This is a genomic window from Bradyrhizobium sp. i1.15.2 (assembly GCF_040548425.1).
Classification (GTDB): Bacteria; Pseudomonadota; Alphaproteobacteria; order Rhizobiales; family Xanthobacteraceae; genus Bradyrhizobium; species Bradyrhizobium canariense.
The window spans coordinates 1-112,504 of the sequence record NZ_JBEPRQ010000022.1 but is presented as its reverse complement, the minus strand read 5'-3'; the positions used below and the strand labels follow the sequence as shown (position 1 = coordinate 112,504).

Here is a 112,504-nt window from a genome sequence, read left to right as displayed (position 1 = left end):
TCGAGCCATTTCTGGATCAGGGCTGCGACCTCGAGGTTGTTCTTGTCCATCATCACCATATGCGAATTGCCCTTGATGCCGGCCTGCGGGAGATCGACGATGCCGACGCTGCCCCCGGCCGCCTTGACGGCGTCCGCAAAGGCGATGCCGTTGGCGCGGATCTTGGGCCAGCGCGAATCGCGCTCGATATAGTCGCCGTAGATGATGAGGGTCGGAATGTTCTTCAGCACATCCGCTTTGGCGGGATCGCCGATGCCGGCCGGCTCGATCGCAATCAGCGCCTTCACCTTGTCGGGGCGGGCTTGCGCGACCTTGAAGCCGAAGGTGCCGGCTTGGCTGTGGAACAGCAGCACCGAGGGGCCGACGCGATCGATCTCGGCGATATAGGCGGCGATGGTCGCATCGTCGGTCGTGGTCCAGCGGGGCACGTTCTGCTTGACGAAATTCTCGTAACCCTCGACGGGGAATTGGTTGCCCGGCAACAATTTTCGCTTGGCGGGATCGGGATCGTAGGAGTTCGGTCCATCGCCGATGCGGAAACGCTCGAACGGATTGGCCGTGGTCAGGAAGACCGGCTCGCTCTTGAAAATATCGGGGTACTGCGCCCAGCCCGCGCGTCCGCGCTCTACCGCGTCGGAGTTATAGACCGCCCACCCCTTGCGCAGAAAATAATTCAGCCAGCCTTCGCGTCCGTCAGGCGTGGTCTCGTAGGTGACGCCGGTCAATCCGCCGCCGTGCCACATCAGCAAAGGATAGGCACCCTTCTCGTTTGCCGGCAGGAAATACTGCACGTACATCTGCTCGACCTGATACGTGCCGTTGGGATCGACCTTGGCCGGCACTCCGCCGGGCGCGAACACGACCTCCCTCACCGGCTTGCCGGAGATTTCGACAAGACGCCCACCGACATGGAACGAACCCATGTCTCGCAGCGTGATCGGCTCGGCCGCGTGGGCGTGGCCGACGATCAGCAGCGCCGCGATCGAGGCAATGGCAATGCGTGACATGGTTCCTCCCTCGTGTCTTTTCTTCGTCCTAGTTCTTGGCGTGGCGTGCCGCTTCCCGTCCTGCGATCCGCCCGAACACGCTGCCGATGGTCATGCCTATGCCGGCGGCATAGCCCTTGCCGAGCACGTTGCCGGCCATGATCTCGCCGGCCGCGAACATGTTGGCCGACGGCTTGCCGTCAGCCATCAGCATCCGCGCCTCCCTGGTCACGCGCGTGCCGAGATAGGTGAAGGTGATGCCGGGCCGCACCGGATAGGCAAGGTAGGGCGGCGTCTCGATCCGCCGCGCCCAATGGGTCTTCGGCGGTGTGATGCCTTCGGTGCGGCAATCGTCCAGAATGGTGTGGTCGAAGGTGCCGGGCCGCACCGCGGCATTGAATTCGGTGATGGTCTTTTCCAGCGCGGCCGGATCGAGCTCGAGCTTGCCGGCGAGCTCGGCAATCGTCTGCCCTGCGATCGGCGGGAACAGCGTCGGCATGAAGCTCGTGACCACGGTGGAATCGAATATGATGTAGGCGATCTGGTCGGGTTGCGCGGCCACCAGCCGGCCCCAGATCGCGTAACGCTTCGGCCAGATGTCCTCACCTTCATCATAGAAGCGCTGCGCGTGCTTGTTGACGACGATGCCGAACACAACGGAGTCGTGGCGCGTGATGATGCCACCGTCGAATTTCGGCGCGCGCGCGTCGATCGCGACCGCATGGCATTGGGTGGGATCGCCGACCTCCTGCACGCCCTTGGCGAGCAGCATCTTCAGGATCGAGCCGCGGTTATAGGGCGTGCCGCGGATCAGGAAATTGTCGGCGGCTTCGCCCCAATATTGCTTCAGCCATTCGATGTTGGCCTCGAATCCGCCGGCGGCGGCGACCAGCGACGTCGCGCGGATCTCGGTGTCGCCCTTGATCGGCCGCTTGAGGCGGGCGGCGAGAAACATGCCATCCTCGATCACGAGGTCGGTGACCTCGGCGTCGTATTCGATTTCGACGCCGAGCCGCTCGGCGGTCAGATACAGGGCGTTCAACATCGCACGGCCGCCGCCGAGGAAGAAGGAGTTGGTGCGGCCGAGGCTCAGCGTGCCGCCCAGCGAGGGCTGCCAGCGCACCCCCTGCTCGACGATCCAGTTCAAAATGTCCTTGGACTCGCGGATCATGTGCCGGGCGAGTATCTCGTCGGTCTGGCCGCCGGTGACGCGCAGGAGATCCTCCCAAAACTCCTCCTCGGTGTAGGGCCCGGTCAGGATTTCGGTCGCCTCGTCATGGGCGCAGCGCATGTTGCGGGTGTGACGCGTGTTGCCGCCGCGATAGAATTTTGGCGCGCCTTCGAGCACCAGCACCGACGCCCCACCACGTCGGGCGCTGATCGCCGCACACAGCGCCGCGTTGCCGCCGCCGATCACCAGCACATCGTATTTGCTGCTCATGCCGTCTGCCCGATGCGACGAAGTTGGAGACATTCTGCCCCGCAGGCGGCCCCGGTCAATCCGGTTCGCCATTGCGCACTTTTGTATACAAAGATATACAGAAATCCAGCAAGCGCCATCGCTGCATGGGCAGGATGCGCGTGGCGAGCACGAGGATTGCATGGCAAGGCGCCCGACAAAGGCAGGCGGCTCGGTCGCGCGCGGCGGCGGCGTGGCGCTCGGCGAAGCCGTGTTCCGCTCGCTCTGCGAGGCGCTGCAGGCCGGCAGCTATCGCGCTGGCGACCGCCTGCGCGAGGAAGAGGTCGCCCAGCGGCTGAAGGTCAGCCGCACGCCGGTGCGGGAGGCTCTGGGCCGGCTTGCGGCACGTGGGTTCGTCGAACCTGCCGGCGGCCGCGGCCTGATCGTACGCAACCTCGACATCTCCGAGGTACTCGAACTCTATGCGATGCGCGAGATCATGGAGGGCGCCGCCGCCCGACTTGCCGCCGAGCACGCGTCTGCGCCCGAGATCGATGCGCTCAGGGACATCGAGCAGGCCTTTGTCGAAGCGTCCGGGGCCGACGCGACCGACATGGCAGGAGAAATGGCAAGGCTCAACCGCGCCTTCCACGAAGCGATCTGCCGCGCCGCGCGCAACCGCTATCTCGACAACGCTTCGCGGGAATTGCAGGACTGGATCGCTCTGCTCGGTCCGACTACGTTCACCGTATCGGGCCGCCCTTCGACCAGCCACGGCGAGCACCAGGCCATCATCGACGCCATCGCGGTTCGCGACGGCGGCAAAGCGGAGCAGCTTGCGCGTGCACACATCGGCGAAGCGCTGCGCTGTCGGCTGAAGCTGTTGCAAAAGCAGTAGCAGAACGCCGCGCTCAGGCGACCAGTTCCGCGACGATCGCCTTCAACACGTCCCGCACATCGCCTGGACTGAGCCGCACCTGCAGTCCGCGCTGACCGCCATTGACGTACACTTGGTCATGTGCGAGCGCGCTCTGCTCGATCACGGTGCGTACGGGCTTCCGCTGCCCGAACGGGCTGATGCCGCCAACCTTGTAGCCGGTGAGTCGCTCGGCCTCCGGCGGCTTCATCATCTGCGCTGACTTGCCGCTAACAGCAGCGGCAAGCTTCTTCATCGAGACTTCCTGGTCGGATGGGACGATCACGCAGACCGGCTTGCCGTCGACCAGCGCCATCAGCGTTTTCAATACACGCGCGGGGTCTTCGCCAAGCGCAGCAGCCGCCTGGAGGCCGATGCTCTCGGCATCGGAATCGTAGTCATAAGCGTGGACGGTGAAGGCAACCTTTGCGGCTGTGAGCGCGCGTGTGGCTGGGGTGGCTTTGGACATATGCGATGTCTAGCACCGCCGCTGCGAGGAGCGAAGGGACGAGTACGGCGCAGTCTCTCCCCGAGTCGTCCTGGCGAAAGCCAGGACCCATTACCCCAGGGAGGCGTTGGCGAAGACCTGTCGTTCGATACTACTATCACCCGAAATCGATAGATTCCGCGGTATGGGTCCTGGCCTTCGCCAGGACGACACTGAGGGTTGGCAACGCCGTGCCGCCACAACACCACCGAGCGCCTACTCGGCCGCGTCCCGCAACTCGGCGCGCTCGGCTCTCGCCGCGCAGAACTTGAACTCCGGGATCTTGCCGAATGGATCGAGCGCCGGGTTGGTCAGGAGATTGGCCGCCGCCTCCGCGTAGCAGAACGGCATGAACACCATGTTCTCGGGAACGTCGCGGTCGGAGCGGACCTTGACCTCGACCGCGCCGCGGCGGGTCTCGAGCCGGATGAAATCGCCCGGCGCGAGCTTCTTCCTGTGCATGTCCTTCGGCGACATGAACGCGACCGCCTCCGGCTCGATCTGGTCGAGCACCTGCGCGCGGCGGGTCATCGAGCCAGTGTGCCAATGCTCGAGCACGCGGCCGGTCGAGAGCACCATCGGATACTCGGCGTCGGGAATCTCGTCCGGCGGGATGACGTGGGCCGGAACGATCTTGCCGCGGCCGCTCGCGGTCGGAAATCCCGTGGTGAAGATGATCTCGTTGCCGGGCACGTCGGGACCGTCGACGGGATAGGTGACCGCGCCCTCGCGGACCAGACGTTCCCAGGTGATGTTCTTCAGCGACGGCATCAACTCCGCCATCTCGGTGAAGACCTCGCCGGGACCAGCATAATTCCACGGCAGCCCCATGCGCTTGCCGATCTCCTGGATGATCCAGAGATCCTGCCGCGCATCGCCCGGCGGCTTGATCACCTGGCGCGCGAGCTGCACGCGACGATCGGTGTTGGTGAAGGAGCCTTCCTTTTCGGCAAACGCCGAGGCCGGCAGGATGACGTCGGCGTGGAATGCGGTCTCCGTGACGAAGAGGTCCTGCACCACGAGATGATCGAGCATGGCAAGCGCCTGGCGCGCGTGCTGGAGATCGGGATCGGACATCGCGGGGTTCTCGCCCTCGATATACATGCCCTTGATCTCGCCGGCATGGATCGCGTTCATGATCTCGACCACGGTCAGGCCGCGCACGGGATCGAGATCCTGGCCCCACAGCTTCTCGAAGGCACCGCGCATGTCGTCGCGGCCGACCGGCTGATAGTCCGGCAGGAACATCGGGATCAGACCGGCATCGGAAGCGCCCTGCACGTTGTTCTGGCCGCGCAGCGGATGCAGGCCGGTGCCGGGCCGGCCGACCTGGCCGGTGATCAGCGCCAGCGCAATCAGGCAGCGCGCATTGTCGGTGCCGTGGACATGCTGGCTGATGCCCATGCCCCAGAAGATGATCGACGATTTTGCCCGCGCATAGGTTCGCGCGACCTCACGCAGGGTCTGCGCCGGGACACCGCAGATCGGCTCCATCTTCTCCGGCGTGAACTCCTTGATCTTCTCCTTGAGGTCCTCGAACCCCTCGGTGTAGCCGGCGATGTACTGATCGTCGGTCAGCCCTTCGGTGATGATCGTGTGGATCATCGCGTTCAGCATGGCGACGTCCGAGCCCGGCTTGAACTGCAGATGCTTGGTCGCATGACGCGACAGCGTCTGACGGCGCGGATCCATCACAAACAGTTTCGCGCCGTTCTGCTTGACCGCGTTCTTGATGAAAGTCGCAGCGACCGGATGGTTCACGGTGGGGTTGGCGCCGATTACGATGATGACCTCGGCGTCCATCGCCGCCGAGAACGGCGCCGACACGGCGCCCGAGCTCAGGCCTTCGAACAGCGCCGCGACCGACGAGGCGTGGCACAGGCGGGTGCAATGGTCGACGTTGTTGGAGCCGAAGCCGGTGCGCACCAGCTTCTGGAACAGATAGGCCTCCTCGTTCGAGCCCTTGGCCGAGCCGAAGCCGGCCAGCGCCTTCACACCCTTCTCGTCGCGGATCTTGACGAGGCCCCTGGCCGCGATGTCGAGCGCTTCTTCCCAGCTCGCTTCGCGGAAATGCGTGAACGGATTGGCGGGATCAACCTGGTCGTTGGAATCCTTCTTCGCATTCGGCAGCCGCACCAGCGGCTTGGTCAGTCGATGCGGATGGTGGATGTAGTCGAAGCCGAAGCGGCCCTTGACGCAAAGACGGTTGCGGTTGGCCGGGCCATCGCGGCCCTCGGCATAGATCACCTTCTCGTCCTTGACCTCATAGGTCACTTGGCAGCCGACGCCGCAGAACGGGCAAAGCGAATCCACCTTCTTGTCGGCATAGACGACACGGGTCTGCTTCTCGTCCAGCATTACGGCCGGCATCAGGGCCCCGGTCGGACAGGCCTGAACGCATTCGCCGCAGGCGACGCAGGTGGACTCGCCCATGGGATCGTCGAAATCGAACACGATTTTCGAGCCGTGGCTGCGATAGGCCATGCCGATGACGTCGTTGACCTGGACCTCGCGGCAAGCGCGCACGCAGAGGCCGCACTGGATGCAGGCATCGAGATTGACGCGCATCGCCGGATGGCTGGCGTCGGTCGCCCAACGCTCGGCGGCGGGGAAGCGGCTCTCGGTGACCCCAGTGGTTTCGGCCCAATGCCAGAATTTGGACTCCGGATCGTGCGAGGTCTCGCGCGCCGGCTGATCGGCAACCAGCAGCTCCATGACCATTTTTTGCGCGGAAACCGCGCGCGCGCTCTCCGTCTTCACCTTCATGCCGACCGATGGCGTGCGCTTGCAGGACGCCGCGAGCACGCGCTCGCCCTCGATCTCGACCATGCAGGCGCGGCAATTGCCGTCGGGACGATAGTCCGGCGCGGGCGAATAGCACAGATGCGGAATCTCGCGACCCTGGCGTTTTGCGACCTGCCAGATCGTCTCGCCTGCATTGGCCTCGACCTGCTTGCCGTCGAGCTCGAACGTAATCTTCGTCATTCGGCCGCTTCCTTGAACTCGTCAGGGAAATATTTAATCACGGTGGCAAGCGGATTCGATGCCGCCTGTCCAAGCCCGCAGATCGAGGCATCGCGCATCGCCTGGCTCAATTCGTCCAGGAGAGCGCGGTTCCAGACCGGTTGCTGCATCAGCAGTGCGGCCTTCTGGGTTCCGACGCGACACGGCGTGCACTGGCCGCAGCTCTCGTCCTCGAAGAACTTCATCAGGTTCAACGCGGCCGCGCGCACGCTGTCCTTTTGCGACAGGATCACGATCGCGGCAGAGCCGATGAAGCAGCCGTATTTTTCAAGCGTGCCGAAATCGAGCGGGATGTCGTCCATCGCCGCCGGCAGGATGCCGCCGGACGCACCACCCGGGAGGTACGCATAGAATTGATGGCCGTCGGCCATGCCACCGCAATATTCGTCGATCAGCTCGCGCACGGTGATGCCAGCAGGCGCGAGCTTCATGCCGGGGTTCTTGATGCGGCCCGAGACCGAGAAGCTGCGTAGGCCGTGCCGCTCATGGCGGCCGTGGCCCTTCCACCAGTCGGCGCCCTTCTCGACGATATCGCGCACCCACCACAAGGTCTCGATATTGTTGATCAAGGTCGGCAGGCCGAACAGGCCGACCTGGAATGGATAAGGCGGCTTGTGCCTCGGCAGGCCGCGCTTGCCCTCGATGCTTTCCAGCAGCGAGGATTCCTCGCCGCAGATATAGGCGCCGGCGCCGCGGCGCATATGCAGCGTCGGACCGCCCGGCGGCAGCTTTGCTATCTCGCGTTCGAGGATTTCGCGCGATGCCGGATATTCGTCGCGCAGGTAGATGTAGATATCCGAGGCCTGCACCACATGGGCGCCGATCAGCATGCCCTCGAGGAAGCGGTGCGGATCGCTTTCGAGATAGACGCGATCCTTGAACGTGCCGGGCTCGCCCTCGTCGCCGTTGATCGCCATCAGCCGCGGGCCGGGTTCACCAAGCACCGCGCGCCATTTGCGTCCCGTCGGGAAGCCGGCGCCGCCGAGACCGCGCAACGAGGCGTCGTCGAGCGCCTTCAGCAGGTCGTCCGTCGGCAGCACGCCCGAGCGCAGGCGATTGAGCAGCTTGTAGCCGCCGCCGGCGACATAGGCGTCATAGCCGATATAGTCGGGCAGATGCGCGTGGGTGTCGCCAGCCTTCGCCGCCGCCATGACATTGGCCACCGTCGCGTGGTCAACAAAGTTGTGTCCGACCTCCGCGGCAGGCGCCGTATCGCAGCGGCCAACGCAGGGCGCACGCACGACGCGAATGCCGGGGCCCGACGCGTCCTGCAAATCGGCGAGCAGCTTCTCTCCGCCGAGCATCGCGCAGGTCAGCGAATCGCAGACGCGGATCGTCAGCGGCGCGATATCGGGCTCGCCTTCCTTCACCACGTCGAAATGCGCGTAGAAGGTTGCGGTCTCGAACACCTCGGCGAACGCGAGCTTCATCTCGTCGGCGAGCGCGGCGAGATGCGCGGCCGAGATCTGGCGGTACTTGTCCTGGATCAGGTGCAGATATTCGATCAACGGGTCGCGACGCCGCGGCCTGTCGCCGAGCAGCTGCGCGATCTCATGCGCGGCGGTGGGATCAACCTGCCGTCCCTTGGGGGTGGATTTGGCGCGCTTCCGTCCCTGGCCCGGATGCTCGAATTCTCTGACCTTGTGAACGTCGTCGTTGCTGCTCATGGAGACGTCGCGTTCTCTTCAAATGCGTAATGACTTTAGGCCGGATCGCCAAGCGATGCGCCTTCGTTTCCTGATTCGATCAGCGGAACGACCGGTTCCCGCGTCGCGCCACCAAGCCAAATTCGAAGCAACTCTAGTCTCTGGTATGCCAGATGCAAGACAATTTAGAGCGTGTCTAGAGTGATTTAGGAGGCAGGCGGTCGCCCGCCATGCCCCTTTACGCAAGCGTCGGACGGAACCCGATCTCAGGTCTTGCTCATGCACTCTTCGATGTAGAACCAGCGGTCATCGCCGGCGAGGCCTTTGGCTTTCACGTCGGCGCGACAGGCCTTGAGCTTCGGTTTGTTGGCCGCCCATTTCGCCTTCATGTCTTTCAGCTTCTGCATGGTGAGCTTCATCTTGCCAGGCTTTGCTTCCGTCGTTGCAGTGGGCGCCGCAGGTGTCGTTGTCGTCTGCGCGGATGCGGTATGAAGTCCAGCGACGAGCAATACGGCCGCAAGGCCAATTCGAATACAAATTCGGGTGCGAATCATTTCAATCCCCCTAAGTCCCATTCCTGATGATGTCTGAAAGGCCAACGAAGCGGGACGCCTGATGAGCATCCCGCTTCTGTCTCGACGGCGGTCAGAAGATCTTGACCGCGCTCTCCAATGTCTTCCAGACACCCCAAAGCAGGGGAACGCCGACGAAGGCCCAGAACAGCGCCGCCTTGGCGTCAAGCCCGCCAAAACCGATGCCGTAGGAGCCGTGCGGCCCCGCGGCTGCGGCGCTGGCGCTTGCCGCCTGCAACTTGGCGACATCGGCCTCCTTCATGTGCCATTTCGAATCGACCGGCTTGATCAGGTAGTTGCAGATCAGACCGGCGATCAGCATCGCGCAGAGAATGTACATGGTCGTGTTGTAGAGCTGGTCGCGCGGCACGCCCGCCGCGAGCTGGAACTCGCGGATGTAGTTCACCACGACGGGGCCGATGATGCCCGCGGTGGACCACGCCGTCAGCAGCCGGCCATGGATGGCGCCGACGAACTGGGTTCCGAACATGTCGGCGAGATAGGCCGGCACGGTGGCGAAGCCGCCGCCATACATCGACAGGATGATGCCGAAGCCAAGCACGAACAGGAGCTTCGAACCCATCGCCGCAAAAGTCGGCGCCAGCGCGTAAAGCGCGATGCCGAGGATGAAGAACGTATAGTAGGTGTTCTTGCGCCCGATCTTGTCCGACAGCGATGCCCAGAAGAAGCGGCCGCCGATGTTGAACAGCGACAGCAATCCGGCGAAGCCCGCGGCGATCGCGGCGATCTGCGCCTTCTGTCCCGCATCAAGCGCGTTGAAGCCGACGTTAGGCAGGCCGATCAGCTTGCCGGCGAAGATCTCCTGGAGCATCGGCGAGGCCATGCCGATCACGCCGATGCCGGCCGACACGTTCAGGCACAGCACCCACCAGATCAGCCAGAACTGCGGCGTCTTGTGCGCGTCGTTGAGATGGACGTTGGCCTTTGAGATCATCGCGTTGGCCTTCGACGGCGCGGTCCAGCCCTCGGGCTGCCAGCCGGGCGGCGGCAAGCGATAGCGGAACGCGCCGATCATCATGAACACGAAGTAGATGACGCCCATCGTGACGAAGGTCTCCCAGACGCCGACCGAGGTCGGGGTCTTGAAGTAGTTCATCAAGAGGTTCGCCAGCGGCGCGCCGATCATGGCGCCGCCGCCGAAGCCCATGATGGCCATGCCGGTCGCCATGCCGCGGCGGTCCGGAAACCATTTCACCAGCGTGGACACCGGCGAGATATAGCCAAGGCCGAGACCGATGCCGCCGATCACGCCCGAACCCAGCCACAACAGCCAGAGCTGATGGGTGTAAACCCCGATCGCACCGAGGAAGAGGCCGCCGCACCAGCACAGCGCCGAGACGAAGCCGGCCTTGCGCGGGCCTACGCGCTCCAGCCAGCCGCCCCAGACCGCAGCCGCGATACCGAGCAGCACGAAAAAGAGCGTGTACATCCATCCCATGCTGGCGACCTTCCAGTCGCAGCTGGTCGTGAACAGCTCCTGAAACAGCGACATGTCTGCGCACGCCTTCGGCGCGGTCACGCCGATCGCGCGCGACAGCGGCAGCCAGAACACCGAGAAGCCGTAGGCCATGCCGATGCAGAGATGGATGCACAGCGCAGCCGGCGGCACCAGCCAGCGATTGAACCCGGCGGTCGCGATGGTCCGCTCGCGATCCAGAAAACCTGCGCCGGCACCCGAAAGTGTTCCCGCGCTCTCGATGGTAGACATGCATTCCTCCCCTAAAGCCGCGCTTCTGAACGGCCTGCCACGACGGTCCTGTTCCTCAGCCTGCAGCGCAGCCTTTGTCCCTGCTGCTCCGCACAATGATCGACGCGCGCCAGGATCGTCACGCGCATCCGAGACGTTAAACCCCTAACCTTGGGGGCTATGCCCGACGCCACGGTCGGGCTTCTTTCGATGGCCCATTTGCTCCGCATATCGCAGGCAAGACTCGACCTCCGCGTCTCGGCGGAGGAAGTCAATTGGGGCAGAAGTGATGATCGATGTCGATAGACAAAAGGTAGGTATCAACCGAGTGACCGCCGGCTAAGTGGGCGGCGCACCATTGATGTTTTCTATCGACCGATCGGCCTTCTCAATCAAGAACACGATGCGCGCGTCGTTGCGCTCGGTGATCTCCACCGTGTCGCCGGTCTCCCGGATCAGGTTTGGAATGTCAATCACCGACAGGGGATCCGTGCAGTGCACTTCGAGCTGATCGCCCGGCTGCAAGGGCTTCAGCGCTTTGCGCGTCTTCAGGGCGGGCAGCGGGCATTTCAGTCCGGTGAGATCGAGCGTCGTTCTGGTCATCGGCGCAACATGGCGGGAGGGGCCGATGGCGTCAACGCCAGGACAGCGCCAACGCAACGCCAAGACTCAGAGCAGATCGGCATAGGACAAGAAACCCACGCTCTGCCCCGGCTCGACACGCGTGACCTCCTCATCGAGCTCGATGAGGCCGTCGGTGTCGACCAGTGAGGACAACAGCCCAGCGCCCTCGCGTGGAAACTTGATGGCCTCGAGTGCACCGTCCGGCGTGCGCCGCAAGGAAGCGCGAACATATTCGCGACGCCCCGCCTTCTTCTTGTAGGTGAATGCCGCGCGCACCGGGATCGGCAACGGCGGCTCCGGCAGGCTGCCCGCAAGCGCGAGCACCGTCGGCCGCACCACATGCACGAAGGTGACGAAACTCGCGACGGGATTGCCCGGCAATCCGATCAGCGGTGTGCCCTCGATGATGCCCATCGCCACGGGCCGTCCCGGCTTGATCGCCATCCGCCACAACACCAGCGAGCCGATGCTCTCGACCGCCGCCTTGACGTGATCCTCCTCTCCGGTCGAGACGCCGCCGGTGGTGAGGATCAGATCGTGACTGCCTGCGACTTGCTTCAAGCCATTCGCGAGCAACGTCCGCTCGTCGCGCAAGATGCCGAGATCGCTGACTTCGCAGCCGAGCCGGCGCAGCATCGCCATCAGCATGAAGCGATTGGAGTCGAACAGCTGCGAGGCCGCGCGCGGCTCGCCGGGCGAGGCCAGTTCATCACCAGTCGAGAACACTGCGACGCGGATGCGCCTGACGACGTCGAGCCGGACCAGGCCGAACGCCGCCGCGAGCGCGACATGTTGCGGCAGCAAGCGCTGGCCTGCGCGCAGCGCGATGTGGCCCTGGGGAATGTCCTCTCCCGCAGGGCGGACATTCGCGCCCGGCTTCAGCCCCGGCGGCAGCACAATTCGACCGGCCTCGTCGATGCGGACATCTTCCTGCATGAAGACGGTTTCGGCATCCGGCGGCATCGGCGCGCCGGTGAAGATGCGCGCGGTGTGGCCGGCCTTGATCAGCGCCAGTGCCAGACCGCCGGCCTGGATGCGGCCGTCGAGCGGGAATGCCCGCTCAACGCTATCAGGAAGATCTGCGTTGCGCACGGCGTAGCCGTCAACAGCGGAATTGGTGAAGGGCGGCAACGGCAGCGGCGCCGCGATATCGCGGGCCAGCACGCGCCCATCTGCATCGATGAGCGCCACGGTTTCGAGATCGACAATCGCGTTGACGCGCGTCGTGATCAGGCCAACGGCCTCGTCGACCGACATCATCGGTCCGCCGAAGGCAAAACAATCGTCCGACAATTGCGCCATGGTGCCTCGTCAGCGCATCGCAGCGCTTTTCGCGACCGCTTCCTCGACTGGCATCGCGGCGCGCAGCAGCAATTCCGCGGCGGCGGCGATATCGTCGAGATGGACGGTCGGCAGTCGGGTTTCAATGGCAACGTCGGCCGCGATCCCGAAAATTCCGGGATCATCGGGAAACAGCAGCGGCTTGTCGTTGGCGGCGCGATGCACCTCGATCTTGCGATGCGGCTCGCGCTTGAAACCCTCGACCACGACGAGATCGACGGCCGACAATTTGCTCAACAGTTCCGGCAGACGCGGCTCCGCCGCCCCGCGCAATTCGTGCATCAGCGCCCAGCGATTTGACGAAGCAACCAGCACCTCGGCCGCGCCGGCCTCGCGATGGCGCCAGGAATCCTTGCCGGGCACGTCGACGTCGAACTGGTGATGCGCATGCTTGATGACCGAGACGCGCAAGCCAAGCGCATTGAAATGCGGGATCAGCCGCGTCAACAGCGTGGTCTTGCCCGCACCGCTCCAGCCTGCAAGGCCGATGACTTTCATTCCAGCTCCGTCTCCGCGAGCGACCCGGTCCTTGATGGAACCACTCTCTTCTCCGTCATTGCGAGCGCAGCGAATCAATCCAGGAATGCATCCACGGCGGCAGCCTGGATTGCTTCGCTTCGCTCGCAATGACGAATAGGCGGCATTTCGTTCTCTCGCTAGCATGCTTATATCGGCTTGACCCGAATGTCATGCTAACGTCGCGGCCATGATGAAGATCGACAAAGCCCCCGTGCCCCTGATCGTCCCTGACACCGAGGACCCGCGCCTCACCGAGAGCGTGACCGGGACCGACCAGTCCGGCGCCAGGATCGAAATCAAGGTGCCGGTGGAGCGCCCGCTGACGCTCTACCTGAATTCGCAGGAGATCGTCACCATGATGACGATCGGCGACTATCCGGAATATCTGGCCCTGGGCTATTTGCTCAACCAGAATATGCTGAAGTATAATGACGCGGTCACCGAGGTCGAATACGACGACGACCTCCAAGTGGTGGTGGTGCGCACCGAGCACCACACCAATTTCGAAGCCAAGTTGAAGAAGCGCACACAGACCTCGGGCTGCGCGCAGGGCACCGCCTTCGGCGATCTGCTGGAGGCGGTCGAGAGCGTGGCGCTGCCGAAGGCCGAGCTGCGCACCTCCTGGCTCTACCAGATGACTCAGACCATCAACACCATGCCCTCGCTCTATCTGGAGGCTGGTGCGATCCACGGCTGCGTGCTGTGCAGGGAGGGCGAGCCGCTCTGCTACACCGAGGATGTCGGCCGTCACAACGCCGTCGACAAGATCGCGGGCTGGATGTACCGCCACGGCGTCGATGCATCCGACAAGATCCTCTACACCACGGGACGGCTCACCTCGGAGATGGTGATCAAGACGGTCCGCATGGGCATTCCGATCCTGGTGTCGCGCTCCGGCTTCACCGCCTGGGGTGTCGATCTCGCCCGGCAGGTGGGCTTGACGCTGGTCGGCCGCGCCCGCGGCAAACGGTTCATCGCGTTGTCGGGGGCAGAGCGCATCGTCTACGACCAGAACCTCGCTTACGTCGAGGAAGAATCGGCCAAGCACAAGCGCAAGGGTGAAGGTGGTGACGACTAGCTTTCCGACCACGCAAGGCGTGCTGCTCGCCGGCGGCCTCGCGCGGCGTATGGGCGGCGGCGACAAGCCGATGCGTACCATTGGCGGCCGCACCATTCTGGAACGCGTGATCGCGCGCCTATCGCCCCAATGCAGCGGGCTGATCCTCAATGCCAACGGCGATCCCGTCCGCTTCGCCGCGTTCGGTTTGCAGGTCATCGCCGACGACGTGCCCGGCTTTCCCGGCCCGCTCGCCGGCATCCTTGCCGCGCTCGACTGGACCGCGGCGAACCGGCCCGAGGTGAAGTGGGTGCTCAGTGCCGCCTGCGATTGCCCGTTCCTGCCGCGCGATCTGGTCGCGCGCTTGCATGAAAAACGCATCGCGGCGAATGCCGAGCTCGCCGTTGCGGCATCAGGCGATCAATCGCATCCGGTGATCGGCCTGTGGCGCGTTGGCTTGCGCGACGAACTGCGTCATGCGCTGGTGGTCGAAGACCTCCGCAAGATCGACCGCTGGACCGCGCGCTACCCGCTCGCGACCGTGACGTGGCCGACGGAGCCGCTCGATCCGTTCTTCAATGCCAACACCGTTGAAGATATCGCGGAAGCGGAACGGCTGACCGCACTGGATGACGCCGCTTAAGGCCGCGTGAGCTTGGGTTCGCGGGCCGTGAACCGAGACGAGAACGCGAGCGACCAATGATCGGGACATTGCCCGGATCAGCCATGACGGACCCCCTCTTGAACGTTATCTTCGAAGTGATCGATTTCGCACTCGATTGCTCGGTCGCAGTCGACGACACGAAGTGGCGGAGCAAGCCTGAAATCGTTGAGGGCCCGCTGCCACCCGCCGCGCAGCGCGCACTTGCCGAAGCCGAGGAGCGGCAGCGCGTGCGCGAACAGACCGGCGGGGAGACAATCCAAACCTCGTAGCGGAGCGCTGACCGAACGACGCCAGACTACGCCGGTCGGAAGCCGGCGCGCTCCAGCGCGGCGCGCGCTTCGTCCGAGCCGAGCGCATCGAGAAAGGCCCGCACTGCCGGACGCTGCTTGCGCGCCGTCACCAGCGCGAAGTCATAATGTTCCTCCGCGAGCGGAATGAAACCGAGGCCAACCGCGTTGGCGACCGGCGCAATGGTCATGCCCCAATCGGCGCGGTGCTGTGCGACCGCCGCGGCCACCGCATTGTGCGAGCGTGGCTGGTTCCAATAGCCCTCCGGGCGCGCACCACCGAGCAACCGGTCGATCAGGATGCGCGTGCCGGCGCCTTGGTTGCGGTTGACCATGATGCAGGAGGGATCAGCGAGCGCCGCGGCCACGGCATCCTTCGCGCTGTGGCCTTCAAAACGCTTGTCGCCCTTGCGGAACACGATGCCCTGCATCCGCCGCCAGCCCGGCACGAGCTCGAGTCCTTCGGCGAGGTAAGGCGTATTGTAAGTCTCGCTCTTTTCGTCGAGCAGATGGATCGGCGCCAGATCGCATTCACCGCGCCGCGCCGCCGCAAGTCCGCCGAGGCTGCCGACGGCGATCGAGCGCACGGTCAGGCCGGCATGCGCGAGTTGCGCCGTGACGAGATCGAGGCCGGTGCAATGGCTGCCGACGATAACGAGATCGGGCACCCGCACATGCGGCGTAAACAGCGTCACCTCGGCCTCGGTCCCGGCCGGCATCTTGTCGGCGAGTGCGTCGATGCGCAGAAAGCCGTCGGCCTGCGCGAACGACGTGATCGCACCGGACCCCTTGCCGGAGGGATAGGCGATCAAGCCGTCCTTGCCTTCGACCAGCGAGACCATGACGAATTCGGTGCGGCCGAGCTCGGAAGCAATGCGCACCGGCACGGTCGCGTTCACCTTGGCATCGGAACGCGGCGGCAGTCCGGCCATTTTGCGCAGCACCGGTACGATCATGTCGTGAAAGGTGAACATCGCCGAAGTCGGAAAACCCGGCAGGATCACCACCGGCTTGCCGTCACACACCGCAAGGCACAGCGGCTTGCCGGGCTTGAGCGCAATGCCATGCGCGATGATGCCGGGCTGGCCGAGCCGGCCGATGATGCGATGGGACAGGTCGCCCGCGCCTTTCGACGTGCCGCCGGAGAGCACCAGCATGTCGGCGTCCGCCAGCGCACCCCTCATGGCGGCTTCGAGCTGAGCTTCGTCGTCCGGAATGGCGCCGAGGAAAACCGCCTCTCCGCCGTTCTCGTCGATCGCAGCAGTGACGATCGCGCCGTTGGTATCGTAGATCGCAGCGGGCGCGAGCACCTCGCCCGGCTGAACCAATTCGTCACCGGTGGAGATCACGGCAACACGAGGTTTGCGCACGACGCTCACCTCGGCAATACCACAAGCCGCCAGCATGCCGACCTCGCGTGAGCCGATGATGGTGCCGGCGCGCAGCAGCGCCTCGCCACGCGCGATATCGGATCCTGCGTAGGATATGAATTGCCCGGGCGAGGCCGCGCGACGGACGTCGATCGCACCGGACCCCGCCGGCTGGGTATGCTCGACCATGATCACGGCATCGGCACCGCGCGGCAGCGGACCGCCGGTGGCAATCGGCGTTGCCGTTCCCGCCGCCACTTGCACCGCCGGTACGGTGCCGCAGTGAATGGTCTCGCCATTCAGCCCGAGGCGAACCGGCGCGCCTTCGCCGGCTGTCGCAAGATCCGCAGAGCGCACCGCAAAACCATCGACATTGGAACGGTCGAACGGCGGCACGTCGATCGGCGCAGTGATGTCTTCAGCGAGCGACGCGCCAAGCGCAGCACCGAGCTTGCGCGTTTCGCTCGAAAGAGCGCGCGGGAACAGCGCGGCCTCGAAGCGTGCCAGCGCCTCCTCGCGGGAAAGGATTTTGAGGAACTGTTCCTGTTCGAGCGCGCTGCGGACTTGCGATTGCGGGATCATGGTCATGCTAAACCCATATCATTCCCGCATCAGATAGGCATCGACCGGCGCGCCCGCTGCAAATCCCTCGTGACTGGCGGGAACAAGCAGCCATGCATCCGCGCGGGCAATTGCCTGGAGCGGCCATTCTCCTACCGCAAGTGGCACCCACGCATGATGTTCCTCGGCCAGCAGGACCATTTCGGCGATGCCGACGCTGGATGCAATTTTTCGCGCGAGCGACAAGGCTATCGGTCGGCGCGGCAGCCGCGCTGACAGACGGTCGAGGAGCGGCAGCACGAGCGCAAGCCAGACCGCAAGCGCATGTTCCGGCGATCCGGGCAAGGCGACGACAGGAATGGTTCCGAGCCGCCCGATCGCGGCGGTGCGTCCGGGCTGGAGCGCAAGACCATGGGCGATCACGTCACCACGCTGGGCCAGCGCCGTGACCGCTGCATCGTTGCGACCGACACCGCTGCCGCCGATCGTCAGCAGGAGATCGCAGGTGGGCGCCCCGATCGCCTCCGCGATCGATCCCGCGTCGCGCGCGCCGGCCTCGTGCGTTTGCACATCCAGCCCTGCGGTGCGTGCGATGTCCGCAATCAGATGCATGGTCAGCGTTGCACCTGGTACATTGACAATGCGCAGTCGCGGACGCCGCACGCTCAGTCGGTCCAGTCCGGCGGCGCGCGCAAGCAGCAGAGCGCCAGGACCGACCGGATACCCCTCTGCCGCGGCAGGCGTGCGTCCGTCGATGTCACTTCCGGCGCGCCTGACGCCCTGCCCCGGTGCGCTCTCCGCCAACACCTGGACGAGCGGACCAGACATCTCGACTGCGTCGGCATCGAGCACACAGTCGCATCCCGCCGGCATCGCGTCGCCGGCATCGACCCAGGCGGGCGCTGTTGCGAGAGGCAGCGGTGAATAGGAGGACGCGCCGACCAGATCGTTGGCCCAAAACGCCCAGCCGTCGGCGGCAGCGACGTCACGGGACGGTCGGGCCGCGAGCAGCGGATTGCCCGCCGCGATGCAGCCGGCCGCTTCAGTCAGCTGCAACTCCACCGGCGCGAGCGGATCGAGCCCCTTCAGCAACGCGGCGAGCGCGGCGTCGAGCGGCGTCAGCAAGGGCGGCAGGCGCTGGGTCATGCGCCATGATGGACCATGCATCGCCCGGTTTGGCAACCGCTGGCGATACGAACGTCAGCCGCCCGACTTGTCCGCATTGGGGAAGAACAGTTGTTGTCCGTCCACCTTGTATCCGGCGATCGCCGCCTGCCCGTCAGGCGAGATCAGCCAGTCGACGAAGTCTTGCCCCAGCTCCTTCTTCACGTTCGGAAACTTCGCGGGGTTCACCAGCATCACGCCGTACTGATTGAGCAGACGCTTGTCGCCTTCGACGACGACGTCGAGATCGCCGCGCTCCCGAAAAGCGATCCAGCTGCCGCGGTCGGACAGCACATAGGCGTTCGCTGTGCGCGCTGCATCGAGGGCGGAGGCCATGCCCTGCTTGGCCTCGCGATACCAGCCGCCTTTGGTGCTCGCGATGTCGATGCCGGCGACGATCCAGAGCGCGAGCTCGGCGGCATGGGTGCCCGAACGGTCGCCGCGCGTCACGAACGGCGCGCCCTTGGCCTCGATCGCCTTCAGCGCGGTCGCGATGTCCTTGCCCTTCACGCCGGCGGGATCGCTCTTCGGCCCGATCAGCACATAGTCGTTGTACATCACGTCAAAGCGCTTCACCGCAAAACCGTCGGCAACGAATTTCTCCTCCTGCGGCCGTGCATGCATCAGCACGACGTCGACTTCGCCCCTTCGTGCCCCCTCGAGCACCTCGTCGGCGCGCCGCGCGATCACGGTCACGTCGATGCCGGTCTTCTCACGGAAGATCGGCAGCAGGTAATCGAGCAGGCCGGACTCCTGCGTCGCTGTGGTCGTGGCAAGCACGATCGCGCGGTCCTCCGCGGATGACGCCGCAACGCCTGCGGCAAGGCCGCAGAGAAGCACGAGTGCAACGGAGAGGCGGCGGACGGCCATGATCGGGTTCCCACTGGCTATGACGCGATCATGATGATGATCGATTGCGCCGCACTCGTGACGCGTTTGCTCGTTGCCGCGCCGGATGCAGACAACAACAGATAGAGCGCAGGTCAAGCCACTACCGGCCACAGACTTTACCCTCCGCGTCCGCGCGCCGACGACTCGGGAAATCTCGGCAACACGCGGAGCGGCATATGCCCATTGCAGTTGCGCGCGCGACAGCCCGCAAGATGGGCACCACGCGAGCGATTCAGGATCGTTCACCAAAGCAGAGATCGCGCGTGAGGATGTGTTGCAAAGCAGCGAGATGATCAGGCATGGTCGTGGCGGACAAAACTTGAAATGCAGAATTCCACCTGCGTCGACCGTCAAAAAGAAGCAAGAATTTGCATAGGAATGCAGGATGGAATTCCTGACGACCAGCGAAGCCGCCGATTATCTTCGGCTCGGCGAACGCAAGCTATACGAACTCGTCACCACCGGTGCGATCCCCTGCACCAAGGTGACCGGAAAGTGGCTCTTCCCGCGGCACGAACTCGACCTCTGGGTGCTGTCCGGACTGGCGCGCCCGGCCGGCATGCTGATCGCGGAGCCGCCGCCGGTCGTCGGCGGCAGCCAGGACGAGCTTCTGGATTGGGGGCTGCGCGAATCCGGCTCGGGCCTGGGCTCGATGAGCGAGGGCAGCGCGCGCGGGCTCGAGCGGTTGCAGCGTGACGAGGTGATGGCCGTGGCGATGCACTTCCACAGCCTCGATGCCGACGGCAATCTTGCCGCCGATGCCAATGCAACCGTCCTGCGAGACGCTCCGGACCTGCATGATGCATTGCTGGTCGCGTTCGTGCGCCGCGAGCAAGGTCTCGTGCTGCCGCCGGGCAATCCCAAGCGGCTGCGCGGCCTTTCCGACGTGCTCGCGCTCGGGGCCAGGATGGCGGTGCGGCAACAGGGCACGGGCGCGCAGATGCTGCTCGATGTGCTGCTCAAGCGCGCCGCCGCGTCGACGCGCGATTTGCGTCGGATCGAGACGCCGGCCCTGACCGGGCCGGATCTCGCCGAGATCGTCCGCGCGGGACAAGCCGATTGCGGAATCGCGACGCGTGCGTCCGCGCGCTCGGCCGGCCTCGATTTCGTGCCGCTGGTCTGGGAAAACTTCGACCTCGCGATGCGGCATCGCAGCTATTTCCGGCCCGCGATGCAGGGCCTGATCCGGTTCCTCAGCGAAAAGCGGTTGCTCCAGCGCGCCGCGGAGCTGACCGGCTACGATCCCTCGCCGGCCGGACAAATCCGCTTCGCCGGCTGACGTTGACGCCCGCCCCCAAATAGTTGCAAAAGAAACCAATTCAGCCGGGCCATACCCGGGACACACCGGCCAACGCGCCGGATCAGGGGAGGACAAGCATGAAGCCAACGAGATTTGGACTGCCGGTCGCTGCCGGCTTTGCAGCGACATTCCTGGCGACGCTGATGCCGGGCGCCGCAATGGCGCAGGTGTCCGACGACGTCGTCAAGATCGGCGTGCTCACCGACATGAACGGTCCGGCCTCGGCGCCGACCGGCCAGGGCTCGGTGACGGCAGCGCAGATGGCGATCGACGATTTCGGCGGGACCGTGCTCGGCAAGCCGATCAGCATCGTCGTCGGCGACCACCAGCTCAAGGCCGACATCGGCGGCGCGATTGCACGGCGCTGGTACGACGTCGACCAGGTCGATCTGATCGTCGACGTGCCGGTCTCCGCGGTCGGGCTCGCGGTGCAGAACATGGCCAACGAAAAGAAGCGGCTGTTCATCACCCACTCGACCGGCACCGCCGATTTCCACGGCAAGTTCTGTTCGCCTTACGCGATCCAGTGGGTGTTCGACACCCGCGCGCTCGCGGTCGGCACCGCTGACGCGGTGGTCAAGCGCGGCGGCGACAGCTGGTTCTTCATCACCGACGATTATGCGTTCGGCCATTCGCTGGAGCGCGACGCCTCGGCGGTCGTGACCGCCAATGGCGGCAAGGTGCTGGGCTCGGTGAAGCCGCCGCTGGCAACGCCCGACCTCTCTTCCTTCGTGCTGCAGGCGCAAGCCTCCAAGGCCAAGATCATCGGCATCGCGGCGGGTCCGCCCAACAACATGAACGAGATCAAGACCGGCTCCGAGTTCGGCGTGTTCAAGGGCGGCCAGCAGATGGCGGCGCTGCTGGCGCTGATCACCGACATCCATGGCCTCGGCCTGCAGGCGGCCCAAGGGCTGTTGCTGACGACGTCGTTCTATTGGGACCTGGACGACAAGACCCGCGAATGGTCGAAGCGCTACTTCGCCAAGATGAACAAGATGCCGTCGATGTGGCAGGCCGGCGTCTATTCGAGCGTGATGCACTATCTCAACGCCATCAAGGACACCGGCACCGACGATCCGCTCAAGGTCGCAGCCAAGATGCGGGAAAAGCCGATCGAGGATTTCTTCGCCCGCAACGGCAAACTGCGCGAGGACAATCTGATGGTGCACGACCTCTGGCTGGTGCAGGTGAAGACGCCGGAGGAAAGCAAATATCCGTGGGACTATTACAAGATCCTCACGACGATCTCGGGCGACAAGGCGTTCGGTCCGCCGGACCCAGCGTGTGCGATGGTGAAGAAGTGACCGCGTAGAGGTCATCCCGGGACGGTCCGAAGGACCAGACCCGGGATCTCGAGATTCTCAGGTGCGCAAGTGCGCACCGGAGTTCGCGCCGTGCGCGCCCCGGAATGACGGCCGCTTAAGGAGCGACCGTCACTTCACCACCCCGATCTCGCGAAAATACTTGATCACGCCGGGATGGATCAGCTCGGGCTTCGGCGCGGCGGCGACGGTGTTCGCGGCCGTGGTCTCGCAGGCTTGCGCGAGCTGCTTGCAGAATGTCGGCTCGACGCCGTGAAGCGTCTTCGCGAGCCGATAAGCGACATCGTCGGGCAGATCTTCGCGCGTCAGCACAAAACTCCAGGACCCCAGCGAGGCGATCGGCTCGGACTGGTTCGGATAGCTGCCGGCCGGCACGGTCAGCGGCTTGAGGAACGCGTGCTTGGCGCGGATGCGCGCGATCTCCTCGCTGTCAGGCGCGATGAAGCGCGCGCCTGACGCGCTCGAGGCCACCGCCGCAAAACCGGGCCAGCCGATGCCGGCGCCCCAGAGTGCGGCGACACGGCCATCCTCGACCATCGCGGGGCCGTCGCCGGCGCGGTCGAGATAGACGGCCTTGAAGTCCTCGTCCTGCTTCAACCCGAGACCATCCAGCACGTAGCGCGCCAGGATCGGCAGGCCGGAGCCTTTGGCGCCGAATGCGACGGGCTGACCGACGAGATCGCGAATGGTCTTGTATGGACTGTCCGCGCGCACCACGAACATGCCGGGGTTAGAATAGATCGCGGTGAGAATCTTCAACCGTACCGGCGCGCGGCCGATGCCGGCGAAGGCTTCATAGGCCGGCTCGCCCGCGACCAGAGCGAGATCGAGTTCGCCCTTCTCCAGCAGCGGAATGTTCTCGTTGCTGCCCTTGGTGTTGCGCGGGGCGATGATGGCTTGCGGATCGGCGGCGTTCATCGCTTGCGCAAAGGCGTTGCCATAGAGCGGAAAGCCGCCGCCGGGCGTCGCGGTGCCCAAGCTGATCGCCAGGCCGGGTGTCGTGGTCGGAATGGCGTTGCCTCCGGTTTGAGCGGCCGCGGGGCTTGAAAGCAGCGCCGCGCCGAGAACAAGGGTGATCGCGAATCTCATGGTCGGTCCCGGCGGGGGCGCGTCAACATCGACTTGCGGCGATGTAGGCAGCGCCCCGATTTTGTGAAAGCATGCAGCCCAACGACAATAGAACAATGGGAGGCGTCATGTTGCGAATTTTGCGTAACAGTGTTTTCGGGCTGGTTTTCCTTTCAACGCTGTTGGGCGCCGCACCTCCCGCCTCCGCCGCTTATCCCGACCGTCCCGTGCACTGGATCATCGGCTTCTCCGCCGGCGGCCCGGTCGACATCGTGGCGCGGATCATGGCGCAGTGGCTGACCGACCGCCTCGGCCAGCAGTTCATCGTCGAGAACCGCACCGGCTCGGGCGGCAACATCGCGGCCGCTGCCGCGATCACCTCACCGGCGGACGGCTACACGCTGCTGTTCGTCGCGCCCAACAACGCGATCTCGACCTCGCTCTACAAGAAGCTGCCGTTCGACTTTTTGCGCGACACCGTGCCGGTCGCCAGCATCATGCAGCTCACCAACATGCTGGTCGTCTCCAATGCGTTTCCCGCCAAGACGGTTCAGGAGTTCATCGACTACTGCAAGGCCAACCCGGGCAAGATCTCCTTTGCCTCGTCCGGCAACGGCACCTCGGTGCACATGTCGGCGGAGCTGTTCAAGGTGATGTCCAAGTGCGACATGGTGCACGTGCCCTATCGGGGATCTGCGATCGCCTTCCCCGACATCATCTCCAACAAGGTGCAGCTGATCTTCGACAACCTGCCCTCCGCGATGGAGCAGGCCAAGGGCGGCAACGTCCGCGCGCTCGGCGTGACCTCGCCGCAGCGCTGGCCGAGCGTGCCCGATGTGCCCGCGATCGCCGAGACGTTGCCCGGCTTCGAATCGGTCGGCTTCTACGGCATCTCCGCGCCGAAGGGCACGCCGGCCGACGTGATCGAGATCCTCAACAAGGCCGTCAACGAGGCGCTGAAGGACCCGAAGCTGGTCGCGCGCCTCACCGAGACCGGCGGCATCCCCAAGCCGATGACGCCGGCCGAGTTCGGCAAGCTCGTCACCGACGAGACCGAGAAGTGGCGCAAGGTGGTGGAGTTCGCCGGCGTGTCGGTGGACTAGGCCTGTGGAACTGCCGCGAGTCTGCAGCGCGCCAACGCGACATCGGAGGGGATCGGAAGACCCCTCCCAACAAATGTGCGAAAACAACCCCATGCACAGTAGAAAGATGTAGGGATCACAAGGGGTTACGGAATCGAAAACCGAGTCCCGGGCGGAGGCGGCTTGCGCCGTCGGGCAAAACAGGACTATAAGGGCATCATCGCCAATTTCGGTTATTCGTAAATGGTCAGGCCCTGCAGCGCCGGCGTTTGCATCCGCCCGAGCCAGCATTGCACCCCCGCCTCCGTCCCTGTAAACGAACCGCGCACCGTTGCCGGCCGCCGCTTTCGCGGCCGTCTCGCGGCGGGGCCTGTAGCTCAATGGTTAGAGCCGGCCGCTCATAACGGTCTGGTTGCAGGTTCGAGTCCTGCCGGGCCCACCAGCCTTTGCTCTGCGAGCTGCGCTTGGCGCAGCCATGCAAGCGGCCGAGTAGACGCGGATTGGTACGCAAGAAGTCGAAAAGTGGACCGTAGATGCCTATGAGAATGCTCGATGGCTAGACGCATTCATATTTCGGAAATGATCGCCAACAAACTGAGCAATGCTTACACCCATGCGACCCTCCCGGCGATTGGAGAAGAGTTCGGCCTGACTATGCCGTCGGCAGCCGATGGCAGCAGCAAGAAAGAGCGCGCTTTACAGGCGCTTGCTGGCAAGACCGAATATGAGCTGGCCGAGATCGCGCGAGATCTTGGTCGTCAAAGCCGCGCCTTTGGATTGGAAGAGGAAGCGCTTGCGATCCTAGAAAGGAACACGCCCGCGATCAGTGAAATTACACGGCGCGACATCGCCAAATGCTTCGGCGACGATCTCTGCGGCGAGCGCGACGTCGTAGCGCTGGTCAAGGAGCTATTTCCGATCGAGATGATGACGTTCGGGACATTCTCGTTGCGCATCCTTGAGGAAGAGATTCAGCAGCATATGGTCAACTTCCCGGGCGACTGGAGTGTCGAAACCCTTTTCGAGCAGATCGGAGCCCTGACATGCTCAATTGATCGCTTTGGCCGGCTTCTCGAGGCTGCCCTGCACCCCCTCGGACGACGGGGTCCTGAACTGCCGATACTCGTGACCGCAATCAACGAGGTCTTGAGGCTCGACGGCTACCGACTTGCAATTGAAAGCGAACTGTCCGGTCACCCGATCTATCGTCTGGGTACTATTTCCCGCTCTCCCACAGGCTCCCCAAAGAACCTAATCTTCGCCTCGAATGGCCCCAAACCCGAGATTGGTCTCGGCGACGCCATCAACAATGATATTACAATCCTATCCAACGCGTCGAGCTGCCTTGTCTATGACAAGCCGATCGGCCGGGACGGACTTTTGTGGCGCGAACTTGTCGAATGGTGGAGAGATCTGCAGGACCATTCAGCCGATGCAGCCAAGGATCTCGGCCAACGCCTGCACCAATCGCTTGCATCAGACGCCGAGCGCCAGATGTTCAAAACATACTTCCAGCTTTATCACCCAAAGCTCGGAGGAGCCCTGCCGGCGCTGATTCCCCAAGTCTACTTGCACTATGATCCAGCAGTCGTCAGCGCGTTACGACACCGAAAGGGATTTGTGCGACAACGCATGGATTTCCTGCTCTTGCTCCGCGATCGAGTTCGCATTGTGATCGAGGTCGACGGATCGCAGCATTTCAGCCAAGACGGCAAGCCTTCCCTGAACGTCTATGCCGATATGGTCTCTGCTGACCGTGATCTTCGTCTTTCCGGTTACGAAATCTACCGTTTCGGCTCGAACGAGCTCGTTGGCGGCCAGGCGTTCGGTCGGATCGAGTCGTTTTTCGATCGGCTTTGGCGCCTCTACAAAGTGACTGGTGCTTAGTCAGCTTTCAGGCAAGCACTACGATGACCGCAAGGATCGAGCTCTCTATTGATTTCGACCCTTGACAAAGGGGACCTGGCCTCGCCGCTCCTGCGTGCTGAGTTTGCAGAACTCACGATCTTTTCTGGGTCTGGACTCCGGCAGCTTTCAACAGGTTGTACAAGCGCGCAATTCGAGTACGCGTACCGCGACCAGCACAATAAGTGAAAACGACACGTTGCTTCGCACGCGTAAAGGCCACAAAAAATCCGGCCATCTCTTCCTGAGACTGCTTCTGAAAATTGAACCAGGCATCATCGTCGAGTCCGACGAAGATGACCGTGTGATACTCAAGTCCCTTGCTCTTGTGAATCGTCATAAGCGGGACTGCGTGCAATCCCTCATAGGCGTCCAGCGCGGAAGTCCACTTCGTCGTGCCGTTCGACGAAAACTCAAGATGCTTGATGGCGGCCTCTTTCACACGCTCAAACCAATTACCTTGCCGGTAGGCTGGCGACGCTGCGAGCAGAGAGGACTTCCCGACGAACCCAATCACGTGCTCGACAATAGCTGAGGCCGAAGCGGCATCGGCCGGCGGAGAAGGATAGAGTTTGGCGAACTCGTTCGAAAACTCCTCCAAGGCTCGGGATGCCCTTGCCCGCCGGTCCTCATCATCGGATGCATAGCCCCACAACATGCAGAGTGCGTCCAGACAATCTGTCCAATAGTGCCCCGCACACTCTATTGTAACGAGCCGGAGCACGGTAATCAGGATGTCGGACAAGAGCTCGGTAAAAAGCTCCTGCAACGCCACCTTACCCACCTTTGCCGCTTCATTGCGGAGGGCGAGGCCGTTCTGCCAAAACACAGGCTCAAGGGTCTTCATATAGTCCGCAGCCTTCACCCGGACGAGTACGGCAAAATCCCGAGGCTTCAGGTTGTATGCCTTCATCTCGGCCGCGATGAAATCCGCGAGAATCGACGCTTCAGTTTTGGTAGTGGCGATGTCCCATACCTGGCAGCTGTCACCGACAATTGTGCCGGTGGTCTTGGATATCGGTGCCTTTGCCTTGCTGTCGATTTCCTTTGCCAATATCTCCTGTATGCGAACCAAATCCGGCGAGGACCTGTAATTGTTCAAAAGTGACACACGCTTGGCAACGAAGTCCGCCTCGAATGGCGTGAATGCATCATCCATCGCCATTGCCCAACGCATGATCTGCTGCTTGTTATCGCCGACCGCAGTAACGATCGTATCCGATCCGCGGAACATTGCTTTCGCAAGATCGTACTGGACCTGCGTCGTGTCCTGAAATTCATCCATGAACAGATGGGAATAAGTCAGACGAAGCGCATCTCGGACAAGCGGATTTGTCCGAACAAGGAGTTCAGCAAGACGCCCAATCATGGCAAACGTCAAAATGCTATGTAGTCCGCCGTGAAGCCAAGACTTCCAGAACTCCGCAGCTGCCCACTCCGCCGGCGACGGATTTGTGCGGGTGACCTCAGAAATCGGAGACACGACAAGATGGTCCTTCTCAAAAGTCTTGAACGCAATTGCCATGATGTCCCGTTTCGTTCCTATCGCGGCTGGAGGCGTCAGAGACTCGAGCACGTTCTGAACGATCGAGAAGGTTGCGTCGCCGATTTCGTAGTTCGGCGTGGGTCGCCACGCTTTGGGCAGCGCCTGTCCAAAGCGATCGACAAGCCCCTTTGAGAACGCATCGAAGGTGTAGGAGTCAAATCGATGCGACAGTTCCACGTGGGTTCGCGCTTTTACACGTGTTGCGAGATTGAACGCAGCGTCTCGCTTGAAACTGATCGCGAGTATGCGCTGAGGAGACGGCGCGTAGCCACACTGCAGTAAAAAGCAAGCCCGCTGAGCGAGCAACTCAGTCTTCCCGGAACCTGGCCCAGCAATTACTGACCGATTGTCCGTTGAACGTACGACGTCCAATGCGGCCAGTTCGAGCGCATCTATGCCGACAGGCTGCCACTCCTTAGGATCAACGCGGCGGCGAAGGAGCGCCATTGCTAGTCTCGCTTGAGATTATCAGCAACATTTTTCAGTAGGTCGCGATAGGCCTCGGGCACATCCTTCTTAAGAGCAGCGTCATTTAGATGTGTAAATGCTCTAAGATGCGTCGCTGGCTTGCTGTGCGTGGAAAAGTGATAGCGATAGGCTGACATCAATTCCTCGTAACCGGGATACCTATCCTTATAGGCGTCCATTTTCCCGCCTTCACCCAACACCGCCGTTGTTGCGGTCTCCTTTTTGCCGGACGGGCCACCTCCTTTGGGAATGATCGCTTCGTAAGCCTTCGGAAACGCCTTCAGCATGGCCATGTCGAGATCGAGCGGCTCCGAAAAGAAGACATTGTACTGCCTCAGAAACTCGATCCAGCTGGTCATCACTTCGGTGGACGTCCAAGTATGCATATTTTCGAGGTCGGCTTCTTTACCTCCCTCAATCGCGAGCAACTGCTTGCGATCTTCTCCGAATTCGATCAGTTGACTCAACGCCGTTTTGACACGGCCCCATCCTCCGCCGCTTCGTCCCAGGTCAAGGTCGACCAGGGTCGCAAAGGGTATCGATAGACCGCGCAATAAACGCCAAAAATGTTGGACATGACGGCCGCCAAGCGGAACGATCGCGACGAACGACGGATCGACCAGGAGACCCGCAGCCTGCGCCAGTCGCGGGAGAACAATGCGCTCGGAATCCCCTTCGACCAGAATGACAAATCTCGCGAAGTAGAGTTCCGGAAAAGCGACGACCGCCCCCCGAATAAACTTGATCGCCTCTTCGTCGTCCTTCGGAAGCTCAATTTTGCTTACTGTGGTTTCGCGCGAGGTATGGTCGCATCGGCAATAACGCACCTCTTCTGGCTCAACTCTGCTGAGAACTGAGGGCGAGTGGCTCGTTACAAGCGCTTGCGCAGCATCGCCCATTATTATCGAACGTACCTGTCGAACGATGCGAGCAAGATAGTATGGAGAGAGGTGGTTTTCCGGTTCTTCGATGGCAAACACGGTAAGGGCAGGAATTCGTAAATCCTCAGCGCGGAAGCCCTTGACAGTTCCTCCCACTGCTTTCCGTTCAAGATCAAACACTGCAGCCGCGAGCGCGAAGTAGAACAGCGATTGCTGTCCATCGCTTAAGACATCAAGACCGCGCTCGATGCCGGCGGGACCTTGCTGAAACAATACCTGAACCTTCGCGACGATTTCCTCAAAGCGTTGACTTACCAAATTGAGCGTGGGCTGCTTATCAGTTACGTCGTCGTGCAGGTCTTTCCATCGTGAGGACAGGGCATCGCCAATGGCCTTGATCGCCGTTTCTGCGCGGAACGCCTTTGATAAGTCCGTGGTGGCGTCCTCGATAGATTTGCGAGTCCCCTTGGACCACTCGATTGCCCGAAGGAGACGCGCCGCTAGCGCGCCGGTCGAACTCTTTATTTGTGCCTCAGCGTCCCGCGAAGCTGGCGTGTAGTAGACCTGAATTAGTCCGCGGTCGGTCGCTGAGACTGCACTCTTGTGCTCGTCCGTTATTTTCTCGTCCAGAGTTGATATCCAGAACAGGTCCTGAGTAACTTCCCCTTCGGCCGTCTGATCATCAACCCATTGGGCTTCCAACCTCAACCGACAAAGCGGCTGAGCTTTCGGTCCTGCTATTTGCATATGCTTGAAGACGGGCGCGATTGTCTTTGGCGTCGCCTTGCCAGCCGCAAGCTCAGGAACAGCGACGATCGCATCGATCGACAGATTGCGGGCTGTCCGATCATCAGGGGGGACCCCAACAGGCAGATGAAAGTCGGAGCGATGTATGGTGCGCTGCGCACGGCTGACGCCAAACATTTTGCAAAGCGCCTGCAGCAACGCGGTCTTTCCGGATGCGTTGGGCCCGACGATAGCCGTCAGGCCATCGGTCAGGTCAATCTTCTGCGGCGTCGAGCCAAAGGAGCGAAATCCGGAAATGCTCACTGATTGAATGTACACGACGTTGCCCGCATCCGTTGAGTAAACCGACAATAGACGGTCCGTTGCTCGACGCGAAGGGAGTTGCTTCGTGGCAGTTGGACGTATTGACGGCGCTCAGGAGAATCACAGGCCCTGGGCAAGATCAAACCCGTCACCCAAGCGACGAACTTATAAATGATCAGCAATTCAAAGGCTTATGTCCCGTCTATGCAGCCATGCCCCCTGATGAATCATCGATTGCGGCCGCGTTGATAGAGAGCAGGGTCTCTCATCCGAGAGCGATCGCGGATCGCAATCGTAGCGCCGCGTATGCTGCTCCGGACCCCCAATCATCCAAATGCACTGGCGTTGCCGCGTCTGACTTGCTCGATATTCGCGAACCTCTGGATTGGGCGATGCATAAGGTTCGATACGTGTCCAAGAAGGCCTACCAATGAAAGCGATTGCCTGAGCCGTGACCGGATTTACCGGTGGATTTCGTTGGAGCCGGACATGGTCAATATCACAACACTCCCATTACGATGCGCGATGTCCGCGAGCGCATCCAGCGGCGGACGCGTGGCGCCGCTTCGGCCTCTCTCATGTCGGGACTGATGATGCGAAAGCTTCTGGCGATTTTGGTGATCTCGTGCTGGGCCAGTTTGGCTCACGCACAAAAGGCCGACCTCATTGTCACGAACGCAAAGCTCGTGACGCTGGATCCTGCTTCGACGATCGCGCAGGCTCTCGCCGTCCGCGACGGCAAGATCGTCGCGATTGGCGGCAACGATGCCATGGAAGGCATGATCGGGCCCGCGACGCGCCGTGTCGACGCGGGTGGCCGCACGATCATTCCGGGATTGATCGATTCCCATATTCACGCGGTGCGCGCCGGCCTCACCTACGCAACCGAGGTCAACTGGATCGGCGCAAAGACTATCCCCGAGGCCATGGAACGCTTGCGCCAGGCGGCACAAGCGCGGCCGGCGTCCTGGATCATCGTGGCCGGTGGCTGGAGCGAATTGCAATTTGCGGAGAAGCGGCGGCCAACGCTCGCCGAGGTGATGGCGGCCGTTCCCGACAATCCGGCTTACATCCAGCTGTTCTATGCGGCGGTGCTGATGACGCCAAAGGCGCAACAAGCCCTCGGGATCTCCGCGGATCAATTGCCGGCCGGTATCACAGCCGCATCGGGCGACGCCACGGGCTGGCTCAATGGCTCCATTGTCAGCATCTCCGCGCTGTTCGATCGGCTGCCGAGGCCGAATTTCGAAGAGAATGTCGCCGGGACCCGGCAGTTCTTCACGGAGCTCAATCGTCTCGGCGTGACCGGGATCGTGGATCCCGGCGGCTTCAGCATCTATCCCAGCCATTACGCCGCCTTGCAAAAGCTCTGGCGCGAGAAATCACTTTCGGTTCGGGTTGCCTACAGCCTGTTCGCGCAGAATGTCGGCGCGGAATTCGAGGAGTACAAGTCCCTCACGCCGTTCCTGCCGATGGGATTCGGCGACGACATGCTGCGGTTCAACGGACTGGGCGAGCGGATCACCGGCGCCATGTACAACAACAATGCGCCCGACGCGGCCGCCAAGGACAAGTTTCGCGAGATCATTCGCTGGGCGGCCAAGCAAGGGCTGACCGTCACCATCCACTGGCAGGAAGACAAATCCGTCCATCACCTCCTGGACCTCTATGACGAGGTCAACAGGGAGACGCCGCTCGCGCCGTTGCGCTGGTCGATCGCCCATCTCGACAACACCTCGCCCGAGACGTTGGCGCGCATGAAAGCCCTTGGTGTCGGCTGGACCATGCAGGATGCGATGTATCTCGGAGGCGACCGTATCGTGGCGCAGGCCGGCGAAGCCGCGCGCAGCATGCCACCCCTCGCCACGGCGCTGCGCATGGGGGTCCATGTCGGGGCCGGCACGGATGCGCATCGGGTCGCATCCTACAATCCGTTCGTGGCGCTGCAATGGATGCTCGACGGCAAGACCGTCGGCGGACTGTCGACGCGCGGCCCGGACGAAACACCCAGCCGCGAAGATGCCTTGCGCCTTTACACGGTGGGAAGCGCGTGGTTCTGCTTCGACGAGACGCGGCGCGGCACGTTAGAGACCGGCAAGCTCGCCGACTTCGCGATTCTCGATCGGGATTTCATGTCCGTCCCCGTCGAGCAAATTGGCGCCACGGCGTCTCTGCTGACGGTCGTGGGCGGCAAGGTCGTCTACGCAGCGGATGCTTTCTCGAGCGCGAAATAGGAGCTGGAGACCTGGTGTGCGGCGCAGCCTGAACCGGGTGAGAGCAACTAAATCGCCGATCCGGCATTATCCCCGCGAGCCGTTTCGCGGAGGTCTCACGATGGAAGACCAGAATCGGATGACCCTGGTTTTGAGTGCGATCGCCCTCGCCGTTGCCATCGTGGTTGCATCTGCGATCACGATGGAGCGCGTCAACATGCCTGCGGTCAGCAACGACGCAGCTCCCGGAACAGTCGGACTCGCCAGGCCGCACCCACCGCTGGACCGCGCCGCCGGTGAGCCGATCCAGACGGTCGGCGGCCCCTCCGGCGCGAATATTCGCGGACGTCCCTGATCGAACGCCGGATTACGGGGGCAGCACTCTTGATGATTTCTGCCGCTTTCGCGGGGTCAATATCCTATACAAGGCGCCCGTCCCCCCTTCCGCGGCAGGAGCCATCCATGACCAGTGAAAAAGGCCCGAACATCAAGAAGAAGCAGAAATGCAAGAACTGCGAGGGCAAAGGCCTGCTCAAGAAGGGCGACAAGGTGGTGAAGTGCCAGCGCTGCAAGGGCACGGGCGTGCGGTGATATTGGGCTGGCGGCCTCTCCGATGCCGAGGTGGAGGCGGTCAGATTGCGCAAACCTTCAGTCCGGCGCGAACACCAACCTGATGTTCGCCCCGATCAGCCGCCTCGCTCCAACCTCGATTGGCACTTCCTGCGGCAAGGCGCGTTGCGGTCTTTTCAGGGAGGTGCAGATGACCAAGACCGGCGCGCAAGGCGTAAGGACCAGGACATCAGGTTTGTAGGAACGACTTTGTAGGAACGACTTTGTAGGAACGACCTGGGGCCGTCGCGTATTGGGCCGCGCCGGGTCCTTGCGAGTCCGGCAATGGCGGTCTCGGCTCGAAGCCCCGCCCCCGGGCCACAGGCCGGGGCCGCCTGACGGGGATCGGCCCGTCATCTCAGCCCGTCATTTCAGGGCCGTCTTGGAGGACTGCGCGAGAGACCATGGAGGCGCCCACACCAGGGATGCAAAACCCGCTTCGACAGGCGCGGCTCTACGGCTACCTGATCGAACGCGAGGGCGCGCTGTTTCATCCCGGCGGCAGCCACCCGCTGTGCAGCGCAGGCATGACGCGACGCATGATCGAGGCGGGCTGGCTGATGAAAGCCGACGATCGCTACGAGCTGACGCCGCAAGCGCAGGAACGGATCGCCCCGGGCGCGATGAGTTCGGGATGACTTCATCGTCGCTGGTGCCGGATTTGCGCTGCCCCGCAGGAACAGGTGCGTCCCCAAATCTTTGCCTCGGCACGGCATGTGACGACGTCAAGCATAGGAGCGGACATGAAAAAGCTGGTTCTCGCAGGGCTCGTTGCGGCTCTCGCATTTCCCCCTTCCGCATTCGCGCAAGGCGGCACGGGTGCGTCCAGGACCGGGTCGAGCATCGACTCCTCCAGCACCGGCGGCACGACGGGAGCGGGAGCCTCCAGCCTCAACACATCATCGGACAACAATGGCGGCGGCGCGAACGCACCGGCCAAATCGTCGACGACGCGGCCAGGCGATAACGACACAAGGCAAACGCAAGGAGGCCAGCAGGCCATGCCAGGTTCCGGCTCCACCGGAGCGAACCGCAAATAGGCGCGCCACGAACGATTGACCGATTGCGCTCACGCAGGAAGGCCCGGATGATGGTCCGGGCCTTGTCTTGTCACCACCAGGGATCCCAGTAGGGCGGAGGAGCGTAGGCGTAAGGCACATAGTAGGCCCGCCGCACGACGCGCGGTCCATAGTAGCCGTAGGGCGGGCCATAGTAGCGCGGGCCATAATAGGCATCGGCCGCGAGCCCCGCCGCAAGCGCACCGGCAACAAGACCGAAGCCGATACCCGGGCCTCCCCAATGGCCGTGCCAGCCGCCGCGCCAAGCATGGGCTTCCGCCGGCGAAGCCGCCGCCACGAACAGGGCCGAGATCATCGTCAGGACTAAAGCAAGTTTCTTCATGTGCGACTCCCAGAACTTGGAAACCGACCGCAAAACGCCAGACCGGAATTGAAGTTTCCGGGCGTTCCGGAAAATTTTGCAGCGAGCCGACGGACGCGAATGCGGCCGCCGGCAGGACGCGGGCGAGAGAGACGACTCCCGCCCGCTTCATGCTTTACTTGCCGTTGATCGCGATCCGCTTCACCTTCTGTTGTGCCGCCGGTGACTTCGGCAGGGTGACGGTAAGAACGCCGTTGTTGAAGGAAGCCGCGACCTTGTCCTGGTCGACGTCATCGACCGGAATGCGCCGCTCGAAACGGCCATAGTAACGCTCGCTGAAGAGACGCTCCTTGTCTTCCGTTTCGCTCTTCTTCTCGCCGCTGATCGTCAGCACCCCGTTTGCAAGCTCGACGTTGACGTCCTTCTGTTCGAGACCGGGAAGCTCGGCGACAACCTTGACCTCCTTGTCGCTCTCGTCGAGTTCGACGTTCGGCCAGCCCATTGCGGTCGAGGAACCGAACGGGCCGAGATCAAAGCTGCGGAAAGCGTCGTCGAACAGCCGGTTCATCTCGCGGTGAAGCGCAAGCAGCGGATTGCCGGCTTCGCCGCGCTGAGCGGCCATGTTGCGTGAGCCGTTGTTCCACGGAATGAGATCACGTAGTGCCATTGTCGTTTCTCCTTATCTCCTGTCTTGGTTGTCGATTGGCGCAGCTCAGCGCGCGGCGAGGGCCACGCACGCGCTGCAAAACCCGGACGATCAACTCGTCAGGCATCTGCTTGTGCTCGATGTTTCGGTCGGGGCTGCCAAAAGAATTAGGAGACGGCGATTTGGTTTCAAGAGCCGGCTGCCAAGCGCCCCCCGATGGCAGCCCGAACCTTTTCGAACGCGCGCATTTCGATCTGCCGCACCCGCTCGCGTGAAACGCCATACCGTGCCGCGAGCTGCTCAAGTCTCAGCGGCGGCTCGGAGAGCCAGCGCGCCTCGAGAATGTCGCGCTCGCGCGGCTTGAGGACGGCCAGCGCGCCGGCGAGGGCGTCACGCCTCCGTCTGGTTTCTTCCCGCTCGGCGTATTCGGCTTCAGGACTGGATGCGGGGTCGACCAGCCAGTCCTGGACTTCGCCGCCGTCGGCGTCGCGCACCAAAGCGTTGAGCGACAGGTCGCCGCCGAGGCGCCGGTTCATCTCGATCACGTCGTTCTCCTGCACGCCGAGCCGCCGCGCGATCTGGCTGGCGTGCTCGGGGCGGAGATCACCATCCTCCAGGGCGGAGATTTCCGCCTTGGTCCTGCGAAGCTTGAAGAACAGCTTCTTCTGCGCCCCGCTGTTGGCGATCTTGACCAGCGACCAGGACCGCAGGATGTATTCCTGGATCGACGCCTTAATCCACCACATCGCGTAGGTCGCAAGCCGAAAGCCGCGCTCCGGCTCGAAGCGCTTGACGGCGTGCATCAGGCCGACGTTTCCTTCGGAAATGATGTCCGCAACCGGCAGGCCGTAGCCGCGATATCCCATCGCAATCCTGGCAACGAGCCGCAGATGGCTTGTGACCAGATGATAGGCTGCCTCACGGTCGCCCTGCTCGCGCCAGCGCTTGGCATAGGCGATTTCCTGGTCGGGCCGCAGCATCGGAAACTTGCGAATTTCCGCCAGGTAATGTGTCAATCCGCCCTCAGGCGACAGCATCGGAACAGTTGCAGTGCTTCCCATTGCCCACCTCTTCGAGTTTGTCTGCTTACGCTGCAAAATCGACATGACAAAAAATGGTTTCGGCCGACGATGTTACGACCGGTGGGGCCGGTGCGTGAGTTTGCGGCGGCTCCGGTCGCGTCACGAGATAGAGCTCGCCCGCCACCAATAGGAGGGCAGCGACGGCCAGGGCCAACATGCCGAGCACCAGATCGCTGTCATCATCCATGCGCGTTCGAAACGTGTGTCGATGTCGAAGATCGGCAGCCATTGCCATTGGCTATCCGCGACATCGAACGTCGACACCGGAATTTTGTTCCGGACTTTCGGCGTCCCGCCGAGACGCGGTCTCACCCTCCCAGCGAATTCCTCGTCGCGCGAAGAATATCGTCCGACAGCTTGGGATCGTCCACGGCGCGGGCGAGCACGAGGGCGCCGACCATGGATGCGGCCGCTGCGAGCGCCTTGTCCTCGCGCTGGCGTGGCTTCAGCGTGGAAGCCATCCGGCTGCTCAGCAGGGCGATCGTGCTGCGCACGCCGGCGGTGAAGCGCTGCCTCAGGCCGCCGCCTTGACGTGACACCTCACAGGCGAGCGCAGCAAAGGGGCAGCCGGCGGCGGGATCGTCGCGATGCCCCGGCGAGAGATATTCCGAAAGATAGTCCTCGAGCGCGAAGGCCTCGGGCAATTCCTGGCCTTTGGCCTTGATCGCATGGGCCACGGCTTCCTCGACCAGCCGCTCCTTGGAGCCGAACTGGCTGTACAGGCTGCCGTGCGTCATCCCGGCCGCCTCGGCGAGCGCGTCGACACCGACGCCGGCGATGCCGCGCTCCCGCAGCAGGCGCGAGGCGGTCTCGAGAATATGCTCGCGATTTTTGGCAGCCTGTTCCTTTGAGACGCGCATGGGACCGATCCTCGGATACGGGGCTTGACTTTTATAATTACGATCGTCATGTATATCAATAGTTACGATCGTAATCAAACGATTTCAGGCCCGGTAGTGGCGTCGGAGAGGCATTATGAACAGGATTACACCGAAGATCGCGCTGGTGACCGGCGCCTCCTCAGGCATCGGCCAGGCCACGGCGGAGCGGCTCGCGAACGCCGGCTATAAGGTGTTCGGCACCAGCAGGCGGGGCGCACAGTCTGGCAAGCAGGCCTTCGAGATGCTGGCCCTCGACGTCACCAGCGATGCGTCGGTGGAAGCCGCCGTCGGCGAGTTGATCCGGCGCGAGGGCCGCATCGACCTGCTGGTGAACAACGCCGGCTTCGGCGTTGCCCCCGCCGGCGCGGAAGAGAGCTCGATGGAGCAGGCGCGCGCGATTTTCGAGACGAACTTCTTCGGCCTGATCCGGATGACGCGCGCCGTCGTGCCGCACATGCGCCGCCAGGGTAATGGCCGCATCATCAATATCGGCTCGGTGCTCGGCTTTCTGCCGATGCCTTATGGCGCGCTCTACGCCGCGACCAAGCACGCGGTGGCAGGCTATTCGGAATCGCTCGACCATGAACTGCGCACGCGGGGCATCCGGGTCTCCGTGGTCGAGCCCGCCTACACCAAGACGCCGTTCGACGCGAACTTCATGGAGCCCGACGCCACGCTCGAGGAATATCGCGAGGCGCGCGCCGGCGTGACCAAGCGGGTGAACGAGGTGATGGCGACGGCCGAACAGCCCGGCGTGGTGGCCGAGACCGTGCTGAAGGCGGCAAGCGCGGCGCGCCCGCAACTCAAATACGCGGCCGGCAGCCTTGCGAAGCGCCTGCGGTTTCTGCGGCGGTTTGCGCCTGCAGCCCTGGTGGATGCCGGGCTTCGAAAAGATTTGCGGCTCGATGCGACTGCGGCGCCGCAGCCCGCCCGCACCGCGCGGGCTTTCTGAGGGCGGCAGGCTTGCCAGTGCGAAGAACCTCCGGACCGAGAGAAAAAATGAAAGCACTCGTCTTCAAGCGCTACGGCAAGCCGGACCAGATCGCGTTGGCCGAGATCCCGCGGCCGACGCCGAAGCCGAACGAAATCATGGTCCAGGTTCACGCCGCGGGGTTGAACCCGATCGACAACATGATTCCGAAGGGAACGTTCAAGCCGATCCTCAAGTTTCAACTGCCGGCCACACTGGGCAGCGATCTCGCGGGCATCGTCGTCGAGGTCGGAAGCCGCGTGACCCGCTTCAAGCCCGGCGATGCCGTCTTTGCCAGCATCTTCGATCTCGGCACCGGCGCTCTCGCCGAATTCGCGATCGTGCCGGAGGATGCCGCCGCGCTCAAACCTGCGAATCTGGACTTCGTGCAGGCGGCCTCGATCCCGATGGTCGGCCTGACATCGTGGCAGGCGCTTAGGGAGCGCATACGTCTCAAGCCCGGCCAGAAGGTGTTCATTCCCGCGGGCGCCGGCGGGATCGGCACGTTTGCGATCCAGCTCGCGAAATATCTCGGGGCAAAAGTGGGGACGACGACCAGCACCGGCAATATCGATCTGGTGCGTAGCCTCGGGGCTGACGAGGTGGTCGACTACAAGACGCAGCAATTCGAAGCGGTGCTGCGGGACTACGACGCGGTGCTGGGCACGCTCAGGGGCGACGCAGTCGAGACATCGCTTCGGATCCTGAAGCGGGGGAGCAGGATTGCTTCGCTGGTCGGGCCGCCGGACGCCGCGTTCGCGCGCGCCCGCGGGATGAACTTCGTCATGGTGTTCCTGTTCGGATGGCTGAGCCGCAAGATCATTCGCCAAGCCGGCAAAATCGGTGCTGAGTACTCGTTCGTGTTCGTGCACCCGGACGGCAGCCAACTCGCCGGGATCGGCGAGCTGCTCAAGTCCGAGCGTATCCGGCCGGTGATCGACAAGGTCTTTCCGTTCGCACAGGCGAAAGAGGCGCTGGCATATCTGGAAAAGGGACGGTCCAAGGGCAAGGTCGTCGTCCAGATGAGATGATCGCGTCTATGCGGCCCCCCCAATCGCCTCAGCCCTCCACCCGCCACAGCCGCCAGCGCTCCGGCACGCCCTTGAGCTGGTGCACGCCGTGTTCCCTGAGGCGGATCCCGGACTGCGGCGCCAGCAGCTCCTTCACCGCGCTCGACACCAGCACCTCGCCGGCGCGCGCCTTTGCGGCGACGCGGGTGCCGATGTGGAAGGCGAGGCCGACCGCCTCAGTGCCGCTCACGGTGTATTCTCCGGCATGCAGGCCGACCCTGATCTCGAGGCCGAGCGTACGCACGGCCTTCTGAATCGCGGTCGCGCAATTGATTCCGGCAGCCGGCGTCTTGAACGTCGCCAGCACGCCGTCGCCCGTCGTCGTGACTTCCTTGCCGCGCGAGCTCTTCAGCTCCTTGCGGACCGCCGCGTAATAATGGCCCATGATCTTGGTCCAGCGGACATCGCCGAGCTTTGCGGCTTTTGCCGTGGAGCCGACGATATCGACGATCAGGATCGTGGCGAGCGCCCGCTTGAGTTCGGTGCTGCCTGCGGCCGGTCGGCGCCGGAGCACGATCGCGCCGGCCAGCGGTTCATAACGATGGTTGCGGCGTCGCGCGATCGCGGCCTTGGCGTAATCCTGGGCCCGCTGCGCGCTGCCGCAGCGAATTGTCTTCTGCTGCGGCAGACGCGTCCAGTAGACCTTTCGTCCGTCACCGGCGCCCTGGACTTCCACGGCGCCCCATTTCAGGAGGATCGCGGTGCCAACGCGCCGGACACACCACGCCTTCGACGTGTAGCCCGATACATTCGACTGATGGATTCCGATGCGGAGGAATTTTGGCATGAACGTGCGGCCGATCGATGACACGCTTGGACGAAACGCTTGGGCGGCGTCGCACCGAGCGTAGTCACACAATCCCGGGTTGGCAACAGGACTCGAAGCTCGCCCGCTGCTGGGCCGGGGGCCGCCGTCATCTTCAAAACGCAAAAAGCTCGATCGGGTCGCTGAAGCCGCGCACCTCATATTTGCCGACATGCTCCAGCTCGAACTCTCGCTCGACCAGCTCGGCGAAATCGCGTGACAGCAGCACTTTCTTTCCCAATTGCTTGGTCAAAGCTTCGAGTCGCGAGGCCATGTTGACGGCGGGACCGATCACGGTGAAGTCGAGCCGGGTGGACGATCCGATATTGCCGTACATGACGTCGCCGACATGGACGCCGATGCCGTAGTTCAGCGGCGCTCGGCCGGTGCCGTCGTTGCGCGCGTTCAACGCGATCATCGCCTGACGGGCTTCGGTCACGGCATGCAGCAGGTTTGCGCAGGCCTTGGGCTCGCTCAGCGGAAAGATGGCGAGCAGGCCGTCACCGATGAATTTCAGGATCTCGCCGCCATGCCGCGCGATCGGCTCCGACATCGCGTCGAAATAATCGTTGAGCAGATCGATGACGTCGTCGCGCGGCCAGTTGTCGGAAATCTTGGTGAAGTCGCGCAGATCGCAGATCATGATCGCGGCGCGCACCGTCGTGCCGGTGCCGCGCCGCGTGGCGCCGGCGAGGATCAGCTCGCCGGCATGTGAGCCGACATAGGTCTCGAGCAGCGTTCGCGCCAGCCGGTTCTTGATGCGAATCTCGCTGACCAGCGCCAGCACCGGCAATAGGTTCTTGAGGGCGGCGACGTGCGCGTCGTCGAACCCGCCGGGCCGGTTGGTCGCGAAGGTGACGAGATGGCGCTTGCCGAGCGTATGATAGAGCGGCCAGGCCACATAGTCGGTGAGGCCCTGCGCGCGCATCTCGCGGTAGAGCGCGTGCTTGCGGCCGAGCGCTGGGTCCTGCTCGAGATTTTCGCGCAACTCGGTCGCGCCGTCGAACATTTCGTTGGCGGGACTGCCGATGAACTCGGACCGCTCGCGGACGTCATGGTCGACCCGTGCAATCTCCGCCTCGCGCATGCCGTCGGACCACATGAAGCGGGCGCCCAGCCATTGCGGATGGTGGATCAGCACGTGAAGCGTCGACCGCGCCAGCGGAATGCCGGCCTGCTGAAGCCGGATGCACATCTCGGCAAAGATATTGTCGATGAAGCGCTGGTCGCGCGTGCCGTTGATCAGCCAATCGACGACGCCGTCGGACAGCGTGGCGGATTTCTTCTCTGGCGCGGTCATATCTGCCCGTTCATATCCTGGCCGTCCACATCGTGTTTTGGGCGGCGGTCTGCATCAAGGCAGATATCGTGCTCCGGCGCGACGGCGTCAACCTAGCCAGTTGCATGGATTGTACGCATCGCTCTGATCGGCGGGAACGCCGTTCAGCCGACGACCTGGATAGACCCCAGCACGGCCAGCCCCGAGACGAGCGCAAGCGCCGATGCTCCGGTCAGTTCGACCTTCAAGGTGTTTTCGTGCGAAATCGCAAAATCCGTGCCGTCGAGACGGATGTCGCAGTCGCCATGCGCCGCGTAGATGAGATGCGTGCCGGCGGGCAATCGCCGGTCACCGGGCGCCCTGAGCGCTTCGAGCTCAAGCGCGACCGCACCGCGCCGGCCCATCAAATTCACGACTTCGACTGGCCCTTCCTGGAGCTCGGTGACGATCTCGAGCTCGCCGGTGAAACGCACCGTGGTGAACGGCTCGCGCTCGTCGAATTCCTGCGTGGGCGACTTCAGCACCAACCCGCGGCCGCCGACCACCATCTGCAAACGGTCGATGCCGGGCATATGGGAGAATGGCCCGGCCGCCACGATGGGCGTGGAAGCAAAGCGCCACAGCAAGCTGTCCCAATCCCTCACGCTGGAATCGGCGCGATGGGCATCCGCGATATCGGTGAAGATGCCGCCGCCGTTCTTCCAGGGCGAGCGGGCGTAGTCTTCGGACTTCAGCAGTGTGGTTTTCATGTCTTGAGGTGGTCCGGGAGCGTAGGAGGGCGGGTGTCAGCTGCGTATCATGCAGATAGGTTTGTAGCCAGCTCACTTCCGTCAGCGCGCCAATCTTTCGCGACTACTTCGTCGTCAGTGCCGCGACCGGGCGCCACGCAACATCAGGCGCGCTCTCAACCAACTGCCGGCAGCGATCGCGCATCAATTCAGCCGGACGATCCGAGCCGCGCATGTTCAGCACGGCTTCAAAATCAGCGAGTGCAGCCGCAAACCGGCGCGCGCGATAGTTCGCGAGGCCCTGTTCATAGCGGACGATCCAATCTTGCGTCTCGCCGCCGTCCTCTCCGACGAGTCCGACCAACTCGTAGACCGCAAACCCCTCCTCGCGTCCATACACGGCGATGCTGTCGATCTCGCGCGTGACGATGGCGCCGCGTGCGAGACGTTCGGTCGCTTCGCCAATGAGGATTTGCGTGCCGTAGGATTTGTTGGCGCCCTCGAGGCGGCTTGCGACGTTCACGGCATCCCCGATCACGGTGTAGTTCAAGCGCAGTTCCGAGCCGATATTGCCGACCAGCATGCGGCCGGAGTTGATCCCGATCCGGATCTGGAGCGGCTGGCCGAGATCGTCGGCAAGGCCCGACGCCGAGATTGCCCTGCAACAGCCGAGCGCCGCGCGGCAGCAGCGCAGCGCGTGGTCGGCCTGCGGCTGCGGCGCGCCCCAGAACGCCATGACGGCGTCGCCGATGAACTTGTCGATGGTGCCGCCATTCGCGACAACGGCCTCGGAGGCGAGGTCGAGATAGCGCGACAGCAACGGCACCACGCGATCGCCGAGCCGCTCGGACAGCCCGGTGAAGCCGGCGATGTCGACGAACATCACGCTGAGCTCCTGCATGCTGCCACCGGGTCTTGCCTCGACGCCCTGGCGCAACAGCGAGCGGACCAGATCGGCCGGGATGAACTTGCGAAACGCCGACAGGCCGGCCGCCATCTCGGCGATCGCGCCCGACAGGCTCGCGATCTCCTTCAGCCGCGACGGATGGCGGCGGACCTGCTCCAGCGCGAAGGCTTCGACATGACGGAGCTCGCCGACGACACGCGACAGCGGCGCGGCGATGACGGAACGCGCCAGCATCGCCGAGGCCAGCGCTGCGAGCACGGCGCCGATGGCAAGGCCGAGGATCAGGCGGCGCAATGTCGTCTCGACCGGACCGAGAAACTCGGCCTCGGGGATCACGGTCGCCAGCGACCAGCCGGGAAACGGCAGCGGCGTGAGCGCCACTTCGTAAGCCGCGCCACCCGATGTCAGCCGGCTTCGCCAGGCTTCCTTGCGACCATCCTCGCCCGCCTTCACGAGCGCCATCCGCGCCAGCGGTAGCAGCGTTGTATCGCCCTTCGCAACGTGCAGCTCGTCGGCATCCTTGTCGGGCGCCGCGATCAGCTCACCACTGCCGTCGATGATGAAAGCCGTTCCGGTGCGCCCGACCTCGAGCTGCGACAGGAAGCGTGCGAGCCTGGTGTATTCGATGATGACCGCGAGCACGCCTTGCCGCTCCTGGTACACGTCGATAGGTCCGGCAAAGGCAATCGACGGCCGCTCGCCGGTCGGATGGTCCATGACCTTGAACCACTCCGGCTCCCCGGCCGCCAGCCCGGTCTTGAACCAGGTGCGATCGGCGACCCGAAAATCGGTCGGCTCGAAACGGCGATTGGCGAATTCGATGTCGCCGGGCACCACATCGTATTCGTCGATGCGGCGCTGGCCGGCATGATCGGTCAGCGAGATCTCCATCATTTCGAGGCGGCGGTCGCCGAGCTTGTGCGCGGCGAAGAAGGAGCCGTCGGGCCAGCCGAAGGCGACCCAGGAGATCGTCGCCTGCGATTGCAGTTGCGACAGGAACACGAATTCGCGCTTGTCGGCGTCGCGGGTGTCGAGCACGTTCTGCAGGAACAGTGTCCGAATGGCAGTGTGCGCGGCACGCGCCTCGTCCACGATCGCGGCGACCTCCTTGCGGACAGCGGCCACGATTTGCTCGTTGATGGTCGATGCGAGCTGCCGGCTCGCCGCCTCGGCCGTGCGCCACCACAACAGGCTGGAGAGAGCCGCGGTCAAAAGGATCGCGGTCAGGACCAGCGCCGAGACGGCGAGCCGAATGCTGACCGTCAGCTTCGCGATCGCGCGCAGGTGCCGTCCGGGATCAACATTCATCGCTGTTTCCGTTCTCCGGCAAAGCGGCGACTGGCCACCTCCTGTTACCGCTCTACGCAGCGCGTATGCATTCGTTACCTGTGGCAGCCATCGCGCCCCGCCGCCAATGCTCTCCGGCTAAGGTCTCGATAGAGACTAGGCATTGGATTGACCGGCCAGTCACCCGCTAATCCGATCCAAGCGCACAGCCCGTGCGCCCATCTAACCGCCTCACGAACTCGTGACCTACTTGATTGGTAACGCGAGCCGGGTGCGGGGCGAACCGAACAAGGCGCTCTTCGCCTGCCAGGCCATGCCATCTCGAACAGGAGAAACTTCAATGTCTGCCAAACTTGCCGTGACCACGCTCGTTCTCGCCGGCGCCATGTCGACCGCACTGGCGACTCTGGCCACTGCTGCTCCGCTGACCAAGGCCGAGGGCGACGCGGCCGTCGCCGCCAAGAAGGAAAAATGCTTCGGCGTCGCCCTCAAGGGCCAGAACGATTGCGCGGCCGGACCAGGCACGACTTGCCAGGGCACCTCGACCGCCGACTTCCAGGGCAATGCCTGGAAATTCGTCCAGGGCGGCACCTGCACCAGCATCGAGCTGCCGGGCGGCAAGAAGGGCTCGCTCAAGCCGGTCTGACGCGCTGCGTCGCGACCACCACAACAGGGAAGAGCGGAGAGAAACCATGACGACGGCAATCGCGCCTGACATGTCTGCGGTGCCCCTCCGCTATTCCGCGTCCCTCGGCGGCGTCGCCGGGACGAGCTTCAAGCCCGAACACCTTCAGGCGATCCTGAGCACGAAACCGCAGCGCGGCTTCTTCGAGGTCCACGCCGAGAACTATATGGGCGCAGGCGGACCGCCGCATCGCGCACTGGAAGCGATCCGCCGCGACCATCCCGTCTCGCTGCATGGCGTGTGCATGTCGATCGGCGGACCGCAGCCGCTCGACAAGGCGCATCTGGCCCGCTTTCGCGGACTGGTGGCGCGTTACCAGCCCGCGCTGGTATCCGAGCATCTCGCCTGGTCGACGCATGAGACCAGCTTCTTCAACGATCTGTTGCCACTGCCCTATACCGCGGCGACGCTCCGAAATGTCTGCGATCACATCGATCAGGTGCAAGACGCGATCCGTCGTCCGCTACTGCTGGAAAACCCGTCGACCTATGTCGCTTTTCGCGAATCGTCCATGAGCGAGACCGATTTCATCCGCACTGTTGCCGAACGCACCGGCTGCGGACTGCTGCTCGATATCAACAATGTCTTCGTATCAGCAACCAATCACGGGTTCTCGGCGCTCGACTGCCTCGCGGACTTTCCGCTGTCCCGCGTCGGAGAGATTCATCTCGCCGGCCATGCCGAGCAGGCCGACGACGAAGGCGACCTGCTGCTGATCGACAGCCATGACGGCCCGGTCCCGGACGCCGTGTGGAAGCTGTACGAGATCGTCATCCAGCGCCGCGCTCCGGTGCCGACGCTGATCGAGTGGGACAGCAAGATCCCGGATTGGCCGGTCCTGCAAGCGGAAGCCGCCGCTGCGCAGGCGATCCTCGATCGTTACCGCCCGGTCGGGCTGACGGGAGATCGTCATGCCGCCTGAGCCTGACCTTTGCTTTGCCGCAGCCTTTGCACCGGCGCTGCTCGACCCGGTGCGCCCTGCGCCTGAGATCGTGGCCGGTCCGAACGGCAAGGCCCCCGGCAAGCGCTACGATGTCTACCGCAACAATGTCACGGTCAGCCTGATCGACGCGCTCGCCGCGATCTATCCGGCGGTGCAGCGCATCACCGGCACCGACTTCTTCCGTGCCATGGCGCGCTTCCATGTTCGCCAGACGCCGCCGATCTCACCGCTGCTGTTCGACTACGGCCGCGACTTCCCCGTCTTCATCGCGCAATATGAACATGCGCAGATGATGCCATGGCTCGCAGATGTCGCACGCATCGAGCGGGCCTGGCTCGATGCCTATCACGCCGCCGACGCAGCACCGCTGTCGCCGGCGCAGCTCGCCGCGGTTGCGCCGGAGCGGCTGGGCGATCTCGTTCTCATACCGCACCCGGCAGCGGGAATCGTGCGATCGCAATTCGCGGCGGTGACGATATTCGCGGCCAACCGCGATACGTCGCCGGTCGGGCGCATCGACGCTGCGACACCGGAGGACGCGTTGGTCACGCGCGCCGAATTCGACATCGAGGTCCGGCACCTGCCGCCCGGCGGTGCGGCATTCGCGAGCAGCCTGATGTCGGGTCGGCCGCTCGGCGAGGCCGCTGCACGCGCGCTGGACGCGGCGGCCGAGTTCGACCTCGCTTCGAACGTCACCGGCCTGATCCAGGCGGGCGCCTTCACCTCAATCACTTTCGGAGACGTCTGATGATCACGGATCAACGCATGCAGGCGGGCGGCGGCCTGCCCTCGCTCGGGGTCCTCGTCGACAAGGCCAATCATCTCGTGCAGACCATCGCGTCGCCGTCGCTCGTTCAGCTCGTGCTCCGCGTCGCGCTGGCGGTGCCGTTCTGGCGTTCCGGCATGCTCAAATGGGCAGGCTTCCTCAGGCTCAACGACACCGCGGTGACGTTGTTCAGCGACGAGTTCATGCTGCATCTGCCCGGCGGGCCCTATCACTATCCGGCGCCGACGGCGATGGCATTCCTCTCCGGATGCGGAGAGGTCATGTTTCCGATCCTCCTCCTGCTCGGCTTCGGCACGCGGTTTGCGGCGCTCGGACTGCTGTTCATGACCGTCATCGTCGAGCTGACCGTACCTGACGGCTGGCCGATCCACATCACCTGGGCGGCGATGGCGCTCGCCATCATGGCCTACGGGCCGGGCCGCGTCTCGCTGGACCACCTGATCTGCCGAGCGCGCAGGCCCGAGCCATAGGCGCGAGGCGCCCTCTCACATCCCGCTCAGGCCGCTATCGACCGCGAGCGCCTGCGCGGTGACGTAGACGCTCTCGTCCGAGAGGAAGAACAGCACGGCATAGGCGATTTCCCAGGCGGTGGCCTGGCGGCCGAACGGGATTTGGCCCTTGCCGCGCGAGGGTCGGCCGGCGCCGGCCTCGCGGCCGTTCGGCGTGTCGACGAGGCCGGGATAGACCAGGTTGGCGCGGATGCCGCGGCGCGATCCGAGATGGGCGATGTTGCGCATGAGGCCGCCGAGCGCGGCTTTCGAGGAATCATACACCGCCATCTGCGAGCCGGCCTTCAGCGCGGCGATCGAGGAGATGAAGACGATCGATCCGCCGTCGTCGAATTTCGGCAGGCCCGCGCGGCAGCACAGCATGGGCCCGCGAACGTTGACGTCGTAGATCGCATTCCACTCCTCGGGGCTGACGGCATCGAGCCCGACCTTGCCGAAGGTGCCGATGTTGAGCACCATGCCGTCGAGCCCGCCCATGGCGCGATGCGCCTCCTCGATCATGCGCACGATTTCGGCCTCCGAGGTGACGTCGGCGGCAATCGCAAAGGCTTCGCCGCCTTCGTCGGTGATGCGCTTGACGGTGTGCTCGGCCGAGGTGCGGTTGCGATCGGCGACCGCGACCTTGGCGCCCTCGCGAGCGCAAAGAATGCTCATGGCGCGGCCGTTGCCGATCGGATCGGTGGCGGCGTCGAACACGCGCTGGCCACCGCCGACGATCAGGATGCGGCGCCCCTTAAGGCGCCCCCTGCCCAGCGCTTCGCCCAGCGATTCCGCACTTGGCGGGCGGACGTAGCGGTCCCGCTTGCTATCGGTATCCGTCATCTCAGGCGCCCGGCTTCTTGCCGCCGTCATAGACCGCCATGCCGGCCGCGGGATCGAGATCCGTTTCGGTCGCCTCGGTGACGCGCGCCATCATCATGTAGAAGCCGAGCGCGACGATGGATTCGACGATCTCCTGGTCGCTGAAATGCTCGCGCATGGCGGCGAAGATCGCCTCGGGAACGCGGACGTTCTCGACCACTTCGCGGCCGAATTTCAGCAGCGCGCGCTCGGCCTCGCTCAAGCCGGCGGCATCGTAGTCGGCGAGCTCGACCGCGTCGATGTGTGCTTGCGTGCAGCCGACGCCAAGCGCGATCGGCACGTGCTGGCGCCATTCATAGGCGCCGCCTTCGAGCTGGGCTGCCTGGAGGATCAGGAGCTCGCGATTGACCGCACTGAGCTTCTGTTTGTGCAGGATCGAATTGCCCAGCCGCATCGCCGGGATCATGTTGGCTTCGGCGTGCGCCATCATGCGGAAAATATTCAGCTTGACCGGCATGCGGTCGAACGAGGCGCGGATGTCGCCGCTGGTCGTCTCCGGATCAATCAGGGGCAGCCTTGCCACGATTCTCTCCCTTGGCTTTTCGTTTCTTGTTGTCGTTTGTCCCCCCATCCGCCGCGATCAGCGACAGGAAGAAGGCGAGATAGCGGTCGATCGCCTCGATCACCTTCGCCCGCGACGACGGTGCCGCGCCCATCACGTAATGCTCGAGACGGATGTAGATCAGCCCGGCCGCAAACAGCCGCGCGGTCTCACGCGGATCCGGCGTCGAGACCAGACCGGCGAGCGCAAAGCCGCGGAAATAATCCGTCATCATGCTCTGCTCGCGCGCGTAGAAATGATCGGCGAATTTGGCGCGGATGCCGGGCACGCGGTTGCGCTCGGCGGTGATGACTTTCTGGAACTGGTGCTCGCGCGGATCGGACCATTGCTCGACGAGGTCCAATGCAAACTGCCGGCAGAACGCGGCGGGCTGGCGGGCGAGCTGCTTGTAGCGCGGCTCTTCCAGCCGGCTCGCCGAGCTGGCCGGACCGTGCTCGCTGACGATCGCCTCGAGGATCGCGGCTTTGCCGGCGAAGTGATTGTAGAGGCTGCTCTCGCGGATACCGACGCGACGCGCGAGCTCGCGCATCGAGGCGCCGCCATAGCCGCTCTGCGCGAACAGATCGAGCGCCTCGGCGAGGATGCGCTCGCGCGTCGTGGGCGCAGCCGCTTCCGCCGCGCTGGTGGTGTGAACAGCCATTCGGCTTGACTAACGAACGATCGTTCGCTAGTCAACCGCTTCAACTCCGCTCTCAAAAGAAGCGGAGAGCAATCTGGGGAGACCAGGTCATGGCGCGCTTCGTCCATTTTCGTCTGCTGCGCGCCGCAACATTGTCATTGGTCGTAACGTCCTCGGCAATGCTGCCTGCGCGCGCCGAGGATCCGGCCGCCTATCCCACCCACAAGATCAGGATGCTGCTGCCCTATGCGGCCGGTGGCGGCGGCGACGTGATCGGGCGGCTGCTCGGCGACAGGATGGGCAAGACGCTCGGACAGAGCGTCTATATCGAGAACCACACCGGGGCCGCCGGCACGCTCGGCACCCAGATGGTCGCGGCGTCGGCGAATGACGGCTACACTATCACCGTCGGCGGCATGACCACGCATGTGCTGGCGCCGGCGATCTATCCGAAACTGCCCTACGATTCGATCAAGGATTTCACCACGATCGGGCGCATCGGCACGTCCTCGATCATGCTGGTGGCGACCAAGGATTTTGCGGCCGACGACATCAAGGGCCTGATCGCGTTGGCCAGGAAGGGCGAGCCGATCCAGTACGGAAGCTGGGGCGTCGGCTCGACCGGACAATTCTGCGCGGAAATCCTGATGCAGCAGACCGGAATCAAGATGGACCACGTGCCGTTCAACGGCATCGCCAAATTGGCCGGCGATTTGCTCGGCGGCCACATCTCGCTGGCGACACTCGACATGGCGACCGCGACTCCGCTGGTGAAGGACGGCTCGATCAAGGCGCTGGCCGCCTGCGGCGAACGCTCGCCGAGCCTGCCGGATGTCGCAAGCTACAAGGAACAGGGCGTGCCGTTCGACCGCAGCCTGTCCTGGGCGATGTATGCGCCTGCGGGCCTTGCCGAACCGATCGCAAGAAAGCTGTCGGCGGCATTGAAGGACGCGCTCGCCGATGCCGAGGTCAAGGAGAAGCTGCTGGGGCTCGGCATCACGCCGCAATTCGTACCCGGCGACGAGCAGCGTGACATCAACGCCCGCGACATCGCGGCCTGGAAGCAGGTTGCCAAGGACGCGGGCATCGAGGTCAAGTGATCAAGCTGACAAGAGGAGCGCTGGCATGAGCCGCATCTTCGGCGCGGTGCGCCAGAACGGATATGTGGTGCGGGACATCCACACCGCGATGAAGCACTGGATCGAGGTGATGGGCGTCGGTCCCTGGTACTACATGGACCGCGTCAAGACCGACTGGTTTCGCCATCGCGGCGAAAACTCCGCGGTCGAGATGAGCATCGCGCTGGCCAATTCCGGCGACCTCCAGATCGAGCTGATCCAGCAGCGCAACGACGCGCCCTCGCTGTACAGGGAATTCCTCGAGTCCGGCCACGAGGGCCTCCAGCACATGTCCTACTGGAGCCACGACTACCAGGCGCTCTATGACAGGGCGCTCGGGCTCGGCTACAGGATCGGCCACGAGGGCCAGATCGGCGGCGACAAGGGCCGCTTTGCCTATTTCGACACCCAGGCCCATCCTGGGACCGTAATCGAGATCTCCGACATCAGCGGCACCAAGGGGCCGTTCTTTGAGAAGGTCCGGCAGGCGGCTTTGAGCTGGGACGGCACGCGGCCGATCCGGGAGGTCGGCGGGAGCCGATGACGCCGGCGGCCGGCAAGGCGATGCAACAACCGGCCGGGTTCACCGCGCTGCTGGCGCGGGAGACGGCAATCCATGGTAACGTGAGCTTCGTGTCCGAACCTTCAGCGAGGCAAGCATGTCCAACACTGACAAGGTTTTCGCCGGCTCGATCCCGAAACTCTACGACGAATATCTGGTCCCGCTGATCTTCGCCGTCTACGCCGAGGACATCGCAAGACGTGTCGCGGCCCGGTCTCCCTCCGTGCTGCTCGAGATCGCGGCGGGCACCGGCGCCGTGACGCGCGCGGTCGCGGCGGCGCTGCCGCGCGGCGTCCGTTATGTCGCGACCGACCTCAACGAGCCGATGCTCGCCGTCGCGGCGCAGCGCCAGGCGGATGACGATCGCATCTCGTGGCGTCAGGCCGACGGATCGGCCCTGCCCTTTGACGACGCCGAATTCGACGTGGTGTGCTGCCAGTTCGGCGCCATGTTCTTTCCGGACCGCGTCAAGGCCTACGGGGAAGTGAAGCGCGTCCTCAACGGCAATGGCACGTTCGTGTTCAACGTCTGGGATCGCATCGAAGACAATGTGCTGACGCATGAAGCCACGGTCGCGCTCGAAAAGCTGTTTCCCGACGACCCGCCCCGTTTCATGGCCCGGACGCCGCACGGCTATCACGACAAGGCCGTCATCAGAACCGACCTCGAACGCGCAGGCTTCCGTGATATAAAGATCGAAACGCGACCTGAAATAAGCCGCGCGCCGTCGCCCGAGCACGTCGCGATCGCGCTCTGCCAGGGCACGCCGCTGCGAAGCGAGATCGAGGCACGCGATGCCAGCAAGCTTCAGGCTGCGACCGACATCGTTGCCGAGGCGATCCGGACGCGCCATGGGTCCGGACCGATCGAGGGCAAGATCCAGGCTATCGTGATCGAGGCGCGGCGGTCGTGACGGGCTTCGATCTGCCGCCGCCTCTTACCAGAAGCCCCGCTGCATCGGCTGTGCCGGCTGATAATATTGATACTGGCCGCGTCGGCGCGGATTGACGGGCTGCGGATTGGGATCGCGCTGGAAGAAGAAGCCGAAACCGTTGCCGCCATTGTCCCAGCCGTCGTCGCTCGCCATGGCCATCGGAGGTGCGGTCGGCTTGCGCGTGATGAAACCGCCCTGGGGCTGGTTGCTCAGCACCGCGACGAACTCGGTGCGGTAGTTGGTCTCGCTGCTCAGCGGCTCATCCGAGATGATGATCGAGGAGCGCGGCAACGCGGTCGGCGCAATGCGATCGAGCACCTCCTGCGGGATGGTGATGCGATCGAGCGCGTTCCTGGCGTTGTCGCCGTCGTCGATCGTGACCACGCTCCAGCGCAGACCCGTGTCGTTCTTCGCCATCGCCGTGAAGATATGCGTTCCGAGCGGCTGATCCGGATTGCGGATCGTGACGGGAACCTCGATGCTGGTGTCGAACACCTCGCCGCCGCCGTCCGGTGCCGGCTTGTGCGTGTTCCGCCGCACATAGAGCTTCTGCGTCGCGCGGCTGATGTAGACCGAGACCGGCTCGAGCGCGAGCTTTGCGTCGGTCGCAGCCTTCACGGCGTCGGCCTTCCTGGCCGCTGCCGCCCTGGCCGCCTCTTTCGTGGCAGCGACCGCATCGCGCTTCGGCTGTGCGGCGGCCTTGGCGGCATCGAGCTGCGTCGCCGCGTCGCCGGCCTTGATGGCGGCCTTCTGCTTCAGCTCCTCGGCCTTGACGCGGGCCTGATCGGTCTTGGCCGCCGCGAGCTGCTTGTCGGCAAAGGCGAGCTCGGCGTCAGCGCGGGTCTTCTGCTGTTCCAGCTTGCGCAGCGAAGCCGGCAGCGATGCCGCCTCTTTCGCGGCCAAAGTCGCCTCCTTCTTGGCCTCGTCGGCCGCCCTTGTGGCCTCCTCGGCCTCACCGGAGAGCTTGCCGATCCGGCCCGGCGCCGCCGCAATGGCGTCCCGCTTCGGCATGAACAACGCGGGATGAACGATGTCGATCGGCGCCGCGTCGTTCGGCGAGATGATCACCCGCATCCCGATGTTGGTCTTGTCGAACAGGCCCTCCGCGAAGCCGAACGGCATCCGCACGCAGCCATGCGAAGCGGCGTAGCCGGGCAGCGGCCCGCCATGCAGCGCGATCCCGTTCCAGGTGATGCGCTGCATGTTCGGCATCCAGGCGTCGTCATACATGGTCGAGTGGTGGTCCTTGTCCTTCTCGACGATGGCGAAGACGCCGGCCGGCGTCTCGCGTCCCGTGGTGCCGGTGGACACCGGCGCGCGGAAAATCCAGCCCTCGGCGTCGTAGAAGGTGACCTGCTGGCTTTTGATCGACACGATCGCCATGATCGGCTCGCCGGCCTCGCGCGGCGCCACCGCCTCGACCGGCTGACGCGCCTGCTTGGCCGCATTGGCCGGGGCCACAGCCGCAAAGGCGAGCATTGCCGCCAAGGTCGCAATTCCGGGAGGCCCCCAACGCCGCATCGCCACGGTAGATTGCGCCGTTGTCGTCAGGTTTCTCATGCCATCCTCGGTCGAAATGCCAGTCCGCCGGTCATTGATCAGATTGCGATCTTTGAATTAAGAAATTGCAGCCGCCTTACGTTCCGTCTGTGGCGACATTCGGCACGTTCCGGCGATAAATCTCATATACGACGGTTGACGCAGGCGGAAGGGCGGCGCGCGGCCGAAGCTGGCGGTCTATCGCTGCGACAGAATGACCGGGGGTCGGTGACACGGCTGCCAGCGCCCGGCGTCGGACGGCGAAGCCACCTTGAACGGGCGCAGAACGCCCATCGCCTTCCGATCGCGCGGATTCACGCCATTCGGCGGCCGCGCGGGGGCGGTGTAAGCGAAACCGCTGGGGCCAAGGCCGCCTTTTCAAACAAGCTTGGCTCCCTTGCCAAACAAGGCTGCCTCTCCAAAGGAGACGAGCCGCTGCCGCTCCTCGTCCCACAAGGTCAGCCGCACGGTCCGCAAACTCTGGAGCAGCGTAATCCGCCCGACACCAGCGAACTGCGGATTGTCGCGCAACACGTCCTGCAAGCGATAGTAGGGAATTCGACTGGACAAATGATGGATGTGGTGGACGCCGATATTTGCCGTGAACCATCGCAGGACGCGCGGCAATTGATAGTGAGAGCTGCCGTGCAGCGCAGCGTCGTGAAAATTCCAGGTCTCGTCGTGGGCCCAATGCGTGTGCTCGAACTGGTGCTGGACGTAGAACAGCCAGACGCCGATCGACGCCGCCAGAACAATGATCGGCAGATGCACGAGCAGGAACGGCCCATAGCCGACCAGCTGGATCATCGTGACGACGAGAACCGCGAGGGCGATGTTCGTGCCCATCGTGCTCAGCCAGGGTTTCCAGCCGCGACCCATCATCCCGACCGGCAATCGGTGCTTCAAGATGAACAAATACGAGGGACCGACGCCAAACATCACCAGGGGATGTCGATACAAACGATATAGCGTCCGACGCCATCGCGACCGCCCGAGAAATTCCCGCGTGGTCAACGTGTCGATGTCGCCTAAGCCCCTTTGATCGAGATTGCCGGAGTTCGCATGATGGCCTGCATGGTTGCGCCGCCAGTAGCCGTATGGCGTCAGTGTCATCACGCCGAGGGCACGGCCGACCCAATCGTTCGCAAGGCGGCCGCGGAAGAAAGAGCCGTGTCCGCAATCGTGCTGGATCATGAAGAGGCGGACCAGCAAACCCGCCGCAGGCACCTCCAGCAGGAGGGCAAACCAATAACCCTGGTCAAGAGCGGCCCAGATCAGAGCCCAGATGACGACGAACGGTATCGCCGTAATCGCCAGTTCGAGGATACCCCGCGCATTGTCGGGCTCGCGATAGTGGGCAAGCAACTGCGCCGATGCGCGGATTTCCGGTATTCCTTGGCTCATATCTGCTCTGCTCCCGACATGCGGCCCAAGAAGCACGGTTATGGCCATGGACGCAACAAAAACGCCCTCCGCCTGGAGCGCTTCCGGTCGGAACCGAGCCATCGCCAGGCCAAGCGGCGCTCTCGGAGCTTCAGACGGTGAGGCCGAGCCTCGTCAGATATTGCGGCTTAAACGCCCAGCGCCTTGCGGTTGAAGGTTCGCAGGAAACGCAGCGACAGCGTCCGGACGTTTGCGACGTTCAGCAACCAGCCGGCAGCGGCATAAGCGAGCCCGCCGGCGAGGCTCACGACCATGAGCGGGACGAGGCCGATCCCATTGACCTGGGATCGTGCTACGAGGATCGCAGCCGCCATCGCTGCGGCGGAGACGGCAACGCCGGCCAGGCGGTGGAGGTCGAACGGGACCGGATGGGCGCGATGCATCAGGACGACGGCAACGAGGAAACCGATCGCTTCGGTCGCAAGCGTCGCCAGCGCCGCGCCGTAGAGACCATGGCTGGCCACCAGCACGAACATCAAAGCCACGCTCACGACCAGCGTCAGGAACGACTGCGCCGCCAGCATGAACGGTCGCTCGGCAAGCTGGAAGCTGATCTGCACGTAGAATTGATTGGCGATGCCGAATAAGCGCGCGAGCACCAGCGTTGGCAGCAATACCGATACGCCGGTGCGGAAGTCGACGCCGACGAGCGTGCCGGCGACCTGATCGGCCGCAAGCGCAAGCCAGACGGCGACGGGCGCGACCACGACGAGCAGAAGCTCGAGGCTCTCGGTCAGCCGCTCCCGCGTCGTCTCGATGCTTTTGTCCGACAATGACCGGAACACCAGTGGCACGGTCGCCGCGGCGACGCTGGAGGCGATCATGACCATGAACTGTCTCGGCAGATCGGCGGCGACGCCAAAGATGCCGGCGGCGTCCTTCCCGAGCAAATAAGCCACGATGAGCCGGTCGCAGGCCGAGTAGACCGCAACCGACAACCCCGCCAGCGTCAGCGGCAGGCCGTAGCGCGCGAGCTGCACGAACTGGCTGCGCTGAAAGCGCGCGATCCTGGTGCGGTCACCGACGAGGTTCAGGATGATCCCGGCGAGCGAACCCAGGCCGAATGCGGCGAGCAGTCCCAGTCCACCCCAGCCGAACCAGATGCCGAGCAGGCCGAAACCCACGCTCGATACGCTGCGCACGATCGAGATCGCCGCGAACCTGTAAGGGCGCAGCTTTGCGCGCTCGAACTCCTGGCCGACATCGACGGCATTCGCCATGATCGCGACGAACATGCTGGCAAGCAGCAGCCCAACGCTGAGATCGCTGCGGAACAGGAAGACCAGCGGCGTGGTGGCGCAGAGGACGGCAACGGTGAGCGCGAAGGCGACCATTGCAGTGCCTCGAAAATCCACCTCGGCCGACATCGCCTGATAGCGCGACACCGACAGCTTGATCCAGGCGAAGAAGATCGCGCCCACAATGCCGGCCAGGCTGATGCCGACGACATAGACGCCGTACTCCGCCGGCGTCAGCAGCCGGGTGTAGGCCGTGACGGCGAAGAAGCCCACCGCCGCAGGCAGGATGTAGGCGACGAGATAAATCGAGAAATGGCGGTTCAGCATGCGAGCACGGGACCGGCAACGTTATTGCGAGTGTGACGGCCGTTCATCAATTGGACCATGGCGGGGCGAACGAAATGCGCCGCAGCATCTCTCAAGAATGTCACATAAGTCTGGAGATCGGGCGGCGAATGCGGCTTTGAGGCCGCTTTCGCGGGTTAGCGTTAAATTTGCCCTTCCCTGGTGGGGGCACGACCACTGAAAGGAACCGTAATTCGGAGATGGCAAAGTTAACCCAAGGAGGGAAAACCCCGGCGTTGCAAGGCGTCGCTTGGTACGATGGCGCGTTGGCTCCGATAAGGAATGCCGTGACCAGGCTCGACAGACGCGAATTTCTCCTCGGCAGCGCCGCAGCACTCGCGGCGGGCGCGTCGGCGTCCGCAGCGCCGGCGTCGAAACTCGCCCAGCGCCATCAGGGATTTGGTGCCGCGGCCACGCTCTGGGATCTGCAAGCCGATCCCAGGCTTGGCGAAGCCATCAGCACCTATTGTACGCAGGTGGTTCCGGTGCTCGAGCTGAAATGGCCGATGCTGCGTCCCGACGCGCACACCTTTGCTTTCGAACGTGCCGACGCGATCCTGGATTTCGCCCGGCAGAACGACCTGACGATGCGCGGGCACGCGCTCGCCTGGTATCACGACATTCCGGACTGGACCAAGCAGATCAAGGATACCGAGGGCGTCGAGCGCGCCTACATCGACCACATCGGCACCGTCGTCTCCTATTACAAGGACAAGCTGACGTCGTGGGATGTCGTCAACGAGCCGATCCCGGACAATCCACGCAGCCCGAAAGACCGCCGCGAGTCGTTCTGGACGCAGCATCTGGGCAATCGCTGGATTCCGCTGGCGTTCCGCACGGCGGCCGCGGCCGATCCCTTGGTCAAGCTCGCGATCAACGAATACGACATCGAGTCGGCAAAGGACACGTTCATTGCGAAGCGCGCGGCCTACCGCCATCTCATCATGGACCTGCTCGACCAGGGCGTGCCGTTGCACGCCGTGGGATTGCAATCGCATCTGCATGCCGAGCTCGAGATCGACACCCATGGGCTCGCGGAATTCGCCACCGAGCTGCGCGCCTGGGGGCTCGAGGTGCTCGTCACCGAGCTCGATGTCGACGACCAGAAGCTGACGGGGACGCCGGCAGAGCGCGATGCCATCGTCGCCAAGCGCGTCGACGATCTCTTGACCGCGATCTCGACCAGCGGACCGGTGCGCTCGATCCTGACCTGGGGTCTCTCGGACCGCTACAGCTGGATCAACGGCACCTTTGCCCGGCCCGACAAGCAGCCGAACCGTCCTTTGCCGCTTGACGGCGAGTTCAAGCCGAAGCCGTTCATGAACGTGATCAGCAAGTTCACGAGAGACGCGTGAAGGCGCCGGGTCTCAGCGCGTCTTCGGAGCCTCGAACTGAACCTCGTCCCCCATGTCCTCCGGAGACAGGCTCGGACCGCGACGGTCGCGCGAGCTGAGACGGAACACGTCGCGGATGTCGTCGATCGAGGTCGACGAATAGGATTGGATGCACAGCGCCACCTGGTCGGGCGAAGCGGCGCGCATCATCGCTTCGATGGCCGGGCGGTCGAGGCGCGTGTCGTCCCAATGCGAGACCGCGATGCTGTCTTCGGTGACCCGATGGGCGGCCAGATGCGCGGGCGCGTTCGCGACGAAATGGCCGTACATGAGATATTCCGAGAACTTCTTCTTCCGGCACAGTGCCAGAACCCAGTTCAATCCCGTCGCCGACTTGATCGCCTCAGTCATCGCACGCGCGGTGTCCTTGTCCCAGACCAGCGCGTTGCCGACATAGTCGTCCGCAGGGAAGGACCGGTCCTTGATGCCAAGGAGCTGATCGACGGTGCGGAGCCACAGGACATGCAAGGGGTGGGCGGCGTCGATCCCGTTGCGCGTGACGAATAGCGGCGTCTTCTCGGCGCCGGCATACTGGCCGACGTCGAATTCGCGGAAGAACAGATTGTCCGAATCCAGGATGCAGACGCGCTGCTCCGGCGCGTTGAGGACGCCGGCGATCTTGAGAATCTGCTGAATGTGCCAGCCATGAACAGGTGACGACAGCAGCGACAGCCAGACGCGCCGTTTGCTGATGAACTGCAGAGCCGGCGGCAGCGCCCACAGCCATTTCGGCAAATAGCGCGAGGCCGGAACGATGACGCGCTTGTCGGAAGCGAACCGCGCGAACAGCGGCAGATCCTCATCGTTAACGAGAACATAATGCCGCGTGTAGCCCGTCAACCAGGTGTCGATGCTTTCGCTGAGCAGCGAAAAGCGCTCGATATCCTTGGCGTAGCTGGCGGTCAGCAGGGCAACGGAATGCATGGCGCGCGCTCGTATGGCGATCAGGCCGCAGTCATAGCGGCGCCGAGGCGTGTTGAATACTTACATTCGCAATCAAGGTAAAATGAAACGAAGCATTAGCCATCCGACGGCAGCCCCTGCTCGATGCCGCGAAAACGCAGCGTCGCCAGTGCGGAGGCGCGCTGCCACCAGTCGGCGACGCGGTCGTCGAGCGCGGTCACGCCTCGACCCTGACCGGGGAAGATCCGGATCTGCTGCACCGCCTCGGCTTCGAACCCCTTGCCCTTGCGGGTGATCTTGAGCGCGGCGCCTTCGCGGTCCCGCTGGGTCAGCGGCACCAGAAGGCGGCCGCGCGGACGAAGCGACCGAAGCCACAGCGGATGCGGCTGCGAGAAGCCGGCATGAACGATGATCACGTCGGCGGGCTCGCCGATGTCCTCGCATCCGTCGCCATGGACGACCGCGACGTTGCGATAGGCGCCAAGATAGGTTGCGGCCCGCGCCGCAAGCCGCTCGTCGCATTCGATTGCCTGCACCCTGCCCTTCGGGCCGACGATCTTCGACAGCACGGCCGAGAAATAGCCGAGCCCGCAGCCGATCTGGACCACACGGTCTTTTTCCCCGACGTCGAGCAAATCGATGAAGTGCGCCCACAGGCTCGGCAGTCCGGTGTCGAGCTTGCGGCGCGCATCGATCGCGACCAGCACATTGTCCTGGAGATGAACGGGATCGGCATCCGGCGTCAGCCGATAGTTGCGCGCCGCCTCGCTCTTGATGCGCCACGGTCCCTTCGCCAGAAACTTTTCGCGCGGAACAGTGCCGAGGGCTTCGAGCAGGCGCGTTGAAGAGATCCGCTCGCGCCTTGCGATCAGCTCCACGTAACGCGCACGCGCGGCGGCAAGATCGCTCATCTCAGGGATCGGCCTGTTCACGAACGAGCGCGCCCGCGCCGAGCTCGTCGATCAGTTGCATCGCCTGTTTCAGGTCCGGCGTGGAGAAGCCCTCGCTGAACTTGCCGAGGATCGGTACGAGCAGGAGACGAGCGTGCTCGCGCTTGCCGCCTTCGTGCGACAGGCGCGCGAGGCTGACGGCCGTGCGAAGCTCCCAGGACAGCGCGCCCTGTTTGCGCGCGATCTCCAGCGACAGGTTGAACAGGTCCTCGGCCTCCTGCACCGAGGCCGGATTCCCGTCCGACAGGGTGATCTCGCCTTGCAGGCGGTAGACTTCGGCGAGGTAGGAGTGGTCGCCGGTCCGTCTTGCGGTCGCGAGCGCACCGTCCAGCGCGCGCAAGGCGGCATCGCGCATCCCGACCTTGGCGTAGGCCTCCGCAAGCAGGCAGCGAAACCAGCAGCCGGCGAGCCAGGAATCCATCGCTTCGTATTCGTCGAGGCCGAACCGCATCTGGCTGAGGCCTTCGTCGGCCTCGCCGAGCTGCGCCAGCGCCCAGCCGCGCAGGATCGCCGCCTGCTGCTTCCAGTGCAGGAAGTTGTGCTCGGTGGCGATGATCATGGCACGGTTGGCGTGGTCGCGCGTGCCCTCGACATCGCGCAAATGCTGGCAGAGATAGGCGCCGAACACGAGCGCGAAGGCGAGCGTGAAGGGGTGGCGGATCTTCTCGGCGTTCGCGATCGCCTGCTCGCTGTGCTGGCGCGCCGCGTCGGGCCGGCCGAGGAACCACAGCAGATAGCCGAGATAGGACAGCGAGACGACGCCGGGATCGGTGCCGTGCCGCTCCATCAGATCGGAGTGCAGGTCGGGGCTGTAGAGGTCGATGCAGCGGTGCAGATGATGCTGGGACGCGGCAAAGCGCCCGCGATAGAGCATGGTCATCGCGATCGAGCGATGCGCCTCGATCAGATAGCCGGTCTGCTGCGCCGGCTGTGTCCCCTCGTTCAGCCGCTCGCGCTTGGCGAACTTCAACAGCTCGACGCTGAGATCGTGCGCGCGGGTCAGATCGGCGCGGATGAAATGACAGACCCAGAGCCCGCGCGTGGCGGCGAAGGCCTTTTCGTCGTCGTCGAGCTGCTGGCCGAGTTCGAGGGCGCGAACGTAGTTCTCCTCGACCTCCTGCACGGCATAGCCCTTGGCGGCGATCAGCGCGTTGCCGAGCGCGATGCGCAGTTCGAGCTCCATCTCGTCGGCGCCCTGCATGCGCGCATTGGCCTGCACGACGCTGAGGCCGCGGCCCAGATGCCCGATCGCCTCCAGATTGGCGCCACTCTTGGCCGCCTGCTTGCCGGCCTTGAGCCAGAAGCTGGCGGCGCTCTCGCTCTGGCCGGATTCGGTCATATGATGGGCGAGCAATTCCGGTTCGCGCTCGGTCTTCTCGGGATACATCTCGGCGAGCACCTGGGCGATCCGGGAATGCAGCTTGCGCCGCTCGCTGTGCAGCAAGCTCGCATGCGCGGCGTTCTGAATCATCACGTGCTTGAAGGAGTAGAGCGCGTCGGGCGGATGGCCGCGGCGCATGATCAGTCCGGCCTCCTCCAAATGATTGAGCGCGGCCTCGATCTGTTCGGCGGGTGTGTTGGCGACCGCGTGCAGAGTCTCATAGGAGAATTCGCGGCCGATAGTGGCGCCGATCTGCGCGATCCGCTTGAACGGCCCCATCCGGTCCAGCCGCGCCATCAGCGAGTCCGTCAGCGTCGCCGGGATCGCGAGCTGCCGCCACGGGCCCGACAGGACGTAGCGCCCGTGCCGTTCGGTCAGGAGGTTGGATTCGAGAACCGTCTTGGTCAGCTCCTCCAGGAACAGCGGCACGCCGTCGGTCTTGACGATGATCTCCTCGATGACCTCCTTGGGAAGCTCGCGTCCCGCCACGCGCTCGACCAGCGTCGCGCGCAACTGCCGGCTCAACCGGCTCAGCACCAGGGTCGTGATATGCGAATGGGCGTTCCAGCTCGGCTGGAATTCGGTGCGCGCGGTGATGATGACCAGGATTGCCCGGTTCTGTGCCCGATCGACCAGGAGATCGATCACCTCACGGGACGTCGGGTCGATCCAGTGCAGATCCTCGAATGCGATCACCAGCGGCTGCTCGCGCGCAAGGCCGAGGAAATGATTGACCAGCGCCGCGACGGTCGCATCCTTTTGCTGCTGCGGCGACAGCTCCAGTGGCGGATAGCGGTCACCGGTCGGAATGGACAACAGCGCGGCAAGCAGCGGCGCAACCTGCTCGATGTCGCCATGAGCGGCAGCGATCGCGGTCTCCAGGCTCGCCAGCGACTGCACGGACGCATCCTCGCGATCGAGACCGAGAGAGTATTTGAGCTGCTCGGCGAACGGATAGAACGCCGTGGAGGTGTAATAGGGCGAGCACTGGAACGAGACCTGTCCATGGCGGTCACCGGCGATCCGTTCGAAGATTTCCTGGATGATGCGCGACTTGCCGATGCCGGGCTCGCCGAACTTGACCACGACCTGGCCCTCGCCCTCCTTGGCCTGCTGCCAGCGCCCCATCAGCAGCGCAATCTCCTCCTCGCGGTTGACGAGCGGGGTCAGCCGCGTGCCCATCGCGGCGGCGAAGCGGGTCTCCACCCGCGAGGCGCGCATCACGTGCCAAGCCTGGGCCTTCTCCGAGATGCCCTTCAGCGCGTGGACGCCGAGATCGCGGTAGTCGAACTTCCCCTTCAGCAGCGACTGGGTCGACGTGGAAATCACCACGCCGTTGGGCGGCGCCAGACTTTGCAGCCGCGCGGCGAGATTGACGGTTTCTCCGACCGCGGAGTCGCGCTCTTCGGTGCCCTGTCCGACGAGGTCCCCAACCACGACGAGACCGGTCGCGATGCCGATGCGGACGGCGGGTGAGTGGCTGAGCGCACCACGTGGCTCGATCGCGCGGGCGGTCGACAGCACCCGGACGATTTCCAGCCCCGCTCGCACGGCGCGCTCGGCGTCGTCCTCATGTGCGGTCGGATAGCCGAAATAGACCAAAATACCGTCCCCGACGAAGCGGGCGGCAAAACCTTCGTAATGCTTCACCACGCGGACACAGGTTTCGCGGAAGCTCGCGATCATGTCGCGCACGTCTTCCGGATCGAACTGCACCGAAAGCGAGGTGGAATCCACCATGTCGCAGAACATGGTGGTGAGCTGACGCCGCTCGGCGCCGACCTCCGTCCGGACTTGCGGGCGCGCCGTCGCGTCGGGCTTTTCAGCGGTTTCGGCCCGGAACAACGCGGTCATGGCTCGCTGGAGCCGCTTCCGATCGCCGAGCGGCAATCCAAGCTCGACGAGATCGGATTCGGTCAGGTCTCCCATGACGTCGAGATCGAGACGGTGCTGCGCGAAGAGATCGGTATAGTGGCTAAGACCGATACCCTCGAGCCAGCGCTTCAGCCCGCCTTCCGCTCCCGTGCCCGGCTCATTCTCCAGCATGGTGATTCCGCCCGACCAAGCACTCCGTCGAAGGGCTTAGGGCCCCGCAACCACAGATTTTGGGGCCAAAACTTCACCTCAGACTGGACGCGTTCCCTAACTTCTTGGAAGAATAGCCCAATCGGATCAAAAGGGAACGGAATTGTCGGACGCCACACGCCCAGCGCCGCAGGAATTGGCCGGCACGACGGCCGAAACGGAGATATTCGCGGATATCGGCGGTCTTCTCGATTTCCATGCCCGCAAGACGCCGGCGGCCCCCGCCCTCCTCGCCCCCGGCCGGCCGGTCCTCAACTACGGCGGGATTGGCGCGCGGACGCAGGATCTCGTCCGCACGCTGCGCGGGTTTGGCATCGCCCCTGCCGACCGCATTGCGGTTGCGCTGCCGCGCGGTGCCGACAGCGCACTGGCCCTGATCGCGGTCGCCTCGAGCTGCGCTTGCGTCCCCGTCAATCCCGATCTGACGGTGGACGAGCTGCAACGCTATTTCAGCGAATTGAAGCTGACGGCGCTCGTCACCCGGGCCGACACGAACTCGGCGGCCCGCGATGTCGCCAAGGCGCTCGATATTGCCATGATCGATTTCGTGCCGGGGGCGCAAGACGATCTCGGCGGCTGCACGTTCGTCGGGCCGGCTGTTGGACCGGCGAGCAGCAGCGGCGCCTCGCGCGGCGACGATGACGCGTTCATCCTGCTGACCTCGGGCACCGCGGCGCGGCCGAAGATGGTGCCGCTGACGCATCGCCATGTGTGCCTCTCCGCCTACAATGCCGGCCGCGTGCTGTCGCTTGCGTCCCACGATCGTCTGCTCAACGTCCTGCCACTGTTTCACGCCCATGGTTTGATCTCCGGCCTGCTAACGGCGCTGGCCGCGGGCTCCAGCGTGATCTGTACCGAGGATTTCGACGCAGCCTCCTTCTTCGGCTGGATGCGGCAGCTGCAACCGACCTGGTACACGGCCGTGCCGACCATCCATCGCGCGCTGCTGACGGCGGCGGAGGCCGACCCGGATCTTGCCCGATCGTCCTCGCTGCGCGTGATCCGCTCCGCCTCGGCGTCGCTTGCGCCTGCGATCCTCGACGGACTGGAGGCGACGTTCGGCGTTCCCGTGCTCGAAACCTACGGCATGACGGAGGCGGCCTCGCAGATCGCGGCCAACCCGTTCGAGCTGCGCAAGGTCGGATCGGTCGGCCGCGCCGCGGGCCCCGAGATCGCCATCATGGACGAGACCGGCCGCGCGCTCGCCAGCGGCGAGCACGGCGAGATCATGCTGCGCGGACCCAATATGAGCCACGGCTACTATAATGACGAGGCGGCGACGCAGGCCGCATTCCGCAACGGCTGGTTCCGGACCGGCGATCTCGGCTATCTCGACGCCGACGGCTATCTCTTCATCGTCGGCCGTATCAAGGACGTCATCAACCGCGGCGGGCAGAATATCTCGCCCCTGGAGGTCGAAGATGTCCTGCTCAGCCATCCGGCGGTGCTGGAGGCCGGCGTGTTTGCCGTCCCGCACCCGAAGCTCGGCGAGAACGTCGCCGCAATCGTGGTGCTGCGGCCGAATTCCGAGGCGACCTCGGACCAGTTGCGCCAGTTCGCCCGGAAACGGCTTGCGGCCTACAAGGTGCCGAGCCTGATCCGTAGCGTGGCGACGCTGCCGAAAGGCGCCAGCGGCAAGGTCAAGCGCAATGCGCTGGCCGAGCTGATCGCAACAATGGGCGGCGGCGAGGAGGAGGCCCGTCTGCCGCGCAACGCGCTGGAGACTGAGCTCGCCGGGATCTGGGCCAATTTGCTGGAGCTGCCACAGGTCGGGGGCGATCAGGACGTCTTTGCGCTGGGTGCGGACTCGCTCGCGGTGACGCAGATGCGCTCGCGCCTGCGCGAACGCTTCAATGTCGATTTCTCGTTCGAGGACGTTTTCGATTGCGCCACGCCCGCCGCGCTTGCGGACCGGATCGAGACCGCCGCAAGCCATCGCGAAACGATGCTGCCGGCCTGGCGCCAAGCCGGCGAAGCAGACGCGCCGCTGTCGTTCCAGCAGCAGCGGATGTACGTGCTCTCGCGGCTCGACCCCACGCGCTACAATTATAACGTCGTCGAAGTCGCGCTCCTCAAGGGTGGGCTCGATGTCGCCGCACTTTCTGCGAGCCTTGCCGCGGTCTCTGCCCGCCATGAGGCGTTGCGGTCGGTCATCATCGAACGCGAGGGCGAGCCGGTGCAGCTTGTGCTGCAATTGCCGCCGCAGTTCGAGCGGATCAAGCTCAAGCCCTGCCCGGCGGACAAGCGGGCCGCTGTTGTCAGGCGCGAAGCGCTCCGGCTCGCGCAACATCCGTTCGACCTTGCGCACGAGGCGCCGCTGAAGGTCACGCTGCTCTCGTTCGACAAGAGCAGCCACGCGCTCGTGGTCAACGTCCATCATCTCGTCACCGACGGCTGGTCGCAGCGACTGTTCTGGGAAGAACTCGCCGTCCATTATTCGGCAGCGCGCAAGAACGACGTGGCAACACTGCCTGCGCCCGCCTTCCAGTACCGCGACTTTGCGCTCTGGCAGCAGAGCTGGGCCAAGACGCCGGCGGCCAAGGAGCAGCTCGATTACTGGCGGACGCAACTGGACGGCGTCACCACGCTGCCGCTGCGGACCGACCGGCCAAGGCCGGAGGTCTGGAGCGGCCACGGTGCCCGTCACTATCTCGAATTCTCCAAGACTCTGTCGGCCGACTTGCGTGCGCTGAGCCAGAACCAGGGCGTCACGCCCTTCATGACCCTGCTCGCAATGTTCCAGTGCCTGCTGTTCCGTCACACCGGACACGAGGATGTCGCGACGGGATCGCTGATCGCCAACCGCAACCAGATCGAGAGCGAGCGCCTGATCGGACTGTTCGCCAACACTCTGATCCTGCGCAATGATTTCGGCGGCGATCCGAGCTTCGGCGACATGTTGCGCCGGGTCCGGCAGGTCACGCTCGATGCCTATCGCAACCAGGACCTCCCGATCGAAGAGGTCCTGCGCGCGCTTCAGATCGCGCGAAGGAGCGACGGCAATCCGCTGTTCCGGATCATGTTCATCCTCCAGAACGCCTCGATTGAGGCGGCACGATTCTCCGGTCTGTCGACGCGGCGGATCGAGATCGATCCACAAGTGGCGCGATTCGACATCACGCTCGAACTGGTCGAGGCCGACGGCCGTTTCACCGGCTTCTTCGAATACGCCACCGATCTGTTCGACGCGGCGACGATCGAGGGCATGGCCGCTCAGTTCAAAACCCTGCTCAAATCCGTCATCGCCGATCCGGAGCAGCGCATCTCGCACCTGCCACTCCTGAGCGAGACCGAACGCCGGCAGCTGCTGGCGCAGGGCCGGGGCGTGCCGGCCGATTTCGCCACGCGCGGCAATTTGAGCGAAGGTTTCGACCGCCAGGCCAAGAAGACGCCGAACGCGATCGCCGTGTCGGACGGCCGCACATCCCTGAGCTACCGCGAGCTGGCGCGCCGCAGCCAAGCGGCCGCGCGCTGGCTTGCCCTCGAAGGCGTCGGCGCCGAGACCGTGGTCGCCTTGCTTGCAGATCGCGGGGCCGACCTGCTCGCCGCGATGATCGCCGTGCAACGCGTGGGCGCCGCCTTCCTCAATCTCGATCCCGACCAGCCGCCGGCACGGCTCGCAACCATCCTCGGATCGAGCGGCGCCCGCATGCTGCTGACCGGACGGGCGCAGTCGTCCATGGTCGAGGCGCTGCTCGAACCGCTGGTCGAGCGCCTTCAGGTGGCCGAGCTCGAGGACGCGATCGCGCCGGCGTCGACCAAGCCGGCCCGTGCAACGCGGCGCGCGGCGTCGAGCCTTGCCTATCTCATCTACACTTCCGGGTCGTCCGGCGCGCCGAAGGGCGTCATGATCGAGCAGCGCGGGCTTTCGAACCATCTGGCCTCGCTCATCTCCGAGCTGAAACTCACGTCCCGGGACGTGATCGCGCAGACCGCGCCGCAGAGTTTTGTCATCTCGGTGTGGCAGTTCCTCGCGGGGCCCATAGTCGGTGCGCGGGTCCATGTGTGCGGTACCGCGATCGTGCAGGACCCGATTTTGCTCGCGCGCGAGATCGAGCGCGAGGGCATCACGGTGCTCGAGATCGTCCCATCGCTGCTGCGTGTGATCCTCGATCGCATGGACGAGGCACAGGTCCGACGCGCCTTTGCGAGGCTGCGCCTTCTGATCTCGACGGGCGAACCGCTGCCCGTCGATCTCTGCAAGGCCTGGTTCGCCCGCTGTCCGAAAGTGCCGCTGATCAACGCCTATGGTGCCTCGGAATGTTCCGACGACGTCTCGCTGCATCGCCTGACCAGGGCACCGACGACCCGGACGGGCAACGTCCCGGTCGGCGCGCCGCTGCCGAATACCCAGCTCTACGTGCTCGACGCAAGCCTGCAGCCGCAGCCGGTCGGCGTGACCGGCGAGCTCTGCATCGGTGGCGCCGGTGTAGGCCGCGGCTATGTCAACGACCCCGCGCAGAACCGGCAGCGCTTCCTGCCCGATCCGTTCTCGCGCAAAGCAAGCAGCCGGCTGTACCGGACCGGCGATCTCGCCCGCCGCCGCGCCGACGGAACGATCGAATGCCTCGGTCGCGCCGACCATCAGGTCAAGGTTCGCGGCTACCGTATCGAGCTCAAGGAGATCGAGAACGCGCTTGCCGACCATCCCAGTGTGCGCGCCGGCATCGTCGAGCCGCGCCGCGAAGCAACCGGCGATGTCAGGCTGATTGCCCATATCGTCGCAAGATCGGGCAGCCGGAGCAGCGCCAGCGAGCTGCGCGACTTCCTGCAGAGCCGGCTGCCGGGCCATGCCATCCCCTCCGCGTTCCTGTTCCTGGATCAGGTGCCGCTCAATGCCCATGGCAAGATCGACCGCACCGCGCTGCTGGCGCCGGCGCAGCAGGAAACGTCCGGACCGGATGCGGCCGTGCCGGCGCGGCGCTTCACCGAAAAGGTGCTGTCCGACATCTGGATCGACCTGCTGAAGATCGAGAGCCTCGGCGTCACCGATAATTTCTTCGACCTCGGCGGTCATTCGCTGCTGGCGGGCCAGGCGATGGCGCGCATCGCTCGGGCGCTCGGCGTGTCGCTGCCGATCAAGACCATCTTCGAGGCACCGACGATCGACGAGCTTGCCCGGCGGGTCGACGAGGCCGTGGCGGCAAAGCCGCGCAAGCCGGCCGCAAGTTTCGCAAGGCTGGCTACAGCGAGCCTGGCCGAAGGCAGCCCTCCCACGCTCTCGATCGCGCAGGACCAAATGCTGCGGATCGAGCAGAATCTTTCGGGTTTGCCGCTGTTCAACCTGCCTTTCGCCTTCCGTCTCCAGGGGCCGCTCAATCTGGCCGCCCTGGCGCAGACGATCGACGACATCGTGCGCCGGCACGAATCGCTGCGGACCCATTTCGGCTGGAGCGGCGGGGAGCCCGTCAGCCACGTCGCCGCGCCCGGCGCCCTCGGCCGTGTCATGAGTGTCGAGACGATCGGCGACGGTCAGCCCCACAACAACAAGCGGCGCAAGGCGCTGGAGCTCCGCAAGATCGATCTCCTGATCGAACAGGAGACCTATGTCCCGATCGACACCACGCGCGCGCCGCTGCTGCGCGCCCGGCTGTTGCGGCTCCACGATGACGATCACGTCTTGCTGCTGACGCTGCACCACGCCGTCGTGGATGGCTGGTCGATCGGCGTGCTGTTCGAGGAATTATCCAACCGTTATGCGGCGCTGGCCGGATACCCATCGGTGCCGCTGCCGAAACCGCCGCCGGCCTTTTCGGATGTAGCGCGCTGGCAGCGCTGGTGGTGCGGCACCGATGCCGCCCGCCATCAGGCGGCCGACTGGACGGAGAATTTGCGCGGGGCGCCTCCCCTCTTCGAGGGCGGATCAAGTCCGGGCCCGTCCAGGGGACACCATCTCGTCAGCCTGGATCGTGAGCTGATCGGCCGGCTCGCGGCTTTCGCCGGCCAGCACAATTGCACGCTGTTCATGTGTCTGCTGACCGGCTTGAAAGCCGTGCTGCTGGCGCGGACCGGCCGCCACGACATCTCGATCGCCACCGCCATGGCCAATCGCGCCCAGCCGGACACCGACCGGATCGTCGGTCCGTTCGAGAACACGGTGATCGTTCGCACCAAAATCACGCCGGAGCTGTCGTTCGTGCAGGCCGTGGTCCGGGTCCGCCAGAGCGTGCTTGACGCGCATGCGCGCCAGGAGCTGCCGTTCAACATCCTGGCCGACCATCTGGAGCAGGAGGGGGTCAATCCAGCCTCGCTGCTCCAGGTCTATTTCACCCTGCAAAATCCGCTGCGCCAGCCGCTCGATTTGCCTGATCTCACGACAGGATCGATCGGCAACATCGCCCGCGAAGGCCAGCCGGTGCTGCCGATCGACCAGACCTGGCTGTCGCTGATGCTCAAGGAGCGGCCGACGGGAATCACCGGTTCATGCAACTACAAGAGCGAGCTGCTCGACCGCGCTACGGTCGGCCAGTGGATGGAGTATCTCGTCGCGCTGCTCGGGGCGGCCCTCGCCCAACCCAACGCACCACTCGGCCGATTGCTCAATCGCAGGGCGGCATGACCGGCCGTACAGCACGGGCGAATACGGGGTCACCCGTCAAAGCTGTGAATGACCAAGTTGCATCTTGATTATTTGGCGCCATCGCGCAAGATTATTCTCGCGTTTTGATTTGGACGATTATTTTCAACCGGGGAGTTCGTTATGGGTTTCATCAAATTTACCAAGGGCACCTCGTTGAGTGACAAGGACCGCAAGGCCCTGCAGAAGTTGCTCGGTGCCGAGAAGAAGAAGCTGCAGTCCGCGCTGAAGGACGTCGACGCCAGCATTTCGATGCTGGGCGGCTCCAAGAAGTCCAAGAAGAAGAAGAAGACGTAAGACTCGTCGGCCGGGACGCCGCACGAATCTTCAGGCTTCAGTTTTCGGGCTTCAGTTTTCAGATTTGGCCGCTCGCCTGTCGAGTTGGGGTCTCGCACAAGCTTGCGCCCGTAAACCGGCCAGCAATCGACAAGGATTCGCCGGAGTGGACCGCTAGAAGCGGTCCGCTCAGTTGATTCTTGCTCAGTTGATTCTTCCGTCATGGCAGGGGATTTGGCCCCGGCCTGACGCCATGGGCCCAATTGATGGCAGACGACAGAATTGAACTGTTTGTCGGACTGATCGAGACTTTTGACGCGCCGGATGCGGTTGATACGTGCCGGCGCCTGCTCTCGGTCGACGAACGGGTACGAGCCGACCGCTTCGTGTTCGAGCGGCACCAGCGACAGTATATTTTCGCGCACGCGATGTTGCGCCTTGCGCTCTCCCACGTCGCACCTGAGGTCGCACCGACCGACTGGTCATTTGCGGCCGGGCGTTACGGGCGGCCGTTTGTCGCATCGCCCAAGACCTCGAGCACGCTGCATTTCAGCCTGTCGCACGCCGACGGCTGCGTCGCCTGCGTCGTGTCAGGGCATGAGACCGTCGGCGTCGACGTCGAGACCGTGTCGCGTCGGGTGGCGCCGCTGTCGACCGCGCTTCGGTTCTTCGCGCCGGAAGAGGTCGAAGCGCTGCGCGGGCTGCCGGAGCCCGCCGCGACCGAGCGCTTCTTCGACTACTGGACGCTGAAAGAAGCCTATCTGAAGGCCAGAGGTTTCGGCCTCAATTTGCCGCTCGACGCCTTCGCCATGCAGGTATCTCGCGAGGCCATCGAGATCAGCTTCAAGCCCGATATCGCCGACGATCCGCAAGGGTGGCGATTCCAGCTGATCTCGCCGTCGCCCTCGCATCGTCTCGCGATCGCCGACGGCTCCCGCGCCAGCGGCGGCCTTCCCATCACGCGCAATGCGTGGCCGCTGCAGGAGGCAGCTGAATGACGCCGCGGCTGCGTGTCTTTCCCGCGATTTCGCGCAACCGCGACCCCAAGAAATATGTCGGTGAGTTGATGCGAGTGGCGCAGTTCGCCGACCGCAACGGCTTCGAAGGCATCCTGCTGTTCGAAGGCAACGACGTGTTCGTCGAGCCCTGGGCGATGGCCCAGCACATCATCGGCGAGACGACGAGGTCCTCGCCGCTGATCGCGGTCAATCCGGTCTACATGCACCCGTTCACGGCGGCAAAATTCGTCTCGTCCTTTGCGCAGCTCCACAGCCGCAAGGTCTATCTCAACATGATCACGGGAACTGCGGTCAGCGATCTGCAGGGGCTGGGCGACGAGCAGTTGCATGCCGACCGCTATGTCCGGCTCGGCGAATTCGTCTCGCTGATGCGCCAGCTGCTGGCAAGCCCGCGACCGGCGAGTTTCGAGGGCCGGTTCTACCGCGCAAGCAATCTGCAACTGCGGCCGCGCCTGCCGCCGGAGCTGATGCCGGAATTTCTGGTCGCGGGCCAGTCCGAGGCGGCACGGCGCGTGGCGAAGGAGACCGGCTGCATCAAGATGCAGATGCTACCGCCCGATCTCGACCGCGGCCTCGACGCACCAGGAATGAATTTCGGCATTTTTGCCCGCGAGGGACGCGACGAGGCACGGCAAGTGGCAAAGGCGCGGTTCCGCGATAATGCCGACGATCGCGAGCTGCTCGCGCTCACCGTGGAAAACAGCGACTCGGTGTGGAAGCGGCGCCTCTACGAGGGCCAGAGCGGCGAGCTCGCAGACAATGGCTACTGGCTGCTGCCGTTCCTGACCTTCCAGGCCGACTGCCCCTACCTCGTCGGCAGCTACGCGGAGATCGGCGCGAAGCTGAAGGAGTTTGCCGCCAAGGGGCTGACCACGATCATGCTCGACATGGTCGCGGACGAGACCGAGATGCAGCACGTCTGCAAGGCGCTCGCGGTAAGCGGGATGTTTTGAGATCGAATTATCAAGGAAGTGCCTCTTCTCCCTCTCCCCGTTCTTACGGGGAGAGGGTCGGGGTGAGGGGCTCTCTCTGCGGGCGAGATATGCCTGAGACCTGTACCCCCTCACCCGGAATTTGCTCGCGCAAATTCCGACCTCTCCCCGCAAGCGGGGAGAGGTAAACTTCACCGCGCCTCTTCGAACCCCGCCAGCACCGAGGTCAGGTTCGCGCCGAGGATGTCAGAGAGATAGCCGCCCTCCTGCACGAACACGGTCGGCAGGCCCAACTTCGCGATGGCCTGGCCGATGCGGCGGAAGCCGCGCGTGGTGACGGCGAGACCCTTCAGCGGATCGTGCTCGGAGGCGTCGAGGCCGAGCGCGATGACGAGGGCGCCAGGCGCAAAGGACTCGATCGCCTTGCGTGCGACGTCCATCGCCTGGATGTAGCCGTCATCTCCGGTGCCGATCGCCAGGGGAATGTTGAGATTTGTGCCGAGGCCGGGACCTTCACCGCGCTCATGTGCGTAGCCCCACACGTAAGGATAATACGCGACGGGATCGGCATGGATCGAGACCGTGTAGACGTCCGGCCGCGCGTAAAAAATTCCTTGCGTGCCGTTGCCGTGATGGACGTCGACGTCGAGGATCACGACGCGCTCGTGCTTCTGCCGCAGATGCGCCGCCGCGATCGCGCTGTTGTTGAGGAAGCAGAAGCCGCCGGCCATGTCGCGATAGGCGTGATGACCGGGCGGACGGCAGAGCGCATAGGTCGCGTCCTCGCCGTCCATCACCATCTGTGCCGCGGTGACCGCGACGTCGGTCGCAGCGCAGGCCGCGGCCCAGGTGCCCGGGCCGATCGGCGCCGCGGTGTCGGCGGTGTGCCAGCCGAGCTTGCCGGTGATATGGGTGGGATAAGTCGCGGCATGGCGCACCGGATGGATGTTGCCGATCATCTCCGGACCGGAATCGCCGAGCGCGGTCCAGGCGTCCCAGGCCTCGCTCAGGAACGACAGATATTCCGGACTGTGGATGCGCGCACGCGGCCCCTGCCCGAATGTGGTTGGTTCGACCAGTTGGTGCTTGCCGTCCTTGAGGCCTTTGAGCAGGCGGTCGGCACGTTCGGGCTGCTCGGTGGTACGCTTGACGACACCGCGAACCAGGAAGAATTGCGGATCGTGGCTGCGATGCAGCTCGGTATGGACGGCTTTCACTCGAACACTCCGTGGTCGCTTTGAGGGTGCCACAGATGTCTAAATCCCCGCGGCGGCGAGATGCAAGCAAGAAGAATGCCGTCCCTTTCGCACCGCCCTGCGCCTGAAGCAGATCGCTCGTGAAGCTCAGCAACGCCCGCGCTGGAGGCAGTGCTCGCGGCCCTGCTGGTCGGTGCGAAAGGACTCGACGAAGCCGCCCTGACGCTGGGTGACGAAGATCGTCTTGCCGTCGTGGCCGCCGAAAGCGAGGTTGGTCGGCTCCTTGGCCCTCAGCGCGATCTCCCGCTCGACCGCGCCATTGGCCTTCATCAACGTGATGGTGCCCTTGAGGATGCGCGCGACATAGAGGCGGCCAGCCATGTCGGTGCGCAGGCCATCGACGCTGTCGGGCTGAAACGCCTTGACGAGTTTTGGACTGGTGAGCTCGTTGCCGCCGATCGTGTAGGACCAGATCTGGCCGCTGCTGGATTCCCCGACATAGAGCGTCTTGTCATCGGGGCTGAGATCGATGCCGTTGGTGGTGCCCATCGCGCGCGGCGCCGACATGAGCTGTCCCTGCACCGTTCCGTCGGCTGCCTTCGCGATGCGCCAGATATGGCCTTCGCGACCTTTCCAGTTCGGATCACTCGCGTAGATCGTGCCGTCGCGGGCGATGGTGATGTCGTTGGGCTGGTTCATCTCGTCGGAGTGAAACCAGATGGCGGGCTCGGTCGATCCCTTCGGGATCGCGAAGATGTTGTGCTTCTTGTAGTCGGCAATGAACATGGTGCCGTCGCGCGCGAAGCGGATGGCATTGCCGACGCTGCCCTCGGGCAGCGCCGTGAAGGGCTCGGACGCCGCGCCGCCGACAGGCAGCTTGCCGATGGTGCCGGGCTTGCCGAAATTGACGACGAAGAGATTGCCGTCGAGATCGGCGGCCGGCCCTTCGATGCCGAAGGTGTATTCGCCTGATGGCGTCACCTGCACGCTTTCGAACAGTTTTGTTTCTGCTCGTGCCTGTGCCGTCGCAAGGACGAGAACAACGCTACTGCACAGGCACCAGAAATTCCTGCCGGATGTAATAGCCATCGCCGTCGCTGCACTCGCCATTCAGGTAGGGATCGGCCGGCCGGAAGAAGCGGCTGAAGCCGGGTTTGTCTACAGCGTTCCTTTGTGTCACGACGACGACCTTGGCAGCCGGTATTTCGCCGCATTCCCTGTTGGTTTTCCCAAAGAACTTGCGCTGCGGCGGGCCGGACTTGATCCGCATCCGGATGCCTGGAACCATTTTTGACACCAGCAGATCCGCCGTGTCGAGCAGGCGCGTGTAACCAGGCTCGGCCTTCGGCAGGCCTTCGCCACCCGGCGGCATCAGCTTCTCCGCGCCTAACCCACGAAGCCGCGTGCGCAACTTTCCGGAGTCGGGATCACCAGGATAGATCCAGCCATCCTGCGACAGCATGAAGCGAAGCACCGTCGCGTCCTTCTGAGCGTCAGATAGGCCCGGCTTCAGGCCGAAGTCCGAGTGACAGCCGACGCAGTGCTTTTCGACGAGGCCTTTGCGCAAATTGATGAGCCGGACGCTGTTCTGCGCATCTCTGGCCACGAAGACAGCCAGTTGATCGATCAGCGCCTGGCTACGCATGTCGCAGGGCAACGGCGGCGGCGCATCGCCCGCGGCGCGGTCGATCCGGATCACGGTCTGGTTCTTGTCCTCGACCAACCAGATTGCGCCGTCCTCCGCGACCGTCATGCCGACGGGCGCACCTTGCGGCCGCGCGCCGTTGACGCGGTGCCAGCCTGCGACCAGCTCCTCGAACGGCGCGGCCGCGACGTCGCCACCCTCGGTCTGAAAGCTGTGGGTCGGATCGGCCGCGCAGCTGACATGATAAGACACCGGCGCCGGGGCGGGCTTCGGGAAGCCGTGGTCGTCGACGTCATAGACGATGACGCGGCTGCCGGTCGGGCGATAGCCATGCAGGCCGACCAGCAGCTTGCCCTCGAGCTCCGGAAATTTCGCGCCGTGATAATAGAGCATCGCGAGCGGCGCGCCGTGCGGCGGCAGCAGCGAGAACGGCGCCTTGTAGAGAGCGTTGGCGGTGCACAGCGATTTGTAGATCCCCGACTGCAATACGATCCTGAATTCGGGACTCGGCGTCGACAAATCGTAGCAATAAGGCCAACCGTAATGCCTGCCCTGCTCGATGGCGTTGATCTCCTCGTTCGGCTTGAAAATGTCAGGCAGGTCGCGGCCGTTCTCGCCTTGCAGGAAGGCATAGCCCGCATCGGGAAAGTTCGGGTGCAGCGCCAGCGCCATCGAGTTGCGCAGGCCGCGCGCATAGACGCCGTGCGGCGGGTCGGGTTCGCCAGGCTTCAACGCCGGGAAGATACCGCCCGGGGGCGGCGTGAACAGCCAGATCGACGCCATCGCGGAAGCACCCTCGGCCGCCGCGCAAGGTCGCGTGATCGGCGCCGGCGTGATGCAGTCGTCGCTGTGCGAGCCGATGTTGACGAACAGCCGGCCGTTCCTGTCGAACACAAACTGCTTGAGCGGGTGCGCGCTCTCCTCGAGCCTGGTGCCGTCGGGCAATGTGATCCGGCGGCCCGGCATCTGACGGACGATGGTCTCGACCGTGTCGCGCGGATTGTCGGCGAGCGGATCGAACCGGAAGATCGTCTCCGCGCTCGAGGCATAGAGCTTCTTGTCCGGACCGATCACGAGGCCAAACGGATATTCGATTGCAGTGAGCAGCTCCTTGAACCGCCGTCCCTGGGGCGCGCGCGGGTCGAGCAACAGCAGTCGGCCATCGGTATGGCCCCAGCCCGCCATGTCGGCGACCACGAACAGGTCACGACCGGGCACCTGGATGATCGCCCGCGGGAATTTCAGCCGATCCTCCTCGCTGGCGACGAGGCCGGCGCAAAATCCGGCCTTCATGTCGATCTGGATTCTGGGAAAAGCCAGATCGGCACTGCCGCAGGTCTCCGTGCCGATCGCATAGCCGCTCTTGCGGACCGGTTCTGATGAGCCTACCGAGGGGAGGGTCAGGAGCACCACCAAGGCGCCCGCGCATGCGCGCAGGCTTCGGCTTTCACGCCAAAATGTGAGGTGGTTCACGGCGCCTCCCGGACTTTCCGTCCAGGGTTGTTCCATGCCGCGGGAACGCCGTCCAGTTGATCAACACCCCCTTGTGATCAAACCAGCAGGGGGCTTGGCGCCGACCAATCTCCGTAGATTCCCTTACCGGGCTCGACCCGAATGTTTCGCGAAGGCTTGGAATGGTATCGGTTTGCCGTCCCAATCGCTCCCAATAGGAGACGCATATGGTCCAGGTCTATTTTCACTGCTCCAATACCGAGGGCACGCTGATCGATCGCAGCGGCACAGCCGTGACCAACCTGACCGAGGCGCGCGACCGTGCCGCCCAGATCATGAACGCGATGATCCTGACGCCCGGCGCTGAGGATTGGCGCGACTGGGTGATCCATGTCAGCGGCTCCGACGGCGAGGAGATCTTCGACCTCCCCTTCACTGCCATGCTCGGCAAGCCGCACTGAGGTGATGCCATGTTGCTCGCGTCACTGACCCTGCTCCGCCAGCCCCTGAGCTTCGTCGCCGGCAAATGGCAGACGCTGATCCGGATCGCGGGCAATCCCTACCGGCCCGAGCTCCACTACATGCGCGGGCCTGGCCCGAAATGGCACGCCAAGTATCAGGCCAGCCGGCTGCATCGCGCGCGCTGAGCTCTGCGGCTTCCGCTTCCCACTGATCGGTCTCTCAACTCGTGATGCCCGAGCATAGCCGTCCGAAGGACGGCGTCGCTTCCGCTCGCCTATGCCCCGGGCATTCACGCGTTGGCGCCTCCCCCGCCTGCTTCACACCAGCCATGTCGCGCCTCCCTTTCGATATTCTCGGTGGGGACGATGTGCCATTGTCCGCGCACTCCGCCGATTGCGGAGCTCAGCGCAACGAAGCCAAACCGAAGACAGCACACAGACATCATCATGCCGCACCAGTTCAGCCACGCCCAAACCGTCCGCAAGCCCGCCATCACAACCAAAGGCGGCATCGTCGCCGCGCAGTCGCGGCGGGCGGCCGAAGTGGGGGCGCAAGTGCTGGCGGCGGGCGGCGACTGCGTGGATGCGATCGTCGCCACCACCTTCGCGCTCAACGTGCTGGAGCCCTGGAACAGCGGCATGGGCGGCGGCGGCGCGATGGTGCTCTACCGTGCCGCGGAAAATCGCTACGAAGTGATCGACTACGGCATGTGCGCGCCGCAAAGCCTGCGCGCCGCCGACTATCCGCTCAGCGGCGAAGGCGCGGCTTCCGATCTGTTCCCCTGGCAGCGGGTGAAGGACGACCGCAACATCCACGGCCCCGCCGCGATCGCCGTGCCCGGCGTCGTCGCCGGCATGGAGGAGGCGCATCGCCGTCACGCGAAGTTGCCGTGGAAGGATCTGGTCGCGCCGGCAGCGGCCCTCGCCGGCGAAGGCCTGCTGGTTGACTGGTGGACCACGCTGACGATCGCGGCATCGGCGGCCGATCTTCGGCGCTATCCCGCGAGCGCGACAACGTTCCTGAAGGACGGCCTGCCGCCAAGCGCGCCATGGGGCATCAAGTCCGAGACGCGACTGCCGCTGGACACGCTGAAGGCGACGCTGTCGCACCTTGCCGACGCCGGTCCGCGCGATTTCTACCATGGCGATCTCGCCAGAAGCATCGCATCCGATATCAAGGCCGACGGCGGCGCGCTGTCGGTGGAGGACCTCGTCGCGTTCCGAGCTCATCTGCGCGAGCCGCTGGCGATCCCCTATCGCGGCGGCAAGGTGTTTGCGACGCCGGAGCTCACGGCCGGACCGACCATGGCGCATGCGCTGCGCCTGTTGCAGCAGAACCTGAAGCCGGGAAGCGCGCCAGACGCGGCCGCCTATGCCGAATATGCGCTCGCCCTGCAATCGGCTTATCGCGAGCGGCTCAAGGATATGGGCGATGCCGACGGCAAGCGCTCGCTCGGCGCGGACTATCTGGCGCCCGCCTGCACCACGCACTTCTCCGTGGTCGACCGCCACGGCAACATCGCGGCGGTGACGCAGACGTTGCTGTCATCCTTCGGCTCGAAATACGTCACGCCGCACACCGGCATCGCCATGAACAACGGCATCATGTGGTTCGACCCGACGCCGGGCACCACCAACTCGCTCGCCCCAGGCAAGCGCTGTCTCACCAACTACACGCCTGTCATCGCCGAGACCGCGGACGGCAAGCGGCTCGCGGTCGGCGCCTCCGGCGGTCGCCGCATCCTGCCGTCGGTGATGCAGATCGTGTCGTTTGCGATGGATTTCGGCATGGATCTCGATGCCGCGATCCACCAGCCGCGCATCGATGCAAGCGAAGGCGCGATCGTGATCGGCGATACCCGGTTGCCAGCGGAAGTCCGCAAGGCACTCGCCGCGCGCTTCGACTACGAGGAGACGCGGGTGCAGTCCCTGCCGCAGAAGTTCGCCTGCCCGAGCGTCGTGATGCGCAACGGCGGCACCAATTCCGGCGCGGTCGAGATTTTTCATCCTTGGGCCGATGCGGTGGCGGAAGCCTAAGGCTTAACGAAAACCGATTGAGCCGCGAGCACCGCTGCACCTCTTCCGCTTGCGGGAGAGGTCGACGCGCGCCGGGCGATGCAAAGCATCGTCCCGAGCGCGGCGGGTGAGGGCTCTCTCCTCTTGGGGATTCCCTGTATGGAAACACCCTCTCCCCAGCCCTCTCCCGCAAGCGGGAGAGGGAGCGCACCTGTGCTGCGGCAACAGTAAATCTAATCGCGCCGTTAGATCCCGAGCCGGTCGCGCACCCGGCCTGCGATCACTGCCGTCGTCACGCCCACCGGCCAGAATGCGTGCATCGGGATCGGCTTGATGCCGGTGACGGGCATGTCGAGCTCGGCCTTGGCGCCTCCGATCAGACGTCGTGCGAGCTGTGCGCCCATCGCGGTCGAGAGCGCGACGCCGCGGCCGTTGCAGCCGAGCGAGATCAGGACGTTGTCCGCGGGCTCGTGCACATGCGGATAATGATCCCCGGTGATGGCGAGCCGGCTGTTCCAGCCATGGGTCCAGGCGACGCCCTCGAGTTGCGGCCATAGCCGCTCGGCGTATCGCATGAGATAGGCGACGTCGCGCGGCGAATTGATCCAGCGCATCGGACCACGACCACCCATCAAGAGGCGGTTCTGCTGATCGACGCGGTAATAGACGGTGATGTGGCCGCTCTCGTAAAGGACGGGACGCGTCGGCATGATCGAACGGGCCACATCGTCGGACAACGGCGCGGTGGCCGCGATCGAGGAGAACACCGGCACGATGGTTCGGCGAAGCGCCGGCCAGAGATCGTCCGTAAAACCGTTGGTCGCGAGCAGCACCTTGTCGGCATGCACCACCGCGCGCGGCGTCCCGATGCGCCAACGGCTGCCCTCGCGGCGTAGCGACAGCGCCGGTGTCTCGCCGTGCACCTTTGCGCCCGCGGAGATCGCGGCGCGCGCGAGACCGCGGGCATAACTGAGCGGATGCAGATCGCCGCCGCGGGTATCCAGCATGGCGCCGACGTAGCGATCGGTGCCGGTCATCGCGCGCAGCTGCTCGCGGTTCAGGTACGACACCGGCATGCCGCGGGCAGTGCATTGCCGCGCGGTTGTCTCGATCGCGGCGGCGCTGGCCTGGTTATAGGCCGCGCGCAGCGTGCCGTTCTGCCGCGCCTCGCACGGGATCTGGTAGCGGCGGATCAAATCGTGGGTGAAGTTCGTCGTGCCGTAGGAGAAGTCGATCATGCGGCGGCCGAGCTCAGTGCCAAAATCGGCTTCGATCTGATCGGGGTCGTGCTTCAGTCCCGGATTGGTGTGGCCGCCATTATTGCCGGATGCGCCCCAGCCCGGCTCCTGCGCCTCCAGCACCAGTGCCTCCACGCCCTGCTCGGCCAGATGCAACGCCGTGGACAGACCGGTGTAGCCGCCGCCGACGATGGCGACCGAGACCGTCTTGTCGATTTCGAGCGGCGGCGTGGCCACCGGCGCGACGGCGGTGTCGGCATAGAGGGACGGCGGCAGAGGCAGGCGCGTGGTCATGGCAAGGACCGGTCAGAGCGGATGCAGCACGCGGCGCAAAAAATCCTGCGTGCGCGGATGCTGGGGTTGATTGAGCAGCGCCTTGGCCGGCCCCTGCTCGACGATGACACCGCCGTCGATGAACAGCACGCGGTCGGCGACGTCGCGGGCAAAGCCCATCTCGTGCGTAACGACGACCATGGTCATGCCGTCGTCAGCAAGCTTGCGCATCACGCCGAGAACGTCGCCGACCAGTTCAGGATCGAGCGCCGAGGTCGGTTCGTCGAACAGGATGGCCTTGGGCTGCATCGCCAGCGCCCGCGCGATCGCGACGCGTTGCTGCTGGCCGCCGGAGAGCTGCGGCGGATGTTCGTTGGCTTTCTCGGCAAGGCCCACCTGGGCGAGCAGCGCGCGGCCACGCTCGAATGCGGCAGCGCGCGGCTCCTTCTTCACATAGAGCGGACCTTCGACCACGTTCTCCAGCACCGTTCGGTGCGGAAACAAATTGAAGCGCTGGAACACCATCGAGACCTGGGTGCGGACTTGCACGATCGACGGCGCGTCGCGGTCGACCTTCAATCCCTCGACGCTGATCTCGCCGCGGTCGTAGCTTTCGAGACCGTTGATACAGCGCAAGATGGTGGACTTGCCGGAGCCGGAGGGCCCGACGATGCAGACCACCTCGCCCTTCTGCACGGAGGCCGTGATGCCCTTGAGCACCTCGTTTTCGCCAAAGCTCTTGTGGACGTCGGTCAGCTCGATCATTTCTTGCCGGCCCGCTTCTCGAAGTGACGGACCAGCAGGATCAGCGGAATGCTCATGGTGAGATACATCAGCGCAACCATCGTGAACACGTTGGTGTTCTTGAAGGTCGAGGACGCGATCAGCTTGCCTTGCAGCGCGAGCTCGGCGACCGTGATGGTCGAGGCCTGCGAGGAATCCTTCAGCATCATGATCATGACGTTGCCGTAAGGCGGCAACACGATTCGCACCGCCTGCGGCAGCACGACGCGGCGCATGGTCAGCCACCAGCCCATGCCGATCGATTGCGCCGCCTCGATCTGCCCCTTGTCGATGGCCTCGATGCCGGCGCGGAAATTTTCCGCCTGATAGGCCGAGTAGGCGATGCCGAGCCCAAGGATCGCAGCCTGCAACGCGGACAGCGTGACGCCGAGATCCGGCATCACGAAGTAGAGGTAGAACAACAGCACGATGATCGGAATGCCGCGGATCACATTGATCAGGCTGGCGCTGAGCAGCGACAGGACGCGGATGCCGGAGACCCGCATCATCGCCCAGACGAGGCCAAGCACCGTCGACAGCAGCAGCGAGCCGATGGTGACGACGATCGTCAGCACGACGCCGCTCATCAGGATCGGGAAGAATTCCGCCGCGTCGTGCCAGAAGCCTTTCATCGATCAGCCTTCATCGATTGACCTCTCGCGATCAACCCTGCGCCTTCAGGCCCCATTTATCGAGGATCTTCTCGATGGTTCCGTTGGCCTTGAGCTTGGCGAGCGAGGCGTTGATCTTGCCGAGCAGCGCGCTCTCGCCCTTGCGGACGCCGATGCCGACCGAGCCGACAGTAGCAGGCTTGTAGCTGTCGACGAGCCGCACCTCGGGGAAGCCGCCCTGCTTCAGATTGTAGGCGAGGATCGGATAATCGGCATAACCGGCCTTGAGGCGGCCGGTGTTCACGTCGCGCAGGATGTCGGGAATGGTATCGTAGGCCTTGACGTCGGCGAACAGGCCGGACTTCTTCAGCGCATCGACGAAGGCGGTGCCGACCTGGGCGCCGACCGTCTCGCCTTTCAGATCGTCCTGCGTGGCGTAGGCCTTGGTATCGCCCTTCGGCACGACGAGGCCTTCCCCGTAAGTGTAGATCGGATCGGAGAAGTCGACGACCTCCTTGCGCGGCGCGGTGATGAACATCGCGGCCGCGATGATGTCGATCTTGCTGGAGGTCAGCGACGGGATCAGCGCCGAGAACGCCATCGGCTCGATCTGCACGTTGAGGCCGGCATCCTTGCCGATCTCGGTGATGAGATCGACCATGATGCCCTGGATGGTGTTGGTCTTGGTGTCGAGGAAGGTGAAGGGAATGCCTGTCGGCGTCGAACCAACCTTCAGCACCTGCTGCGCCGAAGCCGGCGCTGCTGCGGCAATCGCGAGTGCCGCGACCGCGGCCTGGACAAAACGCTTCAACGCCATCGCATTCCCCTTTGGGCTCGGCCGATGGCGGCGCTCGCAGATGTCGTGATCGCAGACATTGCGGGCCGAGCCGTTTCGGCCTATTTTCACCAACATGAAAATTTGGTCACACTTTCGCGGGTCATGCAAGCGGTTTTCATGCACATGAAGGAAGCGGTTTGACGTGAGCGGTGGCAAAAGAATGCGCAGACCGGCCGCCGCAAAGCCGGTGAAGAAGGTGCAGATAAAGGCGAAGGCGAAAGCCAACGCCAACACCAAGGCTATCGCCAAAGCCGCCGAGCCCGCGATGGACATCGCGGTCGGCCGCCGTATCCGCGATCTCAGGCGCATCAGGCAATTCTCGCTCGAGACGGTCGCTTCGCGCACGGATCTGTCGATCGGCTTCCTCAGCCAGATCGAGCGCGGCCTGTCGTCGCCGTCGCTGCGTGTGCTGGCCACGCTCGCCGACGTGCTCGGCGTCGGCATCGCCGCGCTGTTCGGCGCGAGCCCGAACGCCGACGGTGCATCCAATCAAATCGTCACGCGCGGGCTTCAGCGGCCCGAGCTGAAGCTCTGGCGCACCGGCGTGTCCAAGCAATTGCTGAGCCCGGCCAGCGCCGACAACCGGCTCAACCTGTTCCTGGTGCATCTGGAGCCAGGCGGCTCCACCGGCGACGAGCTCTACACTCATGACGGCGAGGAAGCCGGCCTCGTCCTCGAAGGCGAGATGATGCTGACGGTGGACAGCGAGACATGGTCGCTGAAGACGGGCGACAGTTTTCGGTTTGCAAGCCGGCGGCCGCACCGGTTTTCCAATCCGGCCAATGACGCGAAGTCCGTGGTGCTGTGGGTGAACTGCGTGACAGGGACGGCGTAGCCGCAGTTGTCATTGCGAGCGAAGCGAAGCAATCCAGACTCTCACCGCGGAGACACTCTGGATTGCTTCGTCGCTTCGCTCCTCGCAATGACGGGAGGATAGAGTCTTAGCCGAACCGGTACTTGTACCGGTCCACCGTCAGCGCGCTCACGTCAATGTCCGGTTTCTTGCCCGACAGCATGTCGGCGAGCACGCGGCCGGAGCCGCAGGACATGGTCCAGCCGAGCGTGCCGTGGCCGGTGTTGAGGTGAAGGTTGGCGTATTGCGTCGGGCCGATCACGGGCGGGCCGTCCGGGGTCATCGGGCGCAGGCCGCTCCAGAACGTCGCCTTGGAGAGATCGCCGCCGCGCGGGAACAGATCGGTCAGCGAATGATCGAGCGTGGCGCGGCGCGCATCATAGAGCTGGCTCGAGAAGCCGGAGATTTCGGCGGTGCCGCCGACGCGGATGCGATTTCCCAAACGGGTGATGGCCACCTTGTAGCTCTCGTCCATCACAGTCGATTCCGGCGCGCCGGAAACGTCCTTGATCGGCACCGTGATCGAATAGCCCTTCACGGGATAGACCGGCAGCGAAATATCGAGCGGCGCGACCAGCCGCGACGACCAGCTTCCGAGAGCGAGCACGTAAGCGTCTGCCTGCAACATTCCGGCGCTGGTCACGACGCCGCTGACGCGCGCGCCGTCGGTGACGATGCGGTCGATGCCGGTGTTGAACATGAAGCGCACGCCGAGCGCCTCGGCATGCTTGGCCAGCGCCTGCGTGAACATGTGACAGTCGCCGGTCTCGTCCTGCGGCAGCCGAAGTCCGCCCGCGAACTTCTCCTTCACGCCCGCCAGCGCCGGCTCGGCCGCAATGCAGCCCTCACGGCTCAGCACCTCGAAGGGCACGCCGTACTGCTTGAGCACGGCGATGTCCTCACCGGTGCCGTCGAGCTGGGCCTGGTAGCGGAACAGCTGCAGCGTGCCCTGGGAGCGCTCGTCATACTGGATGCCGATGTCGCGGCGCAGATCGCGCAGGCAATCGCGGCTATATTCCGCGATCGGAATCATCCGGCTCTTGTTGATCGCGTAGCGTTCGCTGGTGCAATTGCGCAGCATCTTCAGCAGCCAGACCCACATCACGGGATCGAGCTTCGGCCGGATCACAAGGGGGCCGTGCTTCATCAGCAGCCATTTGACCGCCTTCACCGGTACGCCGGGGCCGGCCCAGGGCGAAGAATAGCCGGGCGACACTTCGCCGGCGTTGGCAAAGGAGGTCTCGAGCGCCGGTTCGGGCTGACGGTCGACAACCGTCACCTCATGGCCGGCACGCGCGAGGTAGTAGGCAGAGGTGACACCGATGACACCGCTGCCGAGGATCAGAACTTTCACGCTTGGTCAAACTCCCGCGGCATCACGCTCGCCGCTGCAAGAGGAACTCCGCAACGGCGAGAGCAATTATCAGGCCACCCGCTTGATGGCATCGCCGAGGATCGACACGATATCGTCGATGTGGCTCTTCTCGACGATGAGCGGAGGCGACAGCGCAAAGCTATCGCCGCTCATGCGGAAGTACAGCCCGCGATTGAAGCAATCGACCATGACGTCGTAGCCACGCACGCCGACGGTACCGTCACGGGGTGACAGCTCGACCGCGCCCATCAGGCCGCAATTGCGGATGTCGACGACGTTGGGCAGGCCCTTCAGCGAATGCAGCGCATCGCGCCAGTATTCGGAGATCGACGCACCGCGCGTCAGCAGGCCCTCGTCCTTGTAGATGTCGAGCGTCGCGATGCCCGCGGCGCAGGCGACCGGATGCGCCGAATAGGTATAGCCGTGGAACAGCTCCATCGCGTTCTCCGGGCCGACCATCAGGCCGTCATGCACCTTGCGGCTCGCGAACACGGCGCCGCAGGGAATGGTGCCGTTGGTGATGCCCTTGGCCGTCGTCATCATATCGGGCGTGACGCCGAAGAAGTTGGCGGCGAACGGCGTGCCGAGGCGGCCGAAGCCGGTGATGACCTCGTCGAAGATCAGGAGGATGCCGTGCTTGTCGCAGATCTCGCGCAGGCGCTGGAGATAGCCCTTCGGCGGCGGCAACACCGCGGTCGAGCCCGGCACGGGCTCGACGATGACGGCAGCAATGGTCTCGGCGCCGTGCAAGGCCACCAGCCGCTCGAGATCATCGGCGAGCTCGGCGCCATGCTCGGGCTGATCCTTGGCGAAGGCGTTGCGGGTGAGATCGTGGGTGTGGCGAATGTGGTCGACGCCCGGCAGCAGGGTCGCGAAGGCACGACGGTTGGCGACCATGCCGCCGACCGAGGTGCCGCCGAATCCGACGCCGTGATAGCCGCGCTCGCGGCCGATCAGGCGGGTGCGGCTCGCCTGGCCGTTGGCACGGTGATAGGCGAGCGCGATCTTCAGCGCGGTGTCGACCGACTCGGAGCCGGAATTGGTGAAGAAGATGCGATCGAGGCCCTTCGGCGCGATCTCGGCCAGACGCTCGGCGAAGTCGAATGCCAGCGGATGGCCCATCTGGAACGACGGCGCGAAGTCCAGCGTCATCAGCTGGCGCTCGACGGCGGCGGCGATCTGCTTGCGGCCGTGGCCGGCATTGACGCACCAGAGGCCGGCGGAGGCGTCGATCACCTTGCGGCCGTCGACGGTGGTGTAGTGCATGCCCTCGGCCGAGGAGAACAGGCGCGGCGCCTTCTTGAACTGCCGGTTGGCCGTGAACGGCATCCAGAACGAGTCGGTCTTGATGGTGTTCGGAATCTGATGAAGGGTCACGGGCCACGCTCCTTTGCTGACCTGCTACCAGAGGCACGGCTTGAAAAGCGCAACAAGTCCTTTTCTGACCGGCTGCAAGCCATTGATTTGACTAGGGCTGCCGGTCCATATTTGCGCGATCCGCAACACCTGCAACACGGGACAGGGACATGAGCGTCGATATCGGTGGACGGCTGCGATTCATCCGGGCGCGCCAGAAGCTGTCGCAGCGCGAACTCGCCAAACGCGCCGGCGTCACCAATTCGACGATCTCGCTGATCGAATCCAACCAGATGAACCCCTCGGTCGGCGCGCTCAAGCGCATCCTCGACGGCATTCCGATGGGGCTCGCCGAGTTCTTCGCGCTGGAGCCGGAGAGCCGGCGCAAGATATTCTACCGCGGTGAAGAGCTGACCGAGGTCGGCAAGAAGCCGATCTCGTATCGGCAAATCGGCGACAATCTGTTCGGTCGCAGCCTGCAGATCCTGAAGGAGCGCTACGAGCCCGGCAGCGACACCGGGCGCGTTCATCTCGTCCATGACGGCGAGGAAGGCGGCATCGTGATCTCGGGCAAGCTCGAAGTCACCGTCGAGGACGAGCGCCGCATCCTCAATCCGGGCGATGCCTACTACTTCGAGAGCCGTCGCCCGCATCGCTTCCGCTGCGTCGGCGGCAAGCCGTGCGAGGTGATCTCGGCCTGCACACCGCCGACGTTTTGAAGTTGTCCGCAATCCTACGGAGCCACCGGTATCTTACGGAGCTTGAGCCATCTCAATTTCCGCAGCCTGATCCTCTATATGTTTCGAGCCATAGCCAAGCAGCCTCCGCTTTCCGGAGGCGCTTCGTAACAGGGCTCGCTATGAAGATCACGCTCGCAAATGCAGAGGCCGCGCTCGATGAAGTGCAGCGCGACAGCGACAAGCTCCATTCGGAGGAGCTGCGCAAGACCATCGCGAATTACATCGAGGCGCAGCGAGAAGCGCTCAAGGCTCTACGCAAGAAGCTGCATTAGCACGCGGCGGAGCAAGACGGCCTCGCCGGCCGCTGCTAAAAGCCTACGTCAGCAACTCCTCCATCCGGATCGGGAAACGGCGGACACGTACGCCGGTCGCATGCCACACCGCGTTGGCGACTGCCCCTGCACTGCCGGTGATGCCGATCTCGCCGACACCCTTGATGCCGAGCGCGTTCACGTGCGGGTCGTGCTCATCGACCGTGATCACGTCGAGCGGCGGCACGTCGGCATTCACCGGGATATGGTACTCGCCGAGATTGGCGTTCATGATCCGGCCGGTGCGGCGGTCGGTGATGGCTTCCTCGTGCAACGCGAAGGACAGGCCCCAGATCATGCCACCGAACAGCTGGCTCTGCACCATGCGCGGGTTGACGATGCGCCCCGCGGCGAAAGCGCCGACCATGCGGGTGACGCGGACCTGGCCGAGCTCGGGATCGACCTTCACCTCCGCGAATACCGCGCCATGGGCGTGCATCGCATACTCCTCCATCGCGGCCGGATTCGGCGCGCCGGTGCCGCGCGCCTCGACCTCGGCGACGCCGGCACGCGCGAGAATCTCGGAATAGCTTTCGCCGCGGCTCTCGTCGTCGCGCCGGATCAACCTGCCATCGCGCGCGATCACGCCGGCATTGCCGGCGCCGAACAGCGGCGAGCGCTCGTCGCCGGTGGCGAGATCGGCGAGCTTCGCAACCACGGCCGCGCCTGCGCTGTGGATCGCAGCACCCGCGGTTGCCGTATGTGCCGAGCCGCCGGCAATGCCGGCATCGGGCAGGTCGGATGAACCCGCCTTGAACTCGACGCGATCGATATCAAGCCCGAGTTCGTCGGCCGCAATCTGCGCAAGCGCCGTCCAGGCGCCCTGCCCCATGTCATGCGCGCCGATTTCCATGGCACCGGAGCCGTCGCGGCGAAGCACGGCACGCGCTTCGGCCTGGAACATCAATGCCGGGAAGGTCGCGGTACCCATGCCCCAGCCGACCAGAAGACCATCGTCGTTCCGCATCTGCCGCGGCTGGAGCGTTCGCTTCGCCCAGCCGAAGCGCGCCGCGCCCTGCTCGTAGCAGGCGCGCAGCGCCTTGGACGAGAACGGCTTGCCGGTGATGGGCTCGACCTCGGCATAGTTCTTCAGACGAAAGGCGAGCGGATCGATGCCGCAGGCCCAGGCCATCTCGTCGATCGCGCTCTCCAGCGCGATCGAGCCGGTCGCCTCGCCGGGCGCGCGCATGAACAGCGGCGTACCGGTGTTGACGCGCACGGCATCATGCGACGTGCGGATCGCAGGCGCCGCATAGAGCGTGTGCGAGGCATCGGCCGCGGGCTCGTAGAAATCGTCGAAGGTGCTCGACACGGTGCGCGCGTGGTGATCGAGCGCGGTCAGGCGCCCCTCGCCGTCGGCGCCGATGCGCAGCCGCTGCCGCGTCGGCGCGCGGTGGCCGACCGGGCCGTACATCTGCTCGCGGCGCAGCACCAGCTTGACTGGTTTGCCGACGAGCTTTGCCGCCATGATGCCGAGGACCGGAGGGCCGGCCATGAGCCCCTTCGAGCCGAAGCCGCCGCCGAGGAACGGGCTGCGGATATGGATCTTGTCGTGCGCGATGCCGAACAATTCGGCAACGCGCGCCAGCGACAGCATGAGGCCCTGGGTCGGCATGTCGATCTGCAGATTGTCGCCGTTCCAGGCAGCCACGATCGCATGCGGCTCCATCGCATTGTGATATTGCGGCGGCGTTTCGTAGACCGCGTCGATCCGCTTCTCGGCCGACGCAAGCTCCGCCTCGACATCGCCGCGGTAATTTTCCGTCGGGTTGCCGACGCCGACGACCGGCGGCACGAAGCTCTCACCCGCGTCGAGACCGATGAGCGCGGGCAGCGTCTCGTAGTGCGGCGCCAGCAGCGCCGCGCCTTCCGTCGCCGCCTCCAGCGTCTCGGCGATTACGACGGCGATCGGCTGGTTGGCGTAGCGGACCTCATTGCTCTGTAGCACCTCCATCCGGAATACGAATGGATTGGTCTTGATCTCGGGATCGATCGCGAGCTCAGGCTTGTGATCCGACGTCATGACATCGACGACGCCGGGATGACGTTTGGCAGCGCTGATATCGAGCGAGGTCACACGGCCACGCGAAATGCTCGCGACCGCCATCACCGCAAACAGCATGCCGGGCGGATGGTTGTCGGCGGCGTAGGTCGCCTGGCCCTTGACCTTGAGAACCCCGTCGCGGCGGGTCAGCGGCTGGCCGATGTTCGAGCCGTGGGGCAGATGAGCGGGCGCGCTGGTGAGATTGAGTTCAGGCATGGATCGCTCCGGACGTCGAGGCAAAGGGAGAGGCCGGCAGCGCGGCGATGCGCGCGGGCGTACCGGCGGCGGCAAGGCTCAGCGCGCGCACGACGACGCGGCGCGCGAGCTCGATCTTGAAGGCGTTGTCGCCGGACGGTTTTGCGTCGGCGAGCGCGCGCGAGGCGGCTTCCTGGAAAGCGTCCACCGTGGGCGGGACGTTCCTGAGCATGTCCTCCGCGGCGCGGGCGCGCCAGGGCTTTGCGGCGACACCGCCGAGCGCAAGCCGCGCCTCCGCGATCTTGCCGTTCTCGATCCGCAGCGCAGCGGCAGCCGAGACGACGGCAAACGCGTAGGACGTTCTATCGCGGACCTTGAGATAGCGCGCATGAGCCGCAAAGCCGCGCGCAGCGGGCGGCAGGCGCACCGCGACGATGAGATCACCCGGTTCGAGCGCCGATTCACGCTCGGGCGTATCGCCGGGCAGGCGATGCAGGTCGTCGAGCGCGATCTCGCGCCGCCCGCTCCTGCCCTCGATCTCGACGATGGCGTCGAGCGCGACCAGCGGCACGCAGAAGTCGGATGGATGCGTGGCGATGCAGTTTTCGCTCCAGCCGAGCACGGCGTGGGTGCGGTTCTCGCCGTCACGCGCGTCGCAACCGCTGCCGACCTCGCGCTTGTTGCAGCGGCTGGCGGTGTCGTAAAAATACGCGCAACGCGTCCGTTGCAGCAGATTTCCGCCGACGGTCGCTGCGTTGCGCAGTTGCGCCGACGCGCCGGAGAGCAGCGCTTCGGCGACAGCCGGGTAGGCCTTGGCGAAGTCGGCGTCATGCGCAAGATCGGCGTTGCTCACCAGCGCGCCGATACGCACACCACCGTCGGCAAGGCGCTCGATCTGATCGAGCCCGTCGAGATGCGTGACGTCGACCAGACGATCCGGACGGCTGACGCCGCCCTTCATCAGATCGAGCAGATTGGTGCCGGCGGCGAGATAGACGGCGCCCGGCTGCGCCGCGGCCGCGACGGCTTCGGCGACCGTGGCCGGCCTGACGTAATCAAATTGCTTCATGCGGAGCGCCTCTGATTGGATTCGTCCATCCCGGCCTGCGCGTCGAGCACGGCATCGACGATGCCGGCATAGGCGCCGCAGCGGCATAGATTGCCGCTCATGCATTCGCGGATGCGCTCGGGATCGTTGCCGGCCTGTGCCTCGCTCATCATGCCGATCGCGCTCATGATCTGGCCGGGCGTGCAGAAGCCGCACTGAAAGCCGTCATGGGCGATGAAGGCGGCCTGCACGGGGTGAAGCTGGTCGCCGCGCGCCACGCCCTCGATGGTGAGAATGTCGGCACCGTCATGGCTAATGGCCAGCGCGAGGCAGGAGTTGATCCGCTTGCCGTCGACGAGAATGGTGCAGGCGCCGCATTGACCGCGGTCGCATCCCTTCTTGGTTCCGGTCAGGTGGAGGCGCTCACGCAGGAGATCGAGCAACGTGACGCGCGCATCGTCGAGGACGAAGTCGCGCCGCGCACCGTTCACGGTGAGGCTGATGGAGTGGTTCATATAAGGCTCCGATCAGATATGGACATGAGTCGTCGCGCAGCGCGCCACCGCCGTGGCCGCCGTCGATTCCGCGCCGCCCGAATATCATCCGAGCCAACGTCTTCAGCGAAGATACGGAGGCAGCCTCCGCTTAACAAGGGCCGCCGAAAAATTTTGGAATTCGTCAAAAGCCCGTGCGCATCAACGCGATGCAGCCCCACAAGGGTTCAATCTAACCAATTCGTGATCTACAGTGCCGGCATGGACGACCACACCGATCAGATCCGCAAGCCGCGTGCCGATGCCGTGCGCAATCGCGAGCGCGTGCTCGAGGCGGCGAAAGCCGTGTTCAACGCGGGCGGGCCGGAGGCGAGCCTGGAGGCGGTGGCAAAACGCGCCGGCGTCGGCATCGGCACGCTCTATCGGCATTTCCCGACGCGCGAGGATTTGTTCGAGGCGGTGTACCGGCGCGAGGTCGAGCAGCTCAGCGAACTCGCCGAGCAGTTGAAGAATGCGAAGGACCCGGTGGATGCGCTGCGGCGCTGGCTGCGCTCAGGTGTCGAATTCGTTGCCACCAAAAAGGGCATGGTGGCAGCCCTGGCACTCGCGGTGCAGAGCGGGTCGGAGTTGCATGCCTTTTCCTTTGAGCGCCTGAGCAAGGCGATCGGCTCGCTGCTCGATCGGGCAGCCGCGGCCGGCGCGATGCGCGCGGACGTCAGCCCCGAGGACTTGCTGCGCGCGTTCTTCGGCATGTGCTACATGCACGACCAGCCCGGCTGGCAATCCTCGGTGCTGCGGATGCTCAACGTGTTCGTTGACGGTTTGCGGGTGCAGCCTGTCGTGAAAGCCAAGGCCCGCGTGGCCGCCAGGCCCGCGAAGCCGGCTGCAAAGCGGAAGCGATAGCCCGCGAGATGTGCTAGGATCGGCGCCGCCCGGGATTTCAACGCGGAGCCTGTCATGCGCATCGCCGCCTTGCTGGTCTTTCTCAGTGTCGCCTTCGGTCCGATCTCGGCGCGTGCCGACGATGTCGCGACGGCACAGGATATCATCCGCGCCCAGGAGCAGGCATTCGGCCGCGACGACGCGCGCGCGGCCTATTCCTACGCCGCACCGGCGATCCGGGAGATCTTCCCCGCGCCCGACATCTTCATGTCCATGGTGCAAAACGGCTACCCGCCGGTCTATCGGCACAAGAGCTTTGAATTCGGCGACAGCAAGAGCGAGGGCAGCCGCATTGCCCAGCACGTCCATATCATCGACGCCAATGGCGAGGCCTGGGAAGCGCTCTACACGCTCGAGCAGCAGGCAGACGGCAGCTACAAGATCACGGGTTGTTCGCTGCTGAAGGCGGGACAGGCAGTCTAGGTCGCAAAACCTGGACCGGTCCTGACTGCATTCATCCGCGAGCGGATCAGCAACGTCAGCACGATGCCGATATTGAGCGCGTTCCACGCCACACCGTTGGCGAACGCCGCTGCATAGGAACCTGTCGCGTCGAAGATGACGCCCGAGACCCAGCCGCCGAACGACATGCCGAACACGGAGGCGAAGATCACGATGCCGACGCGGGTTGCGGCCTCGCTCGCCGGCATCGCCTCGCGCACGATGATGGCATAGCTCGGCACGATGCCGCCCTGGAACAGGCCGAACATCGCGGAGATCAAATAGAGCGAGGTCAGGCTGTCGAAGAACAGGTAGAATACGAGCGCAAAGCCTTGCGCCAGGGCGCCGATCAGAAGCGTCGGGATGCCGCCGATCTTGTCGGCGAGGTAGCCCGAGCCGATCCGACTGACGATGCCGCAGGCCATCATCAGCGACAACATCTCGGCGCCACGCGCCACGCCATATCCGAGATCGCCGCAATAGGCGACGATATGCACCTGCGGCATTGCCATGGCGACGCAGCAGGAGATGCTGGCGATCGAGAGCAGCACCGTCAGCGTATTGGTCGAGAGCTTGAGGTCGACCCGCGGCGGCGCTGCATTGGCATGATCGTGAACCTTGTCGTCGCCCATCTGCGCGCGCAGGACCAGCACCAGGATGGTCATCAGGCTGACGCAGACGAGGCCGATGCCGATGTGCGTGTAACGCCAGCCGATCGTCTGCATGCCCGTGCTCACGAGCGGCGGCCACATCGTGCCGGCGACATAATTACCGCTCGCGACGATGGTCACGGCCAGGCCGCGATAGCGCTCGAACCAGTGGGAGGCCTCCGCCATCAGCGGCGCGAAGGTCGCCGACGTGCCGAGCCCGATCAGGAAATACGCCGCCACGAACTGCCAGAGTTGGGTCGATAGACCCGCCAGCACATTGGCGACGCCGAGGAAGGCAATGCTGATCGCCATCGCCGCCACGATGCCGAACCGGTCGGTGATCCTGCCGGCGATGACGCCGCCAAGCCCGAAGCCGAACATCATCAGCGTGAAAGCCAGCGACACCGCGCCGCGCGTCGCGGAGAATTCGGCCTGCACCGCGGGAATCATCACGACGATCGCCCACATGCCGACGCCGCCGATCGAACCGATCAGAAGCGCAATGACGAGGCGCATCCAAGCCTGACGCGAATCAGGGGTGAATGTTTCAGGTGTTTGTCCCGATTGATTTGGCGCGTGCACGGGCGGGACCATGGCCCGCGGATCGCCACAGGGTCAACCATTGTGGCGCGATATTGGGCATGCACGGTGCACTGCGGTAAGAAGGAGCTTGGCGAACGCGCGTTTTGTCATTATTTTGCAAATCAGCGCGTGCAACATCGCCGCGCGAAGGGCATGTCGGCGGAATGTTGCTGCGATTGACACGATCGATGCGGATCAGGGTGGGGCGTGTGATTGCCCTTGCCTATCTGTTCTGCGTGCTCGCGCCGGCCGCAAGCCTCGCCTGGGGTAGCGGTCCAGCACCGTGCCTCGACGACGCGCTCCTCGCCGATCTCGTGCCGGTGCATCACCAGATGCAGGCCGGCCACACGCATGACGGCGCCTCGCATGACCACGCCGGGCCGCATGCGCATCACCAGACCGCCGCGCAGGACGCGCCCGCCGTCCCTCATCATCACGACGGCAAGGGTACGCCGGGACCGTGCTGCGCGATGATGTGCGTGAGCGCGCTGCCGGCCGACCTGCCCAGCGTCGTAAAGCCGCTTCAGCCGGTTTCCGCCTGCTCGCCCGAGATCGTGGCCAGCCTGCACAGCGCGGCGCCGCCCCTGCACTACCGCCCTCCCATCGTCTGATCTGACGCGCGACGACGTCAGGCCGAGCGCGCACCCGCGCGCGCGAACCTGTGGTCTCCAGACAGATCAGGGATGACTCATGCTTACGCTTACCGGGGCGAAGTCCGCCGCTGCATCCGCGGCGCGGGGACGACACTTTCGATTCCATTGGCCGCTGCTGGCCGCGACGGCATTGGCGCTGTCCGGCTGCGTGCCGGCAACGACACAAGTCGCGGGCGCTGATCCTGCCGATCCCGCGACCAAGGTCGCGCGCGCCGGCTATCATTCGACGATTGCGCCCTACACCAGCCTGCGGCCTGCGACGCCGGCACCATGGCGCCAGCGCAACGAGAACGTCGCGCCGCAGCCCAAGCAAGACCGGTAGGAGCGCGTCATTGACACACCGTCTCGCGCAAAGCCTGCTCGTTCTTGCCTCGCTCGGCCTGTCAGGCTGCGCCGCCTTCTCGCCCGACAGCGGCATGAATGCCGTCTCGGAGCTGACGAGCCAGACCCTCAAAAAGGATGTCGCCTTCGTGCGGACGGCCGAGGGAGCCGGCGCGGTCGACGCGCGCGTTCGCCAACTGCTGTCGCGAACACTCAACCCCGAGACCGCCGTGCAGATCGCCCTGCTCAACAACAAGGGGCTTCAGGCCGCCTATAACGAGCTGGCGCTGGCCGAGACCGATCTCGTCGAGCAGAGCCTGCCGCCCAATCCCGTGTTCTCGGTCTCGCGGATCTCGGGCAACGGCGCCAGCGAAATCGAGCGTCAGGTCGTCGGCGACATCCTCGCGCTCGCCACTCTGCCGTTTCGTTCGGAGATCGCCCGCGACCGTTTTCGTCAGGCGCAATTGCGCGCGGGTCTGGCGACGTTGCGGCTTGCCGCCGATGTCCGCCGCGTCTATTGGCGCGCCGTGGGCGGCAACGAGATGGTGGCGTTGCTGACGGATGCGAAGGCGACGGCGGAATCGACCGCACAGCTCGCGGTCAAGCTCGGCGAAACGGGCTCGATCAACAAGCTCGATCAGGCTCGTGAACAGGTGTTTTACGCCGAAACCACCGCCGACCTTGCCACCGCGCGACAGACGGCGACGAGCGCGCGCGAAAAGCTGGCGCGCCTGATGGGACTGTGGGACGGCGGCCTCGACTTCCGCCTGCCCAACCAGCTGCCGCCGCTGCCGCGCCGGCCGCAGGCTTTGCCGTCGATTGAAGCCGACGCGGTCGCCCATCGCATCGACCTTCAGATCGCGCGGCTCGAGCTGACCGCGCTCGCGAAGTCGCTGAACCTCACGGAGGCGACGCGCTTCGTGACGCTGCTCGATCTCGCCGGCATCTCCCGCCGCACCCGGGATCCGGAAGGCGCGCCGTTCCGCGAACGCGGCTTCGACGTGCAGTTCCAGATCCCGATCTTCGACGGCGGCGAGGTGCGGGTGCGGCAGGCGGCGGAGACTTACAATTTCGCCTTCAATCGGCTGACCGAGCGCGCCGTGAACGTACGCTCCGAGGCGCGCGATGCTTACCGGATCTATCGCTCGGGCTACGACATCGCCAGCCACTATCAGCGCGAGATCATCCCCTTGCGAAAGATCATCACCGAGGAGATGCAGCTCCGCTTCTCCAGCATGCAGGTCGATATCTTCGCGCTGCTCAACGAGGCGCGGCAGCGACTTGCGTCGCTGCGCGGTGCAATCGATGCGAAGCAAAGATTTTTCCTTGCCCAGTCCGACTTGCAGACCGCCGTCAATGGCGGCGGCGCGCCTGCTGACGGCGACAATTCAACCACTCTCGCCGCGGCAGCGCCTGCCGATGGCGGTCACTGACATGGAGGCCAGCATGTTTTCCCGCCGAGGATTTTTGGGTAGCGCCGCGCTCGCCGGCGCATCCGTCGTCAGCGGCCGCGCGCAGGCCGCCTCGATTCCGGAAGCCCCGCACATGGACAAGGCGGTGATGCAAGCGCCGCTGCATCCCGCCGGTGGGCCGGACTATCGCCCCGTGGTCACGCTGAACGGCTGGTCGCTTCCGTTTCGGATGAACGGCGACTGGAAGGAATTCCATCTCGTTGCTGAGCCCGTGGTGCGCGAATTCGCCGAGGGCATGAAGGTGAATCTGTGGGGCTATAACGGCCAGTCGCCGGGACCGACGATCGAGGCCGTCGAGGGCGACAAGGTCCGCATCTTCGTGACCAACAGACTGCCCGAATACACCACCGTGCACTGGCACGGCATGATCATTCCCAGCGGCATGGACGGTGTCGGCGGGCTGACGCAGCCTCACATCCAGCCGGGAAAAACCTTCGTCTACGAGTTCGAGATGAAGAAGAGCGGGACCTTCATGTACCACCCGCATTCCGACGAGATGGTGCAGATGGCGATGGGCATGATGGGCATGGTCGTCGTGCATCCGCGCGACCCGAACTTTCGGGCCGTGGACCGCGACTTCGTCTTCGTCATGAGCACCTATCGCGTCGATCCCGGCACCTATCTGCCGCAGGTCAACGAGATGACCGACTTCAACATGTGGACCTGGAACGCGCGCGTGTTTCCCGGCATCGATCCGCTGCCGGTCAGACTCGGCGACAAGGTGCGCGTGCGCATCGGCAATCTCAGCATGACCAACCATCCGATCCATTTGCACGGCCACAGCTTTGCAGTGACCTGCACCGACGGCGGCTGGATTCCGGAGAGCGCGCAATATCCGGAGACAACCACGGACGTACCGGTCGGCGCTGTCAGGGTGTTCGACGTGCTCGCCGACAACCCCGGCGACTGGGCGTTCCACTGCCACAAGTCGCATCACACCATGAATGCGATGGGACACGACATGCGCAACATGATCGGGGTGTCGCGCAAGGATCTCGCCAGGGCCGTCGGCAAGCTCGCGCCTGACGGCATGGCGATGGGCTCGACCGGCATGGCGATGGGCAACATGGAGATGCCCGCGCCCGACAACACGCTGCCGATGATGACCGGCACCGGCCAGTTCGGCCCGATCGAGATGGGCGGCATGTTCACGGTGATGAAGATCCGCGAAGGCCTCGCGCGCGACGATTATCGCGATCCCGGCCCCTACCAATTCCCGCAAGGCACCGTCGCCTACGAGGTCACCCCGCCGGCCCCGGAGCCCGTGCGCCAACAACCAGGCGGGCCGCCGATGAAGAACATGAAGATGTGAGCGTTTCGATGAACCACCACCAACTGGAGATACCAATGAAGACGACGATCAAGCTCGGTCTGGCGCTGGCCGCGCTTTCCACCGCGCCGGCCTTTGCCCACGACCAGCACGGGCACGGCACCTTTTCGGCCGGCGAGCCCGGCGATTCCAAAAAGCCCGCGCGCACCATCGAGATCCTGCTGAACGAGATGGACTACACCCCCGCGAGGATCGAGGTCAAACGCGGCGAGCAGATCCGCTTCGTGCTGCGCAATGTCGGCAAGGAGGACCATGAATTCCTGCTCGCCACCACCAAAGAGAATCTCGCGCATGCGGTGGAGATGAAGAAGCATCCGCACATGGAGCACGACGATCCCAACGGTGTCAGGCTCGCACCGAGCAAGACAGCCGAGATCCTTTGGAAGTTCAGCAAGACCGGCACGTTCGAATTTTCGTGCCTGATTCCCGACCACCGCGACTACGGCATGGTCGGCCACGTCACCGTGAAGTAACGCAAGGAGCTCCCATGAACCGCATCATCCGTATCGCCGCAGGGCTGTCGCTGGCCGTCGGCCTTGCCACAGGTGCCCTGGCAGCCCAGGGCGCCGCGATCAGCGGCGAGGTCAAGAAGATCGACGAGGGCGCCGGCAAGATCACGCTCAAGCACGCGGCCGCGAAGAACCTCGGCATGGATGAACCCATGACCATGGTCTACCGCGTCAAGGACCCGGCCGTGCTCAAACAGGTGAAGGTCGGCGACAAGGTGACTTTCGAAGCCGAGGAGGCGGCTTCGGGGTACATGGTGACCCGGATGGAGAAGGCGAAATAGGGCTACTGCCTCCGTCCGCCGAATTTCGGCGCCAAACGCTTCCACAACGTCATGGCCGGGCTTGTCCCGGCCATCCACGCCTACCGCGCGGCATGAAGAACGTGGATGCCCGGGACAAGCCCGGGCATGACGACTGCTTGCCTGCCAGATGGCCGAAATACCCGGCCAGCCCCCATGCCGCACCCTTTATTAACCGTTTGCTAACCATACACCCGGCAAGAATTGCCCAGTGGAGTCGAGTGTCGTCAGCCGCGTAGAACGGGGAGTGCCCTGTGGACGCCAGTGCGGTGCCTCACTTTCGGAACGGCGGCCCTTCGGCCGTCGGGCAGACGTTTGGGGCGCGCGGACGGCAGTCGCGCGGAGGGGCAGCTACCATGGTCGACGTCACCGCGGGACAGGGCGTAGGCGGCACAAACGCCGGTTTCCCCACCCTTGCCGAGATCGGCAACATCCTCAAACGCGGCGATATCGCGCTGGCGCTCGGCGTCCTCACCATCCTGGTGGTGCTGATCCTTCCGCTGCCCGCGATCGTGCTGGACCTGTTCCTGGCGATTTCAATCACGCTCTCGATCCTGATCCTGATGACGTCGCTGTTCATCCAGGCGCCGCTGGAATTCTCCGCTTTCCCGACCGTCCTGCTGATCTCGACCATGCTGCGGCTGTCGCTCAACATGGCCTCGACCCGCCTGATCCTGTCGCACGGGCACGAGGGCACGGATGCCGCCGGTCACGTCATCGAGGCCTTCGGCAGCTTCGTGATGGGCGGCAATTTCGTCATCGGCATCATCGTCTTCGCCATCCTGATCATCGTCAACTTCGTCGTCATCACCAAGGGTTCGGGCCGCATCGCCGAAGTCGCCGCCCGCTTCCACCTCGACGCCATGCCCGGCAAGCAGATGGCGATCGACGCCGACCTCTCCGCCGGACTGATCGACGAGGCGGTCGCCAAGCAGCGGCGCAAGGATCTGGAGGACGAGAGCGGCTTCTTCGGCGCCATGGACGGTGCCTCCAAATTCGTCCGCGGCGACGCCATTGCCGGCCTTCTGATCGTCTTCATCAACGTCGTCGGCGGCATGATCATCGGCGTGGCGCAGCAGGGCCTGTCCTTCGCCGACGCCGGCCGCAGCTACACGCTGCTGACCGTCGGTGACGGCCTCGTCACCCAGGTGCCGGCGCTGATCGTTTCGACCGCGGCCGGCCTGCTGGTCTCCAAGGCCGGCGTGTCCGGCGCCGCCGACAAGGCGCTGATGAAGCAGTTCTCCGGATATCCGCAGGCGCTCGCGATGTCCGCGGCGGTCATGCTGGTGCTGGCGGCCCTGCCGGGCATCCCGACCATCCCCTTCCTGGCGCTCGGTTCCGGTGCCGGCGCGCTCGCCTGGCACGCCCGCAACCGCAATCGGGCGACTGCCAGGGCTGCCGAAGTTGCAAAGACCGCACCTGCGCCGGGAACGCCGGGCGCAGCCGGCTCCGCTGCGGCGGAGGAGCCGATCTCCGCGGCGCTGAAGATCGACGACCTCAAGATCGAGCTCGGCTATGCCCTGCTGCCGCTGGTCAACGGCCCCGACGGCACCGACCGCCTCACCGAGCAGATCAAGGCGCTGCGCCGCTCGCTCGCGATCGAGATGGGTTTTGTGATGCCGGCCGTGCGCATCCTCGACAACGTCCAGCTCGAAGCCAACACCTACATCATCAAGATCAAGGAGGTCGACGCCGGCACCGGCAAGATCTGGCCGAACCAGTTCATGGTCATGGACCCCGGCGGCAGCCAGGTGCAGGTGCCCGGCATCCACACCACCGAGCCGACCTTCGGCCTGCCCGCGACCTGGGTCGATGCCAGCCTCAAGGAGGAAGCCTCGCTCAAGGGCTACACCGTCGTCGATGCCGCGACCGTGCTCTCGACCCACCTCACCGAGCTGCTCAAGGCCAACATGTCGGACCTGCTCTCCTATGGCGAGGTGCAGAAGCTGCTCAAGGAGCTGCCGAAGGAGCAGGGGGAGCTGGTCAAGGACATCGTGCCCGGACAGGTCACCGTCTCCGGCATCCAGCGCGTGCTGCAGCTGCTGCTCGCCGAGCGCATCTCGATCCGCGACCTCTCGACCATTCTAGAAGGCATCGCGGACTCGCTCGCCTTCTCGCGCAATCCGGCCACCATGGTGGAGCACGTCCGCGCCCGCCTGGCGCGGCAGATCTGTGCGCAGAACACCTCCTACAGCGGTTATCTGCCGCTGATCGCGCTCTCGGCGCGGTGGGAACAAGCCTTTGCCGAATCCATTATCGGCCAGGGCGAGGAGCGCAGCCTCGCGATGCAACCCTCGAAGCTGTCGGAGTTCATGACCGGCGTGCGCGAGGCCTTCGAGCGCGCCGCGCGTGAAGGCGAGGCCCCGGTGCTGGTCACCTCTGCGGCAATTCGTCCCTTCGTGCGTTCCCTGGTCGAGCGGTTCCGGGCGCAAACGACCGTGCTGTCGCAAGCTGAAATCCACCCCAGGGCGAGATTGAAAACGGTCGGAAGCATCTGATTTGCCTTAAGAAGCCGTGTGTTTTTCGGCCACAGGCAAATGGTTTTTCAGTTTCTGGCGCCTTGCCGATCAATGGCCGGCAAGGCGCCCGGCAGACACATTACAGCTTTGAAATAATTGCCAAATTGCACGATCAAGGATCGTTTTTGATCGCGGCTTCTCACGTCATGTCACGCTCTTGTGATCGCCTCTTGGGAACGAATCCCCCCAATACTAGGTTGTTGGGCACCGGAAGCATGAACCTGCCCAAACACGCAGGCGACTACTTCGGGTAGATGGCGGCAGGAGCCTTCCATGAACCACTCGATTTACAGCGCAGATCGCTCGACCCACCTCAAGATCGTGGTTGTCGCGCTCGTTGCCGGCATCGCGGTGGCGGGTCTCGGGATCACCGCGCGTACGAGTTCAGACGAAGGCCTGACCCAGACCGCTCGCGTCATGAAGGCGGGCAAGCCGATCGCCATCACCAGCTCGAACGTGTCCCTCGTTCGCTAAGGAGATTTGAGTTTCAGGAATTCACGCGGCTCTTTATCAGCCCCCCAAAGTCGCCACGTGGATATGTAGACGACCCCAACCCCAAGTCGACTACAGAAAGCGCCCGCCCCCCACGGGCGCTTTCTCATGTCTGGGGTATGTCGTCATCGTGAGCGCACGCGCGTCCAGCTCCGTCATTGCGAGGAGTTCTTGCGACGAAACAATCCAGAATCCCTCCGCCGAGACAGGCTGGATTGCTTCGCTGCGCTCGCAATGACGGAATCTGTGGGTGGCAGCGTCGCTCTTTAAATTCGCATCTCACTCGCAGACACACCTTCGCCATCTCGCGGCTTGTTCGCCCGAGCTTTGCTTCGTCGCCTCACCCCCGAAGAAAGAGGGCGCAGGGAAGACCGGGTGCCGGCTGGCACCCGCGGTCCACTGTGCGAGATTGTCGTAAGAACATTGCACAGCGGCATACAGGTGAAGCCTGAACATCCGGCCTTCCCTGCGCAGTGGCTTTACGGCTTATGTCGCGCTCTCCCCGGGGAGCGATGCACTATTGCCCCCGTCGCCTTGCGGATGGCTGATGCACGCGCCCCGGTTGGGCCGCGACGTCACCGCAACGCTTGGCGCACAGACCCCGGGCGCCAGGACCACACGATTTCGCCGTACGCAGATCACACCGGTCGTGTGCGCGGCGGCTTCGCTCACGGTTGCCCGCCCTGCGAAACCCTTCGCGCCGATGTGACTAACGTCCACCGCCGTCCGGCCCGCGTTCGTGACGATCGCGACACGCCCCTCTTCCTTGGGCCGGAGTGAGGCGAAATATACGCAATTCCGAATTTCGGTAAAGTGGAATATTTTGAGCCACGCGGGTTGACCGGCAGCTTGGGTGTCTTGCCCGACGGGCAACGCGATATCTTGTAGCCCGGATGAGCGCAGCGATGTCCGGGATGTCTCCGCGAGCGACCCCGGGTGTCGCTTCGCTCACCCGGGGCTACGCCTACGCGGCGCGGCTCAGGCCTCGCGCAGTTCCGACGGCGTCGCGGCAAAGCGCTTGCGGAAGGCGCGGTTGAAATAGGACAGATCGGAGAAGCCCGACGAATGCGCGATGTCGCTGATCTTGCGGGTCCTGGCGCGAGGATCGCTGAGCAGCTTGCGCGCCTGCAGCAGGCGCTGCTCCAGAACGAATTCGGTGAAGGTCGTTCCGGCCTGCTCGAACAGGCGCTGTGCCTGGCGCGGGCTCAGGCCCGAGCGCGTGGCAATCTCGGACAGGCAGAGATCGTTGCGGCCAAGTGCAGCCATCACGTCGGCGCGCATGAGATCGAGACGGGCCGCCGCATGACCTCGCCCGCGCGCAAGACTTGCATGCTCGGCGTCAGTGCCGAGCAGGAGCCCGACGAGATCGACCATGTGCTGCGCGGTGAGGCGCTGGCCGACGGCGTCGAGATGCGGCGCGTGATGGGCCGCAAGGGAGTGGTAGCGGAAGATCGTCTCGGCGACCGCGCCGTCCGAGAGCACTTGCGACAGCTTGTCCTCGGCGCGTGGACTGATGTCGAGGAGTGCGCGGCGCGGCATGCGGATGGTGGTGAAGCGATCTTCCTCGGTGTGGCCCACGGTGCCGGTGATGCCCATGTCGACGAGCACCATCTGCGCGGGCGCAAGCTCCACGGCATGGCCGTTCTGCCCAACGCGGACGAGACCCGCGTGTGCCGCGATCAGGACGAGATCGTCGCTGCCGTCGGCAAGGTGGCTCTGGGTGCGTGAATATTGCGCGGAGGCGCCTTCGGGAATGGCGAGTGCGATATTGTCGACCACGCTGACTTGGAGCCGGCAATCGATGCTGTCGCCCCGGCTCGGCCCGATATCCAGGCCGCAGGCCCCGAAAGTCCGCTCGCGCCAATGTTCGAAGGCCTGGCCGTGTGGCAGCCCCGCATATTGGTGAATGAAGATGCCCGACGTTTTCGCTGCATCCATCTGATTTCTCGCCCCTCTCCGGCGCCATGCTTGGGGGCGCCGACTGCAAATTCCGGGCATTTGACGCCACGAAACGGATGGAGGTTCAAATCGGGGGAGGATTCGGCGGGAATTGTCGGGATGCGACGGAGAGGTGGACGGTGGCGACAGAAACCGATCAGGCATTGCCACGACGATGTTGAAGCGTCCAATGCCCCCGGTGTCGTCCTGGACAAGCGAGCAGAGCGAGCGCCGATCCAGGACCCATTACCCCGGGATTGAGTGGTTGCTCACCCGTGTGGCCACGGCTCACTCTTGCAACAAGCTCTTGGGGTAATGGGTCCTGGCTTTCGCCAGGACGACAATAGAAACCTACTTCTTCGCGGGCGCCTGCGGCTGTGACGGCGGCACGGTCTCGATCAGCTTGCCGGAAAATATGGGCGCCGAGGTCGGCTGGCCATTGGGCGAGCCGCCCGCCTGCTCGACGGTGACCGCGTAGGTCGCGCTGTTGACGACGTCGGCATCGTACGAACCGAGCACCGGTCGTGCGGTGAAATCGCCGGCGCCGATCACGCCGAGCGAGCGCGGGCGCGGCAGCTTGTCGGAGATCAGCCAGAGCTCGAAACTCTTGCCGGGCTCCGGTGTCGCGCCCACTTTGCGCACGGTGAAGTTCTTGGTCGCACCGTCGATGGTGAGGATGAAGGCAGGACCTCCGCCCTGGCCCTGCAACAGCGCGACATATTGCGACGACACCGGGAGCGGCGCCGGTGTCTTCACCTCGACCGTCTGGATGCGTGGCGCCGGTCGCAAGCCGCCCGGGAGCGCCTCGGGCTGGAATATCTGAAGCGACAGCGTCACGAGCAGCGCGGCCGCGAGCGCACCGACGGCGGATGCGATGGTGCGCCAGCGCTTCACGCGCCCCTCGAGCCGGATCACGTTACTGTTGTCGGCAACCGGCGGCGGTGGCGTACGCGCGACCTCCGGGTCTGGCGCGTGGACCTGCGGCATGAAGATCGGCACGACATCGGGAAGCGCATCGGGCGCCGGTGGCGTCGTTTCGGGCTGCTCCGCTTCGGGAGGCTGCGGCGCCGGTTGCTGCATAGTCTCCGACGGCACCGGCGGAGGCACGGTGTCGGGCGAGGAAAACTCCGGCACAGGTGGCGGCGCTGCGTCCGGCAGCGCTGGCGGATCCTGCGCAAAGCCCGTCCGCGCGAGCTCGGACCTGATGTTCTCCCACACGATCGGACGCGGCTCGATCGAGCCGACCATCTGGTTGAGGACGCCGAGCCGGAATGCCCACGCCTGCACGACATCGGCGAACGCCTTGTCCACCGCCATCATGGTCTCGACCTGCGCGCGCTCGCCGGCGTCGAGCGTGCCGAGCGCATATTCCGCGGCGAGCGCGATATGGTCCTCCGTATAGGCCATCACTTGCGATCCAGACTCGCCCTCACCGTCGAAGCCCTCATAGTCCGAGACATTCGCGAATATCCATCATGCTGCGCCGAAGCCACGTCTTCACCGTGTTGACGGGCGCCGCGAATTTCTCCGCCAGTTGCTCGCGGCTCCAGCCGTTGTAATAGGCGAGAAGCACGAGCCTCTGACGGTCCGGCTCGAGCCGGCCGATACATTCCAGCAGCCGCCTCAATTCCTCGGTCATCTCGCGCCGCGCCAACGGATCGGGGCTATCGCTTGCGACTTCCATCGCCTGCGGCTCTTCCTCGATGGAGACTTCCGTCTTCTTGCGCACGACGTCGATCGCGCGGTTGCGCGCGATCGACGCCATCCATGTGATCGGCGACGCGAGAGCGGGATTGAACTGGCCGGCGCTGTTCCAGATCTTGACGTAGGTCTCCTGAATGACCTCCTCTGCGAGATCCTGTCGGCGCAAGATACGGAGCACGACGCCATAGAGTTTCGCGCGCGTGGCGACGTAGAGGCGCTCGAACGCGGCCTGATCGCCCTGCGCCACTGCCCCAATCAGCCCGACCAGCTCTGCTGGCGTCAGCATTCAGCCCCCCAATGCGCGGCCCGTCGCATTCCGCGCAGGTCCTGGCACGCCGCCACCATAGCGCGCGACAAAGCCGACCACCAAGGGGGCGCGGCGGCACACTGTGGCCAGCACATGCAAAAACCCGGACCTTTGGGGTCCGGGTTCTGCAAATTCTCGCAGGTCTGGCGGCTAGCGCCTCAGGCGACGGCGCCCATGCGGGCACGCATCAGGCCGATGCTGTCGAGATCGGCCTGCTCGCGGGCGTTTTCCTCGGCGCGTTCGCGGGCCTGATCGCGCTCGTCGAGGAGCTCGACCTTCTTCAGCTCCTCGAAGGCTTCGGCCAGCGCTGCCTTGGCCTCGTCGAGCTGGCCCTTCAGCTCGTCGGCCGAGCGGGTCAGGTTCTCGCGACGCTGGATGGCAGCCTTGGCATAGGTCGGATAGGCGAAGTGCGAGGGATCGTTGATCCCGGCGCGCTCCTGCTCGGTCGAGATCTCGCGTTCAAGATCGGTCGACATCCGCTGGAAGTCGGCGATCATGGTCTCGATCTGGCTGACCCGGCGGCGCTTCTCGTCGACCTGAAATTTCTTCAGGCGGATGAGGGTATCACGTGACTTCATCGACTCGTACTCCCCAGAAGTCCCTTGGCTGCACGTGGGACAACACCGGTCTCCCCACAGGCCCGACTGGGGCCAAGACCGGCTCTGCTACTCTGTGGGATGGGATGATGACCGGACAAAGTTAGCGTTCCGTTTCCAAATCACCGAGGATTTGCGCCAACTGGCGGTAGCCGTCCGCCAGCGATGCATTTTCGTCCTTGCGCTGGCGCAGGAAGGCCTCCAGCGGCTCGTGCAGGCGGATCGCCTCGTCGACCTCCGGGCTGGAGCCGGCGCGGTAGGCGCCCAGACGGATCAATTCCTCCATGTCGGCATAGGTCGCCATCACCGCCCGCGCCTTCTGGATGGTCGGCCAGAACTCCGGGTCGGCCGATTTCGGCATGGTGCGGGAGACGGATTTGAGGATGTTGATGGCGGGGTAGCGGCCGCGCTCGGCGATCGAGCGCTGCATCACGATGTGGCCGTCGAGGATGCCGCGGACGGCATCCGCAATCGGCTCGTTATGGTCGTCGCCATCGACCAGCACCGTGAAGATCGCGGTGATGGCGCCCTCGCCCAGGCCCGGACCGGCGCGCTCCAGAAGCTTCGGCAGTTCGGTGAACACGGTCGGCGTGTAGCCCTTGGCGGTCGGCGGCTCGCCCGCGGACAGACCGATCTCGCGCTGGGCCATGGCAAAGCGTGTCACCGAATCCATCAGGCAAAGGACGTCCTGCTCCTCGTCGCGAAAATATTCGGCGATCGCGAGCGTCAGATACGCGGCCTGACGGCGCATCAGCGCCGGCTCGTCGGAGGTCGCGACCACGACGACGGAACGCGCCAGGCCTTCCTCGCCGAGGTCGTCCTGCAAGAACTCCTGGACCTCGCGGCCGCGTTCGCCGATCAGGCCGATGACGCTGACCGCGGCATCGACGTTGCGCGCGAGCATCGACAGCAGCACCGACTTGCCGACGCCGGAGCCTGCGAAGATGCCCATGCGCTGGCCGCGGCAGCAGGTCAGGAACGTGTTCATCGCGCGCACGCCGAGATCGAGCGGCGCGCCGACGCGCTTGCGCGAGTGCGCCGGCGGCGGCGAATTGCGGTACGGCATCGGCGCCGGCCCCTGGGGGAGCGGCCCCTTGCCGTCGATCGGCTCACCCAGCGCATTGACGACGCGGCCGAGCCAGGCCGCGCAAGGCCGCACCTGATTTGCGGCATTGGCGATGACCGCCTTGCAGCCGCGCCGCACGCCGTCGAGACCGGCGAACGGCATCACGACGGCGTTGTTGCCGGAGAAGCCGATCACCTCGCAGGGGATGGAACGGTTGCCGCCGGTCTCGATCACGAGCCGCGCGCCGACCGACATCGCATGGATCGGGCCGGCCACCTCGACCATCAGGCCGCGCACGCCGACCACACGGCCATAAATATTGATGCCGTCAATGTCGCCGATCTGTTCGGCAAGAGCCTTCACAAGAGGGCCTTCATGAGGTGATCGCCTTCATAACCCGGGGTTTCGTGGCGAGAACCTTAAGTTTCGCCATATTTCTGAACGGCGCTTAACTTCGTGTTTACCCGCATCGTTAATCATTGCGTCACTGTCTTTGTGACTGAGCGTGGCTCCCCTTCAGAAGAAGGCTGAGTCGCGGGAGTCGGTTAGGCCCGTCTCTTAAAGTGGAACTTGAACGCAACCGGATAACGAAAGCTGCTTCGCACACAAGACCTTAGGGCGATTCGACGAAAATTGCATCTACAGGGCTTGCGTTCCAGAAACAGAATTTGTTAACCATCTGTTGTCAGGATCCGAATCAGTTGTTCAAAGGCGTTTTGTTGTGTGCCGCGAATGCGGCCGACCTGACGCCCAGGAGCGGCGACTATGGGGAACTGGCATGCGCGTTTTGCTGATTGAAGATGACAGCGCCGTCGCGCAGTCGATCGAGCTGATGTTGAAGTCTGAGAGCTTCAACGTCTACACGACCGATTTGGGGGAAGAAGGCGTCGATCTCGGTAAATTATACGATTACGACATTATCCTTCTCGACCTCAACCTGCCCGACATGTCCGGCTACGACGTGCTCAAGCAGCTCCGGGTCTCCAAGATCAAGACACCAATTCTGATCCTCTCCGGCCTCGCCGGCATCGAGGACAAGGTCAAGGGTCTCGGCGTCGGCGCCGACGACTACATGACCAAGCCCTTCCACAAGGACGAGCTGGTTGCCCGCATCCACGCGATCGTGCGCCGCTCCAAGGGCCATGCCCAGTCGGTGATCCAGACCGGTGACCTCGTCGTCAACCTCGACACCAAGACGGTGGAAGTCGGTGGCCAGCGCGTGCATCTGACCGGCAAGGAATACCAGATGCTGGAGCTGCTCTCGCTCCGCAAGGGCACGACCCTCACCAAGGAAATGTTCCTCAACCACCTCTATGGCGGCATGGACGAGCCCGAGCTGAAGATCATCGACGTCTTCATCTGCAAGCTCCGCAAGAAGCTCGCGAATGCCTCGGAAGGCCGCAACTTCATCGAGACCGTGTGGGGCCGCGGCTACGTGCTGCGCGAGCCGCATGAGGTCGAAGAGCGCATTCCCGCCTGATCAGTTTACTGTGCGAGCCCTTCGGGCTTGCTCCTCCCAGCCTGGACCCCGCCGCAAATGGCGGGGTTTTGTTTTTTGGGGACGTGAACGCGGCCTCATCGTCCTTGCGCCGTTGAACCGCTATCCTTCCCCAGCCGACGAATGGTCGCTGCACGATGGGGGAACGATGATCCTGCAATCACTCGCCGGCCTGCCCGCCTTCCTGGTCTATTTCTGCACCGGGCTGATCGCGATCGTGGCGTATCTGTTCGCCTATACCCGCATCACGGCGCACAACGAATTCCAGCTGATCCGCGACAACGATCCGGCTGCGGCGATCGCGCTCGGCCTCAGCCTGCTGGGCTTCGTGGCGCCGCTGGTCAGCGCGATCGCGCATTCGGCCAATGTGCTGGACTGCCTGATCTGGGCGATGATCGCGCTGATCGTCCAGATCGTCGTGTTCTTTCTGGTGAGAGTGCCGGTGCCGAATCTGTCGGCGCGGATCGCCGCCGGCGAACTTGCAGCTGCCATCTGGCTCGGGCTGTCCTCGCTCGCCGCGGGGCTGCTCAACGCCGCCTGCATGATCTACTGACATGGCCGACAAGCCCTCCAAAAAGGAGTTCGGCAAGCGCCGGCCGGCGGCCGGACCGCCGCCTGCACAACAGCCGGTGAAGCGCTCCGGCCACGTCGCGCTGCTGGTGATGGGCACGATCGCGGTCGGCACCACCGCCTACACGCTGATGCCGCGGCACAATTGCGAGCCCTCCCCTGTCGGCACGGACCCGGCGGTGCAAGCGAGCACCTCGTGCAGCAGCAGCCGCAGCTCCTCCGGGGGCGGCGGCGGCTCATCGCGATCGAGTTTCTTCAGCAGCGACTCCTCGAGCCATTCCTCGTCCGGAGCGTCGTCCGATTCAGGCTCCGGCGGCGTGAGCCGCGGCGGCTTCGGCTCGTTTGGCCATGGCTTCTCCGGCGGCGGCTGACCCATGCGACGCATCGTCTGCCCCGAGCGCGACGACTGGCGGCAGACCGCCGAACAATGCGGCTTCGCCTTCCACACCATCGAGGGCGAGCGCTATTGGGACGAGCGCGCCTATTACGCCTTCACGCTCGACGAGATCGAGCGTGGCATCGAGGCACCGACCGGCGAGATCGACGCGATGTGCCTGGAGCTTGCCGGCCGTGTGATCGGCGACGAGCGCCATCTGCAGCGCTTGAAGATACCGGACGCGTTCTGGAGCCTGATCGCCGAGAGCTGGGCGCGCGACGACCGCAGCCTCTATGGCCGGCTCGATCTGAAATTCGACGGCAGGGGACCGGCAAAGCTGCTCGAATACAACGCGGACACGCCGACCTCGATTTTCGAAGCCGCGGTGTTTCAATGGACCTGGCTCGAACAGGCGATCGAACGGCGCATCATCCCGTCGCGGGCCGACCAGTTCAACTCCATCCACGAACGCCTGATCGAAGCGTGGAAGCAGATTGCCGCTAGCCGCCATGTCCATCTCACCGGCACCACGGCGAATGAGGAGGACGCCGGCACGCTCGCTTATCTCGAAGACACGGCGCGCCAGGCGGGACTGGCGACCACGCTACTCGATATCGAGGCGATCGGCTGGCGCGATGATGCCGGCGGCTTCGTCGATCTCGACAACCGCGACATCGCGCTCGCCTTCAAGCTCTATCCCTGGGAATGGATGTTCCACGACGCCTTCGGCGCAAAGCTCAAGGACGCACAGACACGCTGGATCGAACCGCCGTGGAAGGCGGTGCTCTCCAACAAGGGCATCCTGCCGCTGCTATGGGAGATGTTTCCGAACCATCCCAATCTGCTGCCGGCTTTCTTCGAGGACGATCCGCGGGCAGTCGAGCTCGGCAGTTCGTATGTGCGCAAGCCGCTGCTGTCGCGCGAAGGCGCCAACGTCACGCTGGTATCAGGCGGAATGCCGCTCGACGAGCAGGCAGGACCCTACGGCGCCGAAGGCTTCGTGCGACAGGCGCTCGCACCGCTGCCGAACTTCTCAGACTTCTATCCGGTGGTGGGAAGCTGGCTGGTCGATCACGAACCCTGCGGCCTGTCGATCCGCGAGGACGAGAGCCCGATCACCGGCAACGGCTCGCGATTTCTACCGCATGCGATCTTGTGAGGTGCGCTCTTCTTCCCTTTTCCCCTCGTGGAAGAGGAGAAGAACGCATCTCAGCGCGCCGCTGCCACCTTTAACGACGGCGGCATCAATCCGCCCATCGGGCGGCCGGAGCGCGTCGGGTTGAGCTGATAGAGACCACGACGGTCGGCGATCGGGCGGAACGCATCGGTGATGCCGACGACGGATTCGGCAGCGCCGAGCAGCAGCGTACCGTCGGCTTCCAAAACCTTGGCCATGCGCTCGAAGATCACGGCCTTGGTGTCCTGGTCGAAGTAGATCAGCACGTTGCGGCAGAAGATCACGTCGAACGTGCCGAGATGGGAGAAGTCCTGCAACAGATTGAGCTGGCGGAACTGCACCATCGCGCGGATGTCGGCGTTGAGCTGCCAGACCTCGCCCGCTTGCGTGAAGTATTTCATCAGGTGCTGGATCGGCAGGCCGCGTTGCACCTCGAACTGGCTGTAGACGCCGGCCTTGGATTTCTCCAGCACCTCCTGCGACAGATCGGTAGCGACGATCTCGATGCGCCAGCCGGCGAAGGCTGCGCCCATCTCCTTCACGCACATTGCGATCGAATAGGGCTCCTGTCCCGTCGACGATGCCGCCGACCAGATGCGCAGCGACTTGCGCGCCGCGCGCGCCCGAAGCAGCCCCGGCAGGATCGTTTCGCGCAAATGATCGAACGGGATCTTGTCGCGGTAGAAGAAGGTCTCGTTGGTGGTCATCGCTTCGACCACGTCGCTCGCAAGCCGCCCGTCGCCGTTCCTGATCTTCAGCACGAGATCGGGAATCCCGCTAAGGCTCGCCTTGCGAGCCAGCGGCAGCAACCGGCTCTCGACCAGATACTGCTTGTCCGGGGAGAGATCGAGGCCGGAGCGCTCCTTCAGGAATCTGCGCAGATAGTCGTAGTCAACAGGCGTCACGAGCGGTCTCCCGCGAACAGGCGATTGACCCGGGCGCCGATCTGGTTGAGCGGCAGGATCGCTGCGCAGATGCCGGCATTGGCCGCTGCGCCCGGCATCCCCCAGACCACGCTGGAGGCTTCGTCCTGCGCGATCACGCTGCCGCCGGCGGCGACGATGTCCTTGCCGCCACGCATGCCGTCCGAGCCCATGCCCGTCAGGATCACAGAGAGGATGGCGCCATGCCAGATGTCGATGGCGGAGGTGAACAGCGGATCGACCGCGGGCTTGCAGAAATTGACGGCGGGACCGTCGTCGAGCGCGATCGCCACGTCGGCGCCGCTGCGCACGACGCGCATGTGCTTGCCGCCCGGCGCAAGGTAGATGCGGCCCGGCTTCACCGGCTCGCCATCGACCGCCTCGGCCGCCGGCTTGCGGCTCGTGCGTGCCAGATGCTCGGCGAGAATGGTGGTGAAGGTCGGCGGCATGTGCTGGGTGATCAGCACCGGGACGCGGTCGATCACGGCGCCAAGCTCGGCGACGAGCGCCATCAGCGCCTGAGGACCGCCGGTCGATGAGCCGATCAGCAGCACCTTCGGTGCCTGGGTCGAGAACGGACGCGTGGACAGCACCGAGGACGACGACGGCGCATGCACGGCCGGAGCCGGCGCGGCAGGCCGCGCGACAACCGGTCCACGTGCGGCCGGGGCCGGGCTCGCAGGCGCCAGCGGCGGGCTCGCAACCGCGGGCTTGCGGCGAAGCCGTGCGCCGAGGTGGCGGATTTTCTGGATCAGGTCGTGGTGGAAGATGTCCGCAGCCGACGCCTCGCGCGTCGATTCCGGCTTCGGAATGTAGTCGGCGGCGCCGAGCGACAGCGCCTTGAAGCTGATCTCCGCGTTACGGCGGGTCAGCGTCGAAGCCATGATGATGACGAGATCGCGCTTCTTCGCCAGGAGTTGCGGCAGCGCCGAGATGCCGTCGAGCTCGGGCATTTCGATATCGAGCACGGCAACGTCGGGGTTGATGCGTTCGATCTGGTTGACCGCCTCGAGCCCGGTGCGCAGCGACGCCGCGACCTCCATGTCGTGCTCGGCACCGATCCAGCGCGAGATCAGACCGCGGATGACGACGGAGTCGTCGACGACCATCACCCGCAACGGTCCGGCTTCCCGCGACGAGCCCGGGGTCGAATTACCTGCGAACGCAACACTCATTACTCACCAACTCAGACTGAAACGGTCAGTTGAAGACAAACGCCGAAGGAGCCGTTCAGCCTCCGGGCGGTCGCTCAGATAAGGCCGACTTCCTGGAATTTCGCCGTCACGATGTCCTTGTCGAAGGGCTTCATGATGTACTCGTTGGCGCCGGCGTGCAGCGCGCGCGCGATATGCGCGACGTCGTTCTCGGTGGTGCAGAACACCACCTTGGGCTGGTCGCCGCCGGGCATGCGGCGGAGATGGCCGAGGAACTCGTAGCCGTCCATCACCGGCATGTTCCAGTCCAGTAGCACAGCGTCGGGCAGGCCGCGCTTGCAGGCCTCCAGCGCCTTCTCACCGTCCTCGGCTTCGAGGATCTGGAAGTCGAGACCCTCCAGGATCCGGCGCGCAACCTTACGGATGACGCTGGAATCATCAACGACGAGACAAGTTCGCATGTGAACCTCTGCTTCTCCCCGCTTTTGCGGGGACACTTCCAATTGCAGGTACGTCGGCGGATGTGCCGGCGTATCAGGCCGCCATCATCTCGGGCGCGAGCTCGAGGACGCGGTCGACGTCGAGGACGACCATGAGCTGGCCATCGAGGCGGTGGACACCGCCGGCGAGCTTGGCCATGCGGGGGTCGAGATTGACGGGGTTTTCTTCCATGCCGTCCTCGGCGAGCCGCAGCACTTC

102 protein-coding genes, 1 tRNA gene and 1 pseudogene (1 of these 104 cut by a window edge) are annotated in these 112,504 nt (G+C 64.5%); 48 read left to right on the top strand and 56 right to left on the bottom strand.

The features are described 5' to 3' along the window. Both ABIB80_RS29625 and tcuA read right to left on the bottom strand, forming a co-directional pair. On the bottom strand, positions 1 to 1,007 hold the 5' portion of the coding sequence (locus ABIB80_RS29625) for an alpha/beta hydrolase (protein ID WP_007600682.1). It extends 22 nt beyond the left edge of the window; only the first 1,007 of its 1,029 coding nucleotides appear in the window; the start codon lies at positions 1,005 to 1,007; the stop codon falls past the left edge of the window. A 28-nt stretch (positions 1,008 to 1,035) separates the two neighbouring features. Next, positions 1,036 to 2,427 (bottom strand): FAD-dependent tricarballylate dehydrogenase TcuA, encoded by a 1,392-nt coding sequence (tcuA, locus tag ABIB80_RS29620; RefSeq protein ID WP_007600680.1) that lies wholly within the window; start codon positions 2,425 to 2,427, stop codon positions 1,036 to 1,038. Positions 2,428 to 2,587: 160 nt separating this feature from the next. Between tcuA and ABIB80_RS29615 the strand changes: the two genes are divergently transcribed. Beyond that, a complete protein-coding gene (locus ABIB80_RS29615) occupies positions 2,588 to 3,283 on the top strand; it encodes a GntR family transcriptional regulator (protein WP_007600679.1) in 696 nt (231 codons plus the stop codon). A 13-nt stretch (positions 3,284 to 3,296) separates the two neighbouring features. Here the strand turns inward: ABIB80_RS29615 and ybaK are convergent, their stop codons facing one another. From ybaK to mobB, 8 genes are all read right to left on the bottom strand, one after another. Continuing rightward, positions 3,297 to 3,770, bottom strand: a complete 474-nt coding sequence (gene ybaK, locus ABIB80_RS29610; protein WP_354128871.1) for a Cys-tRNA(Pro) deacylase — start codon at positions 3,768 to 3,770, stop codon at positions 3,297 to 3,299. A 234-nt stretch (positions 3,771 to 4,004) separates the two neighbouring features. Next, on the bottom strand, positions 4,005 to 6,773 hold the full coding sequence (gene fdhF, locus ABIB80_RS29605) for a formate dehydrogenase subunit alpha (protein ID WP_007600675.1): 2,769 nt from the start codon (positions 6,771 to 6,773) through the stop codon (positions 4,005 to 4,007). Then, positions 6,770 to 8,479 carry an NADH-ubiquinone oxidoreductase-F iron-sulfur binding region domain-containing protein gene (locus tag ABIB80_RS29600; RefSeq protein WP_007600674.1) on the bottom strand — a complete coding sequence of 570 codons (1,710 nt, stop codon included), beginning with the start codon at positions 8,477 to 8,479 and terminating at the stop codon, positions 6,770 to 6,772. Before ABIB80_RS29600 ends, fdhF begins: the two co-directional genes overlap by 4 nt. A 245-nt stretch (positions 8,480 to 8,724) precedes the next feature. Then, a complete protein-coding gene (locus ABIB80_RS29595) occupies positions 8,725 to 9,012 on the bottom strand; it encodes a hypothetical protein (protein ID WP_007600673.1) in 288 nt (95 codons plus the stop codon). 91 nt (positions 9,013 to 9,103) lie between these two features. After that, positions 9,104 to 10,759 carry an OFA family MFS transporter gene (locus ABIB80_RS29590; RefSeq protein WP_219685301.1) on the bottom strand — a complete coding sequence of 552 codons (1,656 nt, stop codon included), beginning with the start codon at positions 10,757 to 10,759 and terminating at the stop codon, positions 9,104 to 9,106. 318 nt (positions 10,760 to 11,077) lie between these two features. After that, positions 11,078 to 11,341, bottom strand: coding sequence for a sulfurtransferase TusA family protein (locus ABIB80_RS29585; protein ID WP_007600670.1), 264 nt, complete (start codon positions 11,339 to 11,341; stop codon positions 11,078 to 11,080). Between the two features lie 66 nt (positions 11,342 to 11,407). Then, on the bottom strand, positions 11,408 to 12,664 hold the full coding sequence (locus ABIB80_RS29580; RefSeq protein WP_007600668.1) for a molybdopterin molybdotransferase MoeA: 1,257 nt from the start codon (positions 12,662 to 12,664) through the stop codon (positions 11,408 to 11,410). 9 nt (positions 12,665 to 12,673) lie between these two features. Then, positions 12,674 to 13,201 (bottom strand): molybdopterin-guanine dinucleotide biosynthesis protein B, encoded by a 528-nt coding sequence (mobB, locus tag ABIB80_RS29575; RefSeq protein ID WP_007600666.1) that lies wholly within the window; start codon positions 13,199 to 13,201, stop codon positions 12,674 to 12,676. Positions 13,202 to 13,409: 208 nt separating this feature from the next. Here mobB and fdhD point away from each other — a divergent pair, with 208 nt between their 5' ends. From fdhD to ABIB80_RS29560, 3 genes are read left to right on the top strand one after another with little or no spacing between them, the layout of a single operon-like run. Continuing rightward, entirely contained in the window at positions 13,410 to 14,300 is an 891-nt protein-coding gene (fdhD, locus tag ABIB80_RS29570) for a formate dehydrogenase accessory sulfurtransferase FdhD (RefSeq protein WP_007600665.1), read from the top strand. Further along, positions 14,281 to 14,922, top strand: a complete 642-nt coding sequence (mobA, locus tag ABIB80_RS29565; protein WP_088941160.1) for a molybdenum cofactor guanylyltransferase MobA — start codon at positions 14,281 to 14,283, stop codon at positions 14,920 to 14,922. The genes fdhD and mobA overlap by 20 nt, the downstream gene beginning before the upstream one ends. 56 nt (positions 14,923 to 14,978) lie before the next feature. Then, entirely contained in the window at positions 14,979 to 15,212 is a 234-nt protein-coding gene (locus tag ABIB80_RS29560) for a hypothetical protein (protein WP_245285994.1), read from the top strand. Between the two features lie 26 nt (positions 15,213 to 15,238). Here ABIB80_RS29560 and ABIB80_RS29555 read toward each other — a convergent pair whose 3' ends face one another. The 3 genes from ABIB80_RS29555 to ABIB80_RS29545 are packed head-to-tail and all read right to left on the bottom strand — an operon-like array spanning position 15,239 to position 19,195. After that, entirely contained in the window at positions 15,239 to 17,188 is a 1,950-nt protein-coding gene (locus tag ABIB80_RS29555; protein ID WP_007600662.1) for a molybdopterin biosynthesis protein, read from the bottom strand. A 12-nt stretch (positions 17,189 to 17,200) separates the two neighbouring features. Continuing rightward, entirely contained in the window at positions 17,201 to 18,307 is a 1,107-nt protein-coding gene (locus ABIB80_RS29550; RefSeq protein WP_007600661.1) for a molybdopterin-binding protein, read from the bottom strand. Between the two features lie 54 nt (positions 18,308 to 18,361). Then, positions 18,362 to 19,195: an ABC transporter substrate-binding protein gene (locus ABIB80_RS29545; protein ID WP_007600660.1), complete on the bottom strand. Its 834-nt coding sequence runs from the start codon at positions 19,193 to 19,195 to the stop codon at positions 18,362 to 18,364. Positions 19,196 to 19,601: 406 nt separating this feature from the next. Between ABIB80_RS29545 and ABIB80_RS29540 the strand changes: the two genes are divergently transcribed. Together ABIB80_RS29540 and ABIB80_RS29535 are read left to right on the top strand one after the other, a co-directional pair. Then, positions 19,602 to 20,495, top strand: a complete 894-nt coding sequence (locus ABIB80_RS29540; RefSeq protein WP_007600659.1) for a substrate-binding domain-containing protein — start codon at positions 19,602 to 19,604, stop codon at positions 20,493 to 20,495. A gap of 98 nt (positions 20,496 to 20,593) precedes the next feature. Then, positions 20,594 to 21,820 (top strand): ABC transporter substrate-binding protein, encoded by a 1,227-nt coding sequence (locus ABIB80_RS29535; protein WP_007600658.1) that lies wholly within the window; start codon positions 20,594 to 20,596, stop codon positions 21,818 to 21,820. A 129-nt stretch (positions 21,821 to 21,949) separates the two neighbouring features. Here the strand turns inward: ABIB80_RS29535 and ABIB80_RS29530 are convergent, their stop codons facing one another. Next, a complete protein-coding gene (locus ABIB80_RS29530) occupies positions 21,950 to 22,927 on the bottom strand; it encodes a TAXI family TRAP transporter solute-binding subunit (protein ID WP_007600657.1) in 978 nt (325 codons plus the stop codon). Between the two features lie 107 nt (positions 22,928 to 23,034). On the opposite strand from ABIB80_RS29530, the gene ABIB80_RS29525 reads away from it, so the two are divergent. The 3 genes from ABIB80_RS29525 to ABIB80_RS29515 all read left to right on the top strand — a co-directional run bounded on the left by ABIB80_RS29525 (position 23,035) and on the right by ABIB80_RS29515 (position 25,875). After that, positions 23,035 to 24,009, top strand: a complete 975-nt coding sequence (locus tag ABIB80_RS29525; protein ID WP_007600653.1) for a Bug family tripartite tricarboxylate transporter substrate binding protein — start codon at positions 23,035 to 23,037, stop codon at positions 24,007 to 24,009. A gap of 345 nt (positions 24,010 to 24,354) precedes the next feature. Continuing rightward, positions 24,355 to 24,430, top strand: a tRNA-Ile gene (locus tag ABIB80_RS29520). A 110-nt stretch (positions 24,431 to 24,540) separates the two neighbouring features. Further along, complete coding sequence (locus ABIB80_RS29515) at positions 24,541 to 25,875, top strand: AbiJ-related protein (RefSeq protein WP_354128870.1); 1,335 nt, start codon at positions 24,541 to 24,543, stop codon at positions 25,873 to 25,875. A 112-nt stretch (positions 25,876 to 25,987) separates the two neighbouring features. Here ABIB80_RS29515 and ABIB80_RS29510 read toward each other — a convergent pair whose 3' ends face one another. Continuing rightward, entirely contained in the window at positions 25,988 to 27,886 is a 1,899-nt protein-coding gene (locus ABIB80_RS29510) for a UvrD-helicase domain-containing protein (RefSeq protein WP_354128869.1), read from the bottom strand. Positions 27,887 to 27,888: 2 nt separating this feature from the next. Further along, positions 27,889 to 29,886: an ATP-dependent nuclease gene (locus ABIB80_RS29505; RefSeq protein ID WP_354128868.1), complete on the bottom strand. Its 1,998-nt coding sequence runs from the start codon at positions 29,884 to 29,886 to the stop codon at positions 27,889 to 27,891. 419 nt (positions 29,887 to 30,305) lie between these two features. On the opposite strand from ABIB80_RS29505, the gene ABIB80_RS29500 reads away from it, so the two are divergent. From ABIB80_RS29500 to ABIB80_RS29480, 5 genes are all read left to right on the top strand, one after another. Further along, positions 30,306 to 32,072, top strand: a complete 1,767-nt coding sequence (locus ABIB80_RS29500; RefSeq protein ID WP_245285993.1) for an amidohydrolase — start codon at positions 30,306 to 30,308, stop codon at positions 32,070 to 32,072. Between the two features lie 100 nt (positions 32,073 to 32,172). Continuing rightward, complete coding sequence (locus tag ABIB80_RS29495; RefSeq protein WP_007600648.1) at positions 32,173 to 32,406, top strand: hypothetical protein; 234 nt, start codon at positions 32,173 to 32,175, stop codon at positions 32,404 to 32,406. A gap of 107 nt (positions 32,407 to 32,513) precedes the next feature. Continuing rightward, positions 32,514 to 32,642, top strand: a complete 129-nt coding sequence (locus ABIB80_RS29490; RefSeq protein ID WP_007600646.1) for a hypothetical protein — start codon at positions 32,514 to 32,516, stop codon at positions 32,640 to 32,642. Positions 32,643 to 33,064: 422 nt separating this feature from the next. Then, entirely contained in the window at positions 33,065 to 33,298 is a 234-nt protein-coding gene (locus ABIB80_RS29485) for a hypothetical protein (protein WP_007600644.1), read from the top strand. A 105-nt stretch (positions 33,299 to 33,403) separates the two neighbouring features. Then, a complete protein-coding gene (locus tag ABIB80_RS29480) occupies positions 33,404 to 33,700 on the top strand; it encodes a hypothetical protein (RefSeq protein ID WP_007600643.1) in 297 nt (98 codons plus the stop codon). 70 nt (positions 33,701 to 33,770) lie between these two features. Here ABIB80_RS29480 and ABIB80_RS29475 read toward each other — a convergent pair whose 3' ends face one another. The 5 genes from ABIB80_RS29475 to ABIB80_RS29455 form a co-directional block, all read right to left on the bottom strand. Continuing rightward, positions 33,771 to 34,061: a hypothetical protein gene (locus ABIB80_RS29475; RefSeq protein ID WP_007600642.1), complete on the bottom strand. Its 291-nt coding sequence runs from the start codon at positions 34,059 to 34,061 to the stop codon at positions 33,771 to 33,773. A gap of 154 nt (positions 34,062 to 34,215) precedes the next feature. After that, positions 34,216 to 34,707, bottom strand: a complete 492-nt coding sequence (locus ABIB80_RS29470) for an Hsp20/alpha crystallin family protein (protein WP_007600641.1) — start codon at positions 34,705 to 34,707, stop codon at positions 34,216 to 34,218. A 167-nt stretch (positions 34,708 to 34,874) separates the two neighbouring features. Then, a complete protein-coding gene (rpoH, locus tag ABIB80_RS29465; protein WP_354128867.1) occupies positions 34,875 to 35,747 on the bottom strand; it encodes an RNA polymerase sigma factor RpoH in 873 nt (290 codons plus the stop codon). Positions 35,748 to 35,772: 25 nt separating this feature from the next. Beyond that, positions 35,773 to 35,955 (bottom strand): hypothetical protein, encoded by a 183-nt coding sequence (locus ABIB80_RS29460; RefSeq protein WP_157158649.1) that lies wholly within the window; start codon positions 35,953 to 35,955, stop codon positions 35,773 to 35,775. Positions 35,956 to 36,076: 121 nt separating this feature from the next. Next, complete coding sequence (locus tag ABIB80_RS29455; RefSeq protein WP_007600638.1) at positions 36,077 to 36,628, bottom strand: TetR/AcrR family transcriptional regulator; 552 nt, start codon at positions 36,626 to 36,628, stop codon at positions 36,077 to 36,079. A 115-nt stretch (positions 36,629 to 36,743) separates the two neighbouring features. Between ABIB80_RS29455 and ABIB80_RS29450 the strand changes: the two genes are divergently transcribed. After that, on the top strand, positions 36,744 to 37,601 hold the full coding sequence (locus tag ABIB80_RS29450; RefSeq protein WP_354128866.1) for an oxidoreductase: 858 nt from the start codon (positions 36,744 to 36,746) through the stop codon (positions 37,599 to 37,601). A 47-nt stretch (positions 37,602 to 37,648) separates the two neighbouring features. Further along, complete coding sequence (locus ABIB80_RS29445) at positions 37,649 to 38,650, top strand: NADP-dependent oxidoreductase (protein ID WP_035995517.1); 1,002 nt, start codon at positions 37,649 to 37,651, stop codon at positions 38,648 to 38,650. A gap of 28 nt (positions 38,651 to 38,678) precedes the next feature. Here the strand turns inward: ABIB80_RS29445 and ABIB80_RS29440 are convergent, their stop codons facing one another. From ABIB80_RS29440 to ABIB80_RS29425, 4 genes are all read right to left on the bottom strand, one after another. Next, on the bottom strand, positions 38,679 to 39,476 hold the full coding sequence (locus ABIB80_RS29440; protein ID WP_007600635.1) for an adenylate/guanylate cyclase domain-containing protein: 798 nt from the start codon (positions 39,474 to 39,476) through the stop codon (positions 38,679 to 38,681). Positions 39,477 to 39,609: 133 nt separating this feature from the next. Continuing rightward, positions 39,610 to 40,794: an adenylate/guanylate cyclase domain-containing protein gene (locus ABIB80_RS29435; RefSeq protein ID WP_007600633.1), complete on the bottom strand. Its 1,185-nt coding sequence runs from the start codon at positions 40,792 to 40,794 to the stop codon at positions 39,610 to 39,612. A gap of 143 nt (positions 40,795 to 40,937) precedes the next feature. Continuing rightward, complete coding sequence (locus ABIB80_RS29430) at positions 40,938 to 41,522, bottom strand: HutD/Ves family protein (protein ID WP_007600631.1); 585 nt, start codon at positions 41,520 to 41,522, stop codon at positions 40,938 to 40,940. 103 nt (positions 41,523 to 41,625) lie between these two features. Continuing rightward, positions 41,626 to 43,716: an adenylate/guanylate cyclase domain-containing protein gene (locus ABIB80_RS29425; protein ID WP_007600629.1), complete on the bottom strand. Its 2,091-nt coding sequence runs from the start codon at positions 43,714 to 43,716 to the stop codon at positions 41,626 to 41,628. Between the two features lie 319 nt (positions 43,717 to 44,035). Here ABIB80_RS29425 and ABIB80_RS29420 point away from each other — a divergent pair, with 319 nt between their 5' ends. From ABIB80_RS29420 to ABIB80_RS29405, 4 genes are read left to right on the top strand one after another with little or no spacing between them, the layout of a single operon-like run. Next, positions 44,036 to 44,341: a BufA1 family periplasmic bufferin-type metallophore gene (locus ABIB80_RS29420; RefSeq protein WP_007600627.1), complete on the top strand. Its 306-nt coding sequence runs from the start codon at positions 44,036 to 44,038 to the stop codon at positions 44,339 to 44,341. A 46-nt stretch (positions 44,342 to 44,387) separates the two neighbouring features. Continuing rightward, positions 44,388 to 45,302: an MNIO family bufferin maturase gene (bufB, locus tag ABIB80_RS29415; protein ID WP_007600626.1), complete on the top strand. Its 915-nt coding sequence runs from the start codon at positions 44,388 to 44,390 to the stop codon at positions 45,300 to 45,302. Beyond that, on the top strand, positions 45,292 to 46,071 hold the full coding sequence (locus tag ABIB80_RS29410) for an HvfC/BufC N-terminal domain-containing protein (RefSeq protein ID WP_007600625.1): 780 nt from the start codon (positions 45,292 to 45,294) through the stop codon (positions 46,069 to 46,071). Before bufB ends, ABIB80_RS29410 begins: the two co-directional genes overlap by 11 nt. Further along, positions 46,071 to 46,580, top strand: a complete 510-nt coding sequence (locus ABIB80_RS29405) for a DoxX family protein (RefSeq protein WP_007600624.1) — start codon at positions 46,071 to 46,073, stop codon at positions 46,578 to 46,580. The genes ABIB80_RS29410 and ABIB80_RS29405 overlap by 1 nt, the downstream gene beginning before the upstream one ends. A 15-nt stretch (positions 46,581 to 46,595) precedes the next feature. On the opposite strand, the gene ABIB80_RS29400 is transcribed toward ABIB80_RS29405, so the two are convergent. The 3 genes from ABIB80_RS29400 to ABIB80_RS29390 are packed head-to-tail and all read right to left on the bottom strand — an operon-like array spanning position 46,596 to position 48,682. Beyond that, complete coding sequence (locus ABIB80_RS29400; protein WP_354128865.1) at positions 46,596 to 47,441, bottom strand: SDR family NAD(P)-dependent oxidoreductase; 846 nt, start codon at positions 47,439 to 47,441, stop codon at positions 46,596 to 46,598. A 1-nt stretch (position 47,442) separates the two neighbouring features. Then, positions 47,443 to 48,003 carry a carboxymuconolactone decarboxylase family protein gene (locus ABIB80_RS29395; RefSeq protein WP_007600619.1) on the bottom strand — a complete coding sequence of 187 codons (561 nt, stop codon included), beginning with the start codon at positions 48,001 to 48,003 and terminating at the stop codon, positions 47,443 to 47,445. Beyond that, the gene (locus ABIB80_RS29390) at positions 47,981 to 48,682 is read right to left on the bottom strand and encodes a TetR/AcrR family transcriptional regulator (protein ID WP_007600617.1); all 702 of its coding nucleotides are present in this window, start codon (positions 48,680 to 48,682) and stop codon (positions 47,981 to 47,983) included. Before ABIB80_RS29390 ends, ABIB80_RS29395 begins: the two co-directional genes overlap by 23 nt. Before the next feature lie 89 nt (positions 48,683 to 48,771). On the opposite strand from ABIB80_RS29390, the gene ABIB80_RS29385 reads away from it, so the two are divergent. The 3 genes from ABIB80_RS29385 to ABIB80_RS29375 all read left to right on the top strand — a co-directional run bounded on the left by ABIB80_RS29385 (position 48,772) and on the right by ABIB80_RS29375 (position 51,254). Beyond that, positions 48,772 to 49,761, top strand: coding sequence for a Bug family tripartite tricarboxylate transporter substrate binding protein (locus ABIB80_RS29385; RefSeq protein WP_007600616.1), 990 nt, complete (start codon positions 48,772 to 48,774; stop codon positions 49,759 to 49,761). Positions 49,762 to 49,786: 25 nt separating this feature from the next. After that, entirely contained in the window at positions 49,787 to 50,323 is a 537-nt protein-coding gene (locus ABIB80_RS29380; protein WP_007600615.1) for a VOC family protein, read from the top strand. Positions 50,324 to 50,438: 115 nt separating this feature from the next. Beyond that, on the top strand, positions 50,439 to 51,254 hold the full coding sequence (locus ABIB80_RS29375; protein ID WP_007600614.1) for a class I SAM-dependent methyltransferase: 816 nt from the start codon (positions 50,439 to 50,441) through the stop codon (positions 51,252 to 51,254). A gap of 24 nt (positions 51,255 to 51,278) precedes the next feature. Here ABIB80_RS29375 and ABIB80_RS29370 read toward each other — a convergent pair whose 3' ends face one another. From ABIB80_RS29370 to ABIB80_RS29360, 3 genes are all read right to left on the bottom strand, one after another. Then, a complete protein-coding gene (locus tag ABIB80_RS29370) occupies positions 51,279 to 52,835 on the bottom strand; it encodes a L,D-transpeptidase (protein ID WP_007600613.1) in 1,557 nt (518 codons plus the stop codon). A 357-nt stretch (positions 52,836 to 53,192) separates the two neighbouring features. After that, a complete protein-coding gene (locus ABIB80_RS29365; RefSeq protein WP_354128864.1) occupies positions 53,193 to 54,218 on the bottom strand; it encodes a fatty acid desaturase in 1,026 nt (341 codons plus the stop codon). A gap of 167 nt (positions 54,219 to 54,385) precedes the next feature. After that, entirely contained in the window at positions 54,386 to 55,822 is a 1,437-nt protein-coding gene (locus ABIB80_RS29360; protein WP_007600611.1) for a lipopolysaccharide biosynthesis protein, read from the bottom strand. Positions 55,823 to 56,127: 305 nt separating this feature from the next. On the opposite strand from ABIB80_RS29360, the gene ABIB80_RS29355 reads away from it, so the two are divergent. Beyond that, entirely contained in the window at positions 56,128 to 57,195 is a 1,068-nt protein-coding gene (locus ABIB80_RS29355) for an endo-1,4-beta-xylanase (protein ID WP_035994220.1), read from the top strand. 12 nt (positions 57,196 to 57,207) lie between these two features. Here ABIB80_RS29355 and ABIB80_RS29350 read toward each other — a convergent pair whose 3' ends face one another. The 3 genes from ABIB80_RS29350 to ABIB80_RS29340 form a co-directional block, all read right to left on the bottom strand. After that, positions 57,208 to 58,158: a DUF6492 family protein gene (locus ABIB80_RS29350; RefSeq protein WP_354128863.1), complete on the bottom strand. Its 951-nt coding sequence runs from the start codon at positions 58,156 to 58,158 to the stop codon at positions 57,208 to 57,210. A gap of 95 nt (positions 58,159 to 58,253) precedes the next feature. Then, the gene (locus ABIB80_RS29345) at positions 58,254 to 59,048 is read right to left on the bottom strand and encodes a protein-L-isoaspartate O-methyltransferase family protein (RefSeq protein WP_007600607.1); all 795 of its coding nucleotides are present in this window, start codon (positions 59,046 to 59,048) and stop codon (positions 58,254 to 58,256) included. A 1-nt stretch (position 59,049) separates the two neighbouring features. After that, positions 59,050 to 62,514 carry an ATP-binding protein gene (locus ABIB80_RS29340; RefSeq protein WP_007600601.1) on the bottom strand — a complete coding sequence of 1,155 codons (3,465 nt, stop codon included), beginning with the start codon at positions 62,512 to 62,514 and terminating at the stop codon, positions 59,050 to 59,052. Positions 62,515 to 62,656: 142 nt separating this feature from the next. On the opposite strand from ABIB80_RS29340, the gene ABIB80_RS29335 reads away from it, so the two are divergent. The 4 genes from ABIB80_RS29335 (at position 62,657) to ABIB80_RS29320 (ending at position 71,378) form a co-directional block, all read left to right on the top strand. Continuing rightward, a complete protein-coding gene (locus ABIB80_RS29335; protein ID WP_007600600.1) occupies positions 62,657 to 69,112 on the top strand; it encodes a non-ribosomal peptide synthetase in 6,456 nt (2,151 codons plus the stop codon). A gap of 141 nt (positions 69,113 to 69,253) precedes the next feature. Continuing rightward, on the top strand, positions 69,254 to 69,427 hold the full coding sequence (locus ABIB80_RS29330; RefSeq protein ID WP_007600599.1) for a hypothetical protein: 174 nt from the start codon (positions 69,254 to 69,256) through the stop codon (positions 69,425 to 69,427). Between the two features lie 245 nt (positions 69,428 to 69,672). Further along, complete coding sequence (locus ABIB80_RS29325; RefSeq protein ID WP_007600598.1) at positions 69,673 to 70,404, top strand: 4'-phosphopantetheinyl transferase family protein; 732 nt, start codon at positions 69,673 to 69,675, stop codon at positions 70,402 to 70,404. Beyond that, the gene (locus ABIB80_RS29320; protein ID WP_007600597.1) at positions 70,401 to 71,378 is read left to right on the top strand and encodes an LLM class flavin-dependent oxidoreductase; all 978 of its coding nucleotides are present in this window, start codon (positions 70,401 to 70,403) and stop codon (positions 71,376 to 71,378) included. The genes ABIB80_RS29325 and ABIB80_RS29320 overlap by 4 nt, the downstream gene beginning before the upstream one ends. A gap of 170 nt (positions 71,379 to 71,548) precedes the next feature. Here ABIB80_RS29320 and ABIB80_RS29315 read toward each other — a convergent pair whose 3' ends face one another. The 3 genes from ABIB80_RS29315 to ABIB80_RS29305 all read right to left on the bottom strand — a co-directional run bounded on the left by ABIB80_RS29315 (position 71,549) and on the right by ABIB80_RS29305 (position 75,671). After that, positions 71,549 to 72,574 carry a histone deacetylase family protein gene (locus tag ABIB80_RS29315; RefSeq protein ID WP_007600596.1) on the bottom strand — a complete coding sequence of 342 codons (1,026 nt, stop codon included), beginning with the start codon at positions 72,572 to 72,574 and terminating at the stop codon, positions 71,549 to 71,551. 126 nt (positions 72,575 to 72,700) lie between these two features. Continuing rightward, a complete protein-coding gene (locus ABIB80_RS29310) occupies positions 72,701 to 73,642 on the bottom strand; it encodes an SMP-30/gluconolactonase/LRE family protein (RefSeq protein WP_007600595.1) in 942 nt (313 codons plus the stop codon). Continuing rightward, positions 73,599 to 75,671, bottom strand: coding sequence for a PQQ-dependent sugar dehydrogenase (locus tag ABIB80_RS29305; protein WP_007600594.1), 2,073 nt, complete (start codon positions 75,669 to 75,671; stop codon positions 73,599 to 73,601). The genes ABIB80_RS29310 and ABIB80_RS29305 overlap by 44 nt, the downstream gene beginning before the upstream one ends. 206 nt (positions 75,672 to 75,877) lie before the next feature. On the opposite strand from ABIB80_RS29305, the gene ABIB80_RS29300 reads away from it, so the two are divergent. The 3 genes from ABIB80_RS29300 (at position 75,878) to ABIB80_RS29290 (ending at position 78,148) form a co-directional block, all read left to right on the top strand. Continuing rightward, positions 75,878 to 76,111, top strand: coding sequence for a DUF6894 family protein (locus tag ABIB80_RS29300; protein ID WP_007600593.1), 234 nt, complete (start codon positions 75,878 to 75,880; stop codon positions 76,109 to 76,111). 9 nt (positions 76,112 to 76,120) lie between these two features. Further along, complete coding sequence (locus ABIB80_RS29295) at positions 76,121 to 76,297, top strand: hypothetical protein (RefSeq protein WP_007600591.1); 177 nt, start codon at positions 76,121 to 76,123, stop codon at positions 76,295 to 76,297. A 261-nt stretch (positions 76,298 to 76,558) separates the two neighbouring features. Further along, on the top strand, positions 76,559 to 78,148 hold the full coding sequence (locus ABIB80_RS29290; protein ID WP_035995514.1) for a gamma-glutamyltransferase family protein: 1,590 nt from the start codon (positions 76,559 to 76,561) through the stop codon (positions 78,146 to 78,148). Between the two features lie 224 nt (positions 78,149 to 78,372). On the opposite strand, the gene ABIB80_RS29285 is transcribed toward ABIB80_RS29290, so the two are convergent. The 4 genes from ABIB80_RS29285 to ABIB80_RS29270 are packed head-to-tail and all read right to left on the bottom strand — an operon-like array spanning position 78,373 to position 81,849. After that, a complete protein-coding gene (locus tag ABIB80_RS29285) occupies positions 78,373 to 79,659 on the bottom strand; it encodes an NAD(P)/FAD-dependent oxidoreductase (protein ID WP_007600587.1) in 1,287 nt (428 codons plus the stop codon). A gap of 12 nt (positions 79,660 to 79,671) precedes the next feature. Beyond that, a complete protein-coding gene (locus ABIB80_RS29280) occupies positions 79,672 to 80,403 on the bottom strand; it encodes an amino acid ABC transporter ATP-binding protein (protein WP_007600586.1) in 732 nt (243 codons plus the stop codon). Then, positions 80,400 to 81,053: an amino acid ABC transporter permease gene (locus ABIB80_RS29275; protein WP_007600584.1), complete on the bottom strand. Its 654-nt coding sequence runs from the start codon at positions 81,051 to 81,053 to the stop codon at positions 80,400 to 80,402. Before ABIB80_RS29275 ends, ABIB80_RS29280 begins: the two co-directional genes overlap by 4 nt. 31 nt (positions 81,054 to 81,084) lie before the next feature. Next, on the bottom strand, positions 81,085 to 81,849 hold the full coding sequence (locus tag ABIB80_RS29270; RefSeq protein WP_007600582.1) for an ABC transporter substrate-binding protein: 765 nt from the start codon (positions 81,847 to 81,849) through the stop codon (positions 81,085 to 81,087). 181 nt (positions 81,850 to 82,030) lie between these two features. On the opposite strand from ABIB80_RS29270, the gene ABIB80_RS29265 reads away from it, so the two are divergent. After that, a complete protein-coding gene (locus ABIB80_RS29265) occupies positions 82,031 to 82,705 on the top strand; it encodes a helix-turn-helix domain-containing protein (RefSeq protein ID WP_007600580.1) in 675 nt (224 codons plus the stop codon). Positions 82,706 to 82,811: 106 nt separating this feature from the next. On the opposite strand, the gene ABIB80_RS29260 is transcribed toward ABIB80_RS29265, so the two are convergent. Both ABIB80_RS29260 and aptA read right to left on the bottom strand, forming a co-directional pair. Further along, a complete protein-coding gene (locus ABIB80_RS29260; protein WP_007600579.1) occupies positions 82,812 to 84,077 on the bottom strand; it encodes a D-amino acid dehydrogenase in 1,266 nt (421 codons plus the stop codon). Positions 84,078 to 84,146: 69 nt separating this feature from the next. Beyond that, on the bottom strand, positions 84,147 to 85,475 hold the full coding sequence (gene aptA / locus ABIB80_RS29255) for an omega-aminotransferase AptA (RefSeq protein WP_007600575.1): 1,329 nt from the start codon (positions 85,473 to 85,475) through the stop codon (positions 84,147 to 84,149). A 149-nt stretch (positions 85,476 to 85,624) separates the two neighbouring features. On the opposite strand from aptA, the gene ABIB80_RS29250 reads away from it, so the two are divergent. Both ABIB80_RS29250 and ABIB80_RS29245 read left to right on the top strand, forming a co-directional pair. Then, entirely contained in the window at positions 85,625 to 86,173 is a 549-nt protein-coding gene (locus ABIB80_RS29250; protein WP_007600574.1) for a cupin domain-containing protein, read from the top strand. A 140-nt stretch (positions 86,174 to 86,313) separates the two neighbouring features. After that, a complete protein-coding gene (locus tag ABIB80_RS29245; RefSeq protein ID WP_007600573.1) occupies positions 86,314 to 86,466 on the top strand; it encodes a hypothetical protein in 153 nt (50 codons plus the stop codon). 43 nt (positions 86,467 to 86,509) lie between these two features. Here the strand turns inward: ABIB80_RS29245 and ABIB80_RS29240 are convergent, their stop codons facing one another. Genes ABIB80_RS29240 through ABIB80_RS29230 form a run of 3 tightly spaced genes read right to left on the bottom strand, consistent with a single transcriptional unit; the run spans position 86,510 to position 90,307 of the window. Next, a complete protein-coding gene (locus tag ABIB80_RS29240; protein ID WP_354128862.1) occupies positions 86,510 to 88,765 on the bottom strand; it encodes a xanthine dehydrogenase family protein molybdopterin-binding subunit in 2,256 nt (751 codons plus the stop codon). Further along, entirely contained in the window at positions 88,758 to 89,813 is a 1,056-nt protein-coding gene (locus tag ABIB80_RS29235) for an FAD binding domain-containing protein (protein ID WP_007600571.1), read from the bottom strand. Before ABIB80_RS29235 ends, ABIB80_RS29240 begins: the two co-directional genes overlap by 8 nt. Next, positions 89,810 to 90,307 (bottom strand): (2Fe-2S)-binding protein, encoded by a 498-nt coding sequence (locus ABIB80_RS29230; RefSeq protein WP_007600564.1) that lies wholly within the window; start codon positions 90,305 to 90,307, stop codon positions 89,810 to 89,812. The genes ABIB80_RS29235 and ABIB80_RS29230 overlap by 4 nt, the downstream gene beginning before the upstream one ends. Positions 90,308 to 90,547: 240 nt before the next feature. Between ABIB80_RS29230 and ABIB80_RS29225 the strand changes: the two genes are divergently transcribed. Further along, positions 90,548 to 91,189: a TetR/AcrR family transcriptional regulator gene (locus ABIB80_RS29225; RefSeq protein WP_007600563.1), complete on the top strand. Its 642-nt coding sequence runs from the start codon at positions 90,548 to 90,550 to the stop codon at positions 91,187 to 91,189. A gap of 54 nt (positions 91,190 to 91,243) precedes the next feature. Further along, positions 91,244 to 91,651, top strand: a complete 408-nt coding sequence (locus tag ABIB80_RS29220; RefSeq protein WP_007600562.1) for a DUF4864 domain-containing protein — start codon at positions 91,244 to 91,246, stop codon at positions 91,649 to 91,651. Here the strand turns inward: ABIB80_RS29220 and ABIB80_RS29215 are convergent. Beyond that, a complete protein-coding gene (locus ABIB80_RS29215) occupies positions 91,648 to 92,913 on the bottom strand; it encodes an MFS transporter (protein WP_007600561.1) in 1,266 nt (421 codons plus the stop codon). The genes ABIB80_RS29220 and ABIB80_RS29215 overlap by 4 nt on opposite strands. Positions 92,914 to 93,065: 152 nt before the next feature. On the opposite strand from ABIB80_RS29215, the gene ABIB80_RS29210 reads away from it, so the two are divergent. The 8 genes from ABIB80_RS29210 to ABIB80_RS29175 all read left to right on the top strand — a co-directional run bounded on the left by ABIB80_RS29210 (position 93,066) and on the right by ABIB80_RS29175 (position 100,478). Then, complete coding sequence (locus tag ABIB80_RS29210; RefSeq protein ID WP_354128861.1) at positions 93,066 to 93,512, top strand: hypothetical protein; 447 nt, start codon at positions 93,066 to 93,068, stop codon at positions 93,510 to 93,512. A gap of 79 nt (positions 93,513 to 93,591) precedes the next feature. Then, entirely contained in the window at positions 93,592 to 93,876 is a 285-nt protein-coding gene (locus ABIB80_RS29205; protein ID WP_354128860.1) for a hypothetical protein, read from the top strand. Positions 93,877 to 93,886: 10 nt separating this feature from the next. Beyond that, the gene (locus tag ABIB80_RS29200; protein WP_007600559.1) at positions 93,887 to 95,308 is read left to right on the top strand and encodes a TolC family protein; all 1,422 of its coding nucleotides are present in this window, start codon (positions 93,887 to 93,889) and stop codon (positions 95,306 to 95,308) included. Between the two features lie 13 nt (positions 95,309 to 95,321). Further along, complete coding sequence (locus ABIB80_RS29195) at positions 95,322 to 96,659, top strand: copper oxidase (protein WP_007600558.1); 1,338 nt, start codon at positions 95,322 to 95,324, stop codon at positions 96,657 to 96,659. A gap of 35 nt (positions 96,660 to 96,694) precedes the next feature. Beyond that, positions 96,695 to 97,150 carry a cupredoxin domain-containing protein gene (locus ABIB80_RS29190; protein WP_007600557.1) on the top strand — a complete coding sequence of 152 codons (456 nt, stop codon included), beginning with the start codon at positions 96,695 to 96,697 and terminating at the stop codon, positions 97,148 to 97,150. A 14-nt stretch (positions 97,151 to 97,164) separates the two neighbouring features. Next, positions 97,165 to 97,467 (top strand): copper-binding protein, encoded by a 303-nt coding sequence (locus ABIB80_RS29185; RefSeq protein ID WP_007600556.1) that lies wholly within the window; start codon positions 97,165 to 97,167, stop codon positions 97,465 to 97,467. 374 nt (positions 97,468 to 97,841) lie between these two features. Next, a complete protein-coding gene (flhA, locus tag ABIB80_RS29180; protein WP_219685354.1) occupies positions 97,842 to 99,983 on the top strand; it encodes a flagellar biosynthesis protein FlhA in 2,142 nt (713 codons plus the stop codon). Positions 99,984 to 100,277: 294 nt separating this feature from the next. Continuing rightward, positions 100,278 to 100,478, top strand: a complete 201-nt coding sequence (locus ABIB80_RS29175) for a hypothetical protein (RefSeq protein WP_007600553.1) — start codon at positions 100,278 to 100,280, stop codon at positions 100,476 to 100,478. 996 nt (positions 100,479 to 101,474) lie between these two features. On the opposite strand, the gene ABIB80_RS29170 is transcribed toward ABIB80_RS29175, so the two are convergent. The 5 genes from ABIB80_RS29170 to fliI form a co-directional block, all read right to left on the bottom strand. Next, positions 101,475 to 102,434, bottom strand: a complete 960-nt coding sequence (locus tag ABIB80_RS29170; RefSeq protein WP_007600550.1) for a helix-turn-helix transcriptional regulator — start codon at positions 102,432 to 102,434, stop codon at positions 101,475 to 101,477. Positions 102,435 to 102,785: 351 nt separating this feature from the next. Continuing rightward, positions 102,786 to 103,841: an anti-sigma factor gene (locus tag ABIB80_RS29165; protein ID WP_007600548.1), complete on the bottom strand. Its 1,056-nt coding sequence runs from the start codon at positions 103,839 to 103,841 to the stop codon at positions 102,786 to 102,788. A 37-nt stretch (positions 103,842 to 103,878) separates the two neighbouring features. Continuing rightward, entirely contained in the window at positions 103,879 to 104,424 is a 546-nt protein-coding gene (locus ABIB80_RS29160; RefSeq protein ID WP_007600547.1) for a sigma-70 family RNA polymerase sigma factor, read from the bottom strand. Between the two features lie 179 nt (positions 104,425 to 104,603). Continuing rightward, the gene (fliJ, locus tag ABIB80_RS29155) at positions 104,604 to 105,023 is read right to left on the bottom strand and encodes a flagellar export protein FliJ (RefSeq protein WP_007600546.1); all 420 of its coding nucleotides are present in this window, start codon (positions 105,021 to 105,023) and stop codon (positions 104,604 to 104,606) included. 121 nt (positions 105,024 to 105,144) lie between these two features. Then, the gene (fliI, locus tag ABIB80_RS29150) at positions 105,145 to 106,470 is read right to left on the bottom strand and encodes a flagellar protein export ATPase FliI (protein WP_007600545.1); all 1,326 of its coding nucleotides are present in this window, start codon (positions 106,468 to 106,470) and stop codon (positions 105,145 to 105,147) included. A 415-nt stretch (positions 106,471 to 106,885) separates the two neighbouring features. Between fliI and ctrA the strand changes: the two genes are divergently transcribed. From ctrA to ABIB80_RS29130, 4 genes are all read left to right on the top strand, one after another. After that, positions 106,886 to 107,587, top strand: a complete 702-nt coding sequence (ctrA, locus tag ABIB80_RS29145) for a response regulator transcription factor CtrA (RefSeq protein WP_007600544.1) — start codon at positions 106,886 to 106,888, stop codon at positions 107,585 to 107,587. Positions 107,588 to 107,753: 166 nt separating this feature from the next. Further along, entirely contained in the window at positions 107,754 to 108,158 is a 405-nt protein-coding gene (locus ABIB80_RS29140) for a DUF350 domain-containing protein (protein WP_007600543.1), read from the top strand. A 1-nt stretch (position 108,159) separates the two neighbouring features. Then, entirely contained in the window at positions 108,160 to 108,546 is a 387-nt protein-coding gene (locus ABIB80_RS29135; RefSeq protein ID WP_007600542.1) for a hypothetical protein, read from the top strand. 3 nt (positions 108,547 to 108,549) lie between these two features. Beyond that, positions 108,550 to 109,710 carry a glutathionylspermidine synthase family protein gene (locus ABIB80_RS29130; protein ID WP_007600541.1) on the top strand — a complete coding sequence of 387 codons (1,161 nt, stop codon included), beginning with the start codon at positions 108,550 to 108,552 and terminating at the stop codon, positions 109,708 to 109,710. A 50-nt stretch (positions 109,711 to 109,760) separates the two neighbouring features. Here ABIB80_RS29130 and ABIB80_RS29125 read toward each other — a convergent pair whose 3' ends face one another. The 4 genes and pseudogenes from ABIB80_RS29125 to ABIB80_RS29110 all read right to left on the bottom strand — a co-directional run. Next, positions 109,761 to 110,633, bottom strand: coding sequence for a CheR family methyltransferase (locus ABIB80_RS29125; protein ID WP_007600540.1), 873 nt, complete (start codon positions 110,631 to 110,633; stop codon positions 109,761 to 109,763). Further along, entirely contained in the window at positions 110,630 to 111,826 is a 1,197-nt protein-coding gene (locus ABIB80_RS29120) for a protein-glutamate methylesterase/protein-glutamine glutaminase (protein ID WP_007600539.1), read from the bottom strand. Before ABIB80_RS29120 ends, ABIB80_RS29125 begins: the two co-directional genes overlap by 4 nt. Positions 111,827 to 111,900: 74 nt before the next feature. After that, complete coding sequence (locus ABIB80_RS29115; RefSeq protein WP_007600538.1) at positions 111,901 to 112,266, bottom strand: response regulator; 366 nt, start codon at positions 112,264 to 112,266, stop codon at positions 111,901 to 111,903. A 73-nt stretch (positions 112,267 to 112,339) separates the two neighbouring features. Further along, a pseudogene (locus ABIB80_RS29110) lies at positions 112,340 to 112,504 on the bottom strand (chemotaxis protein CheW); the annotation flags it as partial.

What these genes read in the sequence shown, in the direction of transcription:
- ABIB80_RS29120 (WP_007600539.1), bottom strand. Translation starts at nt 111,826, where the DNA reads ATGAGTGTTGCGTTCGCAGGTAATTCGACCCCGGGCTCGTCGCGGGAA.
- fliJ (WP_007600546.1), bottom strand. Translation starts at nt 105,023, where the DNA reads ATGAAGTCACGTGATACCCTCATCCGCCTGAAGAAATTTCAGGTCGAC.
- ABIB80_RS29265 (WP_007600580.1), top strand. Translation starts at nt 82,031, where the DNA reads ATGCGCAGACCGGCCGCCGCAAAGCCGGTGAAGAAGGTGCAGATAAAG.
- ABIB80_RS29140 (WP_007600543.1), top strand. Translation starts at nt 107,754, where the DNA reads ATGATCCTGCAATCACTCGCCGGCCTGCCCGCCTTCCTGGTCTATTTC.
- ABIB80_RS29210 (WP_354128861.1), top strand. Translation starts at nt 93,066, where the DNA reads ATGTTGCTGCGATTGACACGATCGATGCGGATCAGGGTGGGGCGTGTG.
- fdhF (WP_007600675.1), bottom strand. Translation starts at nt 6,773, where the DNA reads ATGACGAAGATTACGTTCGAGCTCGACGGCAAGCAGGTCGAGGCCAAT.
- ABIB80_RS29600 (WP_007600674.1), bottom strand. Translation starts at nt 8,479, where the DNA reads ATGAGCAGCAACGACGACGTTCACAAGGTCAGAGAATTCGAGCATCCG.
- ABIB80_RS29435 (WP_007600633.1), bottom strand. Translation starts at nt 40,794, where the DNA reads ATGACCGCGCCAGAGAAGAAATCCGCCACGCTGTCCGACGGCGTCGTC.
- ABIB80_RS29590 (WP_219685301.1), bottom strand. Translation starts at nt 10,759, where the DNA reads ATGTCTACCATCGAGAGCGCGGGAACACTTTCGGGTGCCGGCGCAGGT.
- ABIB80_RS29405 (WP_007600624.1), top strand. Translation starts at nt 46,071, where the DNA reads ATGATCACGGATCAACGCATGCAGGCGGGCGGCGGCCTGCCCTCGCTC.
- ABIB80_RS29165 (WP_007600548.1), bottom strand. Translation starts at nt 103,841, where the DNA reads ATGGCCTATACGGAGGACCATATCGCGCTCGCCGCGGAATATGCGCTC.
- ABIB80_RS29400 (WP_354128865.1), bottom strand. Translation starts at nt 47,441, where the DNA reads ATGACGGATACCGATAGCAAGCGGGACCGCTACGTCCGCCCGCCAAGT.
- ABIB80_RS29450 (WP_354128866.1), top strand. Translation starts at nt 36,744, where the DNA reads ATGAACAGGATTACACCGAAGATCGCGCTGGTGACCGGCGCCTCCTCA.
- ABIB80_RS29325 (WP_007600598.1), top strand. Translation starts at nt 69,673, where the DNA reads ATGGCAGACGACAGAATTGAACTGTTTGTCGGACTGATCGAGACTTTT.
- ABIB80_RS29345 (WP_007600607.1), bottom strand. Translation starts at nt 59,048, where the DNA reads ATGAGCGATCTTGCCGCCGCGCGTGCGCGTTACGTGGAGCTGATCGCA.
- ABIB80_RS29225 (WP_007600563.1), top strand. Translation starts at nt 90,548, where the DNA reads ATGGACGACCACACCGATCAGATCCGCAAGCCGCGTGCCGATGCCGTG.
- ABIB80_RS29510 (WP_354128869.1), bottom strand. Translation starts at nt 27,886, where the DNA reads ATGGCGCTCCTTCGCCGCCGCGTTGATCCTAAGGAGTGGCAGCCTGTC.
- ABIB80_RS29410 (WP_007600625.1), top strand. Translation starts at nt 45,292, where the DNA reads ATGCCGCCTGAGCCTGACCTTTGCTTTGCCGCAGCCTTTGCACCGGCG.
- ABIB80_RS29585 (WP_007600670.1), bottom strand. Translation starts at nt 11,341, where the DNA reads ATGACCAGAACGACGCTCGATCTCACCGGACTGAAATGCCCGCTGCCC.
- ABIB80_RS29380 (WP_007600615.1), top strand. Translation starts at nt 49,787, where the DNA reads ATGAGCCGCATCTTCGGCGCGGTGCGCCAGAACGGATATGTGGTGCGG.
- ABIB80_RS29595 (WP_007600673.1), bottom strand. Translation starts at nt 9,012, where the DNA reads ATGATTCGCACCCGAATTTGTATTCGAATTGGCCTTGCGGCCGTATTG.
- ABIB80_RS29390 (WP_007600617.1), bottom strand. Translation starts at nt 48,682, where the DNA reads ATGGCTGTTCACACCACCAGCGCGGCGGAAGCGGCTGCGCCCACGACG.
- ABIB80_RS29235 (WP_007600571.1), bottom strand. Translation starts at nt 89,813, where the DNA reads ATGAAGCAATTTGATTACGTCAGGCCGGCCACGGTCGCCGAAGCCGTC.
- ABIB80_RS29540 (WP_007600659.1), top strand. Translation starts at nt 19,602, where the DNA reads ATGGAATTCCTGACGACCAGCGAAGCCGCCGATTATCTTCGGCTCGGC.
- ABIB80_RS29480 (WP_007600643.1), top strand. Translation starts at nt 33,404, where the DNA reads ATGAAAAAGCTGGTTCTCGCAGGGCTCGTTGCGGCTCTCGCATTTCCC.
- ABIB80_RS29250 (WP_007600574.1), top strand. Translation starts at nt 85,625, where the DNA reads ATGAGCGTCGATATCGGTGGACGGCTGCGATTCATCCGGGCGCGCCAG.
- ABIB80_RS29360 (WP_007600611.1), bottom strand. Translation starts at nt 55,822, where the DNA reads ATGCTGAACCGCCATTTCTCGATTTATCTCGTCGCCTACATCCTGCCT.
- ABIB80_RS29430 (WP_007600631.1), bottom strand. Translation starts at nt 41,522, where the DNA reads ATGAAAACCACACTGCTGAAGTCCGAAGACTACGCCCGCTCGCCCTGG.
- ABIB80_RS29280 (WP_007600586.1), bottom strand. Translation starts at nt 80,403, where the DNA reads ATGATCGAGCTGACCGACGTCCACAAGAGCTTTGGCGAAAACGAGGTG.
- ABIB80_RS29545 (WP_007600660.1), bottom strand. Translation starts at nt 19,195, where the DNA reads ATGGCCGTCCGCCGCCTCTCCGTTGCACTCGTGCTTCTCTGCGGCCTT.
- ABIB80_RS29420 (WP_007600627.1), top strand. Translation starts at nt 44,036, where the DNA reads ATGTCTGCCAAACTTGCCGTGACCACGCTCGTTCTCGCCGGCGCCATG.
- ABIB80_RS29460 (WP_157158649.1), bottom strand. Translation starts at nt 35,955, where the DNA reads ATGGATGATGACAGCGATCTGGTGCTCGGCATGTTGGCCCTGGCCGTC.
- rpoH (WP_354128867.1), bottom strand. Translation starts at nt 35,747, where the DNA reads ATGGGAAGCACTGCAACTGTTCCGATGCTGTCGCCTGAGGGCGGATTG.
- ABIB80_RS29365 (WP_354128864.1), bottom strand. Translation starts at nt 54,218, where the DNA reads ATGAGCCAAGGAATACCGGAAATCCGCGCATCGGCGCAGTTGCTTGCC.
- mobB (WP_007600666.1), bottom strand. Translation starts at nt 13,201, where the DNA reads ATGAAAGTCATCGGCCTTGCAGGCTGGAGCGGTGCGGGCAAGACCACG.
- ABIB80_RS29555 (WP_007600662.1), bottom strand. Translation starts at nt 17,188, where the DNA reads ATGACCATGATCCCGCAATCGCAAGTCCGCAGCGCGCTCGAACAGGAA.
- ABIB80_RS29285 (WP_007600587.1), bottom strand. Translation starts at nt 79,659, where the DNA reads ATGACCACGCGCCTGCCTCTGCCGCCGTCCCTCTATGCCGACACCGCC.
- bufB (WP_007600626.1), top strand. Translation starts at nt 44,388, where the DNA reads ATGACGACGGCAATCGCGCCTGACATGTCTGCGGTGCCCCTCCGCTAT.
- tcuA (WP_007600680.1), bottom strand. Translation starts at nt 2,427, where the DNA reads ATGAGCAGCAAATACGATGTGCTGGTGATCGGCGGCGGCAACGCGGCG.
- ABIB80_RS29290 (WP_035995514.1), top strand. Translation starts at nt 76,559, where the DNA reads ATGCCGCACCAGTTCAGCCACGCCCAAACCGTCCGCAAGCCCGCCATC.
- ABIB80_RS29190 (WP_007600557.1), top strand. Translation starts at nt 96,695, where the DNA reads ATGAAGACGACGATCAAGCTCGGTCTGGCGCTGGCCGCGCTTTCCACC.
- flhA (WP_219685354.1), top strand. Translation starts at nt 97,842, where the DNA reads ATGGTCGACGTCACCGCGGGACAGGGCGTAGGCGGCACAAACGCCGGT.
- ABIB80_RS29475 (WP_007600642.1), bottom strand. Translation starts at nt 34,061, where the DNA reads ATGAAGAAACTTGCTTTAGTCCTGACGATGATCTCGGCCCTGTTCGTG.
- ABIB80_RS29425 (WP_007600629.1), bottom strand. Translation starts at nt 43,716, where the DNA reads ATGAATGTTGATCCCGGACGGCACCTGCGCGCGATCGCGAAGCTGACG.
- ABIB80_RS29300 (WP_007600593.1), top strand. Translation starts at nt 75,878, where the DNA reads ATGGTCCAGGTCTATTTTCACTGCTCCAATACCGAGGGCACGCTGATC.
- ABIB80_RS29515 (WP_354128870.1), top strand. Translation starts at nt 24,541, where the DNA reads ATGGCTAGACGCATTCATATTTCGGAAATGATCGCCAACAAACTGAGC.
- ABIB80_RS29455 (WP_007600638.1), bottom strand. Translation starts at nt 36,628, where the DNA reads ATGCGCGTCTCAAAGGAACAGGCTGCCAAAAATCGCGAGCATATTCTC.
- ABIB80_RS29485 (WP_007600644.1), top strand. Translation starts at nt 33,065, where the DNA reads ATGGAGGCGCCCACACCAGGGATGCAAAACCCGCTTCGACAGGCGCGG.
- ABIB80_RS29115 (WP_007600538.1), bottom strand. Translation starts at nt 112,266, where the DNA reads ATGCGAACTTGTCTCGTCGTTGATGATTCCAGCGTCATCCGTAAGGTT.
- ABIB80_RS29330 (WP_007600599.1), top strand. Translation starts at nt 69,254, where the DNA reads ATGGGTTTCATCAAATTTACCAAGGGCACCTCGTTGAGTGACAAGGAC.
- ABIB80_RS29490 (WP_007600646.1), top strand. Translation starts at nt 32,514, where the DNA reads ATGACCAGTGAAAAAGGCCCGAACATCAAGAAGAAGCAGAAATGCAAG.
- ABIB80_RS29240 (WP_354128862.1), bottom strand. Translation starts at nt 88,765, where the DNA reads ATGCCTGAACTCAATCTCACCAGCGCGCCCGCTCATCTGCCCCACGGC.
- ABIB80_RS29550 (WP_007600661.1), bottom strand. Translation starts at nt 18,307, where the DNA reads ATGACCCAGCGCCTGCCGCCCTTGCTGACGCCGCTCGACGCCGCGCTC.
- ABIB80_RS29530 (WP_007600657.1), bottom strand. Translation starts at nt 22,927, where the DNA reads ATGAGATTCGCGATCACCCTTGTTCTCGGCGCGGCGCTGCTTTCAAGC.
- ABIB80_RS29175 (WP_007600553.1), top strand. Translation starts at nt 100,278, where the DNA reads ATGAACCACTCGATTTACAGCGCAGATCGCTCGACCCACCTCAAGATC.
- ABIB80_RS29245 (WP_007600573.1), top strand. Translation starts at nt 86,314, where the DNA reads ATGAAGATCACGCTCGCAAATGCAGAGGCCGCGCTCGATGAAGTGCAG.
- ABIB80_RS29205 (WP_354128860.1), top strand. Translation starts at nt 93,592, where the DNA reads ATGCTTACGCTTACCGGGGCGAAGTCCGCCGCTGCATCCGCGGCGCGG.
- ABIB80_RS29320 (WP_007600597.1), top strand. Translation starts at nt 70,401, where the DNA reads ATGACGCCGCGGCTGCGTGTCTTTCCCGCGATTTCGCGCAACCGCGAC.
- ABIB80_RS29385 (WP_007600616.1), top strand. Translation starts at nt 48,772, where the DNA reads ATGGCGCGCTTCGTCCATTTTCGTCTGCTGCGCGCCGCAACATTGTCA.
- ABIB80_RS29195 (WP_007600558.1), top strand. Translation starts at nt 95,322, where the DNA reads ATGTTTTCCCGCCGAGGATTTTTGGGTAGCGCCGCGCTCGCCGGCGCA.
- ybaK (WP_354128871.1), bottom strand. Translation starts at nt 3,770, where the DNA reads ATGTCCAAAGCCACCCCAGCCACACGCGCGCTCACAGCCGCAAAGGTT.
- ABIB80_RS29370 (WP_007600613.1), bottom strand. Translation starts at nt 52,835, where the DNA reads ATGAGAAACCTGACGACAACGGCGCAATCTACCGTGGCGATGCGGCGT.
- ABIB80_RS29230 (WP_007600564.1), bottom strand. Translation starts at nt 90,307, where the DNA reads ATGAACCACTCCATCAGCCTCACCGTGAACGGTGCGCGGCGCGACTTC.
- fdhD (WP_007600665.1), top strand. Translation starts at nt 13,410, where the DNA reads ATGATGAAGATCGACAAAGCCCCCGTGCCCCTGATCGTCCCTGACACC.
- ABIB80_RS29535 (WP_007600658.1), top strand. Translation starts at nt 20,594, where the DNA reads ATGAAGCCAACGAGATTTGGACTGCCGGTCGCTGCCGGCTTTGCAGCG.
- ABIB80_RS29170 (WP_007600550.1), bottom strand. Translation starts at nt 102,434, where the DNA reads ATGGATGCAGCGAAAACGTCGGGCATCTTCATTCACCAATATGCGGGG.
- ABIB80_RS29580 (WP_007600668.1), bottom strand. Translation starts at nt 12,664, where the DNA reads ATGGCGCAATTGTCGGACGATTGTTTTGCCTTCGGCGGACCGATGATG.
- ABIB80_RS29215 (WP_007600561.1), bottom strand. Translation starts at nt 92,913, where the DNA reads ATGGTCCCGCCCGTGCACGCGCCAAATCAATCGGGACAAACACCTGAA.
- ABIB80_RS29275 (WP_007600584.1), bottom strand. Translation starts at nt 81,053, where the DNA reads ATGAAAGGCTTCTGGCACGACGCGGCGGAATTCTTCCCGATCCTGATG.
- ABIB80_RS29615 (WP_007600679.1), top strand. Translation starts at nt 2,588, where the DNA reads ATGGCAAGGCGCCCGACAAAGGCAGGCGGCTCGGTCGCGCGCGGCGGC.
- ABIB80_RS29310 (WP_007600595.1), bottom strand. Translation starts at nt 73,642, where the DNA reads ATGGCTATTACATCCGGCAGGAATTTCTGGTGCCTGTGCAGTAGCGTT.
- ABIB80_RS29495 (WP_007600648.1), top strand. Translation starts at nt 32,173, where the DNA reads ATGGAAGACCAGAATCGGATGACCCTGGTTTTGAGTGCGATCGCCCTC.
- ABIB80_RS29560 (WP_245285994.1), top strand. Translation starts at nt 14,979, where the DNA reads ATGATCGGGACATTGCCCGGATCAGCCATGACGGACCCCCTCTTGAAC.
- ABIB80_RS29220 (WP_007600562.1), top strand. Translation starts at nt 91,244, where the DNA reads ATGCGCATCGCCGCCTTGCTGGTCTTTCTCAGTGTCGCCTTCGGTCCG.
- ctrA (WP_007600544.1), top strand. Translation starts at nt 106,886, where the DNA reads ATGCGCGTTTTGCTGATTGAAGATGACAGCGCCGTCGCGCAGTCGATC.
- ABIB80_RS29270 (WP_007600582.1), bottom strand. Translation starts at nt 81,849, where the DNA reads ATGGCGTTGAAGCGTTTTGTCCAGGCCGCGGTCGCGGCACTCGCGATT.
- ABIB80_RS29135 (WP_007600542.1), top strand. Translation starts at nt 108,160, where the DNA reads ATGGCCGACAAGCCCTCCAAAAAGGAGTTCGGCAAGCGCCGGCCGGCG.
- ABIB80_RS29470 (WP_007600641.1), bottom strand. Translation starts at nt 34,707, where the DNA reads ATGGCACTACGTGATCTCATTCCGTGGAACAACGGCTCACGCAACATG.
- ABIB80_RS29375 (WP_007600614.1), top strand. Translation starts at nt 50,439, where the DNA reads ATGTCCAACACTGACAAGGTTTTCGCCGGCTCGATCCCGAAACTCTAC.
- ABIB80_RS29185 (WP_007600556.1), top strand. Translation starts at nt 97,165, where the DNA reads ATGAACCGCATCATCCGTATCGCCGCAGGGCTGTCGCTGGCCGTCGGC.
- ABIB80_RS29295 (WP_007600591.1), top strand. Translation starts at nt 76,121, where the DNA reads ATGTTGCTCGCGTCACTGACCCTGCTCCGCCAGCCCCTGAGCTTCGTC.
- ABIB80_RS29445 (WP_035995517.1), top strand. Translation starts at nt 37,649, where the DNA reads ATGAAAGCACTCGTCTTCAAGCGCTACGGCAAGCCGGACCAGATCGCG.
- ABIB80_RS29130 (WP_007600541.1), top strand. Translation starts at nt 108,550, where the DNA reads ATGCGACGCATCGTCTGCCCCGAGCGCGACGACTGGCGGCAGACCGCC.
- ABIB80_RS29525 (WP_007600653.1), top strand. Translation starts at nt 23,035, where the DNA reads ATGTTGCGAATTTTGCGTAACAGTGTTTTCGGGCTGGTTTTCCTTTCA.
- ABIB80_RS29160 (WP_007600547.1), bottom strand. Translation starts at nt 104,424, where the DNA reads ATGCTGACGCCAGCAGAGCTGGTCGGGCTGATTGGGGCAGTGGCGCAG.
- ABIB80_RS29340 (WP_007600601.1), bottom strand. Translation starts at nt 62,514, where the DNA reads ATGCTGGAGAATGAGCCGGGCACGGGAGCGGAAGGCGGGCTGAAGCGC.
- ABIB80_RS29440 (WP_007600635.1), bottom strand. Translation starts at nt 39,476, where the DNA reads ATGCCAAAATTCCTCCGCATCGGAATCCATCAGTCGAATGTATCGGGC.
- ABIB80_RS29350 (WP_354128863.1), bottom strand. Translation starts at nt 58,158, where the DNA reads ATGCATTCCGTTGCCCTGCTGACCGCCAGCTACGCCAAGGATATCGAG.